This is a genomic window from Salinibacter ruber DSM 13855 (assembly GCF_000013045.1).
GTDB classification, from domain to species: Bacteria; Bacteroidota; Rhodothermia; order Rhodothermales; family Salinibacteraceae; genus Salinibacter; species Salinibacter ruber.
This window is the reverse complement of the sequence record NC_007677.1, coordinates 1,491,773-1,607,115: the sequence shown is the minus strand read 5'-3', so window position 1 is coordinate 1,607,115 and position 115,343 is coordinate 1,491,773. Positions and strand designations below refer to the sequence as shown.

At 66.8% G+C, this 115,343-nt stretch carries 91 protein-coding genes and 1 tRNA gene (2 of these 92 running past the window's edge); 40 read left to right on the top strand and 52 right to left on the bottom strand.

The window, feature by feature from the left end; all coding sequences use genetic code 11:
- The 3 genes from SRU_RS06775 to SRU_RS06765 all read right to left on the bottom strand — a co-directional run.
- A protein-coding gene (locus SRU_RS06775; RefSeq protein WP_118828863.1) for a type II secretion system F family protein crosses the window boundary here: on the bottom strand, nucleotides 1-1,307 show its 5' portion. 49 nt of this gene lie to the left of the window's left edge; the window shows 1,307 of its 1,356 coding nt (coding positions 1-1,307); the start codon lies at nucleotides 1,305-1,307; its stop codon lies off the left edge, out of view.
- 345 nt (nucleotides 1,308-1,652) lie between these two features.
- On the bottom strand, nucleotides 1,653-2,717 hold the full coding sequence (locus SRU_RS06770; protein WP_237702018.1) for an O-antigen ligase family protein: 1,065 nt from the start codon (nucleotides 2,715-2,717) through the stop codon (nucleotides 1,653-1,655).
- A 574-nt stretch (nucleotides 2,718-3,291) separates the two neighbouring features.
- Nucleotides 3,292-3,741: a hypothetical protein gene (locus tag SRU_RS06765; RefSeq protein ID WP_118828862.1), complete on the bottom strand. Its 450-nt coding sequence runs from the start codon at nucleotides 3,739-3,741 to the stop codon at nucleotides 3,292-3,294.
- 563 nt (nucleotides 3,742-4,304) lie between these two features.
- On the opposite strand from SRU_RS06765, the gene SRU_RS06760 reads away from it, so the two are divergent.
- Complete coding sequence (locus SRU_RS06760; RefSeq protein ID WP_011404022.1) at nucleotides 4,305-5,300, top strand: threo-3-hydroxy-L-aspartate ammonia-lyase; 996 nt, start codon at nucleotides 4,305-4,307, stop codon at nucleotides 5,298-5,300.
- 206 nt (nucleotides 5,301-5,506) lie between these two features.
- Here SRU_RS06760 and metE read toward each other — a convergent pair whose 3' ends face one another.
- On the bottom strand, nucleotides 5,507-7,816 hold the full coding sequence (gene metE, locus SRU_RS06755; protein WP_011404021.1) for a 5-methyltetrahydropteroyltriglutamate--homocysteine S-methyltransferase: 2,310 nt from the start codon (nucleotides 7,814-7,816) through the stop codon (nucleotides 5,507-5,509).
- Between the two features lie 216 nt (nucleotides 7,817-8,032).
- Here metE and SRU_RS06750 point away from each other — a divergent pair, with 216 nt between their 5' ends.
- The 8 genes from SRU_RS06750 (at nucleotide 8,033) to SRU_RS06715 (ending at nucleotide 22,860) form a co-directional block, all read left to right on the top strand.
- Nucleotides 8,033-9,208 carry an aminotransferase class V-fold PLP-dependent enzyme gene (locus SRU_RS06750; protein WP_118826338.1) on the top strand — a complete coding sequence of 392 codons (1,176 nt, stop codon included), beginning with the start codon at nucleotides 8,033-8,035 and terminating at the stop codon, nucleotides 9,206-9,208.
- Between the two features lie 150 nt (nucleotides 9,209-9,358).
- On the top strand, nucleotides 9,359-10,324 hold the full coding sequence (locus SRU_RS06745) for an aldo/keto reductase (protein ID WP_011404019.1): 966 nt from the start codon (nucleotides 9,359-9,361) through the stop codon (nucleotides 10,322-10,324).
- A gap of 207 nt (nucleotides 10,325-10,531) precedes the next feature.
- Entirely contained in the window at nucleotides 10,532-11,044 is a 513-nt protein-coding gene (locus tag SRU_RS06740; protein ID WP_011404018.1) for a CIA30 family protein, read from the top strand.
- A gap of 194 nt (nucleotides 11,045-11,238) precedes the next feature.
- Nucleotides 11,239-11,898 (top strand): deoxynucleoside kinase, encoded by a 660-nt coding sequence (locus SRU_RS06735; RefSeq protein WP_011404017.1) that lies wholly within the window; start codon nucleotides 11,239-11,241, stop codon nucleotides 11,896-11,898.
- Nucleotides 11,899-11,942: 44 nt separating this feature from the next.
- A complete protein-coding gene (locus tag SRU_RS06730; RefSeq protein WP_118828860.1) occupies nucleotides 11,943-14,060 on the top strand; it encodes a putative porin in 2,118 nt (705 codons plus the stop codon).
- A 114-nt stretch (nucleotides 14,061-14,174) separates the two neighbouring features.
- Nucleotides 14,175-15,284, top strand: a complete 1,110-nt coding sequence (locus SRU_RS06725) for a YihY/virulence factor BrkB family protein (protein ID WP_011404015.1) — start codon at nucleotides 14,175-14,177, stop codon at nucleotides 15,282-15,284.
- 66 nt (nucleotides 15,285-15,350) lie between these two features.
- Entirely contained in the window at nucleotides 15,351-17,627 is a 2,277-nt protein-coding gene (locus SRU_RS06720; protein ID WP_237702017.1) for a BamA/OMP85 family outer membrane protein, read from the top strand.
- Between the two features lie 52 nt (nucleotides 17,628-17,679).
- A complete protein-coding gene (locus SRU_RS06715) occupies nucleotides 17,680-22,860 on the top strand; it encodes a translocation/assembly module TamB (RefSeq protein WP_118828859.1) in 5,181 nt (1,726 codons plus the stop codon).
- Nucleotides 22,861-22,989: 129 nt separating this feature from the next.
- On the opposite strand, the gene SRU_RS06710 is transcribed toward SRU_RS06715, so the two are convergent.
- The 3 genes from SRU_RS06710 to SRU_RS06700 form a co-directional block, all read right to left on the bottom strand.
- Nucleotides 22,990-23,679, bottom strand: coding sequence for a haloacid dehalogenase type II (locus tag SRU_RS06710; RefSeq protein ID WP_011404012.1), 690 nt, complete (start codon nucleotides 23,677-23,679; stop codon nucleotides 22,990-22,992).
- 102 nt (nucleotides 23,680-23,781) lie between these two features.
- On the bottom strand, nucleotides 23,782-24,978 hold the full coding sequence (locus SRU_RS06705; RefSeq protein ID WP_011404011.1) for an MFS transporter: 1,197 nt from the start codon (nucleotides 24,976-24,978) through the stop codon (nucleotides 23,782-23,784).
- Between the two features lie 164 nt (nucleotides 24,979-25,142).
- On the bottom strand, nucleotides 25,143-26,579 hold the full coding sequence (locus SRU_RS06700) for a pyridoxal phosphate-dependent decarboxylase family protein (protein ID WP_237702014.1): 1,437 nt from the start codon (nucleotides 26,577-26,579) through the stop codon (nucleotides 25,143-25,145).
- A 176-nt stretch (nucleotides 26,580-26,755) separates the two neighbouring features.
- Between SRU_RS06700 and SRU_RS06695 the strand changes: the two genes are divergently transcribed.
- The 3 genes from SRU_RS06695 (at nucleotide 26,756) to darG (ending at nucleotide 31,308) form a co-directional block, all read left to right on the top strand.
- Nucleotides 26,756-27,034: a glutathione S-transferase N-terminal domain-containing protein gene (locus SRU_RS06695; RefSeq protein WP_118828857.1), complete on the top strand. Its 279-nt coding sequence runs from the start codon at nucleotides 26,756-26,758 to the stop codon at nucleotides 27,032-27,034.
- Between the two features lie 148 nt (nucleotides 27,035-27,182).
- Nucleotides 27,183-30,095, top strand: a complete 2,913-nt coding sequence (gene gcvP, locus SRU_RS06690; RefSeq protein ID WP_118828856.1) for an aminomethyl-transferring glycine dehydrogenase — start codon at nucleotides 27,183-27,185, stop codon at nucleotides 30,093-30,095.
- A gap of 136 nt (nucleotides 30,096-30,231) precedes the next feature.
- Nucleotides 30,232-31,308 carry a type II toxin-antitoxin system antitoxin DNA ADP-ribosyl glycohydrolase DarG gene (darG, locus tag SRU_RS06685; RefSeq protein WP_011404008.1) on the top strand — a complete coding sequence of 359 codons (1,077 nt, stop codon included), beginning with the start codon at nucleotides 30,232-30,234 and terminating at the stop codon, nucleotides 31,306-31,308.
- A 23-nt stretch (nucleotides 31,309-31,331) separates the two neighbouring features.
- On the opposite strand, the gene SRU_RS06680 is transcribed toward darG, so the two are convergent.
- On the bottom strand, nucleotides 31,332-32,981 hold the full coding sequence (locus SRU_RS06680; RefSeq protein ID WP_118828855.1) for a potassium channel family protein: 1,650 nt from the start codon (nucleotides 32,979-32,981) through the stop codon (nucleotides 31,332-31,334).
- Between the two features lie 237 nt (nucleotides 32,982-33,218).
- Here SRU_RS06680 and SRU_RS06675 point away from each other — a divergent pair, with 237 nt between their 5' ends.
- On the top strand, nucleotides 33,219-34,070 hold the full coding sequence (locus SRU_RS06675) for a DUF3667 domain-containing protein (RefSeq protein ID WP_118828854.1): 852 nt from the start codon (nucleotides 33,219-33,221) through the stop codon (nucleotides 34,068-34,070).
- A 32-nt stretch (nucleotides 34,071-34,102) separates the two neighbouring features.
- Here the strand turns inward: SRU_RS06675 and SRU_RS06670 are convergent, their stop codons facing one another.
- Together SRU_RS06670 and proB are read right to left on the bottom strand one after the other, a co-directional pair.
- Nucleotides 34,103-35,383: a glutamate-5-semialdehyde dehydrogenase gene (locus SRU_RS06670; RefSeq protein ID WP_237702012.1), complete on the bottom strand. Its 1,281-nt coding sequence runs from the start codon at nucleotides 35,381-35,383 to the stop codon at nucleotides 34,103-34,105.
- A gap of 138 nt (nucleotides 35,384-35,521) precedes the next feature.
- Nucleotides 35,522-36,652, bottom strand: coding sequence for a glutamate 5-kinase (proB, locus tag SRU_RS06665; protein ID WP_011404004.1), 1,131 nt, complete (start codon nucleotides 36,650-36,652; stop codon nucleotides 35,522-35,524).
- A 241-nt stretch (nucleotides 36,653-36,893) separates the two neighbouring features.
- Between proB and SRU_RS06660 the strand changes: the two genes are divergently transcribed.
- The 5 genes from SRU_RS06660 (at nucleotide 36,894) to SRU_RS06640 (ending at nucleotide 42,473) form a co-directional block, all read left to right on the top strand.
- Entirely contained in the window at nucleotides 36,894-37,850 is a 957-nt protein-coding gene (locus tag SRU_RS06660) for an ATP-binding cassette domain-containing protein (protein ID WP_162890611.1), read from the top strand.
- Between the two features lie 112 nt (nucleotides 37,851-37,962).
- The gene (locus tag SRU_RS06655) at nucleotides 37,963-38,688 is read left to right on the top strand and encodes an ABC transporter permease (RefSeq protein WP_118828853.1); all 726 of its coding nucleotides are present in this window, start codon (nucleotides 37,963-37,965) and stop codon (nucleotides 38,686-38,688) included.
- Between the two features lie 139 nt (nucleotides 38,689-38,827).
- Nucleotides 38,828-40,417, top strand: a complete 1,590-nt coding sequence (locus SRU_RS06650) for a GldG family protein (RefSeq protein WP_011404001.1) — start codon at nucleotides 38,828-38,830, stop codon at nucleotides 40,415-40,417.
- Between the two features lie 72 nt (nucleotides 40,418-40,489).
- Nucleotides 40,490-41,503: a DUF4340 domain-containing protein gene (locus SRU_RS06645; protein ID WP_011404000.1), complete on the top strand. Its 1,014-nt coding sequence runs from the start codon at nucleotides 40,490-40,492 to the stop codon at nucleotides 41,501-41,503.
- 133 nt (nucleotides 41,504-41,636) lie between these two features.
- Nucleotides 41,637-42,473 carry a UDP-2,3-diacylglucosamine diphosphatase gene (locus tag SRU_RS06640; RefSeq protein WP_011403999.1) on the top strand — a complete coding sequence of 279 codons (837 nt, stop codon included), beginning with the start codon at nucleotides 41,637-41,639 and terminating at the stop codon, nucleotides 42,471-42,473.
- Nucleotides 42,474-42,510: 37 nt separating this feature from the next.
- On the opposite strand, the gene SRU_RS06635 is transcribed toward SRU_RS06640, so the two are convergent.
- From SRU_RS06635 to SRU_RS06625, 3 genes are all read right to left on the bottom strand, one after another.
- Complete coding sequence (locus tag SRU_RS06635; RefSeq protein ID WP_011403998.1) at nucleotides 42,511-43,434, bottom strand: hydroxymethylglutaryl-CoA lyase; 924 nt, start codon at nucleotides 43,432-43,434, stop codon at nucleotides 42,511-42,513.
- A gap of 170 nt (nucleotides 43,435-43,604) precedes the next feature.
- On the bottom strand, nucleotides 43,605-45,815 hold the full coding sequence (locus tag SRU_RS06630) for a M16 family metallopeptidase (RefSeq protein ID WP_118828852.1): 2,211 nt from the start codon (nucleotides 45,813-45,815) through the stop codon (nucleotides 43,605-43,607).
- Nucleotides 45,816-45,876: 61 nt separating this feature from the next.
- Nucleotides 45,877-47,433 carry an insulinase family protein gene (locus tag SRU_RS06625; protein WP_118828851.1) on the bottom strand — a complete coding sequence of 519 codons (1,557 nt, stop codon included), beginning with the start codon at nucleotides 47,431-47,433 and terminating at the stop codon, nucleotides 45,877-45,879.
- A gap of 207 nt (nucleotides 47,434-47,640) precedes the next feature.
- On the opposite strand from SRU_RS06625, the gene SRU_RS06620 reads away from it, so the two are divergent.
- Both SRU_RS06620 and SRU_RS06615 read left to right on the top strand, forming a co-directional pair.
- On the top strand, nucleotides 47,641-47,934 hold the full coding sequence (locus SRU_RS06620; protein ID WP_011403995.1) for a DUF493 domain-containing protein: 294 nt from the start codon (nucleotides 47,641-47,643) through the stop codon (nucleotides 47,932-47,934).
- 40 nt (nucleotides 47,935-47,974) lie between these two features.
- Nucleotides 47,975-48,502, top strand: coding sequence for a rhodanese-like domain-containing protein (locus tag SRU_RS06615; RefSeq protein ID WP_011403994.1), 528 nt, complete (start codon nucleotides 47,975-47,977; stop codon nucleotides 48,500-48,502).
- Nucleotides 48,503-48,563: 61 nt separating this feature from the next.
- On the opposite strand, the gene SRU_RS06610 is transcribed toward SRU_RS06615, so the two are convergent.
- The 8 genes from SRU_RS06610 to thiO all read right to left on the bottom strand — a co-directional run bounded on the left by SRU_RS06610 (nucleotide 48,564) and on the right by thiO (nucleotide 56,226).
- Entirely contained in the window at nucleotides 48,564-50,513 is a 1,950-nt protein-coding gene (locus SRU_RS06610; protein WP_164923571.1) for a PAS domain-containing sensor histidine kinase, read from the bottom strand.
- An 18-nt stretch (nucleotides 50,514-50,531) separates the two neighbouring features.
- Nucleotides 50,532-50,804, bottom strand: a complete 273-nt coding sequence (locus SRU_RS06605; RefSeq protein WP_164923570.1) for a hypothetical protein — start codon at nucleotides 50,802-50,804, stop codon at nucleotides 50,532-50,534.
- Between the two features lie 1,108 nt (nucleotides 50,805-51,912).
- Nucleotides 51,913-51,986, bottom strand: a tRNA-Arg gene (locus tag SRU_RS06600).
- A gap of 82 nt (nucleotides 51,987-52,068) precedes the next feature.
- Complete coding sequence (gene thiD / locus SRU_RS06595; protein WP_011403990.1) at nucleotides 52,069-52,941, bottom strand: bifunctional hydroxymethylpyrimidine kinase/phosphomethylpyrimidine kinase; 873 nt, start codon at nucleotides 52,939-52,941, stop codon at nucleotides 52,069-52,071.
- Between the two features lie 48 nt (nucleotides 52,942-52,989).
- Nucleotides 52,990-53,622: a thiamine phosphate synthase gene (locus SRU_RS06590; protein ID WP_011403989.1), complete on the bottom strand. Its 633-nt coding sequence runs from the start codon at nucleotides 53,620-53,622 to the stop codon at nucleotides 52,990-52,992.
- A 355-nt stretch (nucleotides 53,623-53,977) separates the two neighbouring features.
- Nucleotides 53,978-54,799, bottom strand: coding sequence for a thiazole synthase (locus tag SRU_RS06585; protein ID WP_011403988.1), 822 nt, complete (start codon nucleotides 54,797-54,799; stop codon nucleotides 53,978-53,980).
- A gap of 48 nt (nucleotides 54,800-54,847) precedes the next feature.
- Complete coding sequence (thiS, locus tag SRU_RS06580) at nucleotides 54,848-55,090, bottom strand: sulfur carrier protein ThiS (RefSeq protein WP_011403987.1); 243 nt, start codon at nucleotides 55,088-55,090, stop codon at nucleotides 54,848-54,850.
- A complete protein-coding gene (gene thiO, locus SRU_RS06575; RefSeq protein ID WP_043552212.1) occupies nucleotides 55,087-56,226 on the bottom strand; it encodes a glycine oxidase ThiO in 1,140 nt (379 codons plus the stop codon). The genes thiS and thiO overlap by 4 nt, the downstream gene beginning before the upstream one ends.
- Before the next feature lie 181 nt (nucleotides 56,227-56,407).
- Here thiO and SRU_RS06570 point away from each other — a divergent pair, with 181 nt between their 5' ends.
- Nucleotides 56,408-57,484, top strand: coding sequence for an NAD(P)/FAD-dependent oxidoreductase (locus tag SRU_RS06570; protein WP_237702010.1), 1,077 nt, complete (start codon nucleotides 56,408-56,410; stop codon nucleotides 57,482-57,484).
- Between the two features lie 46 nt (nucleotides 57,485-57,530).
- Complete coding sequence (locus tag SRU_RS06565) at nucleotides 57,531-58,943, top strand: pyridoxal phosphate-dependent decarboxylase family protein (RefSeq protein WP_011403984.1); 1,413 nt, start codon at nucleotides 57,531-57,533, stop codon at nucleotides 58,941-58,943.
- Nucleotides 58,944-58,959: 16 nt separating this feature from the next.
- Here SRU_RS06565 and SRU_RS06560 read toward each other — a convergent pair whose 3' ends face one another.
- From SRU_RS06560 to SRU_RS06540, 5 genes are all read right to left on the bottom strand, one after another.
- Complete coding sequence (locus tag SRU_RS06560) at nucleotides 58,960-59,496, bottom strand: SPOR domain-containing protein (protein ID WP_118828846.1); 537 nt, start codon at nucleotides 59,494-59,496, stop codon at nucleotides 58,960-58,962.
- A gap of 86 nt (nucleotides 59,497-59,582) precedes the next feature.
- Nucleotides 59,583-60,473, bottom strand: a complete 891-nt coding sequence (locus SRU_RS06555) for an aldehyde dehydrogenase family protein (protein ID WP_011403982.1) — start codon at nucleotides 60,471-60,473, stop codon at nucleotides 59,583-59,585.
- Nucleotides 60,374-61,963, bottom strand: a complete 1,590-nt coding sequence (locus SRU_RS06550; protein ID WP_011403981.1) for an aldehyde dehydrogenase family protein — start codon at nucleotides 61,961-61,963, stop codon at nucleotides 60,374-60,376. The genes SRU_RS06555 and SRU_RS06550 overlap by 100 nt, the downstream gene beginning before the upstream one ends.
- Before the next feature lie 50 nt (nucleotides 61,964-62,013).
- Nucleotides 62,014-62,931: a deoxyribose-phosphate aldolase gene (gene deoC, locus SRU_RS06545; RefSeq protein ID WP_118828845.1), complete on the bottom strand. Its 918-nt coding sequence runs from the start codon at nucleotides 62,929-62,931 to the stop codon at nucleotides 62,014-62,016.
- A 103-nt stretch (nucleotides 62,932-63,034) separates the two neighbouring features.
- A complete protein-coding gene (locus SRU_RS06540) occupies nucleotides 63,035-64,429 on the bottom strand; it encodes a sigma-54-dependent transcriptional regulator (RefSeq protein ID WP_043552207.1) in 1,395 nt (464 codons plus the stop codon).
- Between the two features lie 266 nt (nucleotides 64,430-64,695).
- Between SRU_RS06540 and SRU_RS06535 the strand changes: the two genes are divergently transcribed.
- From SRU_RS06535 to SRU_RS06520, 4 genes are all read left to right on the top strand, one after another.
- Nucleotides 64,696-65,658, top strand: a complete 963-nt coding sequence (locus SRU_RS06535; protein WP_118828844.1) for an ABC transporter substrate-binding protein — start codon at nucleotides 64,696-64,698, stop codon at nucleotides 65,656-65,658.
- A complete protein-coding gene (locus SRU_RS06530; RefSeq protein WP_112903779.1) occupies nucleotides 65,655-66,680 on the top strand; it encodes a FecCD family ABC transporter permease in 1,026 nt (341 codons plus the stop codon). Before SRU_RS06535 ends, SRU_RS06530 begins: the two co-directional genes overlap by 4 nt.
- 124 nt (nucleotides 66,681-66,804) lie before the next feature.
- A complete protein-coding gene (locus SRU_RS06525; RefSeq protein WP_011403976.1) occupies nucleotides 66,805-67,872 on the top strand; it encodes a polyprenyl synthetase family protein in 1,068 nt (355 codons plus the stop codon).
- A gap of 93 nt (nucleotides 67,873-67,965) precedes the next feature.
- Nucleotides 67,966-68,730, top strand: a complete 765-nt coding sequence (locus SRU_RS06520; RefSeq protein WP_118828843.1) for an MBL fold metallo-hydrolase — start codon at nucleotides 67,966-67,968, stop codon at nucleotides 68,728-68,730.
- A 7-nt stretch (nucleotides 68,731-68,737) separates the two neighbouring features.
- On the opposite strand, the gene trhA is transcribed toward SRU_RS06520, so the two are convergent.
- Nucleotides 68,738-69,439, bottom strand: a complete 702-nt coding sequence (gene trhA / locus SRU_RS06515; RefSeq protein WP_013061754.1) for a PAQR family membrane homeostasis protein TrhA — start codon at nucleotides 69,437-69,439, stop codon at nucleotides 68,738-68,740.
- 74 nt (nucleotides 69,440-69,513) lie between these two features.
- Nucleotides 69,514-70,080: a YkvA family protein gene (locus SRU_RS06510; protein ID WP_237702008.1), complete on the bottom strand. Its 567-nt coding sequence runs from the start codon at nucleotides 70,078-70,080 to the stop codon at nucleotides 69,514-69,516.
- Nucleotides 70,081-70,277: 197 nt separating this feature from the next.
- Here SRU_RS06510 and SRU_RS06505 point away from each other — a divergent pair, with 197 nt between their 5' ends.
- A complete protein-coding gene (locus tag SRU_RS06505) occupies nucleotides 70,278-70,715 on the top strand; it encodes an OsmC family protein (RefSeq protein ID WP_118828842.1) in 438 nt (145 codons plus the stop codon).
- 21 nt (nucleotides 70,716-70,736) lie between these two features.
- Here the strand turns inward: SRU_RS06505 and SRU_RS06500 are convergent, their stop codons facing one another.
- Nucleotides 70,737-72,419, bottom strand: coding sequence for an acyl-CoA carboxylase subunit beta (locus tag SRU_RS06500; protein WP_118828841.1), 1,683 nt, complete (start codon nucleotides 72,417-72,419; stop codon nucleotides 70,737-70,739).
- An 810-nt stretch (nucleotides 72,420-73,229) separates the two neighbouring features.
- Nucleotides 73,230-73,424, bottom strand: a complete 195-nt coding sequence (locus SRU_RS06495) for a general stress protein CsbD (protein ID WP_118828840.1) — start codon at nucleotides 73,422-73,424, stop codon at nucleotides 73,230-73,232.
- 238 nt (nucleotides 73,425-73,662) lie between these two features.
- On the opposite strand from SRU_RS06495, the gene hemG reads away from it, so the two are divergent.
- On the top strand, nucleotides 73,663-75,048 hold the full coding sequence (gene hemG / locus SRU_RS06490; RefSeq protein WP_011403969.1) for a protoporphyrinogen oxidase: 1,386 nt from the start codon (nucleotides 73,663-73,665) through the stop codon (nucleotides 75,046-75,048).
- Here hemG and SRU_RS06485 read toward each other — a convergent pair.
- From SRU_RS06485 to SRU_RS06415, 15 genes are all read right to left on the bottom strand, one after another.
- Nucleotides 75,042-75,785, bottom strand: a complete 744-nt coding sequence (locus SRU_RS06485; protein WP_237702006.1) for a hypothetical protein — start codon at nucleotides 75,783-75,785, stop codon at nucleotides 75,042-75,044. The two genes, hemG and SRU_RS06485, sit on opposite strands and share 7 nt — an antisense overlap.
- A gap of 111 nt (nucleotides 75,786-75,896) precedes the next feature.
- Nucleotides 75,897-76,751 carry an SDR family oxidoreductase gene (locus SRU_RS06480; RefSeq protein WP_011403967.1) on the bottom strand — a complete coding sequence of 285 codons (855 nt, stop codon included), beginning with the start codon at nucleotides 76,749-76,751 and terminating at the stop codon, nucleotides 75,897-75,899.
- 57 nt (nucleotides 76,752-76,808) lie between these two features.
- Nucleotides 76,809-79,439, bottom strand: coding sequence for an acyl-CoA dehydrogenase (locus SRU_RS06475; protein ID WP_118828839.1), 2,631 nt, complete (start codon nucleotides 79,437-79,439; stop codon nucleotides 76,809-76,811).
- 366 nt (nucleotides 79,440-79,805) lie between these two features.
- Nucleotides 79,806-80,552: an SDR family oxidoreductase gene (locus tag SRU_RS06470; protein ID WP_011403965.1), complete on the bottom strand. Its 747-nt coding sequence runs from the start codon at nucleotides 80,550-80,552 to the stop codon at nucleotides 79,806-79,808.
- Between the two features lie 60 nt (nucleotides 80,553-80,612).
- The gene (locus tag SRU_RS06465) at nucleotides 80,613-81,818 is read right to left on the bottom strand and encodes a thiolase family protein (protein WP_011403964.1); all 1,206 of its coding nucleotides are present in this window, start codon (nucleotides 81,816-81,818) and stop codon (nucleotides 80,613-80,615) included.
- A gap of 116 nt (nucleotides 81,819-81,934) precedes the next feature.
- Nucleotides 81,935-84,343: a 3-hydroxyacyl-CoA dehydrogenase/enoyl-CoA hydratase family protein gene (locus SRU_RS06460; protein WP_011403963.1), complete on the bottom strand. Its 2,409-nt coding sequence runs from the start codon at nucleotides 84,341-84,343 to the stop codon at nucleotides 81,935-81,937.
- A 127-nt stretch (nucleotides 84,344-84,470) separates the two neighbouring features.
- A complete protein-coding gene (locus tag SRU_RS06455; RefSeq protein ID WP_011403962.1) occupies nucleotides 84,471-86,369 on the bottom strand; it encodes an AMP-dependent synthetase/ligase in 1,899 nt (632 codons plus the stop codon).
- A 63-nt stretch (nucleotides 86,370-86,432) separates the two neighbouring features.
- Nucleotides 86,433-87,056: a TetR/AcrR family transcriptional regulator gene (locus SRU_RS06450; protein WP_011403961.1), complete on the bottom strand. Its 624-nt coding sequence runs from the start codon at nucleotides 87,054-87,056 to the stop codon at nucleotides 86,433-86,435.
- Between the two features lie 216 nt (nucleotides 87,057-87,272).
- On the bottom strand, nucleotides 87,273-88,430 hold the full coding sequence (porV, locus tag SRU_RS06445; RefSeq protein WP_118828838.1) for a type IX secretion system outer membrane channel protein PorV: 1,158 nt from the start codon (nucleotides 88,428-88,430) through the stop codon (nucleotides 87,273-87,275).
- A 386-nt stretch (nucleotides 88,431-88,816) separates the two neighbouring features.
- Nucleotides 88,817-89,074: a histidine kinase dimerization/phospho-acceptor domain-containing protein gene (locus SRU_RS06440; protein WP_011403959.1), complete on the bottom strand. Its 258-nt coding sequence runs from the start codon at nucleotides 89,072-89,074 to the stop codon at nucleotides 88,817-88,819.
- Between the two features lie 76 nt (nucleotides 89,075-89,150).
- A complete protein-coding gene (locus tag SRU_RS06435; protein ID WP_043552193.1) occupies nucleotides 89,151-90,008 on the bottom strand; it encodes an MBL fold metallo-hydrolase in 858 nt (285 codons plus the stop codon).
- Nucleotides 90,009-90,083: 75 nt separating this feature from the next.
- On the bottom strand, nucleotides 90,084-90,725 hold the full coding sequence (locus SRU_RS06430; protein ID WP_011403957.1) for an LON peptidase substrate-binding domain-containing protein: 642 nt from the start codon (nucleotides 90,723-90,725) through the stop codon (nucleotides 90,084-90,086).
- A gap of 246 nt (nucleotides 90,726-90,971) precedes the next feature.
- Entirely contained in the window at nucleotides 90,972-91,715 is a 744-nt protein-coding gene (locus SRU_RS06425) for an ABC transporter ATP-binding protein (RefSeq protein ID WP_162713377.1), read from the bottom strand.
- Nucleotides 91,716-91,822: 107 nt separating this feature from the next.
- The gene (locus tag SRU_RS06420) at nucleotides 91,823-93,202 is read right to left on the bottom strand and encodes a sigma-54-dependent transcriptional regulator (RefSeq protein WP_011403955.1); all 1,380 of its coding nucleotides are present in this window, start codon (nucleotides 93,200-93,202) and stop codon (nucleotides 91,823-91,825) included.
- 148 nt (nucleotides 93,203-93,350) lie between these two features.
- Nucleotides 93,351-94,067: a tetratricopeptide repeat protein gene (locus tag SRU_RS06415; RefSeq protein ID WP_118828837.1), complete on the bottom strand. Its 717-nt coding sequence runs from the start codon at nucleotides 94,065-94,067 to the stop codon at nucleotides 93,351-93,353.
- A gap of 329 nt (nucleotides 94,068-94,396) precedes the next feature.
- Here SRU_RS06415 and gap point away from each other — a divergent pair, with 329 nt between their 5' ends.
- The 9 genes from gap (at nucleotide 94,397) to SRU_RS06370 (ending at nucleotide 103,532) form a co-directional block, all read left to right on the top strand.
- Nucleotides 94,397-95,401 carry a type I glyceraldehyde-3-phosphate dehydrogenase gene (gap, locus tag SRU_RS06410; RefSeq protein ID WP_011403953.1) on the top strand — a complete coding sequence of 335 codons (1,005 nt, stop codon included), beginning with the start codon at nucleotides 94,397-94,399 and terminating at the stop codon, nucleotides 95,399-95,401.
- Between the two features lie 91 nt (nucleotides 95,402-95,492).
- The gene (locus SRU_RS06405) at nucleotides 95,493-96,689 is read left to right on the top strand and encodes a phosphoglycerate kinase (protein ID WP_011403952.1); all 1,197 of its coding nucleotides are present in this window, start codon (nucleotides 95,493-95,495) and stop codon (nucleotides 96,687-96,689) included.
- Nucleotides 96,690-96,734: 45 nt separating this feature from the next.
- Nucleotides 96,735-97,676 carry a mechanosensitive ion channel family protein gene (locus SRU_RS06400; RefSeq protein WP_011403951.1) on the top strand — a complete coding sequence of 314 codons (942 nt, stop codon included), beginning with the start codon at nucleotides 96,735-96,737 and terminating at the stop codon, nucleotides 97,674-97,676.
- 5 nt (nucleotides 97,677-97,681) lie between these two features.
- Nucleotides 97,682-98,626 carry an ABC transporter ATP-binding protein gene (locus SRU_RS06395; RefSeq protein WP_011403950.1) on the top strand — a complete coding sequence of 315 codons (945 nt, stop codon included), beginning with the start codon at nucleotides 97,682-97,684 and terminating at the stop codon, nucleotides 98,624-98,626.
- Nucleotides 98,627-98,631: 5 nt separating this feature from the next.
- Nucleotides 98,632-99,480, top strand: a complete 849-nt coding sequence (locus SRU_RS06390) for an ABC transporter permease (RefSeq protein WP_013061729.1) — start codon at nucleotides 98,632-98,634, stop codon at nucleotides 99,478-99,480.
- A 92-nt stretch (nucleotides 99,481-99,572) separates the two neighbouring features.
- Nucleotides 99,573-100,466, top strand: a complete 894-nt coding sequence (locus SRU_RS06385; protein ID WP_011403948.1) for a dimethylarginine dimethylaminohydrolase family protein — start codon at nucleotides 99,573-99,575, stop codon at nucleotides 100,464-100,466.
- A 154-nt stretch (nucleotides 100,467-100,620) separates the two neighbouring features.
- Nucleotides 100,621-101,334, top strand: a complete 714-nt coding sequence (locus SRU_RS06380; RefSeq protein WP_011403947.1) for a TIGR04283 family arsenosugar biosynthesis glycosyltransferase — start codon at nucleotides 100,621-100,623, stop codon at nucleotides 101,332-101,334.
- Nucleotides 101,335-101,434: 100 nt separating this feature from the next.
- A complete protein-coding gene (locus tag SRU_RS06375) occupies nucleotides 101,435-101,848 on the top strand; it encodes a BlaI/MecI/CopY family transcriptional regulator (protein WP_011403946.1) in 414 nt (137 codons plus the stop codon).
- Entirely contained in the window at nucleotides 101,832-103,532 is a 1,701-nt protein-coding gene (locus tag SRU_RS06370) for a M56 family metallopeptidase (RefSeq protein WP_237702004.1), read from the top strand. The genes SRU_RS06375 and SRU_RS06370 overlap by 17 nt, the downstream gene beginning before the upstream one ends.
- A 91-nt stretch (nucleotides 103,533-103,623) precedes the next feature.
- Here SRU_RS06370 and SRU_RS06365 read toward each other — a convergent pair whose 3' ends face one another.
- The 6 genes from SRU_RS06365 to obgE form a co-directional block, all read right to left on the bottom strand.
- On the bottom strand, nucleotides 103,624-104,148 hold the full coding sequence (locus SRU_RS06365; protein WP_013061725.1) for a hypothetical protein: 525 nt from the start codon (nucleotides 104,146-104,148) through the stop codon (nucleotides 103,624-103,626).
- A gap of 118 nt (nucleotides 104,149-104,266) precedes the next feature.
- On the bottom strand, nucleotides 104,267-104,767 hold the full coding sequence (locus tag SRU_RS06360; RefSeq protein WP_011403943.1) for an HNH endonuclease: 501 nt from the start codon (nucleotides 104,765-104,767) through the stop codon (nucleotides 104,267-104,269).
- 266 nt (nucleotides 104,768-105,033) lie between these two features.
- A complete protein-coding gene (locus SRU_RS06355) occupies nucleotides 105,034-106,164 on the bottom strand; it encodes an RluA family pseudouridine synthase (protein ID WP_183956865.1) in 1,131 nt (376 codons plus the stop codon).
- 125 nt (nucleotides 106,165-106,289) lie between these two features.
- A complete protein-coding gene (locus SRU_RS06350; protein WP_118828835.1) occupies nucleotides 106,290-107,426 on the bottom strand; it encodes an aminotransferase class V-fold PLP-dependent enzyme in 1,137 nt (378 codons plus the stop codon).
- Nucleotides 107,427-107,623: 197 nt separating this feature from the next.
- Nucleotides 107,624-108,790 carry a DNA-processing protein DprA gene (dprA, locus tag SRU_RS06345; protein WP_011403940.1) on the bottom strand — a complete coding sequence of 389 codons (1,167 nt, stop codon included), beginning with the start codon at nucleotides 108,788-108,790 and terminating at the stop codon, nucleotides 107,624-107,626.
- Nucleotides 108,787-109,806, bottom strand: coding sequence for a GTPase ObgE (gene obgE, locus SRU_RS06340; protein ID WP_011403939.1), 1,020 nt, complete (start codon nucleotides 109,804-109,806; stop codon nucleotides 108,787-108,789). Before obgE ends, dprA begins: the two co-directional genes overlap by 4 nt.
- Before the next feature lie 176 nt (nucleotides 109,807-109,982).
- Here obgE and rnhA point away from each other — a divergent pair, with 176 nt between their 5' ends.
- The gene (gene rnhA / locus SRU_RS06335; RefSeq protein ID WP_162892276.1) at nucleotides 109,983-110,429 is read left to right on the top strand and encodes a ribonuclease HI; all 447 of its coding nucleotides are present in this window, start codon (nucleotides 109,983-109,985) and stop codon (nucleotides 110,427-110,429) included.
- Between the two features lie 99 nt (nucleotides 110,430-110,528).
- Here rnhA and SRU_RS06330 read toward each other — a convergent pair whose 3' ends face one another.
- A complete protein-coding gene (locus SRU_RS06330; RefSeq protein ID WP_011403937.1) occupies nucleotides 110,529-111,140 on the bottom strand; it encodes an IMPACT family protein in 612 nt (203 codons plus the stop codon).
- A 286-nt stretch (nucleotides 111,141-111,426) separates the two neighbouring features.
- Between SRU_RS06330 and SRU_RS06325 the strand changes: the two genes are divergently transcribed.
- Together SRU_RS06325 and SRU_RS06320 are read left to right on the top strand one after the other, a co-directional pair.
- Nucleotides 111,427-112,788, top strand: coding sequence for an efflux RND transporter periplasmic adaptor subunit (locus SRU_RS06325; protein WP_118828834.1), 1,362 nt, complete (start codon nucleotides 111,427-111,429; stop codon nucleotides 112,786-112,788).
- Nucleotides 112,789-112,836: 48 nt separating this feature from the next.
- Nucleotides 112,837-115,343: the 5' portion of an efflux RND transporter permease subunit gene (locus SRU_RS06320; protein WP_011403935.1), read on the top strand. It continues 625 nt past the right edge of the window; the window shows 2,507 of its 3,132 coding nt (coding positions 1-2,507); the start codon lies at nucleotides 112,837-112,839; its stop codon lies off the right edge, out of view.

Genomic DNA, 115,343 nt, shown 5'->3' with positions numbered 1-115,343 from the left:
GCCGAGAGGATCGTCAGGAACAGCACCCCGATGGCAATAATGATCGAGACGCCCGTCTGGATGCTCTCCACCGCCGCGTCGAGGCTCAGCTCGGTCTCCTGCTCGTAGTAGTCGGCCATCTGCCGGGCGCTCTCGCGCACGCTTCCCGTCTCGGCCCCGCTCTTGAAGCGCGTGATGGCCATGGAGGTGAACACCCCACTCGCTTTGAGCGCCTGCACGAGGCTCGCCCCCTGGGCCGTCATCATCGGAATCGTGACGTTCCGGATGCGGTACTCCATGTACTTGTTGCCGCAGGCCTCGGCCGCAATCCGGATCACCCGCAGGTTGTCGCCGGCCCCCGAGTAGAGAATGGAGAAGACCCGGCAGAAAATCTCAATGTTGATCTTGTGGAGGAGCTTTCCGATGAGCGGGACCTTGATCATGTACTTGTGCAGATAAAACTTCCCCTGCTCCGTACGGGCCCACACGACGAAGGCCAGGAGCGGCCCCACCGTCCCGATCAACGCCCACACCCAGTACTGATCCAGCCAGGCCGCCATGTCGAGCGAGAAGCTCGTGAGCGGCGGCATCGTCACGTCCATGCCCTCGAACAACCCCGCCGTGGCCGGCACGATGTACCAGATGTACCAGACCATCGCCCCGATCATGGCGACCGTGGTCACCGCCGGCATGATCATGGCACTCCGCACCCGCGAACTGAACTCGTCCTTCCGCTCCAGGAAACGGGCCGTGGCCTCGTAGATCTCGGCCATGTTCCCGCTTTTGGAGGCGATGCCCAGCATGTACGCCGTGAACTTGCCGAGCTTGTCGCGGTGCTTGTTGAAGGCCTTCTCGGCGTTCATGCCGCCCTTCAGGTCAGAGTTGAGGTCGCGGATGACCTGCTGGAGGCTCTTCGAGGACACGTCGTTCACCAGCATCTCCAGCACCTCGTCGAACGGGAGGTTCTCCCGGAGCAGGTTCGCCGCCAGCCGCACGAACATAATCAGGTCGTCCTGCGGCGGCGAAAACTCGAAGTCGAACCACTTCTTCTGCACCTTTACGACCTCCAGCCCCATGTTTTCGAGGGCCTCCTCCACCTCTTCGGCCGAGAACGCCTTCTGCTCCCCCGTCTTCACGGTGCCGTTCGGGTGGCGCACCTTGTAGTAGTAGGTGCGGCGCTTCTTCAGGTCCGCCGGCTTGAACCCGTGCTCCTCCGACAGGTCCTCCACCTTCTCGCGGGCCTTCCGCTTCGAGGAGGCCATGACGGTGCCCTGCACCGACTGGCCGCCGGCCGCTACGCCCTGAAACCGGTATTCACGAGTAGCCATGGGGTCAGAAGATCAAACTTGCTTGCTGTGTCCTCAGCGCACATGGTGCGCATGAGGAGCATTCCTATTTTAACTTGTGCTCTATCGGATTACACCACACATACACCATGCCGAACTCGACGGTTTCATCCGACCAACTACACACTTTGGACACTGCCTGTGCATGGTCGTTTATCGGCGCCTGAGGCGGAATCTTTACCGCGACCGACGACATCACGTCGGAGCTTGCAAGTCAGGGCCCTTCAACTCGGGACAGAGACTACAACCCGTAACGGATGCTTTCGGAGTTACCGGACAGGGTGCCGCACGTGTTGACAGATGAGACTCCAGATCTGGCTTGTGCTCCTACCGATTCCGGCGCGCCCGCTCGATGACCTCCGGGTCCCGCACATGAAGAAATCCCTGCCCCCAGTACCGGGGAGAGAACCGGTTCCGATCCACTGCTTCGAGTAGGGCGTCCCGCCGCTCCTCGACGGTCGAGAGGTCTTTGAGACTGCTCCCCACCACGCCCATCGCCGCGACGAGCAGCACACACAGCAGTGCATGCGCCGTGGTGGATGGAGCGGTCGTCAGCCCTCGCTCAAACCGGTATCGCCCCCACGCCCATCCGCCGACCAGCGCGAGAAAGACCTGGCTGATGGGCGTCACGAGCAGGCCGCTCACCATGGCGTGGGCCGCTGCCGCCAGGACGGACCCGACGAGCGCCACTCGGACTCCGTTGGACGCAGCCGACGCCGCTTCCGCCGCCCGTCTTTCCTGATCCATCCACCGCCACCCGCCCCACATGGCGAGGCCACTCATGATGCCGGTGGAGAAAACTCCCCACTCGGCAAGCCACTGCAGGAAGGCATTGTGGGGACTCCCAGCCGTCGCAAATCGATACGGGGGCCACGCGAAGTGCATCGGCCCTGCTCCCAGCCAGGGGTGTGCCCAGGCCATCTCCAGGCTTGTCCTCCATAATTGGAGACGCTTGGAATACGTCCCCCCCTCAGAAAACTTCTCGACCACCGGCGGGCCGCTGCCTCCCGTCGAAAAGAGAAGGTAGTACAACCCGATCCCGGCGAGCAGCCCCGCTCCCTGCACCAGCAGCCACGGTTTTGCGTGTCGGCGAAACAGCAGTCCAACGCCGACGGACGCCACCCCCATCGCGACGATGGTGCCCCGGACGTTGGACGCAAAGATGAGTGCCCACCACAGCGCAATCAAGCCCAGTACGCCGCCGCGGGCGACGTTCCAGCCCTTTGGTATCGACAGGAGGATTCCCCCGAGGAGCGGCAGGGTCCAAGTCTGGTAATGGTTGAAGTTGCGGATATTGACGTAGTTTGTACCCCCGTCCGGCCACAGCTTGATCTCTTCGAAGATGAGGTGCATGCCATACCCCACGCCGAAGAACACCGCGTAGAGCACCACACCCAGTGCTACGGCTCCAAGGATCCATCGCTCTGTCCACCGCGGTGCTCGGTGGACCGCAACTGCAACGGCTCCCGCTACGACAAAAAGGAGTAGAAAGTGGCTTACCTCAATAAATGCATAAAAGGGGGCGGGGGCCCAAAGTGAGGACAGTACACCTCCCACGAGCACAGGCCCCAGCACCCACCGAGCAGAAGCGGGGAGACACTGAACTTTTGAGAACCAATTTCGACGTGCAGTAGATGAGGCTACAAGTAGGCCACCAACCGTTAGGAGGAGTCCAATTTGAAGCACTCGTTTCTCATTGAAAGGCCCGAGCCCCGGAACAGGAGAAAGGGTTGGCACCAAGGAGACATACCCGATCATTGTACACGTCAAGATCGATAACTCATCGAGGGACCTTTCCTCAAACCATGAAAGCACAACTGAATTCTCGGTCTGGTAATCATTCTTCATGTGCCTTACCTATTCCAACCATTCAATTTGTATCAAATTATATTTCAACAATAAAAAAGGTGGCCCCAGTAATGGGGCCACCTCTGAATGCGTTTATAATGATAGGTTCTGACCTTAATCAGCTACTACTGAAGCTGGTAGAAACCACGTCACTGGAGGTACTCGAGTTACTGGGAGTCACCGTTACCTCGACATCCTGCGGTGCATCATCACTGGAGCAAGTGATGGTAATAGAACCACTACTAGGAGCTCCAACTGTACACTCGCCGCTGCTACCTGCTCCCTCCGCTGGAACCGAAGCATCACCCGTGGATGTGGTTTCGTATCCCAGTTTTGCAACAATGCCGGAAGCCGTGGCACTGCCACTGCTGGTGAGGTCGACTCCACCCATCTGAGCAGGCTTTCCGGCAAGTCCCTGGATGTCTGATGCAATCGAGGTGCCCCGCTGCACAAGAGCATCCTGCGAGGCCTGGGCCTGGTTTTCGCTGAAGGCCTGGATGCCGGCCACGGTGGCCAGTCCAACGATGACGGTGCTCAAGACGAGAAGTAAAAGCTGCTGCTGTCCCATGGTGTTAGGTAGTTGTGGTTAGAGGTCGCGTGTCGCGGAACGCGCGCCGCGGGGACCGTCTTCCGAGGCCCGAAAGCCCGTCGCCACGGCCGCGCTCAATGTCGCCCGCGTCTTCGGCCATGGTAATGAGCATGAACCGTGCCAATTTCTTACAATCGATCACTTTCATGTTCTTAAAGATAAAAATTCCCTGTTTTCGCCCGCCCAGTGTCGTATTTGCCGAGGCAATCTCCCGTTCTGCTGTGTCGTGAGTGGCACTCGGGCTTTCAGTCGTATCTACCCCCAGTACGTTCTGTAATCGGTCCCGGTAGCATTCTCGTCCCTGGACGGAACCGAACACACCTTCAGCGACGCCCCCAACTGCTTTTCGCCACGAGCCCCCCTGGCACTGATCAGCCCTTCATGCAATAACAGACATTAAAAGTGGCCAGGTAGGGGTTCGGTGGGCCGTCTCGTCAGCAAGCATGAGCCGCCCTCTCCATGTAGACGGCGCCCTGCCAACCTTCGCCCCGCACTTCCGTAGGGGCCGTGTGTCGTCCTCAAGCGCCATCCCTGTCTCCCCCATGTCGACTGCCCCAACCGCCTCCTCGCCCGCCGTCACCTACGCCGACGTGGCCGCCGCGGCCCGGCGCCTCGACGACGTGGTGCACCGGACGCCCGTCATGACCTCCCGCACCGTCGACGCCCACGTGGGCGCCGAGGTCGCCTTCAAGTGCGAAAATCTCCAGCGCACCGGCGCCTTCAAGATCCGCGGGGGGTACAACGCCGTTTCCCAGTTGCCGCCGGCGGCCAGGGAGCAGGGCGTCGTTACCTACTCCTCCGGCAACCACGCCCAAGCGGTGGCGCTGGCGGGCCGCGAGCTGGGGGTTGACGCGACGATCATCATGCCGGAGACGGCGCCGCAGGTAAAGCTCGACGCCACCCGCGGGTACGGCGCGGAGGTGGTGGAGTACGACCCGACCGAGACGGTCCGCGAAGAATTGGGACAGCGCCTCGCGGAGGAGCACGGGCTCACGCTCGTGCCCCCCTACGACCACCCGGACGTGGTGGCCGGGCAGGGCACCGTGGGCGACGAGCTGTTCGACCAGGTGGGGGCCCTCGACGTGCTCCTCGTGTGCTGCGGCGGCGGGGGGCTCCTGTCCGGCTGCGCCCTGGCCGCGCGGCACCACGCCCCCGACTGCACCGTCATCGGCGTAGAGCCGGCGGCCGGTGACGACGCGACCCGGTCGTTCCACAGCGGCGAACTGCAGACGGTAGAAAGCCCCGACACGGTGGCCGACGGGGCGCGGACGCCCTACCTCGGCGACGTGACGTTCCCTCTGGTGCTGGAGCATGCGGACGACATGGTCACGGTCTCGGACGCCGCCCTCGTGCGGGCCATGCACCTGCTGTGGGAGCGCACGAAGATGGTGGTGGAGCCGACCGGTGCGCTGGGCGCCGCGGCCCTGCTCGACGGGGTCGTGCCGGGCAACGACCGGCGGATCGGCGTCGTCGTAAGTGGGGGCAACGTCGACCTCTCCCGGGCCCACGCCCTCTTCGAACGGTACGATCTCGAATGAGACCGGCGGTCCCCACCTTCATTCCTGCACACACGACCGGCGGGCTTTGAGCCTCTACCGCCCCGTCCGCCGAGGTTGCGCACGCAGGGGCATCTCTCGAGAGACAGGCGGCCCTCCAGCACGGGCCAAACAGAACGGGCGGGCTGACGCCGCAACGCGGCGCGCCCGCCCTCTGCTCGGAGACAATTGCGAACTCCTGTTCGGCGCTACGCCGTCGCCCGCTCGCGGACGTTCTCGGCGGCCTGGACCATGTTTTCGAGTGAGGGCTGCACCTCGACCCAGCGGCGCGTCTTGAGGCCGCAGTCGGGGTTGACCCACATCTGCGACGGCTCCAGCGCGTCAAGCGCCGTCCGGATGAGCTCTTCCATCTCCTCCACCGACGGCACGCGGGGGGAGTGGATGTCGTAGACGCCCGGGCCAATCTCGTTCGGGTAGTCGAACGCGTCGAACGAGTCGAGCAGCTCCATCTTCGAGCGGGACGCCTCCACGGAGATCACGTCGGCGTCCATGTCGGCGATCGCCTCGATGATGTCGTTGAACTCCGAGTAGCACATGTGGGTGTGGATCTGCGTCTCGTCGCGGACCCCACTGGAGGCGAGGCGGAAGCACTCGACGGCCCAGTCGAGGTAGTCGTCCCACTGGTGCTCGCGGAGGGGCAGTCCCTCGCGGAAGGCGGGCTCGTCGATCTGGATGGCCTGGATGCCCACGTCTTCGAGGTCGAGCACCTCGTCGCGGATGGCGAGCGCGATCTGGCGGCACGTCTCGGCGCGCGACTGGTCGTCGCGCACGAACGACCACTGCAGCATCGTCACCGGGCCGGTCAGCATGCCCTTCACCGGCGTGTCCGTCTGGTCGTTGGCGTAGGAGAGCCAGCGGGTGGTCATCGGCTCCGGGCGGCTCACGTCGCCGGCGATGATCGGCGGGCGCACACAGCGGGTGCCGTAGCTCTGCACCCAGCCGTTCTCGGTGAAGAGGAAGCCATCGAGCTGGCGGCCGAAGTGTTCGACCATGTCGCCCCGCTCGGGCTCCCCGTGGACGAGCACGTCGAGCCCAATCTCCTCCTGGGCGGCGATGGTGTCGGCAATCTGCTCCTCAATGAAGTCCTCGTACTCGTCCTTCGAGATTTCGTCCTTCTTGTACTGGGCGCGCATCCGGCGCATGTCGTCGGTCTGCGGGAAGGACCCGATCGTGGTCGTCGGCAGCGTCGGCAGGTCGAGGGCCTCGCGCTGGAGGGGACTGCGGCTGGAGTGGGGGGAGTCGCGCTCGGTCATGGAGGCGTCGATGCCCGCGACGCGGTCCTGCACCGCGGCGTCGTTAATCCAGTCGGACTCGGCGCGGGCCGCATGCGCCCGGCGGCTCTTCTCGAAGAGGGCCTCCGTGGCGTCCTCGTGTCCGTCGGCCCGCTCGGCCAGCGCCACGATCTCTTCGATCTTCTGCGTGGCGAAGGCGAACCAGGTCTTCATCTCGTCGCTCAGGCCCGGCTCCGTGTCGAGGTCGACCGGCACGTGGAGCAGCGAACAGGACGGCCCCACCAGCACGCGGTCGGTGCCGAGGGCGTCGATGGCCGTCTCCACGGTGCCGAGCAGGGCATCGAGGTCGGCCCGCCACACGTTGCGGCCGTCGATGACGCCGAGCGACAGCGCCAGGTCGTCCGGGACGCCGTGGTCGAGGGCCTCGTCCAGCTGCTCTTCGCCCCGCGTGAGGTCGAGGTGCAGCACATCGATCGGCAGGTCCAGCGCCGTCGGCAGGTTGTCCTCCAGGCCGCCGAAGTAGGTGGCGACGTGGAGCTCAATGTCGGCGGCGTCGGCGAGCGCCTCGTAGGCCTGGTCAAGAGCGGCGCGCTCCGCGTCGCTCAGGTCGAGCACGAGGTTCGGCTCGTCGAGCTGCACCGCCTCGCAGCCGGCGTCGGCCAGCTCCTGCAGCACCTCCGCGTAGACCGGCAGCAGGTCGTCGAGCAGGTCGAGCGCGTCGAGGTCGTCCGCCTGCGTCTTGCCGAGCAGCAGGAACGACACCGGCCCGATCACGACGGGCCGCGTGTCCACGCCCTGGGCCTTCGCCTCCTCGTACTCGTCGATCACCTTCGTCGACGACAGCGAGAACGTCGTGTCGTGGGAGAACTCGGGGACGATGTAGTGGTAGTTCGTGTCGAACCACTTCGTCATCTCCATCGCCTGCACGCCCGACTCCTCGCCCTCCAGGTCCTTCTCCTGCAGGCCGCGCGCCATGGCGAAGTAGGTGTCGAGGTCGACCTCGGTGCCGTCCCACGGGAAGCGCTCGGGCACGGCGCCGACCATGGCGCAGGCGTCGAGCACCTGGTCGTAGTAGGAAAAGTCGTTGGAGGGCACGACGTCGAGCCCCAGCTCCTGCTGGGTGGCCCAGTGCGATTCGCGGAGGGCCTGGGCCGAATCGCGGAGCTCGTCTTTCGTGAGGTCCCCCTTCCAGTATCCTTCCACGGCCCGCTTAAGCTCGCGGTGCGCGCCGATTCGGGGATAGCCGAGATTGCTTGCCGTCGCCATGGACGTAGGGATGGTTGGTTGCTGGACAACTGAAGACTATAAGGTGTACGGGCGGCCTCAGGATTGTTACCTCCATTCCCCCCATTTTCCAGAACCTCCACATTGGCCGCGTCCGCACGCCATCCGTCAGGGAAACCCGAACCCGGGCGAACGGGGCGGCGGGGCACGCGTACGGCCCGACGTCAAGCGTCTTTTCTCTTCGTCCTTCGCCCCCGCATGGACCTCGATCATCTCCGCGCCGAGACGCCCGGCACCGACCACGTTCTGCACTTCAACAACGCCGGGGCCGCCCTGCCGCCGCAGCCCGTCCTCGACGCGCAGGTCACGCACCTGGAGCGGGAGGCTACTATCGGCGGGTACGAGGCGGCGGCCGCGGCGGAGGGGCGCCTCCACCACACGTACGAGGCCATCGCCCAAATGCTGGGGTGCGCCCCCGACGAGGTGGCCCTCTTGGAGAATGCCACCCGCGCCTGGGACATGGCCTTCTACGGCCTGTCGTTCGCCCCCGGCGACCGCATCCTGACCTCCCCCTCCGCCTATGCAAGCAACCACATCGCCTGCCTGCAGGTGGCGGAGCGGACGGGCGCCGCCGTTGAGGTGCTCCCGCACGACGAGCAGGGCCAAGTGGACGTGGACGCGCTCCGCTCAACGATGGACGACGACGTGGCGTTGATCGCGCTCACCCACGTCCCCACCAACGGCGGGCTCGTAAACCCGGCCCGAGAGGTGGGCGCAGTGGCGGACGACGCCGACGTCCCCTTTCTGCTCGACGCGTGCCAGTCCGCCGGGCAGATGCCGCTGCCGGTCGACGAGCTCGGGTGCACCATGCTCTCGGCCACGGGGCGGAAGTACCTGCGGGGCCCGCGGGGCACCGGCTTCCTGTACGTGCAGGACGACTGGATCGAGCGCATCGAGCCGCCCCTCCTCGACCTCCACGCCGCCACGTGGACCGCCCCCGACGAGTACGAGATTCACCCGGACGCCCGTCGGTTTGAGAACTGGGAAAGCCACGTCGCCGGGCAGGTGGCCCTCGGGGCGGCCGTCGACTACGCCCTCGACCAGGGGCTGGACGCCATCTTCGACCGCAATCAGCACCTGGCCCACGCCCTCCGCACCCGACTGGCCGATGTGCCCGGGGTTACGGTCCACGCCCAGGGGCGCGTCCGGTGCGGCATCACCACATTCAGCGCGGAGCAGAAAGACGCCTCAACGATCCAGGCCGCCCTCCGCACACGGGACATCAACACCTCGGTCTCCCCGCCCAGCTCCACCCGGCTCGACGCCGAGGCGCGGTCGCTCCCAGAGCTCGTCCGGGCGTCGGTCCACTACTACAACACGGAGGCCGAAATTGACCGCTTTGTGACCGCCCTCCGTTCGGTTCTCTCGTCCTGACGGGGGCCGAGCCGCCCGCGGGGCGTCCCTTGAAGACCCCAAGAGACTGCCCGCGGCCTCCTCGACGCAAGAATCATTTGGGGGGGCGTGTGCTTCATAAGTGTAGTCTTATTTCTCGACGCTCCCCGCACACGACCCGCGACGCCCCAGATGCAGTCCATCTCGTTCGAAAACGGCGACGAAATGCCCATGATCGGCCTCGGCACCTGGAAGTCTCCGCCGGGGGAGGTCTACGAGGCCGTGACGACGGCCCTGGAGGCCGGCTACCGACACGTCGACTGCGCCCCCATCTACAAGAACGAGACTGAGGTGGGCGCGGCGCTGAGCGACTCGTTCGACGCGGGGGGGATTCGGCGGGACGACGTGTGGGTCACCTCGAAGCTCTGGAACAACGCCCACCACCCGGACGACGTCCGGCCCGCCCTCGAACAGACCCTTTCGGACCTTCGGCTCGACGCCCTCGACCTGTACCTCATCCACTGGCCGGTGGCCCTGCAGCCCGAAGTGGACTTTCCGGAGTCGCCCGACGACTTCGTGTCGCCGGAGGCGGTGCCGCTGACGGAAACCTGGGCCGCGATGGAGGCCCTCAAGAAAGACGGGCTCGTCCGCCACATCGGCGTCTCGAACTTCAGCGTGCCGAACCTGCAGATGATTTTGGACGCGGGCGAGGTCCGGCCGGAGATGAACCAGGTGGAGATGCACCCCTACCTGCCCCAGCCCGAGCTGGTGTCGTTCGCCGAGGCCCACAACATCCCGATCACCGCCTACTCCCCCCTCGGCTCCGGCGACCGTCCCGACGCCATGAAGGCGGACGACGAGCCGACCCTGATGGCGAATCCCACGATCAACGACATTGCGGACCGCCACGGCGTCTCGCCCGCTCAGGTGCTCCTCCAGTGGGGCGTGGCCCGGGGCACGGCGGTCATTCCGAAGTCGACCACCCCGGCCCACATCAAGGACAACCTGGCCGCCGCGGACCTCGACCTGTCGGCCGACGAGCTCGAAACGATCGACAGTCTCGACTCGAAGTATCGCTACCTCGCCGGCGCCGCCTGGACCATGGAGGGCAGTCCGTACACGCAGGCCGGCCTCTGGGGCGAGGAGCAAATTCGGTAGCGTGTGGCCGTGCAGACAGTGGGCAGACAGAAGGCCGTCCCAGGTGGGCCCCGTCGGCCCGACCTTGACTCGGCGCCGTCCCGACACCCGCCGGGCCCTTCGCATTCGGCCCGTGGGGCGTCGGGATCGGGGGGCCACCGCTGACGGCCGGTTCTCGCGTCTGGAGGCGGGTACACGTGTCTTTGGCATCACAAAATGGGGTCTAGCATGACCGCGTCCCCCCTGTTCGACTTCTCGTCTCCGGCGCCCGACGCCCCGGACGACTGGCGCAGCGTCGACGACCCGGTGATGGGCGGCGTCTCCGAAAGCGAGTTCGTGGCGGGCGAGGACCATGCCGTCTTCACCGGGACGGTGTCGCTGGACCGCGGCGGGGGCTTTGCCTCGGTGCGCGCGCCGGACGGCTCCTACGACCTGAGCGGCCACGCGGGCCTCCACCTCCGCCTCCGGGGCGACGGGAAGCACTACTGGTTCACGGTGTATACCGAGGCGGGCCGTTCGGTCAGCTACCGGACCTCCCTCGCCCCCCCAACGGAGTGGACCACCCTTGAGGTGCCGTTCGACACCCTGACCCCGTACCGTCGCGGCACCGAGGTCCCGGACGCTCCCTCGTTCGCCCCCGCTCAGGTCCGGACAATGGGGTTCTTGATTGCCGACGAGCAGGACGGCCCGTTTCGGCTGGAGGTGGCCTGGATCCGGGCCGGCCTTGCCCCCTCGGCCTAACCTCTTTCCGGTCCTCGACGAACCCGACGCCTCCCCATTCGCCCGGCCCGACGGGACGTTTTTTCAGGGGCCGGTTGTCGGAGGAGGCCGTCCCTTGTCTTTGCACAAAAAAGATCGGGGCGCCGTGTCGATTTTGCCTCGGTCCCCCTAGGTTGCTACGCGGTTCGATTGACTGAGGCACGACTTTCCCTTCCATGGACGACACGCCCGCAGACGCCCCCGAATCCCCGAAGCACGTGGCCATCTCCGGCAACATCGGCGCCGGAAAGACGGCCCTCACCAAAGTGCTCGGGGAATACTACGGGTGGGAAACGGTGTTCGAGCAGGTCGACGACAACCCGTACCTTACCGACTTCTACAACGACATGCGCCGGTGGTCCTTCAACCTGCAGGTCTTTTTCCTGTCCAAGCGGTTCGAGCAGCTGCAGCGGATCGAGGAGGGGGAGACGTCCGTCGTGCAGGATCGCTCCATCTACGAGGACGCGCACATTTTTGCCCGGAACCTCTACGAGATGGAGCACATGAGTGCCCGGGACTACGACAATTACACGGACCTGTTCACCATCATGACGTCCTACCTCCAGCCGCCGTCGCTGCTTATCTACCTGCGGGCGTCGGTGCCCACCCTGGTCGATCACATCCAACAGCGCGGCCGGGAGTTCGAGTCGACCATCCGCATCGACTACCTGGAGCGCCTCCAGGGGCACTACGAGGAGTGGATCGAGAACTACGAGCGCGGCCCCAAGCTCATCATCGACGTGGACGAGCTGGATTTCGTGGGGGAGGAGGAGGACCGACGGATGGTGCTGAACCAGATCGAGAGCCGGCTCTTCGGCCTGTTCCCGGACGAATGACCGGCACCCGGCCCCCTCGGCTTCGATCCTGATCTGTAGCGGCCATGCTTTCCGCCCTCCGCCTGGTTTTGCGCCTGCCGTTCGGTCCCGTTCTCGTCGTGGGCGTGGCGCTGGGGGCCGCGCTGATGCCGGTCCGGGGCGCACGGGCACAGACGGACACGACCGACGCCGCCCCCCCGGATACGCTCCGGCGCCCCCCTGCCGACACCGCCGGGTCCCGCCGTCCGTCCGACACGACCGGGGCCCGCCCGGAATCGCTGCGCCCCCTGCCGGACCCGCCGCCGCTGTACGGCCGCGTGCGCTCCGACTCCCTCCCGGGCCGGCGTCCCCACGTGAGCGTGGAGATGATGCTCGCCGAGCAGCCGGGGTCCTTTCTCTACGACCTTGGGGAGTACGGGTGGCCCCACGGGTGGAGCCCGCGCGGCCTGTCCCCCCACCGCGTCCACCTCTGGTCGGACGGCTTTCCGCTTGACGACCCCCTCACGGGCCGCGCTCGGTTTGAGCTGCTGCCGCCCTCCTTTGTGGGCCCGCCCCGCACGGGCCTCGATCCGGGGGGCGGCGCCGTCGGCGTGCACACCGCATGGCGGAACTACGCCCCCAAACGGCCGATCACCGAGCTGCGGTACCGGTTCGACCGGGACGGGCTGCACGCGATCGAGGTCGGACACTCCCAGAAGCGTCGCCTCGACCTCTTCGGGCGGCCCGGGGTGCTCCACCTGACGTTCGGGTACGGCGGCCGGAAGGCCGACGGGATCTACAACGGCAGCGCCCTGCGGACCGAGCGGCGCATCTGGGGACGCCTGCGCTACCTCACAAACGACTGGACCGTCGAGCTGTCGGACCGGGCGACGCGCTACCGCATCGGCGCCCACGGCGGCGCCACCCCGCGCTCCGGGCTCTCGATCTACGCCCTCCCCCTCGCGGCCGCCAACGTCCGCCGGCCGGACGATCGGCGCAAGACGACACGCAATGACCTGACGGCCCGTCTGCAGGGGCCGCTGGTGCCGGGGTTGTCCCGCCCGACGACCGTGGCGGCCCGATGGACCTCCCACACCTTCGATTTCCGCTCCACCGGGGGCGAGGCCGACACGACCTGGGCCGTCCCGGTGACCGGCGGGCACGTCCGGGCCCGGCAGTCGCTGCGGGCCGGGCCCCACCACCTGACGGCACACCTCCGCGGGTCCCTATGGCGGGTCGGCGACACCAACCTGCCGGCCCTCGACGGACGCCGGGGCGCCGCCCACGTTCTTCTTCAAGACTCCCTTCGCCTGGGGCGGTCCGACCTGATGCTCAACGTGGGCGGCCACCTCACGTCCCAGCAGCGCTATCCCTCGGTCACGGCCCGGATCCGGCACCCGGCCGGGCCCGTCCGGCTGTCCGCCTTCGTGAGGGCCACCGGCCAGCGCAGCGCCTGGATTGAGGACGACGGGTTTGCGTCGCACGTCCAGCCCCTGTCCGCGGAGCGCGGCGGGATCGCCGACCGGTTGCTGGAGGGCACCGTCGGGGCTCGCACGCAGGTCGGCCCCTTCAACCTCGGGGTGACCGGGTTTGCCCATCGCATTCGAAATGCCGTCGACCTGTACGCCGTGGCGTCGGGGGACTCTGTGGCGACGACGATCACCAATCAGGCGGCCGCCCGCCAGACGTCGTCCCCCGTCCATCGGGTGGGGGCGACCGCCTCGCTCGGGTGGCGCGAGGACGCGCGGCGGGGCCTGTACGCCACCGGCCACGGCACGCTTCTGCAGACCCTGAACGCCGACGCGTCCCCCCTCCACGCCCGCCTCGCCCAGACCCTGCCCACGGCGTTTGGGCGGGCGCGGCTGGGGGCGCGGTTCGTGCTGTTCAACGACCTGGTGACGGACCTCTACGTGCAGGGCCGGGGATGGGGCGTGATGAACAGCCGGTGGTTTCATCCGCCGACCGGGCGCCTCGTCGTGCCCCCCCGCACCTCCGCCCTCCCCGCGACCTCCGGGGGACGCATCGGGCCGAGCGGAACCGTCGATGTGCGGGCGGAGGTACAGTTTCGCAGCGCGACGCTTTTTTTCACGTTTCAAAACGTGCAGGCCGGCACCCAACTGCAGCCGGGCACCTTCGTGACGCCCGTCTACCCCCTTCCCCCGCAGCAATTCCGGTTCGGCGTATTCTGGCCGATCTTCAACTGATCTGCCGGCAGCAGCACCGCCCGGCACGCGCAGGAGGAATCACGACCGCAGGCCACCGGGTATAAACGGGCATTTTGAAGCGCCTTCGTAGCCCCTGTGCCCCTTCTCGGCCGTATGCCCGCCTGGTCCGACCTTCCGGTGTCCGTACGGGAGACAGCATCGTCCCTCTGGACGGACGTGGTGTATTACGCCGTCGGTCTGTACCTGGAGCTCTCGGAGAAGCACGTCTTCCTGTGGGCCCAGGCCATTGCCTTCAAGGTGCTGGTCACGATCGTCCCCATCGTGATCCTCGCCACCGGCGTCGTGGGCCGCGTGCTACAGGGAAAGGATGCCTTTACGGCCGTCACGCGGTTTATCCGGGAGCTCCTTCCGGGCAGCCAGAGCCAGCAGCTCATCGACTTCCTGACCCAGCTTCAAGATGCCAGTGCGACAATCGTGGGCATCGGAGGAATCGGCTTGTTTCTGTCGGCGATGTCGCTCTTCATCACGCTGCGAATCGCGGTCAGCAACGCCTTCGAGCAGGACTGGCACCAGGAGCGCTCTCTTCTCTGGGGCTACCTGTTCGACGTACGGATGGTCATTCAGGTCGGGGGGCTCTTCCTCATGACCGTCGGGCTCTCGGTGTCGCTTCCATCGTTTGTGAACGAGGTGATCATTGGGCAGTTTTTGGGCTCCGAGCAGTGGGCACAGTGGCTGTGGGGACGGGCCATCTGGATTACCGGCCTTCTGCTTCCGCTTCTGCTCACGACCACCATGTTTTTTCAGCTCTACTACCTGGTGCCGCAGCCGTCCCCCCGAAAGCGGAGTGCCCTCGCGGGGGCCCTCCTCGCCGCGGTGCTCTGGGAGACGGCCAAGCAGGCCTTTACCTTCTACGCGACCTACGTCGGGTACGGGACCGGGACCGAGGCATTGGGAAGCACGTTCGGGCTGATCGTTGCATTTGTGTTTTGGGTGTACTTTTCCGGCGTGGTGCTGATGATTGGGGCCGTCGTGGCGTCGCTGCAGGAGCACCGGCACGTGACCGCCGGGGAGCTGCCGGGAACGGAGTTGCCGGCCCAGTTGGGCCTGTCGCCCCAGGCCGGTGCGGAGGCGGACGCCGCGGGGCCGGACGCCTCCGAGACGGAAACAGACGGTTCCGCCGCCCCCTTCTCTCCGCCCCGCACGTCCGCCTCAGAATCGCCCGCCACGGGCTCCTCAACCTCATCCCCCCCGTCAGCCTCGTAGGTCCAAGCCCCTTTCTGCCGCACCTCCGCCAACCGACCGCTCCCTTCCACCACGGTGCTGTCTTCTTTGTCGGCCGCTTCGGACGCCGGGCGGCCCCTCGTGCTGTTGCTGCTTGTGCTGCTCGCCGGCTGGGCTGTGGGCCCGCCCCGGACCCTCGCTCAAGCCCCGCTCCGCGCCGCCGATGTCAATACGTCGGTCCAGGAGGTGTCCTTCCGGTTTGTGGACCAGCAGACCTTCGACCCGGATCGGCTTCGGGAACAGATCGGCACCGTGGGCCCCGGGACCCTCACGCGCCTGCGCAACCGCCTTTCGTTCCTTCCGGGCCTGCAGACGAACTATCCGGCCTTCGACCCGGTGATGCTCCAGAAGGACGTCGTTCGTCTGCGGCAGTTTTACCGGCAGAACGGGTTTCCGTCCCCGGACATCGACTATCCAGCCTCCCAGCTCGATTCCTCGCGCAACCGGATCCACGTCATCTTCACCATTCGGGAGGGGCCCTCTCTCCAGATCCGTACCGTCGACTTCCTGGAGGCCGCGAGCCGGGCTCCGTTCGAGCCGACCCTGCCCGAGGACCTGCGGGGCGACTGGGCGGCGTTTCGGCGCGGCGAGGTGGGCGCCGGCGGACGGTACACCGACTTCGAGCGGACCCAAATCGAGGACGAGGTGCAGGGATGGCTCCGGGACCACGGGTTTGCGTTCGCCCGGGTCCGCTCGTCCGCTTCGATCGACACGACCGCGTACGCCGCGGACCTGCGCTTCCTGGTCGACCCGGGGCCCCGTGCCGTGTTTTCCGACATCCGGGTGGAAGGCAACGAGTCGGTCGACCGCTCCATCATTCTCCGGGAGCTGCCGTTTTCCGTGGGCGACCGGTTTTCCGCCGACGCCGTGACGGAGGGACAGCAGAAGCTGTTCGACCTGAGCCTCTTCCGCGTGGCCCTGGCCGACGTGCCGAGCCAGCCCCGCGACAGCACGGCCACGGTTCGGTATCGGGTCCGAGAACGCGCGCTTCGGAGCTACTCCGGCCAGGTCGGGTACGACACGCGCTCGGGGGTGACGGCAGACGGAAGCTGGCGCCACCGCAACTTCTACGGCAACGCCCGCACCTTCCTGGTCAACCTGACCGCCGAGACCGGATACCCCGAAAACGTGCCGGAATTTCTGCCCGGGTTCCTGGCCCGGTCGTCGTCGCAGGAGCTGAGCCGACGGTTTCGGGCGTCGGTCACCCTCCGCCAGCCGTTCCTCTTGTCGGAGGACGTCTCCGGGTCGCTCTCGCCATTCGTTCAGGAACGCCTGAACCCCGCCCTCGCCCCGAACCCGTCCCGCCCCTTGGACCTCAACGAGCGCCAGTTCGGGCTCGAATCCACACTGGTGTACGACTTCCTGCCGTACCGCACCCTCTCGTTGCAACACTCGGTGTCTCGCACCCAGCAGTTTCTGGTCTCGGGGGCGGAAAATCCGAACCGCACAAACGGGGCCCTCACCGGCGAGGACGACCTGTTCAACAAGAGCATTTTCACGTTGAACGGGACGTTCGGCGACGCGGATGATTTCCTGAATCCGACGACAGGATACATCATCCGGCCTACGATTCAGCTGGGCGGGGTCTTTCTGCGGTCCGGGGTCGAATTCGCGCAGGTGAGCACTGAACTGAGCGGATACCTTCCGGTGTCCTCGTACGTGGAACTGGCGGGCCGTGTCTTCGCCGGGTCGACCTGGCCGTTCGGGGAGAGCCTCGACAACTTGACCCTGCCCGCCAGCCCCTCCGACGCGGCCCGACGCGAAAACCTGATCTACCAGAACCGCTTCTCGGATAACTTTTTCTACGCGGGGGGCGGAAGCGACGTCCGGGGATGGGCCTCGCGCCTGGCGGGCGGCAAGGTGCTGCGGAAATCGAGTGTCCTCCGCGAAGGCTTTGCGTACCGCCCGATCGGGGCCCGGAGCAAGGTGGGCTTGAGCCTGGAAGCCCGGTTCCCGCTTCCCGGCCTCGGGGCAAGCTGGCGCACCGCCGCGTTTCTCGACGGCGCCTACGTCACGTCGGGCGCGCTCGACCTCACGCCCCCGGCCAACGCCCCGTCCATTATTTCGGGCCCGGACGGGACCCCGGTCCGCACGGATCCGTCGCAGGTCCTGGTGGGAACCGGGGCCGGCCTCCGCTACGAGACCTCGTTCGGGTTCCTCCGGATCGACCTCGCGTACAAGCTGACCCCCGACGCGTTGGACCTGCGGGCGGCGGAGGACGTCGGCCGGAACGCAACGGCGGAGGCCCCGATGCCGCTGTCGGAGGTCGACACGCGCACCCTGCGCCGGTTCCGCGTTCACTTCGGCATCGGCCGGTCGTTCTGACCGCTCCCGCCTGCTCTGCACGCCGCCTTCTCTCCCCGCTTCTGCACTCGTCGTGGCCCCCGATTCCAACTCACCAGACGCTAGATCCGACGCGCCGGCCGACGCGGCCGCCGGCTCGCGCCTCCGCCGATGGGGGCGCCGCCTGCTGTGGGGCGTGGGCGGGATGGTCGGCACGGTCGTCGGGGTCGTGGGCCTCGTGCTGATCGGGCTCCAGACGGAGACCGGCGCCACCGCGGCGGCGCAGTTCCTCGCGCGTCAGGCCAATCCCCTCCCGCAGACCACCCTCGCCGTCGAGCGGGCGTCCGGCAACTGGGTCCAGTCGCTCCGGCTCGCGGACGTGTCCCTCACGCGACCGGCCCCCGACCGGGCCGCTCCCGCGACGATGGCGCACGTCGACTCGTTGGCGGTGGAGTACCGCCCGTGGGCCCTGCTTCGGGGCCGACTCCACCTGACGGCGGTATCGATCGACGGCCCCTCGGCCACCCTGCGCCAGGCCGCCGATTCGACGTGGGACTGGGCGCGTCACCTGCCCGCCTCGGCCCCCGCGTCCGAGGACACGAGCGCGGCGCTTCCGATCCGGGTGGACCGGCTTCGGGTCTCGGCGGGGACATTCGCGGCCCAGTTCTACGCCGGGGGGCGCGACTCGACGGCCCGGATTCAAGGCCTTACCATCCGGGCGCAGGATCTCTACTACGGGCTCTCGATGGGCGGCCGGCTCGACACGCTCGGCCTGCGCGGCCGCCTGCCCACCGACACGACGGAGCTGCGACTGGCGGCGCGTGGGGCGGTGTCGGAGCGGCGGGTGGCCCTCGACACGCTGCGGCTCGCCTCCCCCCGCAGTGCGGTTCAGGGCGGCGGCACGGCCCGCCTGCCCGCCGCCCCCGGCGACTCGCTGGACGACGTGGCCCTTTCGGTCCGGGCCGACCCGCTCGTCCTGGGCGACCTCACGGCGTTCGCTCCGTTCCTGGACGTGGACCCACGCGAGGCCCTTGACCTTCGCGCCCGACTCACGGGCTCTGAGGACCGACTCGCCCTCACGACGGACGTCACGGTGCGCGACGGCGGGGGGCGCTTCACCGCCGAGGCAACGGCGACGCCCCACCTCGCGTCGTCGCCCGGCGCTTCTCCGCTGAAGTACCGGATCGATGCGCAGGCACAGCGCCTCACGACGAGCCTGCTTGGGGGAAGCGGCCCCGCTCAGAACAGCATCACGGCCGCCGTTACGGGCGCCCTGGAGGGGCCGGCGTTCGACTCCCTCAGCGGAACCCTGTCGGCGTCGGTCACCGACACGCGGTTCCACGACGTGGAGGTCCCCGACGCAACCCTCGAATCGACCGTCCAGGCCGGAACCGCCACCCTCGACCTGCATGGGACGGTGAACGACGTTCGACTCTCGGTCGCCGGATCCGCTCGTCCCTTCGACGCGGCCCCCTCGGTGGACCTGCGTGCGCAGGTGCAAGACCTCACACTGGCGTCCGTGGCCCCGGATGCAGCCCTCGATGGATCCTTCACGGCTACGGCCCAGGTGCAGGGCCGGTCCATCACGACGGACACCGCCGCGTACGACGCCGACGTGCGCCTCCGGGACTCCCGCCTCGGCACGCAGGTGATCGAGTCGGGGCGTTTCACGGCCGCGCTGCGGCCCCGGGAGGTCCGTGTGGACGGCGCCCTCCGATTCCCGACGGGTCGGCTTCGGGCGGCCGGGCACGCCGCCCGGGACGGGTCCGAGCGCTTCGTCCTGGAAACGGGGCGCCTGGAAGCGGTAGACCTGGCCGCCCTGGCCGGCGACACCACCGACAGCCGCGTGACGGCGACCCTGACGGGGGAGGGACAGGGCTTTGCCCCCAGGACGATGGACGGCCGGGCCACCCTCTCCGTTCAAGAGTCACACTACGGGCCGCACCGGCTCTCCGCGATGACGGCCGCCACACGCCTCCGCGACGGCGAGGTGACCGCGGACGCCTCCGCCCAACTGAACGGCAGTACGTGGACGCTCGCGGCCACTGCCCGCCCCTTTGCGTCCCGTCCGACGGTTGCCCTGACGGAAGGCCGCTTCCAAAACGTAGACCTCGGCCCGTTCCTGCAGGACTCGACCCAGTCGAGTGCCCTCCACGGCACAGTTCAGGGACGACTCCGGGGCGTGCGCCCCGACAGCCTGTCCCTAAACGTGGGGCTCGCCCTCGACACGTCCCGCGTGAACCGGCAGCCCGTCACGTCGGCCTCCCTGGATGCGTCGCTGCAAAACGGCACCCTCCGCTCCACCCTGGGGCTGGATACCCCCGCAGGAGCCGTCGAGCTTCCGCTTCGGGCCCGCCCGTTCGACGATGTGCCCTCCTACCAGGTTCGGGGCGGGAACTTCGAAAACATCAACGTAGGTGCCCTCGCCGGGCTGGCGTCCCTGAACACGGCCCTCTCGGGGACCCTCACCCTGGATGCCCGGGGCGCACGGCTCCCCGAGCTCGACCTGGACTCGGAATTGACGCTCCGCCCGTCCACCCTGAATCAGGCGTCCGCGGACGGTCGCCTCTCCGTGACGACGAAGCAGGGCCGCGTGGCGGCGGACGGACAGTTCAGCCTGGCCGGCGGGGCCCTCCAGCTCCGCGGTCACCTCGACAGCCTCGCCCAAACCCCGACCTACGCGCTCCGTACGGCCGCCCGGTCGGTGGACCTGAGCGCCCTTGCCGGGCTCGACTCCACACAGGCCCGCCTTCACACAGCGACCTGGAGGGTAGAGGGCCGGGGCCTTCGCCCGGACAGCCTCCAGGCGTCGACGCGCCTCGCGGCCGATTCCGTTCGCGTCGGCGACCTGCGCCTCAGCAGCGCACGGATGACGGGCCGCCTCGACCGCGGCCTCTTTCGGGTCGACACCCTCGGGGTGCAGTCCAACGTGGTGGCGGGACACGGCCAGGGCCCCCTCGCTCTGGCCCCAGGGGCGGGGTCGTCGGACTTTGACCTCAGCGCCCGCGTGACGGATGTTGCCCCCCTCCGCGGCTTGGCCGGCCTGTCCTCGCTGAAGCTCCGCACGGGGCGCCTGACGGCCCACGTCTACGGCTCGTCGGAGGCGCAGCGCTTCGACGGCACCGTCGCGGTGGACGGACTCATCTACGACGACCTGCGGCTTAGCGACGCCACGGCCCTGTTCGCCGGGCGGCGCGGCACCACCCAGTTCCTGGACCACCTGACGGTGACGGGGACCGCCGGATACCTCTCGGCCTTCGATTTTGCGGCCACCCGGACCCGCATCGATGCCGACTACGACGGCACCGCCGTCAATCTGTCGACGGACGTGCAGCTGGACGCCAAACGCCGCGTGCAGGTTGACGCCGGCATCCGCCCGGCGGCCGACTCGACAATAATCGACCTCCAGACACTGACGGCCCGGCTGGGCCCCGATCGGTGGGCCCTGCGCCGCCCCACCTCAATTGCGATCGGCGACGCGTACCGCGTAGAGGACCTCTTGCTGGAAAGCGGGGCGCAACGCATCGAGGCCAGTGGCGTCGTGGCCCCGACCGGGGCGCAGGCGTTCGACACCACGTTCGAACAGGTCCGCCTCCGCGGCATCGCGCCGCTGCTGGGGCTGTCCGGCCTCGGCGGGGCCGCAACGGGGCGCCTCCGGCTCACCGGAAAGGCCTCCGCCCCGGTCCTCGACGGCACCCTCGACCTCGACGTGCGGTCCGAAGACCGCAAGGTCGGGACCCTTCAGCTGGACGTGGGCTACGAAGATCTGACTGCGGACCTCGACGCGCGCCTCACCCATGAGGACGGCAGCGTCCTGACGGTGAACGGCTCGGTCCCCACCGACCTGCGCCTCCAGGCCCCCACCCCCGCCTCCATCTCCGACCGGCCCGTCCGACTGGAAGCCTCGACCGACCAGTTTCCCCTCGACTGGGTCGACCCCTTCTTCGACCCCGCGACCGTCCGCTCCGTCGCCGGCACCCTCACCGCGGACGCCAGGGTCCAGGGCACCCTCGGCAGCCCGTCGCTCTCGGGATCCGCTTCCGTGACCGACGCCGGCGCCTCCATCCCGGCCCTCAATGCGACCTACGACGGCGGCACGGCACGCCTTCAGCTGTCAGGCAACGAACTGACCCTCGAACAGGCCCGCCTCCGCACCCCCAACGGCGGCTCCCTGCGGGCCGACGGCACCATCTCGCTTCCGGAGCTTACGGTCGGCGAGTACGACCTTACACTGAACGCATCCGAGTTCCTCGCCATCAACACGGCGGCCTACCGCCGGGCCGTGATCGACGGCGACATGACCCTCCGCGGGACCGTCCGCCGACCGGTGTTGTCGGGCGGCCTGCAGGTGCAGAGCGCAAGCGTCTACTACGCCGAGGCCCTTGCCGAGGGCGCCGCCGCCATGGGCGCCGTGGAGCTGACGGCACAGGACCAGCTGACCCTCGAAGAACGGTTCGGGCTCCGCCTGACCTCCGCCGACACGACCACCTTCGACGCCTACGAGGCCCTGGCACTGGACCTGGCCGTCCAAATCCAGAGCAACACGTGGCTGCGGTCAAGCAGCAATCCGGAGATGAACGTGCAGTTTACCGGCGACCTGGACGTGCAGAAGGCCGCCCTCGAAGACCCACAGGTCTTCGGGACCATCGATGTCGTGGAGCGGCGAAGCACCCTGCGACAGTTCGGGCAGGAATTTCAGATCACGGAGGGCTCCCTTACCTTCAATGGCGACCCGTTCACGCCGTATCTCGACTTGTCGGCGGTGTACGATCAGCGGGCGCAGGGAAGCCAGGGCTCCGAAGTGCGCATTACCCTCTCCCTCTCGGGCCGTCCCGACAACCTCTCCCCCGCCCTCTCGTCGGAGCCCACGATGAGCACGCGCAACATCTTCTCCTACCTCGCGACCGGACGCCCGGCCGACGCGCTCTTCAGTGGAAGCTCGGAGGGCGGAAGCCTGGCCACACAGGTCGCGCTCGGGCAGGCGTCCAACTTCGTCGAAAACCTTGCGGCCAGCGAGCTGGGCCTGGACGTCGTCCGCCTCGACGTTCGCACGGAGGGCACCTCCTACCTCACGGTGGGCCGCTACCTCACGCCACGCTTTTTCGCGTCGATCGAGCAGCCCGTGCTCGCCCCCAGCTCGCAAACGTCCACGCAGTCGACGGCCCTCATCCCGGACGTGACCCTCGAATACCAGCTCACCAACTACCTCCAGCTCCGCTCTCGGAGCAACCAGCAGTCCCTGCAGTTTAATCTGCTCTTCGAGTACGCCTACTGACAGTCCCGCGGCCCGACGCGCGGCGGGCCCACGGGCGTGCGGAAGACGTCCCCTACACGACAATGGAGTCGGAAGCGGTGCTGGCAGACTCCGGACGCGCATGCCAAAGGGCGGGCACGCCGGCCCGTGTCAGTCGAGGAGCCCATCGGCGAGGGTCGTAAGATCGGGCACCGTGTGCACCGGATCCGTCTGGGGCGCCGGCGGGTCAAACCGGTCGTCGTAGCGCCGGACCCGCACGCAGTCAATGCCGAGTCGCCCCGCGGGGTTTACGTCGTGGTACACGCTCTGGGCGACGTGCAGGAGCCGATTGGGCGGCACGCCGAGCCGCGTGAATGCCGTCTCGAAGGGGTCGAGCGCCGGCTTGTAGGCCCGCACCCGTTCGCTCGTGATGACGTCGTCGAAGTCCACGCTGAGGTGGCGGGCCGTATCGTGGAAGAGGTCGTCGTCCACGTTCGAGATGACGGCGAGCCGAAACGACGCGCTCAGCCGCCGGAGGGACGCATTTGTGTCCGGGAAGAGGGGCCAGTTCCGTACCGACCCGACGAACCGCTCCGTCTCCACGTTGGTCGGGGTAAACCCGAACCGGTCCCCGAACCGCCGCAGGACGCGTCCCAGCACCTCTTTGTATTTGACGTAGCTGCCGGACTCCACGTCCCGCTCAAACTCCCCGTAGTGCCGGAAGAGCGCCTCGTCGTCGAGTTCGACGTCGTGGGCGCGGAGGATGGGCCGCAGCGCCGTGGAGATGCCGTCGGCCCAGTCGACGAGGGTGCCGTAGCAGTCGAACGCAAGCACGTCGTAGTCGTCGGGAGTGAGGGACATGGGTCGGGAGGGGAAAGGGGAATTGCGCGCAGACGTGGGGCCTCTTATGGGCTTGCCCCGGCACAGGATGCACGGTCTGCAGCAGGACGGTCTCCGCAGTCGTCAAGGGGCAACCCGCTGCGCCGCATCCGTTCGGGCGCGCCGCATTCCGTACAGGAGCACCAGAAGCATTCCGCCCAGCAGCCCCGCCAGGGCGAGAAAGGCCGGGCCCCACCCCAGCAGGTCGGCCACCGCGCCGGTCACGACGCTGCCACTGGCCCCCAGCACCATGTAGGCCGTCCGGATGAGCCCGAAGCCCGCACTGCGCTCCTCCTCCCCCAGATGATCCATGAACTTGGGCAGCAGGGCCGCGCCCCACCCCATCGCCAATCCAGCACAGAGGGTCGCCCCGCCCACGATCCACGGCCCGCCCCCCGCGACGAGCCCCGTGTAGCCCACCACCCCGATCCCTACGGCGGCGGTGGCCGCCGGGTACCGGCCCACGCGGTCCGAGAGGGTGCCCAGCAGCGGCTGGGTGAGGCCCTGCACCACGAAGTAGGCCGAAAAGAGCGCGCCGGCGCCCGCCTCCCCGTAGCCCTGATACTCGATGAGAAACGCCGGCAGAAACGAAGCGGTGGCCTGCCACACGAAGGCCCCCACGACGGAGAGCCCCGCCGTGAGCGCGATGGGCGGACGCCCGAGCAGTTCGAGCAACGGCCCGAGACGGAGACGGCTCCAGGGCGACTCGTCGGGCCGCACCGGCGCGATGGGGCGAACCACCATCCCGAAGAGGAGGGCGCTCGGGAGCGCAATGACGGCCCCCAGCGCCACGGCCCACCGCCAGTCCAGCCACACCCCGATGCTTCCTGCGGCCAGCGGAACCAACACGCCCGCCACCGGCGCCCCCGCGGTGTGAAGTCCAATCGCGGAGCCGGTGTTCGGGATGGTCCGGGTCAAAAGCGACGTGGCGACGCTGAAGTGGAGCCCGGCGACGCCCCCCAGCACCACCGCCCCGACGAGGAAAACGGGATAGGTCGGCGCCATCGCCACCAGCGCGCTCGCCAGCGCCGTCCCCCCCACCGCCACGAGGATAATGCGCCGCTCCCCGTACCGGTCGGCCAGCAGCCCACTCGGAAACTGCGAGGCCGCGTACGCCATCCACATGCCCGTGAGGGCCAGGCCGATCGCACTGTTGGACACCCCAAACGCGTCGCCGATGGCGGGCACGACCGGACTGATGGCCAGCCGCGCGGCCATCGTCGCGAAGAAGGCCAGGGTGCACGCCCCGAGGACGGCCCCCTGGTACGACCACAGTTTCACAGTGAGCTAGAGAGGCTGGGAGGAAGGGTTCGCGCAACGACTAATAGGTACGCCCCCCTCGTCCGTCGGTTTGAAAGGGAGTGTGACGATCGAGGCCCGCTGTCGTCTTTCGCAAAGTGTTCGCTCGGCGTCGCTCGCCCGTCTCTCCGGAGGCGCCCGCCGCGTCAGGATGCCGGGGTTGCCCCCACCTCTATTTCGGCCTGGAGGGCGTCGAGCCGTGCAATCGTTTCTTCGAGGTCCTTCGCCGTCGTCCGTGGGTTGATGGGGCACAGCCGGAGGACGGGCCGGCCGTCGAGCGTCGTCTGCGTCAGGAAGGCCGCCCCTTCGTCGTTTACGGCCGCAATGAGGCGGCGTGTGAGCGCGTCCACCTGGTCGGGCGTCCACCCGTCCGGTTCGCAGCGAAACGTGATGATGCCCATCTGGGCCGGGGTCACCACCGTCCACCCGGGCCGCCCCCGAAGCAGCCGCTCGGCCTGCTCGGCCCGCTCGAAGCCCCGCGCCACCGCGGTGGCGACGTGCTCGCGGCCAAACACCTTGAGCGTCATCCAGAGCTTGAGCGCCCGGAAGCTGCGCGTAAGCTGGATGCCGGAGGCTGAGAAGTTGACCTCGTCCTCCTCCCCCACCGCGTCCTCCAGGTACTCCGCCTCCAGCCGAAAGGCCCGGCGGAGGTGCTGCTCGTCGCGCACGAGCACGCCCCCGATCTCGAAGGGCTGGAAGAGCCACTTGTGCGGATCGAGGGTCAGCGAATCGACCCGTTCGATGCCAACGAGCCGGTTCTGGCCCCGCTTGCAGACGACCGTCGGCGCCCCGTACGCCCCGTCCACGTGCAGCCACAGGTCTTCGGCGTCGGCCAGGGCCGCCAGGGCGGGCAGCGGATCGACGGCCCCGGTGTTGGTGGTGCCCGCGTTGGCGATGATGCAGAAGGGACGCCGCCCCGCCGCCCGGTCGGCCGCGATGGCCTCTTCCAGGGACTCAGGATCGAGCCGGTACTGATCGTCGGCGGGCACCCGGTGGAGCTGGTCGGGGCCGAACCCGAGCAGCCGCAGGGCCCGGTCGACCGACGTGTGGGTCTGGTCGGAGCAGTAGGCGACGGCCCCCGTCACGTCGTCGTCCAGCCGGGCGTGGCGGGCGGCGGCCAGGGCCGTGACGTTTGCCATCGAGCCCCCGCTCGTGAACAGCCCCCCTGCGGCCTCTGGGAGGCCACAGAGCGTCCGCAGCCAGTCGATCACCACCAGTTCGATCTGCGCGGCGGCGGCGCCCGAGATCCAGGTCCCCGAGAACACATTGAACCCCGACGCCAGCATGTCGGCGAGCACGCCGACGAAGTTGTTCGGCCCCGGCACGAACCCGAAGAAGCGAGGGTGGTCCACCCGCATTGTGTTCGGCAGCACCTCCGCCTCCACCTGATCAAGAACGGCCTCCGGGGGGGTCCCCTCTTCCGGGAGGTCTTCCCGGAGGTGGGCCTCTAGTTCGTCTCGCGACGGCGTTTCCCCCAGCGATTCGTCCCCTCCGTCCGCGAAGTGGTCGACCAGGAGATCCACGACCCGGTAGCCGAGCGTCCGCATTTTTTCGGGGGAGAGTTCGAGGCGGTCGTGATCCATGGGCACAGCACGCGTAAACAATGAAAGCGAAAGCAGGTGGGAAACGGAGCCCCGGAACGCGAGTTGCGCGAAGCCCTGGAGCGTGGGGGATGGATGTTCGCCCTCAGCGACCACGCTCATCTGGCACGTGCAAACAAGCGCCCTGGATTTCTTCACAGACGCATTCCCCCAATCCCATGGTCACGCTCTACCGCCAGCCTGGTGACCCGTGGGCCGACGAGATCGAAGAGGCCCTTCGCGAAATGGTCATTGCCCACGAGGTCGAGCACGTCGAAGATGCCGACGCCCTCCCCGAAGTCATTTCCGAACTCCCGGCCCTGCACGACGACGGCGAGGTCGTGACCGGAGCGTCGGCCCTCCGTTCACACCTCCAAGCACTACGTGCCCTGATGGCCGACTGGAATCGGTTTCAATCGGACGCCTGTTATGTTGAGGACGACGGCTCGATTTGCTAACCTTTCCCGCACAGGCCCACCCCCGACCCGTCTGTTGCAGGCTTTTCAGCTATTCCGGACAACATGGCGCGCCTGCGGGGCATATACCTGAGTGTCCATTTGACCTCACGCCCTGGTTTTGCCTTCTCACCCAACCTCTTGCCTTCAGATGGCCATTGATCTCTCGTCCGCAAACACGTTCGACGAGCGTCACCTCGGCCCCACGGACGCCGACGTGGACGCCATGCTCGACGCCCTCGGGGCCGAGTCGCTCGACGCCCTCGTCGACGCGGCCATTCCAGACTCGATCCGGACCGACGCCCCCCTCGACCTGCCGTCCGCCCTCACCGAACAGCAGGTGCTCGACGCGGCTCAGGACGCCGGCGCCAAGAACGACACGTGGCGCTCGTTCATCGGCATGGGCTACCGCCACACCCACACGCCCCCCGTCATCCAGCGCAACATCCTGGAAAATCCGGCCTGGTACACCCAGTACACGCCCTACCAGGCCGAGATTGCACAGGGCCGCCTGGAGGCGCTCCTCAACTTCCAGGACATGACCATCGACCTGACGGGCCTGGAGATCGCCAACGCGTCGCTGCTCGACGAGGCGACGGCCGCGGCGGAGGCGATGATGATGCTGAATCGGGTCGACCGCCGCAGCGACGCCGCCACGTTTTACGTGTCGGAGGACTGCCACCCGCAGACCATCGAGGTGGTAAAGGGCCGCGCCGAGCCGATCGGGATCGACGTCATCGTGGAATCCCCCGAGAACTTCGTCTTCGGCGAGGACACGTTCGGCTGCCTCCTGCAGTACCCCACGACCGACGGCGCGGTGCACGACTACCGCGACGTGGCCGACCGGGCCCACGAGGCGGACGCCTACGTGGCCGTGGCCGCCGATCTGCTGAGCCTCACGCTCCTGGAGGCCCCGGGCGAGTGGGGGGCCGACGCGGTCGTCGGCTCCACGCAGCGCTTTGGGGTGCCGATGGGCTACGGCGGGCCCCACGCCGCCTACTTCGCGACCCGCGAACGCTTCCAGCGCCAGGTGCCCGGTCGCATGATCGGCGTTACGAAGGATGCCGACGGCGAGATGGCGCTCCGCATGGCGCTCCAGACCCGCGAGCAGCACATCCGACGGGGGCGCGCCACGTCCAACATCTGCACCTCCCAGGTGCTGCTGGCGGTGATGGCGTCGATGTACGCCGTCTACCACGGCCCCGAGGGGCTCCGCGAGATTGCGACGCGGGTGCACGACCTCACGAAGACGCTGGCCGAGGGGCTGAACCGAACGGGCCACACCGTCCGCCACGATGCGTACTTCGACACGCTCCGCGTGGACCTCACCGATGCCACTCAGGCGCAGGTCCGCGAGCGGGCCGAGGCGCACGAGATCAACCTCCGCTACTACGACGACGGGTCGGTAGGCGTCGCGCTCGACCAGACCGTCGACGCCGAAGACCTGGACGCGCTCTTCACCGTCTTCGGGGCCACCAACGGCCAGAAGCTGTACGCCGACGACCTGGCCGCGGACCTCGACAGCGGCTACGACGGCCCGATGCCGCGGCAGACCTCGTACCTGGAGCACCCGGTCTTCAACTCGTACCACTCCGAGGGCGAGCTGACGCGGTACATGAAGTCACTGGCGGACAAAGACCTGTCGCTCGTCCACAGCATGATCCCGCTGGGATCGTGCACCATGAAGCTGAACCCGACCGCCGCCCTCCAGCCGATCTCGAACCCGCAGTTTGCGGGCCTGCACCCCTTTGCGCCCCAGGAGCAGGCGGCGGGGTACGAGCAGGTGATCGACGAGCTCAGCGGCTACCTGACGGAGATCACGGGCTTCGACGACATCTCCTTCCAGCCCAATTCCGGGGCCTCCGGCGAGTATACCGGCCTCCTGATCATTCAGGCCTACCACGAGGCGCGGGGCGAGGAGCAGCGGGACGTGTGCCTCGTCCCTGAGTCCGCCCACGGCACCAACCCCGCCAGTGCCAACATGGCCGGGATGGAGGTCATCACGATCGACTGCGACGAGAACGGGGACGTGGACCTGGAGGACCTCCGCGAGCAGGCCGAGGTAAACAGCGAGCGCCTCGCCGCCGCGATGATTACGTACCCGTCGACGCACGGCGTCTTCGAGGAGCACGTCGAAGAGATCTGTGACGTCATCCACGAGCACGGCGGGCAGGTGTACCTCGACGGGGCCAACGTCAACGCACAGGTCGGCCTCTGCCGCCCCCGCGAGTACGGCGTGGACGTGTGCCACCTCAACCTGCACAAGACGTTTAGCATTCCGCACGGCGGCGGCGGGCCGGGCGTGGGGCCGGTCTGCACGGCCGAGCACCTGAGTCCCTTCCTCCCCGGTCACCCGGTGGTGGAGACGGGCGGCGACCAACACATTCCCGCGATTGCCGCGGCGCCACATGGCAGCGCCTTGATTCTGCTCATCTCGTGGGCCTACATCAAGCTGCTGGGCCCAGAGGGCCTCACGAAGTCGTCGAAGACGGCCCTCCTCAACGCCAACTACCTGGCCGACCAGCTGTCGAACCACTACGACATCGTCTTCCGGGGCCCCAATGACCGTGTGGCCCACGAGTTTATCCTCGACCTCCGCCCGTTCCGCTCTGAGCTCGACATCAACGAGCAGGACGTGGCGAAGCGGCTGATGGACTACGGCTTCCACGCCCCCACGATGAGCTGGCCGGTGGTCGGCACGCTCATGGTGGAGCCCACGGAGAGCGAGTCGAAGGCGGAGCTCGACCGCCTGGTCGACGCATTCGCCGCCATCCGCAGCGAGATCGAGGCCGTCGAGACCGGGACGCTGGAGGCGGAGGCGAGCACGCTCAAGCAGGCCCCCCACACCGCCGAGATGGTTACCGCCGACGAGTGGGACCGCGCGTACAGCCGCGAGACGGCGGCCTATCCGGTGGAGGCGGTGCGCGAGCGCAAGTTCTGGCCCACCGTGCGGCGCGTGAACGACGCCTACGGCGACCGGAACCTCTACTGCGCCTGTCCCCCGACCGACGCCTACGAGGCGGACGAAGAGGAGGAGCTGACGTCGGCCCTCAAGACCGCGTAGCCACGTCACTCAGGGCCCTGTCCCTGCGTGCATTTCGTGGGAACGGGACGTTCGAACACGTTCAGCAGGAGGGCCGCGAGACCGTCTCGCGGCCCTTTCTCTTTGTCGGTTGCGCCCACTACGATAAAGGCGGTCCATGGTCGAAATTGTACACGGGGATCTGTTCGACGCGGACGTGGCGGCGCTCGTGAACCCGGTCCACTGCGCCGGCCTCATGAAGCGCGGGCTGTGCCGCCAGTTCAAGACGCGGTTTCCCGACAACTACGAGCAGTACGAGGCGGCCTGCGACGCCGGGGCCCTGGCGCCGGGCGACGTGCTCGTGCACGACCGCGGGGGACTCTTCGGCGACGGCCAGCATCCCCGCTACGTCCTGAACGTGGCCACGAAGGACCACTGGCGCGACGCCTCGTCCGTCCCGCACATCGAGTCGGGGATGGCAGCCCTCGTCGACGAGGCCACCGCCCACGACATTGCGTCGCTCGCCGTGCCCGCACTGGGCTGCGGCGGGGGCGGGCTCGACTGGCCGACGGTGCGCCCGCTGCTTACCACGCCGCTCAAGTCGCTCGATGGCGTCCGGGCGCTCGTTTACGCCCCCCGGTCGGCGAGCGCAGAGGGCGGCGGCCCCGACGCGGACGATCGCCCCGCCATGACCCGGGGACGTGCCCTCCTCCTCTCCGTCCTCGACGCCTACGCCACGCCGGGCGACACCGTCAGTCCACACGCAGCGCACAATCTCGCCTTCCTGGTGCAGGGGGCGGGCGAGGACCTGCGCCTCACGTTCGAGCCGGGCACGTACGGGCTCCGCGCCGCGGGCCTCACGGCCGTGCTGCGCCGGATTGAGGGGGCCTTTATTGCGGGGTACGACCCGTCGCACCAGGACTCCTCGTTTCGCCTTCGCCCGCCAGCGGTCGGTGTGGCGCGGGACACCCTTTCGGACCACCCGACCGCCAGTGAGCGTCTGGGCCGGGTGCGGGCCCTCATCGAGGAGTGCGACACGCCCGACACGCTCGAACTGCTCGCTACGGTCGGCTGGCTCACGCGGCACGACGCGCAGGCCCGGCGCCGTCCCGAGGCGGTCGTGCGGGCCGTGCAGGACTGGAGCCGGCGCAAGGCGGAGCGTTTCGCGCCGGCGCAAATTGCGGCGGCCTGGCAGCGGCTCCACCGACACGAGTGGATCGGCCCAGGGCACCCGGCGGGTCCCGAGCAACCGTAGGGTACGTGGCGGACGGCCCGGCACTACGCCGACTGCCTGTCCTCAAGCCGCGCCCGAAATTGCCGAATCCCGTCCTCGGTTCCGGCGACGAGCACCTCGTCGTCCGCCTCGAAGGCAACGAGGGCGTCGTCGGGATCGGTGAGGAAGTCGCCCTCCCGGTACACGGCAAGCACTGTGTAGTTGGTCTGTGCATCCGGATCGACCTCCCTCAACGGTTCTCCGGCCAATGGGGAGGCCGGGAGGCGGACCACGTTGATGTGTCGATCGCGAGACCGGTGGTCCTCGTCTTCGAATGCCGTGGCGGCCAGCATCCGCCCACAGACCGTCGGCAGGGCCTGCACGAAGTCCGCGCCGGCCCGGTAGAGGTTCTGAACGGCCGTCTCGTCGTGGGCCCGGACGAGGATTTGCAGCTCCGGGTTCAGGTCGCGCGCGATGAGCGTCGCGAACGTGGCGACGCTGTCGTCGTCCACGGCGATGATAAGGGCCGACGCGTCCTCGATTCCGCAGGCCCGGAGCGCGTCGGGGTCGCGAACGTCCCCCGCCACGTCCACCTCCGCCCCGTCTTCGAGGTCGAGCACCGTCACGTCGGCATGTACCGCCCGAAGGGAGTCCCGCGCGGCCTGCCCCGAGTCGCCGTGTCCGGCGAGGATGATGGACTGTGGCGTGAAGGCCCGCACGTACGGGGCCATCTCACTGCGAAGGGCATCCAGTTGGTCGGGCGTGCCGGCGAGAAACAGGCGCGTGCCCGCTTCGAGGGGCGTGTCGGCGTCCACGGACGTCTCGAAGGTGCCATCGAGCCAGGCCCCAATGACGCGCACCCCGAACCGCTCCGAAAGCCGAAGGGCGCGGAGTGAATGGTCGTGAGACGGGCCGTGCCGGGTCACGATGAGCTCCGCGAAGTCAATCTCAGTCCCCGCCGTCGCCTGTTCCTCCACGTTGGCCGCCGCGGCCACGGGCACCTGCGCAGCGAGGCTCCGCCCGAGCAGCTGCCGGGGCGAAAGCGCCACGTCCGCCCCCGCCGCCCGGTGGTATCGGGTTGCCGAGGCGTCCTCGGCCAACGTGATGATGCGGCGTTCCGGACTGGCCTCACGGGCCGCAAGCACAATGCTGGCATTTTCGTCGTCGGCCACGTCGGCCACCAGGGCCTTTGCCGCCCCGACGGAGGCCCGCTCCAGAACGGCAGTCGATGTCGGGTCCCCCTCCATGACCTCGTAGTCCCGCTCGTAGAGCGACGCGGCCTGCTCCACGTTGGGCTCAATGAGCACGTACTCCTCTCCCCGCTCAATCATCTCGTCGATGAAGACCTCCACCCGGGGCGTGTAGCCGCACACGATGACGTGACCGGACCGGTCGGGGAGGCCCTTCGGGGCCGTGGGCCTGAGCGCCTCGCGGAGCCAGGGCACCACGAACACGTCCACGGCACTCAGAATGAACCCAATGCCCGCGAGTTGAATAACGACCACCAGCATGTTCATCTGGGGACTGCTCCACGGCGCGTCCTCGCCGTATCCGGTCGTCGTGAACGTCTGCACCACCACCTCCAGGGCCTGGTACCACGGCCGCGGCCGTCCCTCCCACACGCTCATGCCCAGGCTGTACGCGCCCGTCAGTCCCACGGTGGCGGCCGCGAGCACCAGTAGGTAGTACGCCGTGCGGCGGGTCAGGGACGTCATCGCGCCGAGGAGTCGTCGGGAAGATGGAGGTAGGGGACAAAGGCCTCGACCGAACCGGAACAGGGCCCATGGGGACTGGGGGACGGTCGGTCTTAACCTATGCCTCGGCGCCCCGAGGCACAACGTCGTCGTGCACCGGCCATCCGCCCTCGTTGCCATCTGAGCCAGACGGAACGACGCGCCGGGCGCACAAATGCAAGCGGGGTGTCCTCTCTTGCATGATTTTCTCTCTGATCGATGTCCGACGCCCCGGAGGCCCAGCCCGGTGATGCCTCGTCGGGTCGAGGAGTCCCCTGTCAGAATTGCGGCGCGCCCCTGGTGGGCGATTACTGCCACCAGTGCGGGCAGCGGCACGTCCCCGAGCTCCGGGTGCTCTACCTGGTGCAGCGCTTCCTCGAATCGGCCCTGGACCTTGAGGATTTGGAACGGGGCGTCGGGCAGACGCTCCGTCGCGCTGCGCAGAATCCGGGCCGTGTGGCCCGCCGGTACGTGGACGGGGAACGCAAGGAGTTCGTCAATCCTCTTGGCTACTTTCTGTTGACCGCCACGGCTACCTTTCTCGTCTTCTCAATGTTTCAGGAGGCGTGGGTGCAGGGGCAGGCCGAGGCGTTCGAGGCAACATGGCGTTCTTTGGGGACCCATCCCGATGAGGTGTTCCGTTCCGGATCTCCGCTCCGGTCGCTCGGCTGGTCTTCTGCTCAGGACCTTGCAGCGGGCATCTTCCAGTTTTTCCAACAAGTACAGACGTACGTCGGGCTCTTCACCTGTATCGTTGCAGGCCTGCTCCTTCGATGGGCATTTCCGGAACGGACCGCCGCCGAGACCCTCGTGTTTGAGCTCTACGTCACGGCCCAGGCCACACTGTTCCTTGGGGTGCTCGGTCCACTGCTCTTCTGGGCAGCTCCGGCCTACATCGGCGTTCTGCCTATTTTTTTGCAGGTTGGCCTCCACACCCACGGCGCCGGCGCGTTTTTCGGAACGCACTGGCGAGCTCGCCTCCTGCCCGCCTGTGCCTATTTGGCAAGCGGGATCGTACTCGTCGTTGGTTCCGGTCTTCTCGTCGTCGGGGCCATGAGCTACCTGGCCTGAGCAATCGGACGCCCATGCCGTCCCGCCGTAGCCTATTTTTCCACCGGGTGGCGCGTCTCCCCCTCCCCGTACACCACAAACTTCTCGGTGGTCAGCGCCTCCAGGCCCATCGGGCCGTAGGCGTGCAGCTTGGTGGTGGAGATGCCGATCTCGGCGCCCAGCCCCAGCTCGCCCCCGTCCGAGAAGCGTGAGGAGGCGTTTACGAGCACGACCGACGCGTCGACCGAGCGGACGAAGCGGCGGGCCGTCGGAAGGCGGTCGGTCACGATGACTTCCGTGTGGTTGGAGCCGTACTCGGCGATGTGGTTCAGCGCCTCGTCGTCGCTTTCGACCACCCGGGCCGCGAGGGTCAGGTCGAGGTACTCGGCGGCGTAGTCGTCTTCGGTCGCCGCCCCCACGCCCGGGAGCAGTTGTCGGGTCCGATCGTCCCCGCGAAGCTCCACGCCGGCGTCGTCGAGGAGCGCCCGGGCCCGGGGCAGAAAGTCGTCCGCCACGTCCGCGTGCACGAGCAGCGTTTCGAGCGCGTTGCAGACGCTGGGGCGCGAGACCTTGCCGTCGAGCAGGAGGTCCTCCGCGACCTCCAGGTCCGCGTCTTCGTCGACGTAGAGGTGGCAGACGCCCTTGTAGTGCTTGATGACGGGAATCTGGCTCGTCTCGTCCACGAAGCGGATCAGGCCCTCCCCACCGCGCGGAATAATGAGGTCGAGGTGCTGGTTGAGGGTCAGCATCTCCTGCACCGCCGCCCGGTCGGTGGTGGGGATGAGTGTGACGGCCGCGGGGGGGACGCCCTCCGCCTCCAGGGCCGTGTGCAGCGCCGCCGCGACGGCCTGGTTCGAGTGGAATGCGTTGGAGCCGCCCCGCAGCAGGACCGCGTTGCCCGCCTTGAAACAGAGCCCGGCGGCGTCGGCCGTGACGTTGGGACGGGCCTCGTAGATCATGCCGATCACCCCCAGCGGGATGCGCATCTTTCCCACCTCGATGCCACTGGGCCGTTTGGTGGTGCCCCCCATTTCGCCCACGGGATCGGCGAAGGACGCCACGTCGCGCAGCGCGTCGGCCATCTTGGTGATTCGGTCGGGATTCAGGACGAGCCGGTCGATCAGGGCGTCGTCGAGCCCCTCCTCACGCGCAGCGCTCACGTCCTTGCCGTTGGCGGCCAGGATGGCCTCCTCGTCCGCCTCCAGCGCGTCGGCCATGCGGCGCAGCGTGCGGTTCTTCGTTTCGGTCGAAAGCGTGCTCAGCTCGCGGGCGGCGGCCTTGCAGTCCGCGGCGAGAGCGTCGACGGAGAGCGCTTCGGAGGTCGTGTCGGACATGGGCGCGACTGAATTTATTTGTTTGTTCATGCCGAAAAAGCAAACTGCTATACACAGAGCGCCCGCCGGTGCTCCGACCGTTGTTGCCGTCGTTCGTACGGCGTAGACGGACAGGGAGGCCACAGTCCACAATCCGCCTCACGCCTCCACCACCAGATCGTCGCGGTGCACCACGTAGTCGGCGGGCGCCTCGTCGAGGACCTCGGCGATGGCGTGGCTCTGTCGCCCCTGGATGCGCTCCAGGTCGGCGGCCCCGTACTGCGTGATGCCCTTCGCCACGCGGGTCCGGTTCCCCTCTTTCTCGACTGCAATCTCCACGGCGTCGCCCCGGGCAAAGCGGCCCTCCACCGCCACAATGCCCGACGGCAACAACGAAGCGCCCTCGTGTCGCAGTGCGTCGGCCGCCCCGGCGTCGACCGTCAGGCGGCCCGCGGAGGGAAGCGCGTGGAGCATCCAGTGCTTGCGCGCGGGAAGCGGCTGCTCGGCCTGCCGAAAGAGCGTGCCCGGCATCTCACCGCGCCCCAGCGCGTCGAGGTGGCCGCCTTTGGTTCCGTTGACCAGAACGGTATCGATCCCGCGGTCCGTCGCTTTTTCTGCCGCCTCCACCTTCGTCTGCATGCCGCCGGTGGCCACCTTGCGGTGGGAGGGCCCGACCATGTCGTAGATCTCGTCGGTGATGGCGTCCACCGCCGGCAGGCGCTCCGCGTCCGGGTCGTCGTGCGGATCGGCGGTGTAGAGGCCGTCTACGTCCGAGCAGATCACGAGCAAATCCGCCTCGGCCAGCACCGCCACGTAGGCGGCGAGGTTGTCGTTGTCGCCCACCCGCAATTCCTCGGTGGCGACGGTGTCGTTTTCATTCACGATCGGCAGCGTGTCCCGGTCGAGCAACTCGGCGATCGTGTTCTTCGCGTTCACGAAGCGGGCGCGGCGCTGCAGGTCGTCGTAGGTGAGCAGGACCTGCGCACAGGGCACGTCGAAGAGACGGCGCCAATGGGCCATCAGCAGCGGCTGGCCGAGCGCGGCGAGGGCCTGCCGCTCCGGGATGGAGAGGCCCGTGCCCGGCCCGCCCCGGCCCTGCTCGGCGAGCCCGGCGGCCACGGCGCCGGAGGAGACCAGAATCACCTCCTTGCCCTGCCGACGGCTCTGAATTACAAAGCGCGCAATGGGCAACAGGTGCGTCGTGCTGCAGCCCCGATCGTCGGGCGCAACGAGCGCGCTGCCCACCTTCACGACGGCACGGGTCCAGTCCGGGAGCGCAACGGTGGCCATACGCGTCAGGCAGATCAGTCGACGGAAGCACGGTGTTGGTTATTCTAACGTACGGACGCCTCCGGACAACGTGAAGCCCTGCGGGCCGGGCCCGGACTCTCGATCTTTGGACGACTTTCACAATATCACCGAGCTGGAGGGACAATATCGCCCTCCTGTTCCTCGTTGCATATCGGTGGCGCTCCAGGCGCCCACAGAATCCCGTGTCCACCCTCCGTTTCAGCCAACGCTTCCTTTTCTGATGGGCATCACCGCGTCGAACCTGAGCAAGGTCTACGGCACCCAGAAGGCCGTCGACGACGTGAGTTTTGACATGAGCACCGGTGAGGTGCTCGGGTTTCTCGGCCCCAACGGGGCCGGCAAGACGACGACGATGCGGATCCTGACCTGCTACCTGGATCCGACGGCCGGCACCGCGACGCTCGACGGCTACGACATCCACGAGCACCCGGAAGAGGTGCGGCGCCGCATCGGGTACCTCCCCGAGGACACGCCCTTGTACACCGACATGCCGGTGATTGACTACCTGCGCCACGCCGCTGAGCTGCAGTCGGTCCCTCAGGCAAAGATCCCGTCCCGGATTCAGAAGATGATGGATGTCTGTGGGTTGGGCCGTGAGCGCCACAAGCGAATTGGCGAGTTGTCCAAGGGCTTCCAACAGCGAATTGGCCTCGCCCAAGCCCTTCTCCACGACCCGCCGGTCCTCATCCTCGACGAACCGACGACCGGGCTCGACCCGAATCAAATCGCCGAGATCCGCGAATTGATCAAGGAGATCGGTACGGAGAAAACCGTCATGCTTAGTTCTCACATCTTGAAGGAGGTGGAGATGACCTGTGACCGCATTCTCATTATCGACCAGGGGCGCGTTGTGGCCGACGGGCCCACCGAGAAGCTCCGGGAGCAGTTTATGGGCGGAACGCGCCTCCGGGTCTCCGTGGACGCCCCCGGCGACGCCGATGTCGGTCGCGCCTTTCGGGAGATGGAGGGCGTCGCCTCGGTCCAGCGCACGAACGGCACGTACGAGCTCGCCGCCGATGGCGACGCCGAGCCCGCCGCCAATGTCTTCCGCCTCTGTGCGAATCGCGACTGGACCCTCACGGAGCTGACGCCCATCGAGTCGAGCCTCGAAGACGTCTTCCGCAAGCTTACGGAAGCGCCGGCCTCCCCCGCCGACGCGACCGCGGAGGCCGCGTAGTGCCTCCCCCCGCAAATCTCGAAGCGTGGTACGTGGAGCGTGATGGCTCGTGGATCCGGCTCGCGTATCACGGATCGCGACTCTCTTCAGCACGCATCACCCGCCTGCGCCCATGCACGCCGTCTGGACGATTTGCAAGCGCGAGGTCAACGCGTTCTTCGACTCCCTCACCGCCTACGTCCTGCTCGTCGTCTTCCTCGGCCTGAGTGGCACCTTCACGTGGCTCTTTGGCCAGGGGGATGTCTTCTTCGTGGGCGAGGCCTCGCTCGATACGTTTTTTCAAGTCGCCTTCTGGACCCTCTTCTTCTTCATTCCCGCCGTCACCATGGGCATGATCGCCGAGGAGAAGCGAAGCGGGACGCTTGAGCTGCTGGCCACCAAACCGATCGACGACCTGGAGATCGTGGCCGGGAAGTGGCTTGCCGCGTGGGCCCTCGTGGCCATCGCCCTGGCGTTTACTCTCCCATATTACGTCACCGTGGCACAACTCGGGCCCATCGACCACGGCGCCACCCTCAGCGGGTACCTCGGCCTCCTCCTCGTGAGCGCAGTCTACGTGAGCATCGGGCTCTTTGCGTCGAGCCTGACCGGCAACCAGATTGTGGCCTTCCTCCTGAGCCTCTTCATCGCCGTCTTTCTGCACCTCCTCTTTGGACAAATGGCCTCTATTCTCCCCGATGCGCCGGCCAGTGTCGCGTCGTTCCTCGACCTGCAGGGACACTTCCGAACGATGTCGCGAGGGGTGATCGACACCGCCTCGGTCCTTTATGTCGGCTCGCTGACCTGCGTCGGCCTCTTGGCCGCTACGCTCTCCCTCAAGAGCCGCAGCTGGTCGTAGTGGACGGGGCCTTCCGACCCAATGCCGGGGCGCAGCGGAGGCGGGCTTCCGCTCTTCCTTCGTCCGCCCTAGCGGCCCTTGTCTCAGCGCCCCTTGCCATCCTCGCACCAGACCCCACAAACAGACGGATCCCGCTCCCATGTCGAACGCTTTCGCAGGCTTTCTTGCGAACCGGCGCGAAGCCCTCCTTCAGGTCCTGCTCATCGCGGGCAGTCTCGCCGCCCTCACCTATACCGCCAACCAGTTCGTCCTGCGGGCCGACCTGACGGCAAACAACCGCTACACGCTCGCCGGCGCGAGCCACGACATCGCCCAGACCCTGAACGACCCGGTGACGGTGACGGCCTACTTCTCGTCCAACCTGCCCGCCCGGTTTGGACGCACGAAGGAGGAGTTTCGGGCGCTACTGCAGGAGTTCCGCGCGGCGGCCGGCGGCAACGTCGAATTCCAGTTCGTAAACCCGAACGAGGGGGACCAGACGGCGCGCGAGGCCCGGCAGGCCGGCATCCGTCCGGTCACGGTGAACGTGCGGCAGCAGAACAAGATGACACAGAAGCGCGCGTACCTGGGGGCGGTCTTTCAGTACCGGGACAAGCGGGAGGTCGTCCCGTTCGTGGAGACGAATTCGGCCCTGGAGTATACGATTGCCAGTACCATGAAGAAGCTGACCGCGGACGACAAGCCCGTCCTGGGCGTCTTGCAGGGCCAGGGCGAGCCCGGCCTGAACGCGATGACGCAGCTCCAAAACGGGCTGAAGGGCCGCTACGACATTCGGACAATTTCGGGCGTGGACACGGCGGGGGTGCCCCCGGAGGTGGACGTGCTTCTCGTTTCCCGCCCCGAGAGCGAACTCTCCACGCAGACGGCCCTCGCCCTGGACCAGTACGTGATGCGGGGCGGCCCCGCCATCTTTGCGCTCAACCGGGCACAGGCCAACATGCGCTTCGGGCAGGCCCGTCCTCAGACGACGGGACTTGAGCCCTTGCTCGAAAGCTACGGGCTCCCCATCCGGACCCGTCTGGTGCGCGACCGGAACGCAAGCGCCGTTCGGGTCCGGCAGAAGCGCGGCGGGTTTACGGTAATGAATCGGGTTCGGTATCCGTACATCCCGCAAATTGCCAACTTCGCCGACCACCCCATTAGCAACGGCCTCGATCAGGTCGTCTTCCGGTTTGTGTCCCCGCTCGACACCACTCAGGTTGACTCGACCGCGCAACTCACTGTGCTCGCGCGCTCGTCGCAGCAGTCGGGCCTCGCCTCCCTTCCCACCAGCATTCGCCCACAGCAAGAGTGGACGGTGTCGGACTTCTCGGGCGCGTCCCATCCCGTGGCCGGCCTGCTGGAGGGCACCTTCTCTTCCGCCTTCGCCGAGAGTGACACCCTCTCGGTGGAACGCACGAAGAGCCCGGACACGAAGCTGGTCGTCATCGGGGACGGGGACTTCATCGTGAACGGGACCGGCCGGCGAAAACAACGGCTGCCGGAGGGAAACACGAATCTCGTGGCGAATAGCGTAGACTACCTGGCAGGCGACACGGGACTGATTTCGCTGCGGACCCAGCGCGTCACCAGTCGTCCCCTCATGCAGCTGGAGCCAACCACGAAAACGGTCCTGAAGTACCTTAACGTCCTGCTCCCCATCCTACTCGTCATCGGGTACGGACTGGTGCGCTATCGCCGCAATCGGGCACAGCGTCGGCGCTGGAAGGATGCCGGCCTCAGCACCTGAGGCTGCCTCGCCCGCTCCCCCAGGCCCAACGAGACTGCTACACCGAGACTCCCTCGATTCCCCAACCCCGGCATGACCAACGCGACCAAGACTTTGGCGCTCATTTTCGCCAGCACCCTTGCCCTTGCGCTCGCCACCTCCTGGAGCTGGAGCACCGCGTCGAGCGCAGCCTTCCAGGAGCAACTGCTCGCCGTAGACACGAGCGCGGTGCAGGCCGTGCGCATTGAGCGGTCCAGCCGGCCATCGATCCGCCTGGCGCAAACGGACAGCGGCTGGCGCGTATCCCCCGGCGACACGTCGGCCACGTACCCGGCCGGCACCCGCGCGGTGGATCGACTTCTGGGGGCGGTGCCCTCCCTTGAGGTGAGCGCCGTGGCGACCCGCCAGCCGGACAAACACCCGCGGTACGGCGTCGACTCGACCGGAACCACAGTCACGATGCTCGGGGACGGGGGCGAGGCCCTCGGAACGCTCATTGTCGGGCGCACTCGCGTCCGGCGCCCTCAGTCCGGCAGCGGGGGCCCGTCTCAGAACCGACTTCGGCAACGGCGGCGTCGGGGCACATCCGTCACGTACGTCCGCCCCCCCGACCGGCCGGATGTCTACTCCATCGAGCAGTCGCTCCGCTCGGTGACGGCCCGGACCGTGGAGGACTGGCGCGACAAGACCATCTGGGGCCTTGCCCGCTCGGACATCCGGCGGATCGACCTCCGGTACCCTGCTGATAGTTCCTTTACGATGCGGCGGGGGGCCGCAAGCGATACGACGGCGGCCCCGGACGCGTGGGTGTCGGCGGGCGATACGCTGTCTCAGACCGAGGTCTCGTCGATGCTGCGTGTGCTCGCGTCGCCCCAAGCCGACGGCTTTGCGGAGTCCACCGCGCCCGACGACTTCGGCAAGGCGCAGTATGAGGTGCGCCTCCACCTAACGGACGGTTCTCGGCGGTCGATTCGCCTCCGCCCCGCCCCCGACGCCCAGCAGTACCTCGCCGTGGCCGACGGCCTGCCGTACGTCGTCGAGCTCCAATCAGGCAGCTGGGACCGGTCGGTCCTGCGGGGCCGCTCGGCCCTCGTGGAGTCCCGGTGAGGCGGCCCCGTTTGGCCGTGTGTTTGAAGCGAATCCATTCGCCCAACGAAGTTCACCGGGCTGACGGTGCAACTCCAGGCGGGGCTTCCTGTTTTCCCACGGCGTATTGCCCGTCATTTTTCACTGCGCCCCCATGGCCGCCCCCACGCAGTACCGTGCGATCTGGATTTCCGACGTCCACCTGGGGACCCCGCAGGCCAAGGCCGCCTACCTGCTTGACTTTCTACGCACCCACGACGCCGACCGGTACTACCTCCTCGGCGACATCATCGACGGGTGGGCGCTGAAGCGATCCTGGTACTGGCCCTCCTCGCACAACGACCTGATCCGGGGCCTGCTCCAAAAGGCCGAGGGCACCAACGTCACCTACATCCCCGGCAACCACGACGAGGTGGCGCGCGATTTTCCCGGCCTCCAACTCGGCGGCATTACCATTCAGCGGAAGACCCAGCACACCACGGCGGACGGGCGTCGCTTTCTGGTAGTGCACGGCGACGAGTTTGAAGGGGTCGTCCGCCACGCCGAATGGATCGAGCTTCTGGGAAGCTGGGCGTACACCGGCGTCCTCGCGGCCGACCGCTGGTACAACCGCCTGCGGCGCCTGCTGGACCTGCCCTACTGGTCCCTCGCCAACTACCTAAAAGAGACCCGTCACATCCGGCAGGTCATTTCGGAATTCGAGGAAACCGCTGCGCGCGAGGCGGACGCCGAGGGCTTCGACGGGGTCATTTGCGGCCACATTCACCGCCCCCGAATGCGGGCCGTCACCAACACCCAGTACGTCAACACCGGCGACTGGATCGAGAACTGTACGGCGCTGATGGAGCACCGGGACGGACGGCTCGAGCTCCGCCAGTGGATTCCCGACGGGGTCGGCCCGCGGCGCGCGATTGCGTCGGAGGCGTCGCCGCCGCGGAACGGCACGCCCTCGTTGGTCTCCTCCCCCGAGGCCGACCCGCAGAACAAATAGCTGTGCCTAGGAACCGGGCGTCCACGGGCTCCCCGTTCTATTCGACGGCGGTCTCGGCCCCCTCCGCTCGCTGCAGGAGCCGATGCAGCTTTCCCGGAAACTCCTTGGCCAGAAACGACTCGACACGGGCCGACGCTCGTCCCACCGCGTCTCGGTCGACCCCCGTCTCAATGCCGAGTCCGTCGAGCAGGTACGCGGTGTCTTCCGTGGCGATGTTGCCGGTGGCCCCGTCGATGAACGGACATCCCCCCATGCCCGCCAGCGACGTGTCGAAGCGCTCCACGCCGCACTGCAGCGCCGCGTAGACGTTGGCGAGGCCGAGGCCACGGGTGTCGTGGAGGTGCAGGACGAGGGGCGTATCGCCGATGGCGGCCTGCACGGCCCGGACGCGCTCTTTGATCATTCGGGGGTGCGCAAGGCCCGTGGAGTCGGCGAGGGACAGCGACTCGACGCCCAGGTCGGCGAAGTGACGGCTCATGTCCACGACCTGATCGAGCGGCGTGTCGCCCGGGGCCTGGTACCCGAACACGGTCTGGAACCCCATCTGCACGGCCAGCCCGTGCTCGTGGGCGTACCGCACCATGTCGTCCGCCTGCGCGACGGCCTCGTCAACCGTCCGGTTGGCGTTGTCCTGGCTGTGCCGGTCGTGCGTCGCAATCGAAAGGTCCACCTGCGACAGCCCCGCCGCGTGGGCGCGCTCCAGCCCTCGCTGGTTGAGCGCAAGCCCGGCGTACGTCACGTCCGCGCGGTCGGGGAGGCGGCTGCACACCGCCTCCGCGTCTTTCATCTGGGGGACCCACTTCGGATGCACGAACGAGGTGACCTGGATGCGCGGCAGGCCGGCGTCGGCCAGTGCCGTGATGACGTCGACCTTCCGGTCGGTGGGGATGAACTGCTCCTCAAACTGGAAGCCGTCGCGGGGCCCAACGTCGCAGAGCGCAACGGACTGCGGAAGAGACATGAGTGTAACCAAACGCTGTGGGTGAGAATGAGCGGTAGTCCAATGCCCCGGCGTGCCTGAACGTTCGGCCGGACGCGCCCCCTCCGAAGTCCCCCAGAATCACGAAACGCCCGGGCCTCCGTGCAGAGAGCCCCGGGCGCTCGTGGCGGTTCGTCGTTTCTCCTGGAGCACTACTGCGACGCCCCGCCGCCCGACGAGGAGCCGAGCGTGAAGAGTCCGTCCTCCAGGTCCGCGTTGATGTCGAGGCTCTGAATGGTGGCCGTGACGGTATTTTCGCCGTCGCCCGTCGACTGGACCGTCTCGGTCGTGAACGGCAACCGGACGCCACTGACCTTCCGAAAGTCGGTGAACGTCTGGGTCACCTGCACCTGCTGGCCCGTCTGTGGGTTGGTTTGCTCGAGCGTGAGGCGCTCCGGCCGCATCGTCTCGGCGCTGAGGTAGAGGGTGTACTCGGGCCCGGCGGGGGGCTTCACGCGGGCCTGCTGGTAGCTCGTGCCCTCCACGATCGTGTCTCCCTGGGCCGTCACCGTCAGGCCGTCGTGGTCCAGGTTGGCCATCAGGTAGGGGAGACTGCGCCAGAGCTGTCCCATGATCTGGCCGCGGGCCGACGGCGGCGCGGTGCGGGTCCCCTGCGGGGTCTTCATCTTCATGGTCTCGCCGTCGTTGACCACGGTGATGTTGCCCATGGCGGTGCTGACCTCCGTCCGCAGTTGATCGGGAAGCCGCACGACGAGCGTGCTCTCAGTGCCCTGTTGCTTGGTGACGACCCGCATGTTCTGAATCTGGTCGAAGGCCGACCCGCCGAGGGCCTCCTTGGCGCTCGCCATCAGCTTCTGGCCCGCCATCGCGGCCTCCTCCTCGGCGGCCGTCATGTCGGCCTCGTCCGCACCGGGCGCCTCGCGGGGGATCGAGATGTCGAGGGTATCGACCGTCCCGTCCTGACTGAGCGTAGACAGGTCCTCGCTAAACTGATCGCCGTTCCCGACGATCAGGATGTGCGACTCGTCGGGATGGAGGTACGTCTGTGCCGCCGACAGCACGTCGTCCGGCGTCACCTCCTCGATGGCGTTCCGGGTCTGTTGCAGAAAGTCGGCGGGATAGTCGTAGTACTCGTAGGTGGCACGGCGCCCCAAGATTTCCCGCTCCGAGTCGAAGTTGAAGACGAACGAGTTCAGATAGCTGTCTTTGGCGAGCCCGAGTTCCTCCTCGGTGGGCGGTTCCTCCCGCATCCGCTCAACCTCCGTCATCACCGCGTTGGTCGCCTCCACGGTGCTGGCGCTCTGCGACGCGACGCCCGCGTAGAAGCGCCCCGGGCGGTTGTAGCCCGCCGTGTAGGCGCCGCCGACGGAGTACGCCAGGCCCTTTTCCCGACGCACCTGCTGAAACAAGCGGCCGGAGAAGCCCCCGCTGAGAACCTCGTTCATCATCTGCACCGAGGCGTAGTCGTCGCTCCGGCGGGTCAACTCCCCCGGGTGTCCCATGCGGATGTTGCTCTGGTTGACGTCGCTCTTCGAGACGAAGTTGACGGAATGGGCGCGCTCGGCGTCCGGCTCCGGCGGGGTCGGCGGCTCGAAGTCGGCCGCGGCCTCCCAGTCCCCAAACTGCTCGCGGAGCGTCTGCTCCATCTGGTCGGCGTCGAAGTCGCCCCATACGCTCAGGATGACGTTGTTCGGGTGGAAATACTGGTCGTGGAAGTCCACGAGGTCCTGCCGCTGGATCCGGTCGACGGTGTACAGCTCCGGGGTGCGGGCGTACGGACTGTCCTCCCCGTACAGAATCTTATCGAACTCGCGGCTCACGATGGAACCGACGTTGTCGTTGCGGCGCGAGATGCCCGACTTGACCTGGCTCTTGGCCTGCTGCACCCGATCCTCCGCGAAGGCGGGGCGGCGGAGCACCTCGGCGAAGATCGGAAGGACCGTGTCGACGTGGTCGGAGAGCGTCGACATGTAGGCCGACCCCGAGGTCTCGCCGATGCTGGTCTCGACGGTGGCCGCGATGTTTTCGAGAACCGTATTCAGGCTGTCCGGCGCCATCGATTCGGTCCCGCCGGTGCGCATGACCGTTCCCGTGATGGAGGCGAGGCCCCGCTTCTCGGCGGGCTCGTAGACGGAGCCCACGCCGACCTGGGCCGTGGCGTTCACCTGGGGCAGCTCCGGATCCTCCAGCAGAAAGATGGTCATGCCGTTGTCGAGCTCAACGCGCTCCGGCTCCGGAACGTCAAAGTCGCGAAGCTCCGGATACGTGAGCTCTGTCACGTCGTAGTCGGCCGTCTGGATGTCCGTCTCCTGGGCCGAGGCCGGATGCAGGGCCCCCAGCCCCACGAGGAGCAGGCCCAGGGCCATCACGGACAGCAGACGAGTAGGCGAAAAGCGATCCATCGTACGAAGGAGTTCTGGTCAGCAGGAGATACCGAGAGGAATGCAGGAACAGCAGCACGCGCTAGTTGGCGGCGGTCGTGGGCTGCTGTTCGTCGTCGGTCGTTTTGATCATGGCGACGGTGCGGTTGCTCCGCCTAAACGTGTTTTGCGCCACACGCTGCACGTCCTCCACCGTGATGGCCTGAATGGCGTCCAGCCGCCGGAAGACCGAGCGCCAGTCGCCCTTCAGCTCCTCCATCTGGGCAAATTGCAGGGCGAGCCCCTGATTGGAGTCAAGCTGCCCGATGAGGTCGGACCGTGCTCGCGTCTTCGCCCGCTCCAGCTCTTCTTGACTGATGCCGTCCTCCTTGATGGCCTCCAGCTCGTCGTAGATCATGTGCTCCACGCTGTCCGGTGAGACGCCCCGGTTGGGAACCCCGAAGATGCCGAACATGGTGTCGTACTTGCTGCCCGGAAAGGCCGGCAGGGCCTGAACCTGAAGGGCCTTCTCCTCGGTCACCAGGCTCTCGTAGAGGCGGCTCGTGCGCCCCCCCGTCAGCACGTCCGACAGCACGTCGTAGACGGGCGCATCCTCGCTCTGCATGCTGCCGCGATGGAACCCGATCATCACGAACGGCTGGGTCTGTTCGCGGATGATGACGCGGCGTTCGCTAATCTGCTCCGGCTCCTCGGTTCGGACCGGCAGCGGCTCGTCTCCTCCGGGCAGGTCCCCAAAGTACTTCTCTGCGAAGGCCCGCATCTGCTCCGGGTCCACGTCCCCAGCAATCCCAATGGTTAGGTTGCGCGGGCTGTAATGCGTCTCGAAGAACTGCTTGGCGTCGGTCCGCGACAGCTTCTTGAGGTCCGACATGTGGCCGATGGTCGGGTTGCCGTAGGGATGCGCCTTGAATGCAGTGGTCAAAAACTCTTCGACCAGGCGGCCCGTGGGGCTCGACTCGGTGCGCTGGCGCCGCTCCTCCATGACCACATCGCGCTCGGTGTAAAACTCGCGGAGGACCGGGTTCGCAAACCGGTCGGACTCCAGGGCAAAGAAGAGCTCCGCCTTGTTGGCCGGCAGGCTGTAGAAGTACCGGGTCGCGTCGGCCGAGGTGGTGGCATTGAGGCCGCTCACCCCATTCCGTTCCAGGATGTTTTCGAACTCCCCCTTCTCGATGTACGACTCGGCCTCCGTCGTGGCCTGCTCAAACTGCTCCTCCAGCTCCGCGATGCGGGACGAGTCGGCCTGCGGGCCTTTCGCCCGCTCCCGGCGAAGCTGCAGGTAGATCTCCTCCTGACGCTCCAGGGCCTGCATCTCTTTCTCGATGTTCTTGGTGCTGATCGTGGTCGTGCCCTTGAACGCCATGTGTTCGAACATGTGGGCGATGCCGGTCTTGCCCTGCGGTTCGTCGACCGAGCCCACGTCGGCGTACGTGGCGAAGGAGGCGACGGGCGCGTCGTGGCGCTCGACCACCACGAAGTCCAGTCCGTTGTCCAGCGTGAAGGTGGTCACCTTGTCCTCAAACTGCCGCAGCAAGTCTTGTCCCTGCGCGGGCAGGGCCGCCCCTGCCAGCAAGACAAGCAGTGCCGTGAGCGTGAGGCCGACCCGCGACCAGCCCTCGCGAAGCGAAGTCCAATTCATGAGACACAGAGACTCTTTGAAGTGGGAGTGGCGTGGAGCACGCTTAATAACGCTTCTGCTCCGCTAATTTGATACAGTCTCCCCCCTGCCCGCACCGCCCTTTATTGACAATTTCACATTTTCCCCACATCCCGCCCCGTAGAACGAACCGATCCCGCCACGCGTAGACACCGCCGTCAAGGGCTTTCAAACCAATCCTTTTCTTTGATGCAGTTTATCAATCAGCCGGACGCCGAAAACGACGAGGCCTGGTGGGACCGCTTTGAGGAGTTGCTCGACGACCAGAACGACTGGCCGACGCAGTACACCTTCAAATTTATCGCCCCGTCGGCCCGACTGGACGACCTAAAGGCCGTGTTCGACGACCACCCGGTCCGGGTGCGGGAGTCCAGCAAGGGCAACTACAAGAGCGTGACGGCCCACCTCCGCATGTCGTCGAGCGAAGAGGTCGTCGAGATTTACGAACGGGCCTCCGGCATCGAAGACGTCATCGCGCTGTAGGCCCCCTCTTCTCTGTTCCAATTTCCCGCCACAAAAAACGATGCGCAGGCTCTTCGCGTCTCTGTTGTGCGCGGTGGCGCTCCAGGCCGGGTGCTCGGAGGCACTCACCTGGCGCGCGGTCAACCACATGATCGCAGCCGACTATCCGGACGTCACCGCCCTCACGACCGACTCGCTCGCCGCACAGCTGGCCGACAGCACCTCCCCCACCCCTGTTTTGCTAGACGCCCGCTCGCCCGACGAGTACGCCGTAAGCCACCTGCGGGGGGCGCGGCGTGTGAGCCCGTCGGCGGACGCCTACCCGGCCCTGGACACCCTGGCGTCGGACGCACCGATCGTGGTGTACTGCTCGGTCGGGTACCGGTCCGCGGGCGTGGTGCAGGCGTTGCAGACGCAGGGGTTTTCCCGAGTCTACAACCTGAAGGGCTCCATCTTCCGCTGGGCGAATGAGGGACGACCGGTCTACCGGAACGGCGAACCGGTGTCCGCCGTCCACCCCTACGATGCCTCTTGGGGACAGTTGCTGACGGACTCCCTGCGGGCCTCCCCTTCGTCGGAGAGTCTGTAGGCCCCCCGATGGGAGCACAGGCCCGTGCCCGCCCCAACGCCATGCGCACAGTCGTTTCGCCTCAGCCTTGACCGGATGGGGCCGCAACGTCACGGCGCGCCCCGTTCTTCTCGCAGCACGGAAGCCGCACGACGAATCGGCTGCCTTTTCCTTTTTCGGTCTCTACGTCCACCCGACCGTCCATCTGTTCAACGGCCTTCTTGGTCACCGCCAGTCCGACGCCGGATCCTTCAAACTTTCGGCTCAGCCCCTCCGACGCCTGGCGGAACGGCTCAAAGAGCGCCTCGGCCCGCTCCGGCTCCATTCCAATTCCGCTGTCTTCTACCTCCAGGACCGCGTCTTCGGCGGTCCGGTGAACCCGTACCTGGACCCCTCCTTCCTCGGTGTACTTGATTCCGTTGGAGAGAAGATTTTGTAGGACAATCTGCACCCCGCCCTCGTCGGCCCGAGCTAAAATCTCGTCCGCGTCCATTTGCAGGTCCAGGCAAAGGTCCTTCTCCTGCGCCGAGGGCCGAAGCTCTTCGGCAACCTGACGGGTTTTCTCAACCAGATCGACGGCCTCCTCGGCCAGCTCGATTTGCCCGGACTCCAACTTGGACAGATTAAGCACCGCGTCAAGCGTGTCGAGCAGCCGCTTTCCGCCCTGCCCGACGAGTTCCGAGAACCGATCCAGCTGCACGATATTTGCCTCGTCCGGGCAGTCTTTCAGCGACTGGATCTCTTCACCGATGGCGTCGGCAAAGCCGATGATCGAGGTCAGGGGCGTCCGAATCTCGTGGCTCATGTTTGCCAGGAAGGCCGATTTCGCCTTCGAGGCCTCCACGGCCCGTGCTCGGGCCCGCTCTGCCTGTTCCTTCGCGGATCGGAGAACCTGCTCCTGCTGAAGACGGTCGAGCACCACCATCGCGTAGGTGCCCAGCACCTCGATTAGATGCGTGTCGAAGGTCCCGACCGCACCGGGCGTCGGCGAGCCCACCGAAAAGACGCCGTGCTCCCCCAGCGGCACGACGACCGCCGAGCGAAGGGCCCCGTAATCGTTGGGGTCGTCAATCTCTGCCTTCTGCAGATCCGGCACAATAAGTGTCTCGCCGGTCCGGTACGCCTCGGCGATGGCGCTCTCCCCGCCGATCTCAAAAGCCGGACGCTCCGGCATGAACTCGTGGACCGACTCCGCTACGTGGGTGGGCTTGAGGACGCCCCCCTCGGCAAATCGGGTGGAGACGCCGCGATACCCAAGTGTGTCCTGGACGAGCTCGGTCAAAACCTGCCCAACCTCCTTCCGGCTGGATGCCCGGAGCAGGGAGTCGGTGGCCGTGTAGAGCGCCTCGAGCTTGACCCGGCGCTTCTGAAGTGCGTGCTGCTGCTCTTTTAGTTGCGTGATGTTGGTGATGGCCCCATCATAGTACTGGGCAGTGCCCTCCTCGTCACGGACCACGGTGCCACTGAGAAGCCCGGTAAATGTCGTTCCGTCCTTTCGGCGGAACCGAATCTCCATGCCGTCAAGCTCGCTCGTTCCTCGTCTCAGCTCCGCCGCCAACTGTTTTCTCTTGTCGGGCTCAGCGTACAGGGCCTCCGAGTCCATCTGGAGGAGCTCTTGCGGGCTCGAGTACCCAAACATATCGGCCAGTGCCTGATTGCCAAACACGAGCCCCTCGTCCGGCGTCGAGCGGTAGATGCCATCGGAGACGTTTTCGGCAATCGAACGAAGGCGGGCCTCTTGGTTTTCGACCTTCTTCCAGGCGGCAAACTGCCCCCAGAGGGAAAAGCCCTCGGCAAAAGCCACCGTGGACAGCCCAGAAATCAGGATGAGCGGATCTGTCTGTGGTATCGGGGCCGCGAGGAGCCCCCCCACGGCGAACAGAAATCCGGCCCCCAGGAACCAGAACACCGGGGCGATGGACTCCGCCCCGAGCCCGATGACCACGGCCGCGGAGCCGTAGAAGACGACAAGCCCTATCGTGTAGTCGCTGGAGAAGCCGTTGAGCGTGGCCAGGACCGTGACCCAGGCCATGCACAGATAGATAAGGCCCTATGTCAGCGGCACGTAGTTTCGGCACACGCGGTCCGATAGGTACGAGCCGACGAAAAGCCCTAGCAGAAGGCCCGAAAGCGCAAGACGAATCCAGGCCGGATCGACGGCCTGCGGGTCGGCCCAGCTGTACAGAGTGCCGAAGACGGGCAGCAGAACGGCCGCCAAGAGCGAGGACAGCCGATACTGCTGCACCTGTACGGATTCTCGCTCCGACAGGGACGGGTCGTCCGGATGCAGGACGGAGGCGGTGATCGAAAGCAGGTGGATCATGGAACCGTTTCGAGTAAGAATTCCCGAAGTCGTACCGGGGAACCAGTAGGAAGTAACTTCTCCGTTCGCGGGGTTCACTCTACCTGTAGTCCCTCAAGAACCATACAGGGATTGGCTTAAGCGCACACAAAACTTTACCAAAATACAGACGGCGGCAGGGGGCATCCGGAATCAACGGGGGCAGCGGTTTGCGCAGTCCTCCCCGGCAGGGTGCCCCGTGGAACTTGGGGCACCTCGTCCCTGACGGGCACGGGGGAGCGGTCTACGGCACAGCCGGACTGAGGGACGAGGCCTGTGTCGAGTTTCCGCCCACTGCCGGGCGCGTGCGAGCTCGTTCAGCCCCCCCCCGTCCGGGCCAGGCTACAGGTGAATTCTGAGCCGCTTCGATTCTCGGGTCCCAGAGCGATGGGGCCTCCAGCGGAGCACTTCTGACGGAGTGTGGCGATCCCGGCCCGCTCCAGACCGTCCGTGGGGCGGCGCCGGGCCGGCACACATCTGCGGTAGGCATTTTGGCTGCGGCCCGCAGCGGGCACCACGATTTGTGCGGCCTTGGGGGGGACTGTGCCGAGTCCGCCGGGACCGGGCGCAGGACGCCGCGCTCGTTCCAGTGGGCCGGCGGGTCGAGCTGCGTGCTGTACTGATCGGTCGGCAGCACGTAGGAGGTGGCAACGGAACCGTGTTCGCCGGAGGTGTAGGCCTCCTTTTCCACGGACCCCGGAATGGCGTTGCCGGCCGTGGCGGCCCGAACCCCGGCGGTGTTGAACCCAGGCCAAGCCGGACTCGTGGGGCCGACGGCGAACGGACGGTCCACGTACTTCGCTCCCTTCAAGGGATGCTGGTATACAGTCCACATCCCGTGATCCTGGGCCTGTGCGGATCCGACCGGAACAAACGCGAGGAGAAGCATCCTGCAGCGGCACGTGGGACAAGGCACCAGTCCGGTGAGCAGGGGTTGAGGGACGACAGAAGCCGAATGTGCCCAAGTCTTGGGCTATTCCTCACGCCGCATGGGATCAATCGCCGTCGTCCCTGAACGCCACGCGCCTCGCAGGCGACAAAGAAAACCCCTCGGCCGCATGGGACCGAGGGGAAACAATAGACCGAGAAGCCTGCCCGGGAGGATTCGAACCCCCGGCCTCAGCCACCGCAAGGCTGCGCTCTGTCCAACTGAGCTACGGGCAGATGCAGTGCTCGCGCCGCGATCTCTGCGCAGAGCATCATTCACACGCTCCGCGAAACGCAAAAGATCCTCCCTTCGACGTTCTTACGAAGTGTTCACGCTGTCGGCCAGCGGCTCCGTCGACGCGGCGGCCGTGTCGGCGTCGGCAAGGGCCGCCTCGGGATCGAGGTGAAAAAAGTGGTTCGTGGGCCCCCGGCCGTGTCCGAGCGGCAAGGCGTGGCGGATGGCACCGGTTACGTACCGCTTCGCCCGGTCGACGGCCGCGCCCAGGTCGTGCCCCTTCGCCAGGTGAGCTGCGATGGCGGAGGCGTAGGTGCAACCGGTGCCGTGGGTGTGCTCCGTATCGATCCGCGGGGCCTGAAAGCGCCGCCCTGTCTCGCCGTCCACGAGCACGTCCACCGCATCGTCGGCCCCGGACAGGTGCCCCCCCTTGACGAGCACGGCGTCCGGGCCGTACTCGAGCAAGGCCGCCCCGGCCGCCCGCAGATCGTCGGGCGTGTCGATCTCCACGTCGGTCAGGTGCTCCGCCTCGTGGACGTTCGGCGTAACGAGGGTGGCCAGGGGAAGCAGGTCATTGACCAGCGTGTCGATGGCCTCGTCCTGTAGCAACTTGAAGCCCGTCTTCGAGATCATGACCGGATCGACCACGAACGGGCGCAGGTCGTGGGTCGCCACGCGGTCGGCCACCGTCTCGATGATGGGGGGCGCCGAGAGCATTCCGGTCTTGGCGGCCTTTACGTCCATGTCGCCCACGACGGCGTCAATCTGGGTGGCCACGAGGGACGGCGGCAGGTCGTGCGCCCGCGAAACTTCTTCGGTGTTCTGTGCCGTGACGGCTGCGAGGGCCGAGGCCCCAAACACGCCGTTGGCCTCCATGGCCTTGAGGTCGGCCTGGATGCCGGCACCGCCTCCGGAGTCGCTACCGGCGATGGTAAGGGCTACGGGTTTCGTGGACATGGGCAAAGCAGAGTTTGGTCGATGCAGGCAGTGGTGGACGGGCCCCGGCTACGCGTGTTCGGCAAGTGCGCGGAGGTACGCCCGGGCCGCGGCACGGGGCGTGTCTACGTTCATAATTCCCGAAAGCACGGCCACCCCGTGGGCGCCGGCCTCCCGGCATACCGAGACCCGTTCGGGGGTAATGCCGCCCAGGGCAAGCACGGGCACCGGGGCCGCAACGCGGCAGAAGGCACGGAGCGGACCAATCCCTGTTGGGGGCCGGTCCGGCTTGCTGGTGGTTGGAAAGACCGGACTGAAGAAGTAATAATCAACCCCCTGCGTCCGGTCTCCTTCCGCCTCCACGTGCTCGTGGGCGGAGTAGCCGATGAGGGCCTCCGGTCCGAGCCTCTCGCGGGTCTCCCCCACCGAAGGCCCACGCCATCCGATGTGTGCCCCGCTCCCGAGCGCGTCGGCCACATCGACGCGGGTGTTCACCGTGATCGTGACGTCGTCGGCCGCGGTCTGGAGCCGGTCTGCGAGGGCGTGCGCCGCCGTCGCAAACGCCTCCGGACTCGCCTCGTGATCACGAAGGTGCACCCAGCGCACCCCTGCCCGCACCGCCTCGACCGCCCGGTCGGCCCGGGCGTCGTTCGTGAAGCCGTCGGCGATGAGTGCCAGGCGGGGATACGGAAGGGCGGCCATGAGCAACCCGTTTAGTTACGGTGCAGTGCAGCAGTAGGATTTTGGGGCGTGAGACGCTGTTTGCCGGACTGTTTGTCGCCTCCGGCCGCACGGATCCCTGCAGCCCAGGGACGACTCGGCCACTGCGTTCCCAGGGCAGACCGGGTTCGGCACTCGCCCGGGAGCCTCTCCGGAGGGGTGATCTCGCTTCTGCTCAGCCCCTGCCATGAGGCTCGCTTGGGCCTCGTTTGTGCACGTCGCCCGCTGTGTCTCGGCTGAATATTCATCCGACAGACCGCTTCTGAACGCCGAGCGGCCCGAAGGAGACTCGCGCCAGCCCCCAGGAGAGGCCGGGGAGCTCCCCCTTTTCTTCTCGTCACGTTCCAATGCGCCCCTCCATGGACGACGACGCCTCCGCATACAGACGCCGTGGGATGCGTCCGGCGCGATGGGCACTCCGTCCCGCCTCGACCGCCTTGCGCATCGCGCGGCCCATGTCGACCGGGTGCTGCGCCTGCGCAATCGCCGTATTGACCAGGATGCCGTCGTAGCCCAGCTCCATCGCCGTCACGGCGTCGCTGGCCGTGCCAATCCCGGCGTCGACGATCAGGGGCGTGTCCTCGATCATCTCACGGATGATGCGCAGGTTGTACGGGTTGACGATGCCCATGCCGCTTCCGATGGGCGATCCGAGGGGCATGACGGCCGCGCACCCAAGGTCCGCCAGCTTGCGGCACGTGATGGGGTCGTCGTTGGCGTAGGCGAGGACCGTGAAGCCGTCGTCGACGAGCGTCTTGGCGGCATCGAGCAGCTGCTCCACATCCGGCATGAGCGTCTCGTCGTCCCCGATCACCTCCAGTTTGAGCAGGTCCGTGCCCAGGGCCTCCCGCGCGAGCCGGGCCGTCAGGACCGCCTCGCGGGCCGTGTAGCAGCCCGCCGTGTTCGGCAGCACCTCGTATCCCCCCCTGCGGAGAAGATCGAGGTGACTCTCGGGGGCCGGGTTCTCGATGTTGACCCGCCGGATGGCGACCGTGACCAGCTCGGTGCCGGTCGCCTCCAGGGCATCGAGCATGACCTGCGGGTTCGGGTAGCGGCTCGTCCCGACGAGAATGCGGGACGAGAAGGAATGGTCGCCAATCACGAGGGCGTCGTCCGCCTCGTTCGCGACCGCTCCGTTGGCGTGCGTGACGTCACTCATAATCAGACCGTTCAACACAAAAGACCTCGAGGCACCCGATTCCCGCCCTCACCCGCCCGGCTGCGCCTGAATGATCTCAATCGAGTCCTCCTCGGCCAGCCGCACGTCCTCCCAGTCCTGGCGGCGGACCACGCTCTCGTTGAGCGCCACGGCGACCCCGGCGGCCTCGTCCTCATTGTCGGGGTCGATCTCCAGGTCCCGAAGCAGCTCGGTCAACGGATAGTCCTCGGGCACAGTGCGCCCGTCCCCGTTGACCGTCACGGGAATGGAGGAGTCGGTCGGGGAGCTCATGCGGACCTCGTCGGGGACTTGGCATCAGAAAAACGACGGGGAGAAAACGGCCGGAGCCAGTCCGAGGTTTCTCCGGTGCGAATCAGTCGCGCCATCTCCTCGGCCGTGATGGGCGTCAGCAGAATCCCGTGCCGGTAGTGCCCGGTCGCCATGAGCACCCCGGGTGCGGCCGACCGCCCCAGGAGAGGCGCGTGATCGCGGCTCGCGGGCCGCAGTCCGGCCCACGTCTCGTCGACCGGCAGGTCGCGGATGCCCGGCACGACCTCCCATCCGCCTTCCAGGAGGTCGTAGAGCCCTCCCGCCGTCACCGTCGTGTCGAAGCCCATTTCCTCGCTCGTGGCCCCCATGACGATCCGTCCGTCGCTTTTGGGGGCCAGGTACGCCTCCGGCCCCCGAATCACGTGCTGAAGGTCAAATGGGCGCTTGCTGCGCAATTGAAGCGACTGTCCCTTCACGGGACGCACCGGGGGCGTCGCATCGGGCGTGAGGCCGTCCAGCTCGCGGGACCAGACGCCCGCCGCCACCACGACCCGATTCCCTTCGATGCGCTCGCCGCCGGCCGTCCGGACCGCCGGCACGTCCTCGTCCGGCACGACGGCCTCGACGGGGGTTTCCTCGTGCAGCGTGCCCCCCTCCGCCTTGAACGCCGTCCGCAGGGCCCCCACAAGGCGGCGGTTGTCGACCTGGTGGTCCGACGGGGCGTACACGGCGGCGGCGAGGCTCGGGGCCACGAACGGCTCCACGTCGCGCGCTTCCGCCCCGGTGAGCCACTCCACGTCCAGGCCCTGGTCTCGCTGGAACTCGTAAAGCCGCTCCAGCGCCTCGGCGGCGTCGCGGTCATCGGCCACGATGAGCGTCCCTTCGTCGCGGTAGTCGACCGACTGGCCGGATGCGGCCTCCACCCGGTCGGCAAAGTCGGGCCAACGCCGCAGGCTTTCCCGGTTGAAGTCGTAGAGCTCCCGCTCCTCGAATTCGATCTCGGCGTCGGGGGCCAGCATGCCCGCGGCCTGGTACGAGGTGCCGCGCCCCGCCGTCTCTTTTTCGAAGAGGGTCACGGGCGTGCCGCGACGGACGAGCTCAAAGCCGATGCTCAGTCCGACGGTGCCGCCCCCAACAATCAGCACGTCTCGGGTCATCGCAAAACGAGCAATTCGTGCAACGCATCCAGTGGAGTGTCCGGGACTCTTCTGTGCAGAAGAGTGTCGGCCTTGTTTGCAACGCAGTGTCGAACGCGTCATTTTCCAGAAGTGTCCCGAACGCTGCGGCACCGGACGCGTGTGGAAGACGACCGTTGCACGAATGATTGTTGTTTTTCGTATGCGTTACGACGCCGACGTAATCGTCGTGGGCGCGGGCCTGGCCGGGGCCTGTGCGGCCTTCACCCTGAGCCGCGACCACAGGGTCCGCGTGCTGGAGTCGGACGAGCCCGCGTCCGGGGCCTCCGGGGCCGCCGCGGGCCTCGTCAACCCGTTCATGGGGCGCCGCGCCCGCCCCATCTGGCGCCTGCGCGAGGCCCTGGACGCCGTGCCGACGCTCCTAGACGAGGCCGGTGCCCCGGCGCTTTTTCCCGACACCGGCGTGCTCCGGCCCGCCGTGGAGCCCGATCAGGTCGCCCCCTTCCAGGACGCCGCCGAGACGCATCCGGACCTCGCCACCTGGCTCTCCCCGGCCACGGTTCGGGACCGATATCCCGCCGTGCAGCCCGACCGCGGCGCCCTCTTCGTTCCCCGGGGCGGCGCCGTGAACGTCGGGGCGATGGTCGACGCGCTGCTGGAGGCGGCACAGGCCCGCGGGGCGACAATCGAGACGCAGGCGCCGGTGCTCTACTGGCGCGAGACGCCCGGCGCCGCGGTGGTGGAGGTCGACCGCGGCGACGACACCGAAGCGCTGCGGGCCGACCGCGTGCTCCTGGCGCTCGGGCAGGGCTATCCCCCGTTTCCGGAACTACGGCGACTGGGACTGGACGGCGTGAAGGGCCAGACCGTCCGCGTCCGCCGCCCGAAGCCCCTCTCGAACTCCCTCCCGCCGATGTCGGGACGGGGCTACATCGTGCCCGAGGGCGACACGCTGGTCCTCGGGAGCAATTACGAAAACAACTTCGACGACCTCTCGCCCACCCCCGACGCCACGGCCTACATCCAGGAGAAAACCAGTGACCTGATTCCGGGGGTACAGCACGCCGAGGTGCGGGGCGAGGTGGCAGGGGTGCGGGTGAAGCACTCGGCAACGAACCGGCCGCTCCTTGGCCCCCTCCCCCGCCGCGAGCGGCTCTGGGCGTTCACCGCCCTCGGCTCGAAGGGCCTGCTCACCGCCCCTATCCTTGCCCTCAACCTCCCCAACCTCCTCAATTCTCCCGGCAAAATCCCCGACACTGTCTCCACGCGAGGGGGGTAACCGCCGAGGCGCGTCCCTCTGCTTCTCTAAATAAAAACCGTTCAACGTGTCCCCGCAATCCTCCCCTGCCGCCGACGCCCTCCTTCACCGCGCCCTCCAGCACGTCGAGGACTGGGAACAGTCCTGGGGCGCGTTCGACCGCCACGACGCCCTCGGCGTCGATCCGGACCGCCTCGACGCCGCCTTCGACGAGTACCTGGAGCGCCTGGAGGGCAACTACCCGTTCCACCACCCGCGCTACGCCGGGCAGATGCTGAAGCCGCCCCACCCGGTCGCCTGTGCGGCGTACGCGGCGGCCCAGCGCATCAACCCCAACAACCACGCGCTCGACGGCGGCTCGCCCACCAGCCAGATGGAAAAGGAGGTCGTGGCGGACCTGGCCGGCATGCTCGGGCTGCCCGACGCCAGCCTCGGCCACCTCACCGGCGGCGGCACCGTGGCGAACCTGGAGGCGCTCTGGGTGGCGCGCGAGCTCCATCCGGACCAGGCCGTCGCGGTGGCGGACAACGCCCACTACACCCACGGCCGCATGGGCGACGTGCTCGACGTAGAGGTGGTGCCGGTGCCGGCGGACGCCCACGGCCGGATCGACCTGGACGCCCTCGACCGCGTGCTGGAGCAGCACGCGATCGGGACCGTCGTGCTGACGGCCGGGACGACCGGACTCGGCACGGTGGACCCAATCCACGACGCAATCCCGCTGTGCAGGGCGCACGACGCTCGGGTTCACGTCGATGGCGCGTACGGCGGCTTTTTCCGGCTGCTGACGGAGCCGGACGCGCCCGACATTCCGAACTTTCCCGCGGAGCGGTTTCGCGCAATCGAAGACGCCGACTCCGTCGCCATTGATCCGCACAAACACGGCCTGCAGCCGTACGGCTGCGGGTGCATTCTCTTCCGCGACCCGGCGGTGGGGCGCTTCTACCAGCACGACTCGCCCTACACCTACTTCACGTCCGACGACCTGCACCTCGGCGAGATCAGCCTGGAGTGCTCACGAGCCGGGGCGGCGGCCGGGGCGCTCTGGTGCACGCTCAAGGCGCTGCCCCTGAAGCCGGACGACGGCCTCGGCCCCATCCTGGCCGCCTGCATGCGGGCGGCCCGCACCTGGACCGACGCGGTGGCGGACACCGATGCCCTCCACGTCGTGGCGCCCCCGGAGACCGACATCGTCTCGTACGTGCCGGCCACATCGGAATCGTCCCTCTCCGCCGTCCACGAGGCAAGCCAGGCCCTCTTCGACGCGGCCATGAACGACCCGGACGATCCCATCTTTACCAGCGTGTATCGGCTCTCCGCGGACGCACTGACGACCCTGCGGCCGTCGCTCCACGCCGATCGGGACGAGGCCGCCGTCCTGCGCAGCGTCCTCATGAAGCCGGAGCACGAGACGTACGCCCCCGATCTGGTGGACCGACTCGCGAACAAGGCCCAGTCGCTCGATTCCGCCGCACCGTGATGCGCCCGCCGCTCTCCTACCTCGTCACCGTCACCGTACCCCGAGAAATAAAGGCGTTCGGGTACGCACTCCGGACGAACGCAAGGGCTTCTTCGGCCGCGTCGCGCTCGGCAAAGGCCCCCATCCGCACCCGGTAGTAGGGCTGCGAGTACTGCACAACAATGGGCGGCTCATTCCCCAAGACCGCAGTCGGGGCCTCCGCTTTGTTCTCCTCCCACCACTGCCGGACCTTCACCTGAAAGTCCTGCGCCGCCTGCTTGTCCCGCGCCGAGAACACCTGCACCCGGAAGCCCTCAACCGTTTGCTGCACGCCCTCGTCCGCCCGCCCCTGCAACAGGCGATCGGGCACCTGGTGGGTCACCTCTACAGTGCGCTCCGGCGGGCGGGCGTCGTACGCCGACGGGTCGAACGTTTCGTACTCGGCCACCGACGGGGCCGCCTCTGCGGGCTCCGGCTCAGCGGGACCTTCCTGCCCGGAGGTCTGTGACGCCCCGGTGCAGGCGCCCAGCACGACGGCCAGCGCGAGAATGGCGAAGGGCGAGCGACGATGCATACGCAACGGAATGCTTGTCTCCAAAACAAAGTAAGATAGGAAGAGACGACCCACGAGCTCAGCCCTCAACCCTCAACGCCCAATCCTCAACGCCCAACCGGGTGCCAGGTGGTCTTAAACTCGACAAACGGCGTGATCCAGTAGGGCGACTGGCTCTCATCGGCCCGCCACTCGGCCGGCGAGCGACCCGGGCGAAACTCCATCCGCGTGACGCTCTCGGCCCCTTCCCGCTCCAGGATGGTGCGCTCTTCGGTCGACGCGCCGACGCTCAGAATGGCGTCTACGTCGCGGTGCCCCCCCACGTGCTCCCGGAGTTCCTCCCGGTGGCCCGTGAGAATGTTGACGACCCCACCCGGCAGGTCACTCGTGTCGAGCACCTCCGCCAGGTCGAGGGCCAGCGTCGGGGCGTCGTTCTCCACCACCAGGATGACCGTGTTGCCGGGCACGATGATCGGGGCCAGGCAGGAGACGAGCCCCAAGAGCGGCGCGGCCTCCGGACAGAAGGCGGCGACGACGCCCGACGGCTCGGGGACGGAGAAGTCGAAGTGCGAGCTCGCCACGGGATTGATGCTCCCAAACACCTGCGAAAATTTGTCGGTCCAGCCCGCGTAGTAGACGAGCCGGTCAATCGCCGCGTCCACCTCCGCCCCGGCCGCGTCGGGGGCGTAGCCGGCGGTGTCGACCAGGGTATCGACGAACGCCTGCCGGCGGGACTCCAGCATCTCGCCCATCCGGTACAGGATCTGCCCGCGGTTGAAGGCGCTCCGCGAACTCCAGCCGTCCTGGGCCTCGCGGGCCTCCACGACCGCATCTCGAAAGTCCTTGCGCGACGCGCGACAGATGTTGGCCACGAATTCGCCGGTTGGGTCGGTGGCGGTTATGTATCGTCCGCTTTCGGTTCGGGGGAAGCCCCCGCCGATGTAGAGCTTGCGGGTTTTGTAGACGGGGAGCCGTTCGTGGGCGTCTGTGGCTGCCATGACTGCGATGGACGTTCAAGGTACGGAAGAAGACCGTGCATGCCCCCCTCGCGGCCGAAGCCGCTTTCCTTGTAGCCGCCGAAGGGGCTGGCGGGGTCGAACTTGTTGTAGGTATTGCCCCAGACCACGCCGCTTTTCAGCGCCTGCGAGATCGAGAAGAGCTTCGAGCCCTTGTCGCTCCAGATGCCAGAGGCGAGGCCGTACTCGGTGTTGTTGGCGCGCTCGACCGCCTCCTCGGGCGTGCGGAACGTAGTGACCGACAGGACGGGACCAAAAATCTCCTCCTGCGCGATGCGGTGGGACTGCGTCACGTTGGTGAAGAACGTGGGCGGGAACCAGAAGCCGTCGTCCGGCAGGTTGCACTCCGGCTGGAACTTGTCGGCGCCCTCCCGCTCGCCGACGTCCACGAGGCGGCGGATTTTCTCCAGCTGTGGCTTCGAGTTGATCGCCCCGATGTCGGTGTTCTTGTCGAGCGGGTCGCCCACCCGGAGCGTCGCGATGCGGTCCCGCAGCTTCCGGGTCACCTCCTCCGCCACGCTCTCCTGGACCAGCAGCCGCGACCCCGCACAGCAGACGTGCCCCTGGTTGAAGTAGATGCCGTCCACGATGCCCTCCACGGCCTGGTCGATGGGCGCGTCCTCGAAGACGATGTTGGCCCCCTTCCCCCCCAGCTCCAGCGTGAGGCGCTTCTTCGTCCCGGCAAGCTGCTTCTGGATGTGCTTGCCGACCCCGGTGGAGCCGGTAAACGCAATCTTGTCGACGTCCGGGTGCTCCACGAGGGCGGAGCCCACCTCGCCGGCCCCCTGCACGATGTTGACGACGCCGGGCGGCAGGCCCGCCTCCTGAATCACCTCGGCGAGCTTGAGGGCCGTGAGGGGCGTCGTCTCGGCGGGCTTCAGCACGACGGTGTTGCCCGTAGCGAGGGCCGGGGCCAGCTTCCACGCCGCCATCAGGAGCGGAAAGTTCCAGGGGATGATCTGGCCGCACACGCCCAGCGAGCGGGGCCGGCCCGGGCCCGGCAGGGCGTACTCCAGCTTGTCGGCCCAGCCGGCGTAGTGGAAGAAGTGGGCCGCCACCAGGGGGATGTCCATGTCGCGCGACTCGCGGATCGGCTTGCCCCCGTCCATCGACTCCAGCACCGCGAACTCGCGGGACTTTTCCTTGATCATCCGCCCGATCCGATAGATGTATTTCGCCCGCTCTTTTCCGGGCAGGTCGCGCCAGTGCGACTCGTACGCCGTCCGGGCGGCCCCGACGGCCTCGTCGACGACGGCCTCGTCGGCGAGGCCGACCTCCGCGAGCGGCTCCTCCGTGGCCGGGTTGATCGACGGGAAGTACTCGTCCACTTCCCGGAATTCCCCGTCGATGAAGGGCCCGTAGCGGTCGTCCAGGCGCACGTGGTCGGCGGACTGCGGGGCGGGGGCGTACTCCCATTCGTCGCCGAAGAGCAGCTCGCGAGCGGTGTTGGGGGCGGCCTCTAGTTCAGCCATGTCGGTAAAGACCTAATCAACAAAGATGCAGAACGATCAGCGCCGGGCGATCACCCGAGCGACAAGTATCGCTTCGAGTGGTAGCGCCCGTGCCGCTCCTTCTCCAGCTGCAGGAGCAGGTCGTTGAGGAGCGACGAGGCCCCGATCCGGAACCGCTCGGGCGTGAGCCACGCGTCGCCGAGCACCTCTCTGACCATGACGAGATACCGGAGGGCCGGCTTCGCCTTCCGGATGCCCCCCGCCGGCTTCATGCCCACCGGGCGGCCCGTCTCCCGGTAGTAGTCGCGGATCGCCTCCAGCATCACGAGCGTCACCGGCATCGTCGCGGCGGGCTTCACCTTGCCGGTGGAGGTCTTGATGAAGTCGGCCCCGGCGTCCATCGCAATGCGGCTGGCCAAACGGACGGCGTCGTAGGTTTCCAGCTCGCCCGTCTCCAGAATCACTTTCAGGTGCTTCTCGCCGGACGCGTCGGCCAGCGCGCTGATCTCACGGTGCACCCGCTCGTACTCGCCGGCGAGGAACGCGTTGCGGTTGATCACGACGTCGATTTCGTCGGCCCCGGCGTCCCGAACCCGCTCCACCTCGGCCACGCGCTCCTCAAGGGCCGCCTGCCCGCTCGGGAAGTAGCTCGCCACCGACGCCACGTTGATGTCGGCATCCGCCACCTGCTCGCGGGCCGCGGGCACCATGGGCGGGTAGACGCAGACGGCCCCGACGGACGGATGGTCCTGGTCGCTGCCGGGGTCCGGCGTGCGGGCCTTCTGGCAGAGGGATTTCACCTTGCCCGGCGTGTCCGCCCCCTCCAGCGTCGTGAGGTCGAGCATGGCGATGAGGCGCTTTAGGCCCTCTACCTTCGCCTCTGTTTTGATGCTGCGACTGGCGAGGCGGGAGGCGCGCTCCCGGGCGGCCACCTCGTCGACGGTGGGCACCTGCGGGGGGCGGTACGTGGCGGGGGGGGACTGTGGCATGGAGCGGGCCGGGTTGGGCCAAAGTGGTGCTGGCGAACGGACATCGAGGGACTGCCCAAAACGAGTGGGATCACAGACCGATCCCGACGCGGCGGAACCGGGGCTACCGGTCCACCACTTCGTCGAGGTCGTAGCGTTTGCGCTTGTCCCACAGCGTCTTCTTGGAGATGCCGAGGTCGTCCGCAATGTCGGCGTAGCTGTCGTCCGCCCGCGTCTCGAGCGTGCGGCGAATGTAGGCCTTCTCCACGTCCTTGAGCGTCTGGCCCAGGGCAAACTGAAACCCGTTGTTGCCCACCGGCTGCTCCCGCTCGTCGAGCCGGCTGGGCGGGGCGAGCGTCAGGTCCTCGGCCTCAATCTGATCGCCCTCCACGAAAATCATGGCCCGCTCGATCACGTTCCGCAGTTCGCGGACGTTGCCGGGCCAGGTGTGGTTCAAAAGCTTTTCCCGGGCGGCGTTCGTGAAGCCGCTCACGTCGCTGCCGAACTCCCGGTTAAACTCGGAGACGATGTGCCTCCCGATCAGCAACACGTCGTCGCCCATGGACCGCAGCGGCGGCATCTTGACGTTCACGACGTTGATGCGGAAGAACAGGTCCTTGCGGAATTCATCTTCCTGCACGCTCTTTTCGAGGTCCGAATTGGTGGCGCACAGAATCCGCACGTCCGCACTCTTGTCCTCCACCCCGCCGAGGCGCCGAAACTCGCGGCTTTCCAGGAAGGAGAGCAGCTTCGCCTGCAGGGCGAGGCTCATCGAGTCGATCTCGTCAAGGAACAGGGTCCCCCCGTCGGCCACCTCGATTAGCCCCTCCTTCGAGTCCCGGGCGTCGGTAAAGGCCCCCTCTTCGTAGCCAAACAGCTCGGCCTCCAGCAAGTTGTCGGGAAGGGACGCGCAGTCGATGTCGGTAAACGCCTCCTCGGCCCGTGGGGAGTTGTAGTGGAGGGTTTGGGCCGCCAGGTTTTTTCCGGTCCCCGTCTCGCCGGTAAAGAGCACCGTCGTGTTGGACGCATTGCAGAGCGTCTCGAGGGTTTCCCGCACCTCCACGACCGGATCGCTCTCGCCGAGGATGCCCTCGATGGGATACTGCTTCTGCTTTTCGGTTTTGATCTGCTTGAGCTCCTGCTGCGCCCCGTACAGCTCAATGGCCTTCTCCAAAAGGGCCCGCATCTCCTCCAGGTTGACGGGCTTTTCCAGGTAGTGAAACGCCCCCTGTCGCATGGCCTCCACGGCCGTCTGCACCGACGAGTGGGCCGTCATGATGATGATCGGCACGTCGAGGTCCCGCTCGTCGAGGTGTTCCATGAGCTCCACCCCGTCCATCTGCGGCATGATCATGTCCGTCACGACCACGTCGGGCTCCCCACTGTCTTCGTCGAGCGCCTCAAGCAGCGAGTTCGGATTGACGAAGGCGTCAACGTCATAGCCGTCCCGCTCCAGCACATTGCTGAACAAGTTTCCAATTTTCGGCTCGTCGTCGACAACGAAGATCCGCTTGCTCATAACAATCCTGGGGTCTTTGCACCGATGATGGACCGTGACGGCCGTGCCCGTTTCCGCCCGCAGCGGCTGACTGTGCCCAAAGAAGAGATGACCAATGTAAAGAGCGTTCTCCTTCCTGTCCAACGCCCTAGAAGATTCTTCCATTTTGCGTCGACCGGCCCGTAAAGATGTAGACATTGTGCCCCGCGGCCCGCACCCTGCCAACACCCTTCCCACCCCGCAGTACAAGCGGTCCGGTCGCTGCTTTTCCCTTTCCAGCCCTCTTCATGACGTCCCGTTCTCTCGGCCTTCTGCTGTTCCTCGTCGTGCTGACGGGCGGGTGTGGGGACCCCGCCCCCGACGATGGGCCTCGAACCGTCACCGACGCCCTTGATCGGACGGTCGCCCTCGATCCCCCCGTCCAGCGGGTGGTGTCCCTCGCCCCCAACCTTACCGAGATTGCCCACGCCGCCGGCGCCGGGGACCGCCTGGTGGCGATCACGTCGTCGGGCGACCACCCGCCGTCGGTCGACACGCTGCCCCACGTGAGCGCCCTGCCCGTCGACTTCGAGGCCGTGGCGGCGCAAGAGCCAGACCTCGTGCTGGCCACCGACCAGATCAACGCACCCGGGGACACGGACACCTTCGAGGCCCTCAACGTGCCGATCTACTTCTTCTCGTTCGGGTCGGTCGGCGACATTCTGACCAGCATCGAGACCATGGGCCAGCTGTTGGGAACCGAGGCCGCCGCCGCGGACAGCGCCGCCGCCCTGCAATCCTCTCTCGATGCCCTTCGTGCCCGGACCGGCTCCCTCCCGGACGCCGAGCGGCCCCGCGTGCTGGTGCTGGTCGGGGACGATACGCTCTACAGCTTTGGACGCGGAAGCTACGTGCACACCCTCGTCCGCGCAGCCGGCGGAACGAGCATTACGGCCGACATCGAGAACCAGGCCCCCACCCTCAGCGACGAGTATGTCCTCCAGGAAAAACCGGACGTGATTCTTGGGCTGTGGGGCCGCGACTACGACCCGGATCGTCTGCTCGACCTGCACCCGACGTGGGACGTGGTGCCGGCCGTTCAGAACGATCGGGTCCTGAGCCTCCCCACGTCCCTCATCGCCCGCCCCGGCCCCCGCGTCCTGCAGGGCGCCCGACGACTGGCCCGGTACCTCCACCCCGATCGGGTTTCGGCCCCGTCGGACTCCACCGGCCGCCTCTCTTCTTCGATGTCGTCCCCCGCGGCCCCATGAAGCGCCCCTGGCTCGTCGGTTTGGGACTGTTGGCGGTCCTCATCGGCACGATCGGGGCGGCCGTGGCCGTGGGCAGTACGACGACGGCCTGGGCCGACGTGTACCGGGTCCTCGCCCACCGCCTCTTCGGCCTCGGCCCGGCCCCGGACCCGACGGTTGACCGCATCGTGTGGCGCCTGCGCCTCCCGCGGGCCGCTCTGGCCTGTGTGGTGGGCGGCGGGCTCTCCATCATCGGGGTGGCGATGCAGACGCTCGTGCGCAACCCGCTCGCGGAGCCCTACATCTTGGGCATCTCCAGCGGCGCCTCGGCCGGGGCGTCGTTCTTCTACCTCGGCTTCCTGCCGCCCCTGCTTAGCAAAGCCCTGACGATGCCCCTGGCCGCCTTCGTCGGGGGACTGGCCTCCATCACGATCGTGTATCTCGTGGCCCGCGACGGCGTCCGCGTGTCGGTGGCCCGGCTGCTGCTGGCCGGGGTGGCGATGTCCGCCCTCATGGCCTCCCTCACCTCGTTCGTCACCTTTTCCTCCCCGGAGCCGGACAAGCTGCGGGCGGTGCTCTTCTGGCTGCTCGGCTCGCTGAGCGGGGCGCGGTGGGGGTTGCTGCCCATCCCGGCCGTCACGACGGCCCTCGGCCTCGGGGCCCTGCTGGTCCTCGCCCGCCCGCTCGACGCCATGCTCGTCGGCGAGGAGCCGGCACGGAGCCTCGGGATGCCGGTCGAGGCCCTCAAGCGGGGCCTCATCGTGCTGGCGACGCTGGTGACGGGCACGCTGGTGGCCGTCTCCGGGGCCATCGGATTCGTCGGCCTCATCGTGCCGCATGCCGTCCGCCTGCTCGTGGGCGTGCCGCATCGGCGCCTGGTCCCCCTGAGCTTCGTCGCCGGGGCCATCTTCCTCTGCTGGGCCGACCTCGCCGCCCGCACGGTCCTGCCGGGACAGGAGTTGCCCGTAGGCATCCTCACCGCCCTCTGTGGGGTGCCCTTTTTCCTGGTGCTGCTCCGCCGCCGCGCCTACCACTTTGGGTAATCGGACCGTCCAGCGTGGGCCGGGCCGCGCTCGTCCCCTCACGGGCCCCGCAGCCCTCCAGCAAACCTTTTCCCGGGCCCGGACGTACCGCAGGTAGAAGTTTCAATCCAAACTGAAACCCCAAATGCCCGACGCCTCGTCCGCCGCCACGAACGGCCGCGCCTCCGCCGATGCCTCCAGCGCCGACGGAGAGTCGTTCCCCCTGGACCGCCCCGTCCCCACCACGCTCGACGACATCCGCGTGCCGGTGGAGGACGACCTCGACGCCTTCCGCTCGTACTTTCGGGAGGCGATGCGCTCGGACCACATGCTGCTGGACAAGGTCACGCAGTACGTCCTGTGGCAGAAGGGAAAGCGCATCCGCCCGATCCTCGTGCTCCTGTCGGCCCAGGCGTGCGGGGGGGCCGCGACGGACCAGACCCATCGTGCCGCCGCCCTCGTCGAACTCCTGCACACCGCGACGCTCGTGCACGACGACGTGGTGGACGACGCGGAGGAGCGGCGGGGCGTGTTTTCGATCAACGCCCTTTGGAAAAACAAGATCGCGGTCCTGCTCGGCGACTTTCTGCTGAGCCGCGGGCTTCTCCTCTCGCTCGACCACGACGACTACTCGGTGCTCCACACCCTCTCCGACGCGGTGCGCCGGATGAGCGAGGGCGAGCTGCTCCAAATCGAGAAGTCCCGCCTGCTCGACATCGACGAGGAGACCTACTTCCGCATCATCTCCGACAAGACCGCCTCTCTCATCTCCGCCTGCACCAAGAGCGGTGCCGTCAGCGTCACCGACGACGAGGCGCTCATCGAACGCATGGACGAGTTTGGCGAAACCCTGGGCCTGGCCTTCCAGATTCGGGACGACCTCTTTGACTTCAGCGCGGAGGACGCCGGGAAGCCGATCGGCATCGACCTGCAGGAAAAGAAGATGACGCTGCCCCTCATCGTGGCCCTGCGCGAGGCGGGGCGACGCGAGAAGAAGCGCATTCTCGCCATCGTCGACCAGGACGAGAAGGACCGCGACGACCTCCGCACCATCGCGGACTTCGTGGACGAGTACGGCGGGATCGAGCACGCCCGCCGGAAGATGGAATCCCTGGCCGCGGACGCCCGCTCGCTGCTAAGCGCCCTTCCGCCGTCCGAGGCCCGCGCCTCGCTCGCCGGCCTCACGGAGTTTGCCATCCAGCGCTCCCGGTAGGGCCGCGGCGGATTGGGGGGGCGGAGGGCGAGCAGGTCTGGTTGCGGCCCCTGCACGTTGCCACTCGACACTCGCCATTCAACCCTGCCCGCCATGCCTGCCCTTCACCTCCTTGGCACCGGCGCCGCCCTCAGCGACCCGCACCGCACCACCACCATGCTCGCGGTGTCGGACGACGCCTCCCCCGCAAATACGCTCGTGGTAGACTGCGGCGGCGACGTGCTTCAGCGCCTACAGGCCTGCGGCCGGTCCATCGACGAGGTCGACGGCCTCATCGTGACCCACGCCCACATGGACCACGCGAGCGGCTTTCCGCTCTTCATGGAGAAGATCTGGCTGGACGGGCGCGACCGCCCCATCCCCGTCTGCGGCATCGAGCCCGCCCGGGCCCAGGCCCAGCGCCTGTGGGATGCGTTTGCGCCGGTGCACGAGGGCTGGGACGGCATCCCGCCCATCGACTGGCGCACGGTGCCGCACGAGCACGGCGCGCCCGTCTGGACCCAGGCCCCGTGGGCCGTGACCGCGGCGCCCGTGGATCACGGCGATACGGCGAACGTGGGGCTCCGCTTCGAGCACGCCGGCGGCGACGGCGTGCTGGCGTACTCCTGCGACACGGCCCCCACCTCCAGCGTCGTGGACCTGGCACAGGGGGCCGACGTGCTGGTGCACGAGGCCAACGGCGTCGGGGACGGGCACTCGACCGCGGCGGGAGCGGCGGAGGTGGCCGCCGAGGCCGGGGTGGACCGGCTCCTCCTGGTCCACCTCCCTCCCGGAGACAAGCGCGACGCCCTCCGGGAGGCGCGACAGGTCTTTCCCCACACCGATCTCGGCGCGGAACTCGGAACGTACGCGTGGTAGCGCGGGGCTACAGGACGTACAGCACGACCGCGGCGTAGTGGCACGCGCTCCCCACCAGCACGAAGACGTGCCAGATCGCATGGCTGTAGCGCAGGGAGTGCCACCCGTAGAAGAGCACCCCGATCGTGTAGGCCAGCCCGCCGGCCACGATGAGGAGCAGCCCCCCCAGCGGCAGGGCGGCGCTCATCGGGTCCGCGAAGAGCACCCCCAGCCAGCCCATGAGCAGGTACAGCGTCGTGGCCGCCGGGTGGAAGCGGTGCGTCGAGAACAGCTTGAACAGGAGTCCCGCGAGGGCAATCCCCCACACCAGCGCAAGCACGGACCAGCCCCAACCCTCCCGCATGAGCACCCCGGCAAAGGGCGTGTAGGTGCCCGCGATGAGCAGGAAGATGGCGACGTGGTCGAGGATGCGGAGCGTCCGCTTCAGGCGGGCGGTGCCGACACTGTGGTAGAGGGTGGAGGTGGCGTAGAGGAAGACCAGCGTGCCCCCGAACACCGCCGAGGCGGCCAGGTCCCACCCGCCGCCCGCCAGCCCCGACAGGACGAGCAGCCCGACCCAGCCAATCAGACTTAGCACGAGCCCAACCCCGTGCGTGATGGCGTTTGCCAGTTCCTCTTCGTAGGACTGCCGCTTGTGCGGCGCCATTGTCGGGTCCTGTGCGGGCTCGGAGGCCTCGCCCTCAAAGTTCCATGGAAGCATGGCGGGCATCGCCTACTGGCGACCAGTCAGAAGGAAACGGAAGCATCTCACGCGCAAGATACGACGCGTCACGGAGCCTACTGTTACGAGGAAATTAGGTCCGGACCGGACGCGCCCCGATCGGTGGGATCTTCCTCGTTTCGGCTGGCGCGTCGCCATGCTTGGTAGTCCTGCAAATCTTGCTCCACCAGGGAAAGGCAGACCGAGACGACGGCGGCGTCGTCGAGAAGCCCCACGACGGGAAGGGCGTCCGGCACCAGATCGAACGGGTTGAGGACGTAGAGAAGCGCGAAGCCCACCGCACTGAGCGTCCAGACCGGAAGGCAACGGTACCGCCCCGCCCGGACATCCCGAACCAGCCCTAGAAGCAAACGGCCCTCGTCCAGCAGCCGTCGGATTCCGCCGTCGTTCCGAAAACGTGCCTCGATCGCTTCGGCGCGATCGACCACCGTGTCGAGGTCCGCCTCGGTAATTCGCCGCGCATTCTCCCGGACGAACTCGGCATCGATTTGGGCCAGCCGGTCGGCGAGACGCGTGTCCCGGACGCCCTGAATTCGCTCTCGGAGTCGGGCAAAGACGGACGCGGAAGGGGAATTCTCCGACGGATCGCCCTGCGGGGCAGGCGAAGGAGTGGGCTGACCGTCGGCCATGTCGGGCGGAGCGATGTGAGAAACACGGGGAGAGTTTACGGGATGCGTGAACGAATGCTCCCTCCCTGCTTCCCGATCGTTTTTCCGATCAACGCCAAACCCAGTTTGCAATAACGGCAGCTTACGCCCACTGACTCTTTCCCTTCCGTTTTTTATACTGAGCCCCGAGGTCTTTTCACCACCCCCTTTCCGTGCGCATGCACCTGAGCATAGAGCAGATCAACGATGCCGTCCAGTTTCGCGGCACGAACGGCGACCACGACGTGACGATTGCCTCGACGGGCGACCAGGAGGGCCTGAGCCCAATGGAAATGGCCGCCCTGAGTGTCGTCGGCTGCAGCAGCATCGACCTCCTGACGATTCTGGAGAAGCAGAAACAGACCGTCGACGACTTCCACGCCGAGATTGACGGGACGCGGGCCGAGGAGCCGCCCCGCGTCTTCACCGACCTGCACTTGCACTACCGGCTCGACGGCGACGTGGCCCCGGACAAGGTGCGCCGGGCCATCAACCTGAGCCTTGACAAGTACTGCTCGGTGTCGAACATGGTCGACCAGACCGCCACCATCACGTTCGCCTTCACCGTCAACGGCGAGCAGTACGAGCAGGACGAGCAGTCGCCGGTCGGTGATTGATGCCCCCTCATCCCCTTCGGCCTACGTCTGCATCACGCCGGGATTGAAGCGCTCCAGCGTGGGGTTGTGGTCCACCATGTCCAGGCCGCGGGCGAGCCACTCGCGCGTGTTGTGCGGGTCGATGAGGGCGTCTACCCACAGACGGGCCGCCGCGTAGTACGGCGTCGTCTGCTCCTCGTAGCGGTCCTGGATTTTGGACAGCAGCGCCTGCTCGTCCTCCTCCGACAACTCCTTGCCCTGTTTCTCGAGCTGGCGCACCTTGATTTGCTTGAGTACCTTGGAGGCCTGCTGCCCGCCCATCACCGCGATCTTGGCGGTGGGCCAGGCCAGGACGAGGCGCGGGTCGTAGGCCCGCCCGCACATCGCGTAGTTGCCGGCGCCGTACGAGTTGCCCACCACGACGGTGAGCTTAGGCACGGTCGAGTTGGACACCGCGTTGACCATCTTCGCCCCGTCCTTGATGATGCCCCCCTGTTCGGCCCGCTTCCCCACCATGAAGCCCGTCACGTCCTGAAAAAAGACGATCGGGATCTCCTTCTGGTTGCAGTTCATGATAAAGCGGGCCGCCTTGTCCGCGGCGTCGGCGTACACGACGCCCCCCACCTGAATTTCCCCCTTCGAGTCGAGGTCCGTCCGGTTGCGCACCACGGCCCGCTGGTTCGCCACGACCCCCACGTTCCACCCGTCGATGCGGGCGTAGCCGGTGAGGAGGGTGCGCCCGTAGCCCTCCTTGTACTCGGTCCAGGACTCCGCGTCGACGATCCGGGCCAGGATCTCGCGCATGTCGTACTGGCCGTTCCCCTCCGCCGGGAAAAGGCCGTATAGTTCGTCCGCCGGGTAGGCGGGCTCGGCCGGCTCCTTTCGGGCGTACCCGAAGCGCTCCACCGGGCCGGAGTGGTCCACGATCGACCGGATCTTGTCGAGCGCCGCCTCGTCGTCCTCCACCTTGTAGTCCACCACGCCGGAGATTTCGGAGTGGGTGGTGGCGCCCCCGAGCTCCTCCTTCTCCACGTCCTCCCCGATGGCCGCCTTCACGAGGTACGGCCCCGCCAAAAACACAGAGCCGGTGTCCTCTACGATGATGGCCTCGTCGCTCATAATGGGCAGATAGGCCCCGCCGGCCACGCAGCTCCCCATGATGGCCGCAATCTGCGGAATGCCCTTGCTCGACAGCTTCGCGTTGTTGCGGAAGATGCGGCCGAAGTCGTCCTCATCAGGGAAAATTTCGTCCTGCATCGGCAGGTACACGCCCGCCGAGTCGACGAGGTAGATGATGGGCACATGGTTCTCCAGCGCAATTTTTTGTGCGCGGAGGTTTTTCTTAGCCGTAATCGGAAACCAGGCCCCCGCCTTCACGGTGGCGTCGTTCGCCACGATCATGCACTCCTGGCCGCTAACGGGCCCCAGCCCCATGACCGTCCCCCCTGCCGGGCATCCCCCTTCGTCCTCGTACATCTCGTACCCGGCAAACAGGCCCAGCTCCCCAAACGCCGCCGGGTCGTCGACCAGGTACTCGATCCGCTCGCGGGCCGTGAGCTTGCCCCGCTCGTGCTCGCGTTCAATCTTTTCCGCCCCGCCCCCCATCCGCACCTCCGCGGCGCGGTCCTTCATCGTTTCGACGAGGGCCTGGTAGTGGGCCGCCTGCTCCTGAAACGAAGCGCTTTCAACGGGGGATTCGGTGCCGAGTGTACCGGAGTCAGACATGCAGCAAGAAACTTTGCGGACGACAAAATGAGTGTGATGCTGCTCCCAAACTAACCGACGCGGTCCCCAATCCAAAACGCGTCGCCGCCCCCGGGATGCTGTCCGCCTCACGGCGTCGCGCGGCCCGGGGCGACTAAAAAATGACTCCGACCGGGAACCTATCGGGAGCAAAGCGTCCAAGGGGGGCCTCGATCTACACTTATTGGTGACAAAGAGACGAAGACGCATGAACAAACAGAAGACGCTCTTTTCTAGCCCATTTCGTCGCGTGCATCGGTCCCGCCGGCGGACCCGGCTGGATGGACTCCGGACCCGGAAAAAGCGACGGGTAAAGCAGATCCGAAAGGCCCTCCAGCGGGCCGGGCGCCCCGAGAAGTGACTCCGCTTTGTCGCCGGACGCGCACAACCGGGCACACGCGACGAGCAGTTTTATCGTTGTCCCCAAACCGCCCTCCCTTGAACGCCTGCCTCGCGCAGGAGAGGACGACCGACATGCCCCCCAATCCCCAGAGATCTTCGCCGCCGCCGGACGGCAGATCGTCGTCTCTCCCCCCAACGGACCCACTGGAGCAGCTCCGGAGGGCCCGCCGAGCGCGCCGAGACACGGACGCGAAGGCGCCCGTGTGGTCCGAGGCTGAGCTCAAGCGGATTTGGCAGAACACCGCCGATTGATCCCCCCTCGCCCGCTCAAAAAATACAAAAAGCCCGTCCCCGGTTTGGGGACGAGCCCTTGTGGATGGGACTTGGAGGGCATGTTGACCAAGGCGCCCAATTGACGTGCGCGTCGCTGGGCCCCCAGCCCTAAACAAGCTACAGGATGGCGCTCATTTTGCGGCGAATCTCCTCGATGGGCTCCTCTGTTTTGTCGTGGATCAGACCAACAATTTTCGTGAAGTTGCCCCGCGCCCGCTTCATTTGTTTGTTGTCGAAGTCGGCATCGTCCCAGATGTCTTTAATCTGATCCCGAATCCGACGCCAGTCCTCATTCATTTTTTCCGTCGCCATGACCAATTTTGTTGGTTCGTGAACAGAATTGCGGCCTGCAAGACAAGTAATACCGCATTCCCAGCATCGGGGTTTCCTCAGTTTCGAGGAGGCGTACAGGGTGGGCCTCCTTCACGGCTCGCCCAGGCCTCGGGAAATTGAACGCAATCACAGATCGCTTCCCCCTCCCGCCCCGAACGGCAGGCCTGCCATTGAGTATCAAACACGCACTTGATTGTAGAGAAGCGGCCCCCTCCACATGCCCAACGTCGGGATCATCGGAGCCGGCATCAGCGGCCTCGCGGCCGCGTACCGACTTCAAGAGCACGGCCATTCGGTTCGCCTTCTGGAAGCCTCCGGGCACACGGGGGGCGTGATCCGCTCGGAGTCGTCGGAGGGCTTCCTGGTGGAGCACGGCCCCAACTCGATCCGGGCCGGGGCCGCCGGTCTGGAGACGCTGATCGACGCCCTCGACCTCCACGAGGACCGCGTCTGGGCCAACGACGCGGCCGATACCCGGTACGTGGTGCGCGACGGCCGACCTACACCCCTGCCTCGCTCCGTCGGCTCTTTCCTCACGACCGATTTGTTCTCGACCCGGGCGAAGTTGCGCCTCCTGGCGGAGCCCTTCATCGGACGGGCCGCGGCGGAGGAGGAGAGCGTGGCCCGGTTCACGGAGCGGCGCCTGGGCCCCGAGGTGCTCAACTATGCCGTCGCCCCCTTCGTGGGGGGCGTGTTCGCGGGGAGGCCCGACGACCTGTCGGTCCAGCATGCCTTCCGTCGCCTCGCCGCGCTCGAAGAAGAGTCCGGCTCCCTCCTCCTCGGCGCAATCCGACGGGCCTTGACCAGCGACGACGGTGCCCCCCCGGACACTCCGTCGGGCCTCTTCTCCTTCCGCAACGGCCTGCAGACGCTCCCCAACGCACTGGCCGACACGCTCGGCGACCGCATCCGCCTGAACGCCCCCGTCCACGCCCTCGCGCACGACGGCACCGCGTGGCGGGTGACGGTCTCGCCCCCGGATGCCCCCGCACACACCCGCTCCTTCGACGCCCTCGTCTGCACCGTGCCGCTCCATCGGCTCGCCGCGATGGAGATCGACACCCCCGTCGATCTTGCGCCCCTTGGGGAGGTGACCTATCCCCCGCTGAGTGTGCTTGCCCTCGGCTACGGGCGAGACGCCATCGACCACGCCCTCGATGGATTCGGGATGCTCGTGCCGCCGGTGGAGGACACGTTGGACGTCCTCGGGACCATCTTTTCCTCCACGCTCTTCCCCGGCCGCGCCCCGGAGGGGCACGTGCTTCTCACCACCTTCGTCGGTGGCGCACGCGCCCCCCACCACGCCACGTCCGACGCGGCGGCCCTTCAGGCCCGCGTGGCCCGCGACCTGGATTCACTCCTCGGTGTGGATGCGTCGCCGGTGTTTCGGCGCCTCGTCCACTGGCCCCATGCCATTCCGCAGTACGAGCTCGGGTACGGAACGGTCAAAGACACATTTGACGCCCTGGAGGCGGCCCACCCTCACCTTGCCTTTGCCGGCAACTACCGGGCGGGCGTATCGGTGGGCGATGCGCTTACCTCCGGCCTGGAGGCGGCCGACCGCCTGCTCGAGACGGACGAGCGGGCCGCGCAGCCTCACTGACGCCGCGCATCGGCCGTCCCCGTCTCGGCGGCCAGTTGCCGCACCAGCCGGCGCTTCACGACCGGCAGGAGCGTTTCCTGGTACGGGACGTCAAGGTCGGTTTTTGAGAAGTACGTGGCCGGGGTGGGCAGGTCGCGGCGTTCTTCGATGAGCTGGAGCTTGACGGACGACGGATTCGCGTCCACCTCTTCTTCCGGGACGGTCTTGCAGTGGACCGTTTTCAGGGCGCGGTGGGTCTCTCCGTCCCCCTCGATGAGCGACAGTGTATAGCGCAGGACGTGAAGCTCCTCGTCGTCCCGGTGGGGCACCATGAGATAGCCTTCCTGCACGTAGGACGGCACGATGCCTACCGTCTCAAGCTCCAGGTTGTCTTCCACCTCCTCGTAGACGGCCGTCCCTTCGTCGATGACTTCTCGGATGTGGGGCAGCGCCCACCGGATCAGGTCCTCCACCTCGGCCATCTCGCCCCCGTCGAGGTCCGGCCACTCGTAGGTGAGGGTTTTGTCCTCCCAATTGATGCCCGCGATGCGGCCGGTGTCGGGGGTGCGAAAATTTTCCGTCCGGTCCAGGATGGTGGAAAGCGCGCCGTGGAGCTTCGCGAGCCGGCCAAGGTGGGGGTAGACGCGTTGCTCCTCGAACGCGGAGCGGGCCGTTTCCAGGCCCGCAAGCACCTCGTACTGAGTGCGCTCAATGTCCTCGACGGCACTGGTAAACAGATTCAGGCTGAGGGGGTCCATGGGACTGGGGCGGAACGCGTGAATGTGAAGCGGCGGACAACGTTGTGCATAGAAATCATGCACGGGGTCGTCAACCGCCCAAAAACCATTCCGGCTCGGCGCCGTCTCCGGTCATTCCGGACGCATCTGTTCCATGAGGGCCTTCACCTGGCGACGCGGCATGCGGGTGAACGTGTTGAACTGGCCGCCCGCCGCCAGGGCTTCTCCGCCGTCGAACGTGACGACCTCGCCGTTCATGAACGCGGACAGGTCACTGAGAAGGAAGCTGGCCAGGGTGGCCAGCTCCTCGGGCTCCCCAAACCGACGCACCGGGACGCGCTCCCGCATTTTTTGCTCCAGGTCGTCGTCGGGCACGAGCCGGTCCCACGCGCCCTCGGTCGGGAAGGGGCCGGGGGCCACGGCGTTGAGGCGGATTCCTTCGCTTCCCCATTCCGCCGCCAGCGAGCGCGTCATGGCGACGATGCCAGCCTTCGACATAGCGCTGGGCACCACGTAGGCGCTGCCCGTCTCCGCGTAGGTGGTGGCGATGGAGAGCACGACGCCCTCCGCGTCCCGCTCCAGCCACCGCTGCCCGCAGGCCTGCGTGCAGTAGAAGGACCCGTACAGGTTCGTCTGGACAATGGCGTCGAAGCCGTTCGGCGAAATGTCCTCCGTCGGCGCCAGGAAGTTGGCCGCGGCGTTGTTGACGAGCCGCGTCACGGGCCCCTGGCGATCCTCCGCCTCCTCGAAGAAGGCCTGCACGGCCTCGTAATCGCGGACGTTGCACTGGATGCCCTCCGCGGCGCCCCCCGCCGCCTCGATGTCCCTCACCGTCTCGGCCAGCGGATCGGGGCGACGCCCGTTGATCGTCACAGCCGCGCCCAGGTCGGCAAACCGGAGGGCCATTGCGCGGCCCAGCCCGGTCCCGCCGCCGGTGACGACAATGTGCTGATCGGCGAGGAGGTCGGGCGCAAAGGAATCGGACATAGCAGGGAAAGCACGTTCACGTGGAAACCGATAGGCACAGTCTGTATGCCGGGGCCCCTACGCCGGTTCGCGGGTCCCCGATCGGTCAGCCTCCGGCTCGTCCTCGTCCGTCGCGTCGGGGGCGCCATCCCCCCGCGGATGCGGCGCCCCGCCGTCCACATCCTCCGGCGTGACCTCCACGTCCGTCACGTCCCGCTCTAGTCCCTCTACGATCGAGGAATCGAGGGCGCCCCGGTCGGCGGGCTGCCCCGGAAGCATGCGGCCCTGTCGATACTCCTCTAGGTCAAAGGCGTCCACCTGGATGTAGCGCTCCCGCGCCGCGTCGGCGCGGCGGACGAGGGCTCGGTCCTCCTCGGTAATCACACCGTGCTCCACCGCCTCTTCGAGGAGCTGATGAGGACGCCGCTTCGGTAGGTCGCCGGCACGAATCGCCGCCTTGATTTTCTGGCCGACGTGGTAGGCCTCGCGGCTGAGTCGGAACGCCCGCTCCAGCTCCCCCAGCGGCTGATCGGGATCGTCGGGCACGTACAGGTCCTCCGTGAGCCACTCGCGGGCGCCCGCCTTCTCCTGAATCGCCCGTGCGAGCGTGCTCCCCAGGTCGTCCCCCGGCCTCTCACCGATCGTGTTGAGGCGGGACCACGGCGCCACCAGGCCCCGCAGGAGCCAGGTCCCCCCCGGCACCTTCAGGTTCTCGAATAGGCCGTCGAACGCCTCCTGCATCTGCGCGAAGGCGTGCTGCATGCTCCAATGCAGGAAGGCCTCCTGTTCCTCCGGCCGGCCCTCTTTTTCGAACCGCGTGAGCACCGCCGTGCCCAGGTACATCCACGACAGGATGTCCGCAAAACGCCCTGTGATCTTCTCCTTCCGCTTCAGCATGCCCCCCAGGCTGCCCATCGCCAGGTCGGCAAAAAAGGCGAAGCTGGCCGACGCCCACGCCATCTTGCGGTAGTAAGGCGCGGCGGGGCCGCGTACCGGGCTGCTCGCCAGGCGGCCCCGGGTGAGGCTGAGGCCAAGAGCGCGAAAGCCGTTGCGCACCACGTGCCCGATGTGACTCCAGAAGGCGTCGTCGAAGGCGTCCACGTCCCCCTCCATCAAGGCCTCAATTTCGTCGAGGGCGTACGGGTGGCACCGGATCGCGCCCTGACCGAAGATCATCATCGTCCGCGTTAGGATGTTCGCCCCCTCCACCGTAATGCTGATCGGCTGCGCCTGGTAGGCCAGTCCCATCAGGTTGTTCGGCCCCTGCGAGATCCCGTTGCCCGCCAGCACGTCCATCCCGTCGTTCACCAGGTCGCGCTGCAGCTCGGTGGTGTTGTACTTCATGATGGCCGACACCACGCCCGGCTTCTCCCCCTGGTCCACCGCGCCGTTCGTGTACGTCCGTGCGGCATCCATGATGTACGTGTACCCGGCAATGCGCGCCAGCGGCTCCTCGATGCCCTCGAACTTCCCAATCGAAAGGCCAAACTGCTCGCGGATGGCGGCGTGCCCACCCGCCACACGCGTCACCATCTTGCCGCCCCCCACCGCCTGTGCCGGCAGCATGATGCCCCGCCCCGCCGAGAGCGCGTCCATCAGCATGGCCCAGCCTTCGCCCGCCCCGTCTCTCCCGCCGATGATGGCGTCCAGGGGCAGCACCACGTCCTCCCCCTCCGTGGGGCAGTTGAAGAACGCCACGCCGAGGGGGTCGTGGCGACGCCCCAGCTTGACGCCCGGCGTGTCGGTCGGCACAAGCGCACAGGTAATGCCCAGGTCTTCGCCTTTGCCCAGGTGATTTTCGGGGTCGTGCAGCTTGAACGCCAGGCCGAGCACCCCGGAAATGGCGGCCAGCGAAATGTAGCGCTTCTCCCAGTTGAGGCGCAGCTTCAGCTCTCCATCCTCGTCTTCAAACACCTCGCCGGTGGACTCCATCGCCCCCGCGTCCGACCCCGCGTTCGGCTCCGTGAGCGCAAACGAGGGCAGGATCTCGCCACTCGCCAGTTGCGGCAGGTAGTGGTCCTGCTGCTCGTCGGTGCCGTAGTGGAGCAGCAACTCGCCGGGGCCGAGGGAGTTGGGCACCATCACCGTGATGGACAGGGGCACCGAGTGCCCGCCCAGCTTCTGCACCACCGCACTCCGGGCGGCAACGGAAAAGCCTTTCCCGCCGTACGCCTCCGGAATGATGAGCCCGAAGAATCCCTTCTCCTTCAGGTAGTCCCACGTCTCGGCCGACAGGTCGCCGCGCTGGTGGACCTGCCAGTCGTCGACCATCGCACACACCTCCTCGCACGGCCCGTCTAGGAACGCCTGCTCGTCGTCGGAGAGCTCCGGGTAGAGCTGATCGAGGGTCTTCTCAAAGTCGGGCTTTCCGGAGAACAGCTCCCCCTCCATCCACACGGTTCCCGCGTCGATGGCCGTCTGCTCGGTCTCCGAGATGGTCGGCAGGAACTGAAGCGCTTCCATCAATCCCATCACGCCCGCGGACACCTGGCGCCGGATCGGCCCAATGTTGAAGACGGCCACGAGTCCCCCGTACGGGATCCAGACCCAGAGCGGCGCGCCGCCCCCGTAGAGCCCGACGGCTCCGGCCAGGGCCCACGCCCAGAGCGGCGCCCCGGTGTAGCCGAGTACAGCGAGCACGAGGAGCATTCCCCCGACAATACCGGCCGTCGGCATGCCGGCAAAGAAGTCAAACAACGGAAGAGTCATGGCGGGCCCTCTGAACTGGTGAACAGATTCGTGCGTCCCGGCCCGATCGTCGAACCGGGTGCAAACCGCTGTGGAGCGCTGGTTAACACCGTTAATTTACGTCATCATTATAATTAACGGTGTTATCCTCTGCAAGTTCACCGACAGGCCCTGTTCGGGTCCCACCCGAATACTTATGGCGTCCCACGGCCCTCCTCATCGCCTACTGCTGTAGCGGAACGTCCGTGCGGCCCCAGAAATGAACCACGGCTCTCAGAAGCGTTCTGCTCGGCGCGCTCCGCGGTGCGCATGGGCGCAGACCGAAGCAACGCTCCTCGTCTCCAAAGCATATGCCGGCGAATCCCCGGGCGCCGAAGCTGATCGACGTTAGAGATTCTGAGTGGTGGGCCGGTAGAGGATCTCGTTCACGTCAACGTCCTCCGGCTGCTCGATCGCAAACGCGACGGCCCGCGCAAACGAATCGGCCGACACGGCATGCTCGTCGTAGAGCGACTCAGTCTCCTCGGCCACGTCCCCTTCGGAGATCGTATCCGGCAGTTCCGATTCGACGGCCCCGGGGGAGATGATGGTCGTGCGGAGGCCGTAGGGTGTTGCCTCCTGGCGCAGCCCGTCGGAGAGGGCCCGCACGGCGTGCTTCGTGGCCGCGTACACGGCACTGCCCTCGTGTACCTCGTGGCCCGCGTCGGAGGCGACGTTGATGATGTGGCCGGACGCCTGCTCTTTCATGTAGGGCAGGGCCGCCGCAATGCCGTACAGGACGCCCTTCACGTTGACGTCGATCATCTGGTCCCACTCGTCGACGTTGAGCCGATCGAGCGGGGAGAGCGGCATGACGCCGGCGTTGTTGAGCATCACGTCGATGCGGCCGAACGCGTCGACCGCGGCGTCGACCAGGGCCTGGACCTGCTGGCGCTCGGTGACGTCGGTGGAGACGGCACGTGCCTCCCCGCCGCCCTCGACGATTTCGTCGGCGATCGTGTTGAGGCGCTGGGTACGCCGCGCCCCCAGCACGACACGGGCGCCATGGTCGGACAGATGCCGCGCGGCCGCCTCGCCGAGCCCGCTGCTGGCCCCCGTAATCACGACGACCTTCCCTTCAATTCTTGCGCTCATATACAAAACGGGTCGTACAAAAAGACCTGCCGTGTCTGATACAGAGGCGCGCCCGGCCCGTCAAAGCCGAAGGTTTTCGATCACGCCCGCGGCGCCCATCCCGCCCCCCACGCACATCGTGCAGAGGCCGTATCGCACCTCGCGGCGGATCATTTCGTGCAGCAGCGTGGCGGTGAGCTTCGCCCCGGTGCAACCGAGCGGGTGTCCCAGCGCAATCGCCCCACCATTCACGTTGACGATGTTCGGATCGAGCCCTACCTCTCGAATCACGGCCAGCGACTGCGAGGCAAAGGCCTCGTTCAGCTCCACGAGCCCAATGTCGTCGACCGAGAGCCCGGTTTGCGCCAGCGCCTGCGGGATCGCCTCCGCCGGCCCGATGCCCATGAGCTCCGGGTCGACGCCCGCCACGGCGAACCCCCTCAGCGCCCCGAGCGGATCCACGCCGAGGTCTGCGACCCGGTCGCCGCTCATCACGACGGTCGCGGCCCCCCCGTCGGACCGCTGGGAGGAGTTGCCCGGCGTGACGCTGCCGCCCTCCCGAAACGCGGCGGGCAGCTTGGCGAGCACGTCCAGGTTCGTGTCGCGACGCGGCCCCTCGTCGACCTCCAACGTCACGGTTTCGGTCGTGGCCTCCCCTGCGTGCCCGTTTGCCGACTGGTAGTGCGTCTCCTCCAGGGTCAGCGGCACCAGCTCGTCCTCGAACCGCCCCTGGTCGATGGCGTCCACCGCTCGCTCGTGGGAGCGCAGCGCGAAGCGGTCCTGGTCCTCCCGCGACACCCCGTACTCGTCGGCCACGTTTTCGGCGGTAATGCCCATGGAGACATACGTGCCCACTTTTTCCTCCGTCAGCTCCGGGTCCGGCTGAAAGAAGAAGCCACTCATCGGCACCTGGCTCATCGACTCCGCCCCGCCCGCCACGATCACGTCGGCCGTTCCCGTGGCGATTCGCTGCGAGGCCTGGGCGATCGTCTGCAGGCCCGACGAGCAGAAGCGGTTGACCGTCGCGCCCGGCACGTGGTCCGGCAATCCGGCCTTCTGCGCGATCAGGCGGCCCACGTTCATTCCCTGCGGGCCCTCCGGAAAGGCGCAGCCCATCAGCACGTCGTCCACCATCTCGGGCTCCAGGCCGTCGACGCGGCCCAGCGCCCCTGTCACGGCCTCGGCGCCGAGGTCCTCCGGCCGGTAGTGTGCGAGGGTGCCCTTCTCGGCCTTGCCGACGGGCGTGCGGACGCTACTGACAATGTAGGCGTCGTTTGTTGCTTTCATGGGTCTGGGTTGAAGGTTGGAGAGTTTGGGCGTTGAGTGTTTTGGGTTGGGGGTGAGCGGTGGGACAGGAACCGTAGACGAAAACACTTAGCGCACAACCCACCAACGCCAAACACCTAATTCCGGAGGGGCTTGTTGTGCTCCAGCATGTGCTGGATGCGGGCCTGGGTCTTCTCCTCGCCCAGAAGGCTTAGGAAGACCTCCCGCTCCAACTCGATCAGGTAGTCCTCGTGCACCTCCTGCGGGCTGCTCAGCTTCCCGCCGCACATCACTTTCCCGAGCTGCGTGGCGAGGTGCTCGTCGTACTCGGTGATGTACTTCCCCTCGCGGTACTGCATCAGGGCCACCTTGAAGGTGGAGAGCGTTTTCGCCCCGAGCACTTTGATCTTGTTCATCACAGGCGGCGGGGCGTAGCCCTGCTCGCTGAGGCGCAGCACCTCCTGCTTCGCGGCGTAGAGGCGTCGGTCCTCGTGCATCACGACGCGCGTGTTCTCGGGCAGGAAGCCCATCTCGATGCCCTGCGCGGCACTCTCGGCCACCTCGGCCATCGCCACCGTCTCGAAGTAGGGGCGCAGGTGATCCTGGATCGCGTTGTGGTTGTCGTTCGGGGCGTCCTGCGCGGCCCTGGCGGCGAGGCGCATGGTGCCGGTCCCGGCGGGAATGAGCCCCACGCCCAGCTCCACGAGGCCGATGTACGTCTCGGCGGCGGCCACCGGGTGCGGGCAGGCCATCGCCATCTCGCAGCCGCCCCCCAGCACGCGCTGGTGCGGGGCCACCACCACCGGCGACGACGCGTACCGCACCTGCTGGATCGTCCGCTGAAATTCGTCGATGTACTGGTCGATCACGTCGAACGCGCCCTCCGAGGCCGCCATTGCCATCTCCCCCAGGTTGGCCCCGACGGAGAAGTTTTTGCCCTCGTTGCCCACGATCATTCCGCGCAGGTTGGCGTCCTGCTCCACCCGCCCGACGCACTCCCGGAGCCCCATCATCACGTCGCGCCCCAGGGTATTGGCCTTCGACCGAAACTCGAAGAGGGCCACCCCATCGCCCACGTCGAGCAGGGCCGCGTCGTCGGTGCTCCAGAGCTCGTTCGCGGCGTCCTGCTTGATCGGGGCGAGGCGAAGTTCGTCTGCCGGCCGCGGATCGGGCTCGTGCCGGTCGGCGTGGGGCATGAAGACCGCCTGCTCGCCGTCTCGCGTGTCGTAGAAGGTTTCGCCCCGCTCGTGCATGGCGTGGACCCAGCCCGGCACGTCGAAGGCCTGCGCCTCCAGGCCGTCGAGGACGGTCTCCATCCCGAGGGCGTCCCACATCTCGAACGGCCCCATCGTCCACCCGAATCCCCAGCGGATGGCCCGGTCCACGTCCGCCGGGTTGTCGGAGACCTCTCCGAGGCGGTTCGCACTGTAGGCCAGCAGCTCCAGCGTCGTCTCCCGGAAGAACCGCCCCGCTCGGCCGTCGTCCTCGTAGAGGGCCTGGAGGCGGGCCGACAGCCCCCCCGCGTTCCAGACTGCCCCGAGATCGCCAAGCTCCTCGTCCGCCGCGCTCGTGTAGCCGAGGGTGTCCGGGTCCACCGACTTGATCTCTCCATCTTCTTTCTTGTAGAATCCGGCCTTCGTCTTCTCCCCCAGCCGGCCGTCATCCACGAGGCGCTCCAGCACGTCCGGCACGGCGAACGCCTCGCGCTGCGCCTCGTCGTCGACCAGCTCCCGCAGGTTGGTAGCCACGTCCATCAGTACGTCGAGCCCCACGAGGTCGGCGGTGCGGAAGGTCGCGGACTTGGGCCGGCCCGAGATCGTTCCCGTCAGCGTATCGATCTCTTCGATCGTGTAGTCGCCGTCGGTGAAGTAGCGGATCGCCTGCAGCTGGGCGAAGACGCCGATCCGGTTGCCGATGAAGTAGGGGACGTCGTTCGCCACGACGATGCCCTTGCCCAGCCGCAGCCGCCCAAACTGCGCCACCCGCTCCGTGACGTCCGGATCGGTGGCGTCGGTGGGCACCAACTCCAAAAGCTTCAGGTAGCGCGGCGGGTTGTAGAAGTGGGTGCCCAGAAAGCGGCGCTTGAAGTCTGCGGACCGCCCCTCGGTGATGGCGTGAATGGGCAGCCCGCTGGTGTTCGTGGAGATGACCGCGTCGTCCGCGGCGTGCGCCTCGATGCGGGCGTGCACGTCGCGCTTCACGTCCATCCGCTCCACGACCGCCTCCACAATCCAGTCAACGGCCCCGATTCGATCGAAATGCTCCTCGAAGTTGCCGAGGTGGACCCGGTCGGCCGCCTCGTCGGCGAAGAAGGGGTCGGGGCTCGCCTCACGGGCCTGCTCAAAGCCCTCCCGCACGACGGCGTTCGGATCGTCGTCGTCCGGCGCAATGTCGAGCAGGTGCACCTCCAGGCCGGCGTTGGCGAGGTGTGCCGCGATCTGCGCGCCCATGGTGCCGGCCCCCAGCACGGCCGCAGTCCGGAACGGGGGGTGCGTGGGGGGGGGCTCCAGGTCGAGAGCGCGCGTGTCAAGGGATGTGGTGTCCATGGCGTCAGTTCGGGACGTGAATGAGAACAGATTTGTCGACGTTAACGGCGTTAACCGCGGGCATCAAGATCCGGAATCGCTTCCAGCCCGAGGGAGGCGCCTAGACAGCCCCGCCTCTCTGCGTGCATCACACCTCCACCAGAACCACCCCCCGTCCGCCCCCCGCTCCGTCTTCGTCGTACAGGGCCTCAATCTCGTCGGCGTAGGCCGTCCGCACCTCCGGCCGGCGGATCTTCATGGTCGGGGTCATTAGGTCCGAGTCCACGGTCAGTTCGTCGGGGACGAGGGCCAGGCGCTTGACGGTCGACCAGGGCTCCATCCCTTCGTTCGCGCTCTGCACGATCGACCGGTACGCATTCACAATGTCGGGCTCAGTCAGGAGATCTTCAATGTCTCGCTCGGCGCCCAGGCCCCGTTCGGACGCCAGCGCCTGCGCCTGGTCCGGGGCCGGAAACAGCAGGGCCGCACAGAACTTGCGGTCCCGGCCTACGACGACGGCGTTGTCCACCAGCGGGTCACTTCCCATTCGGTTCTCGATGGGCTGGGGCATCACGTACTTTCCGGTTGAGAGTTTGAAGAGGGCCTTCTTGCGGTCGGTGATTTTGAGAAAGCCGTCTTCGTCGAACTCGCCGATGTCCCCGGTGTGGAGCCATCCGTTCTCTTCCATGACGGCGTCCGTCTCGTCGGGGGCCTTGTAGTAGCCCTGCATTACGTGGGGGCCCCGCGTTAGGATTTCTCCGTCCTCCGCAATTTTGACCTCCACGCCGGGCAGGGGCTCGCCCACCGTGCCGGGCTTGTTGCGCTGGGGGCGGGTGTAGGAGATCACCGGGCTCGTCTCGGTCAGGCCGTATCCCTGAAGCGTCGTGATGTCCGCCGCCGCCAGGATGTTGGCGAGGTCCGGCTGGAGGGCCGCCCCTCCTACGACCACGTATTTCACCCGGCCCCCAAAGGCAGCTCGCCACTTTCGAAACACGAGCCGGTCCGCCGCTGCGCGCTTGAGGGCGTAGAGGGGCGGCTGCGACCGGGTCATGTCGTAGTCCTGCGCCACCTGGAGCCCCCACTCCCCGATGCGCTTCTGAAGCCCCTGCATGCCCATCACCTTCTTCTTGATGCCGGCGTACACCTTTTCGAGGACGCGCGGGACCGACGCGAAGACCGTCGGTCGCACCTTCGGCAGGGCGTCCACGAGGTCGTCGGGGTGGGCGAAGTAGATGCTGATGCCCCGCATCATGTAGGCGTACTGCAGCATGCGGGCGAACACATGCGTGAGGGGCAGGAACGAGATCACCACTTCCCCTTCCGGACCGGTCTCGAAGTCGTCGATCTCCGCGATCGACGTAATGGCGTTCGACGAGATGTTCTCGTGGGACAGCATCACGCCCTTGGGCCGCCCCGTGGTGCCACTCGTGTAGATGATGGTCGCGAGGTCCTGGGGGTCGATTTCCGCCCGCAGGTCGTCGACGGCCGCGGACGGGTCCTCAACCTCGGCGCGGCCGAGGGCCTGAACGGCCTCCAGCGTCTTTAGCGTCACCCGGTCCGGCAGGTCCGGGCGGGCGTCCTCGTCGCCGGGGTCGCAGACGATGACCGTCTCGATGCGGGGCAGGTCCGGGAGCAGGGCCGCGGCCTGCCCGAGGCGCTTCGGGTTGGAGACGACGAGCGCCTCTGCCTCGGCGTGGTCGACGACGTACTGCATCTGCTCCGCCGCGCTCGACAGGTACAGCGGCACGTCGATGAGGCCCCCGATCAGGCACCCCATGTCGACGACACAGTAGTGCACGTCGCTCTCCAGGAGGAGGGCCACCTTCGCCCCCTGCTCCAGGCCGAGGGCACGCAGGCCCAGGGCCGTCGCTTCCGCCCGCCGCCGAAATTGATCGAGCGACATGGGCACCCAGCCCTCGTCGGTCGGCTGGTTCAGGGCCTGGGGGTTGTCGTACGCGTCGGTGGCCTCGTACAGCAGATCAGGGATGGTCCGCCCCCGCACGCAGGGACCAGCATCTGGGGGCGCCGTGTAAATGGGACCGGACATGAGCTGCGGGTCAGCATCGGTGAAAGGAAACCCGGCACCACGCCGAGGGCGTCTCAGGGCGCATCAGGACGTGGACGCGGCAGGCGCTTGGAATCCACGGAGGACCTGGCGGATGGCGGTCTCGATGAACGCGTCCGGGTCGATGTGCACGTCCACGCGGTCGGCCAGGAGCAGCGACACGGTGCCGTGCAGCGACGCCCAGACGGCGCTCGCGGACACCCGGCTGTCGTCCACCTCGAAAATGCCCTGGTCGACGCCTTCGTCAAGGGCCCGGGCAAAGAAGTCCAGATTCTCACGGGCCGCTCGGTACTTTTCGGGCGGATAGCGTTCCATCCGCTCCGGCCGCAACTGGAACATAATCTCGTAGTACTCCGGGTTTTCGAGCCCAAACTCGACGAAGCATTCGCAGAGGGCGTGGAGACGCTGAACCGGGGACTCAGGGTGTTGCGCCGCCGCGTCTCGGAGACGATCCCGCAACGCCATCATGCCCTCGTGGATGAGGGCGTGGAGCAGCGCGTCCTTGCCGTCGAAGTGAAGGTAGATGCTGGTGGCGCTGTAGCCAATGGCGTCGGCAATCGTGCGCATCGACAGCGCCTTATAGCCCTCCTGCACGAGCAGGTGACGCGCCGTATCCAAAATGTGGCGGCGGAGTTCGGCTTCCTCCGACCCGTCGGTCGCCGTAGTCATGCGGGGACGCACCTCGTGACTGGATGATGCGATGGGGCCGCGAGCACACGACGGTCCCCATTTCTACGAGGCAATGTACTACACGATCGGCACTGATCCAACCCCACGTTGAGCACGCCCGCAGCTTCTCCCCCGGTCGCTTCCAGGCTCAGGCTCCGGTCTTGTACAGCGGGGCACAGCCTCCGGCTCCGCCCTCCCGGGCCGCCTCCGCAGGACCTACTGGAAGTTGAACAGGAGCGAGAACCGGAGGGTGTTGGCCAGGGGACTTTCGTCCTCCGCGGTGTAGAGGTAGGAGATGTCCACGCCGACGATGTTGTACCGGAGCCCGGCCCCGAACGTAAGGAACTGGCGGTCCCCGTTGTCCGGATTTTCGTAGTAGTACCCCGTCCGAAGCGCGAACAGGTCGCTGTACCAGTACTCAACACCCGTCCCGACCGTGAACTGCTCCACGAGAGACAAACTGGAGGCCTCCCCATTCGGCCCGACCTGCCCGCGAGCCGCCCCCCACGAATCGAAGAGTGCCTCGAATCCTGTTTTCCCAACCCGAGCCGTGTCGCCATCCACGACCCTTCGCTCCGTGCTCACCAGCGACTTGTTGAAGTCCGTAGCGAAGGTCAACGAATTGTATTCGTCAAAGTCGATGGTCAGGGCCGGACCAAATCGCAGATTCGCGGGAATGGGGTCTTCGTCCGGGCTGTTTTCGTTGAAGTCGAGTGTTCCTCCTAAGTTTGCGATATTAAGGCCGGCGGAGAACGTCGCGTCCGCCCCGCCCAGCGCAAAAGGGGCCGACCGGTACAGCGCCGAGATGTCCGTGGCGAGCGTAGCTGCGTTTCCTTCTCCAGTTCCCTCTCGTAGACCAGAGGTGAGTTTCGAGTGGATGTATCGGAGCGAGGTCCCCACCCCCAACCGCTCGGACACCTTCACGCCGTAGGACGTGGAGATGGCGAGCTGGTAGGAGTTCGTCACACCGAGCCGGTTCCCTGACGGGTCGCGGATCTCGGTCTCGCCGAGATTGAGGTACTGGACGTTGCCCCCAAACGTCCCGACGCCATCGACGTGGTACGACCCGACGAGGTATTCGTAGAACAGGTTGGCGTTGAATTCCGGAAGCCAGTTCGCGTGCGTGATTCCGACCTGCGTGTCTTGCTGGAACGCAAGGCCGGACGGGTTCCAGAAAATCGTATTGGCGTTGTCGGCGGTGGCCACCCCGGCGTTGCCCATCCCGGCCGCTCGGCTGTCGGGCTCAATGCGGAGGAAGAGGGCCGAGGACTGGGCGACCTGTCCGTGGGCCGGCACCGTCAGCCCCCCTACGAGGAACAGTCCAAAGGCGACAACGAACCAGCGGGGCGCGCGAGAAAGAACCTGATCAGCCATAGGAGAGGAGGATTGATCGCGTACAGAGTGAACGTCAACGCCGGATGCGACGAGAGCACATCGGCCTTCCGGGCACTCGCGGGCGGGCGGGATACTCCCCCTGGACCAGCGCACCGTGCCGCCCCGGGATTCGTCGGCGCATGGGCCCGGATTAGCTCGAGATGCCTCTCGTGCAGCTCAGTTTGTGCGGCGTCGTCTGTAGCGTTCGTGGATCAACAGGCCGTGGCGGGTTTGCAGGAAAAACCGACGGAGGGATCGATCATATCGGGAAGTATTTCACCACCCGGTATGAATGTAACAGCCATTCTGGACATATTCCAAACACAAAAGATGCCACGGCTACTTGGTAGCCGAACGGCGCCCGCGAGTTTCTTTCCTGGTTCTCCTCATGCTTCCTCCTGATCTTCGAGCGCGTCCCGGAGGCGGGTCAGCCGCTGGAGGGATTCCGCCATGCGCTGGCTGGCTTCCTGGATGTCCTGGGCCGACGAGGCGAACTGGTCGTCGAGCTCCTCCTCTCGGCTCAGTTCAAGTAAAAACTGCGCGTTTCCCGAAATGATAGAGAGGGGGTTGTTGAGATCGTGGTAGACGGTGGACAGGGCCTCGTGGAGCTCGTCCGTCGTTTCGGGCTCTTCGAAGTCGCTCATTTTATCGGGTCGCTACTGGCGGAATGGAGAGGGGATGATGTGAGGTGGGGGGTCTGTCCGAAGCCGTCGCAGAACCTCACAAAGCGTCGAGGGACCGTTCATTGACAACCTGCACGCCGCGGTCGGTGCGTTCCACGTCGGCAACCGCAACCTCCGGATCGTGTTCGAAGAACAATTTCCATTCCGAATCCGCCGCCTGCTCCAAAAACTCGCCTTTCTCTTCGATCGTCCGGAGCGGGCGGACATCGTAGGCCATCGTCCAGGCCGGAGAAAGGTGGTGCGTGGTCGGCAGGAGGTCCGCCACGTAGACGAGGGTCGTCTCGTCGTCCCGCACCGTTACGGTTTGTTGCGCCTCGGTGTGGCCGTGTACGAGTGACACGTCAACGTGCGGAAGGAGCGTCGTCTCCCCCTCCACGAGGTTGAGCTGACCGGCCTCTTCGATGGGGGCGAACGTATCGGAACGAAAGGACTGTTCCTCTTTCGGGTTCGGGTCGGCGGCCCAGTTCCAGTGTCGTCGCTGGACGTGATAGGTCGCGTTGGGAAAGGCAACCGCGGGCTCGCCATCGATCCGCCGTGTGCTTCCGCCCGCGTGATCGAAGTGGAGATGCGTGAGGACGACGTCGGTCACGTCCACCGGCGCCACCCCGTGTGCTGCGAGCGAGCCCTCGAGGGTGGCCCCGCTGTGGTCCACCGCGAAGATGTCCTGAAACTTCGTATCCTCAAACGTATCGCCGATGCCGGTGTCGATCAACACGACGCGACCGTCCCCAATCAGCAGGAGGCACCGCATGCTCAGCGGGATGCGGTTCTGCTCGTCCGGCTCGATGCGCTGCGACCAGAGGGGCTTCGGCACGATTCCGAACATGGCACCGCCGTCCAGTCCAAAGCGACCGGTGTCGACGGTGTGAAGCGTGTAGGGACCAATTTCGGGCATCGGGGGACCAGCGCGTTCGTGACGAGAGAGGGGAACAGGTAACCTCTCGAACACAGGCCCCAATGTCCATGGGGGCTAGACCTCTTCGGGCGGAAAGTCTTTGAAGTGCCCGTTAGAACGAATGCGCCGCCGCACTCCTTCCTGCTCTTCGATGCGGGGGATGATCGACTCGAAGTGGTGAATGAGGTAGCGGATTCGTTCGTTCTCGGTTCTTCCTTCGAGCACCTCTTGCTTCTGCTCCCCGTCCAGGGCCCCGTTTTGGGCCAGGACGAACGACAAGCGGTCCACATCCTCGTACAGGTCCGGGCGAACGGTGCGGCCGGCCAGTTCCAGCAGCTTCATGTGTTGCGTGATGGCCCGCTCTTTCAGGTCGAGGTCGACGGTCGTGTCCTCGTCCTCGATCAGCGCGACATCGGCGGTGTAGTAGCTCGCCTGGTCGTCGCGGACGGTGTCAATCTGGAATCGCTCTTCGCCGCGCACCACGATGTCCGAACGCCCATCGTCGTACTGCTTCACGACCTCCTCGATGCGGGCCGTCGTGCCCACGTCCGCCCACGACTCCCCGTCGGTCCGGACGATGCCGAAGGGCACCTCATGCTCCAGGCAGTACGCGGTGAGGGCCCTGTACCGGTCCTCAAAGATGTGGAGGGTCAGCTGCTCACCCGGGTACAGGACGAGGCTCAGCGGAAACAGGGGAAGGGAGTCAATCGAGTCCATGGAAATACAACACCTAATGTCGTAGAGATAGCACCCGAGCGGACCGGTTGGACAGGGTCATCTCGGGGACAGGCCGACAATCGTTCCTCGTACTGCACCCGGAAGGCCTCTCCTGAAGGGATTCGTCTCGCACCGGGCCCGGTGTGCGAGTGTGTGCCGGCCTCATCATTCGATTGGGCTCAACGAGCCCCCGAACCCGGAGTTCGACACCCGCGGCTAAAGGATCATTTTCGTTTCATCCCAAGATCAGCCCCCCGCGTGCCCGTCATCGGACGGGCCGGCCTCGGGGGCCATCTCGTCGGCTGCGGCCAGCGGGTGCAACGTGCCGTGTTCGAGTCGTAGAACGCGCCCGGCCACCTCGGCCAGGGACGGATCGTGCGAGGCCAGCACGAAGGTGTGGTCCATCTCTCGGCTTAGCCGCTCAATCTCGCGGTGCAGGGGCTCGGCCGTGCGGGCGTCCAGGTTGCCGGTCGGTTCGTCCATGAGCACCAGCGCCGGCTCGTTCATGAGGGCCCGGGCAATGGCCACTCGTTGCTTTTCTCCGCCCGAGAGGGTCCGGGGCCGGTGGTCGGCACGGTCGTCCAGGCCCAACAGGGCGAGCAGTTCGTGGGCCCGCGGCGTGACGTCCGCCAGGGAGCGGTGTTGGATGAGGGCCGGCATGGCCACGTTTTCAAGGGCCGTAAACTCCGGGAGCAGGTGGTGGAACTGAAAGACGAACCCGATCGACCGATTGCGGAAGGCCGCGAGCTCCTCGTCGCTCTTCGCGAAGAGGTCCGTCCCGGCAAACCGGACCGTGCCGTCGGTCGGCCGGTCCAGCGCCCCCAGCAGGTGAAGGAGCGTGGACTTTCCGGTTCCACTCTCCCCCACGATGGCGAGAATTTCTCCCTCCTGTACGGCCAGATCGAGGTCCCGAAGCACAGTGAGGGGCTCGTCCCCCCCAGTGTCGTATTGCTTGAGGAGGGCGTCGACCTGAAGCAGCGGCGTGTCCACGGCGAAAGGCAGAATAAACGGCGACAATGGAGTGGTGAACACAAGCCCTTGGGTTGCAGCCCCCCGATGCACGCCCTGTTTCGGCACATCGGGAGCCGGGCCCCTCGCTAGTCCCCCCGCTCAAGCCCGAACTTGTTGAGCTTGTTGTAGAGGTGGGATCGCTGGATGCCGATCGTTTCGGCCGTCTGGCTTACGTTCCAGTCGTGTTCGTGGAGCTTGTGCTGGATAAAGTGCTTTTCGAACTGGTCGCGGGCGTCACTAAAGTCGTTGTACGCCTCGATGAGCTCTTGGGTCGGGCCGTCCCCGTTTCCGCCCGGCTGCACAAATTGATCGATGTCGTCCCCCTCAATCACATCGCCCTCAACGAGAATGAGGAGGCGCTCGATGACGTTGTGCAGCTCGCGGACATTCCCCCGCCAGTCGTACCGCTGCAGCCGCTGGATCGCCTCTTCCGCGAAGTCCTTCGGCGGAAGGCCGTCGCGCTGGGCCACCCGCTCGGCAATGTGTCGGGTCAGCGGGGGGATGTCTTCCCGCCGGTCCCGGAGCGGGGGCACATCGATGAGGATGACCCCGATGCGGTGATAGAGGTCCTCCCGGAACCGTCCCTCCTCGATCTCTTCCATCAGGTCCTTGTTGGTGGCGGCCACCACCCGGACATCGACCGAAATGGTGTGCTCCCCCCCGACCCGCTCAATTTCATGCTCCTCCAGCACGCGAAGCACCTTCGCCTGCGCCGAGAGGCTCATGTCCCCGATCTCGTCCAAAAACAGCGTGCCCTCGTGGGCCTGCTCGAACTTGCCGATGCGCTGCTCCGTGGCCCCGGTAAAGGCCCCCTTCTCGTGCCCAAACAGCTCACTCTCGATCAACTCACTCGGGATCGCAGCACAGTTTACCTCCACCATCGGTTCGTCGGCCCGGCCCGATTTGTGGTGCAGCCACTTGGCCACGAGCTCCTTGCCGGTGCCGTTCTCGCCGGAGACGAGCACCCGCGCCTCCGTGGGGGCCACCCGCTCGATCGTGTCCTTGATCGCTTGGATCTCGTCGCTCTCCCCAATGATCGGGGGCAGGTCCCCGGTGTTCTGCTCGGTGATCGTCTGTCGCATGCGACGGTTCTCGACCTCCAGCTCCCCGTGGTCCAGGGCGTTGCGGACGGTCACCAGCAGGCGGTTGAGGTCCGGCGGCTTTTCGATAAAGTCGAACGCCCCCAGCTTGGTCGACTCCACGGCGGTCTCGATGGTGCCGTGGCCGCTGATCATGAGGACCGGCACCTCGTAGCCCTCGTCGGCGATCGTTTCGAGAACCTCCATGCCGTCCATCTTCGGCATCTTCACGTCGAGGATCACCAGGTCGTAGGCATTCTCGCGGAGGGCCACCAGCGCCTCCTCCCCGTCGACCGCCTCCTCCACGCCAAAGTCCTCGTACTCCAAAATTTCGCGGAGCGTCCGCCGGATGCTCGCCTCGTCGTCTACGACCAGAATCGTGGGCATGCCGCCAAAGGAGACTCGTCCACAGGTAAAACGTGCGGGAGGTCAGAGGGCCGGCCGGCGGCACGGGGACGCTCGGCGCCCCGAACGCTGCCCCCTCACATGCTGCCGCCCCACTCTCGGAATGCCCGGCCCCGGACCGAAGAGGCGACTACGACGAGGATGTGCTACCCTGGTGCACCTTCGCCCGCGCCAGGTACCGTTCGGCGTTGCTGGCCTGCTCGGAGTCCGGGTACTCCTCCTGAATCCGCTCGTAGACCCCAATGGCCGCCTCGTACTGGCCGGCCTCTTCGTAGGCCTGTCCCGCGTTGAGCAGATATCGGGGGGCCGTCAACTTATTCTGGTACTGTGAGGCGGCCTGCTCGTAAAGGCCGCCCGCCCGCTCGAAGGACCCCCGGGTTTCCTGAATGGCCGCCTGGGCCGCGTACGCGCTGGCGCCAATAAAGTCCTTCTCTTTCTCGAACCGCTGATAGTAGGTGAGCGCCCGGTCGTACTCGTCCCGCTGGTAGAGGGCGTTTGCGGCGTAGAAGGTAGCAAGGTTGCCCGCGTCGGTGCCGCCGTAGTCGTCGGCAATCGCGAGAAGCCCCGCCCGGTCGCCCGTCCCGTCGAGGGCCTGCTGAAAGTTGCCCTGCTCGTACACCGGGAGAATCTGACCGAGCTGCTGGTTGGCCGCCTGTTCTTGCTGTTGATGGTAGTAGATGTATCCCGGAATGGCCAGGATCAACACCAGAAGCGCCACCCCGAGCCCCTGCGCGAGTTGCTTGTACTCATCGTAGAACAGAAGGGCCCGCGCGTAGAGGTCGACAAAAATGTTTTGCCGAAGCTCTTGGCGACGCGATGTCTTTTCGGGCGTTTTGAGGGCAGCCATGTCCAGCGAGAGGGTCCGAAATCAAGATAACGCGAGAGGACGGATCGTCGATGGAGGGCGTCCACACGAACTGATCCGCATTGGGTATCGAATTCCGTTTAACGTGCCGTCGTTCATTCGTTTCCCCCGCGACCAGGCCGTCCCGGGGCGGGCCCGGTTTTGCATGTGATCTTTACCGAAGAGACTTCCGGCTCTTTTATACCTTAACGACGCGATACGCATAGCGCATTTGCCTCACCGCACGGGAGGGTTACGTTGCCTCCTTGGGGCCGTCGTCACTGCGGCGTGCCTTCGCCTCACTGTTGAACTGAGACGACTTCTACCCCCTTATGTCAATCAAGCTTGGAATTAATGGATTTGGTCGCATCGGGCGGCTGTGCTTTCGTGCCCTCCTGGAACGGGAGGAGGACGAGATCGAGATCGTAGGCATCAACGACCTAACAGACGCCGAGACGCTGGCCACCCTGCTCAAGTACGACTCGGTCCACGGGCAATTCCCCGGCGACGTGCACCTGGAGGACAGCACCCTCGTGGTGGACGAGCAGGAGTTTCCCGTCTTCAGCAAAAAAGACCCGACGAACCTTCCGTGGGGCGACCACGACACCGACGTGGTGATCGAGTCCACGGGCGTGTTCCGGACCTACGACAAGGCCTCCCAGCACCTGGAGGCCGGCGCGGACCAGGTCGTCATCAGCGCCCCCGCCAAGAGCGAGGTGGACGCCATGGTGGTGCTGGGCGTCAACGACGAGATCCTCACCGGCGACGAGAAGGTGGTCTCCAACGCCAGTTGCACCACCAACTGCCTCGCCCCGCTGGTGAAGGTGCTCGACGACGCCTTCGGCGTGGAGAGCGGCCTCATGACGACCGTACACGCCTACACCGCCTCCCAGAACATCGTCGACGGCCCCCACGGCGACCTCCGCCGCGCCCGGACCGCCGCCGAGTCCATCATTCCCACCACCACGGGCGGCGCCAAGGCCGTCGGCAAGGTGCTGCCCCACCTCGATGGCGCGCTCGACGGCATGGCCATGCGCGTCCCGACGCCGGACGGCTCGGTGACCGACCTTACGGCGGTCGTGGAGCAGGACGTGACGGTCGAGGACGTCAACGAGGCCTTCTACGAAGCCGCCAACGGCGCGCTCGACGGGATCCTCGCCTACAGCGACGACCCGATCGTCTCGCGTGACATCATCCACGACCCGCACTCCTGCATCTACGACGCGCCGTGGACGAAGGTCGCCGGCTCGCAGGTGAAATTGGTCGGCTGGTACGACAACGAATGGGGCTACGCGAACCGGACCGTGGATCTCGTGGAGCGGCTCATGAACGTGTAGCTGTGCCCTCGTGCCGCCCCGCGGCCCCGGCTGCAGCCCGCGCGGGGCGGCATGACCCATCGCCCGTTCTGTCGCCCAACTTCCCCGTTCCATGCATAAGTTAACCCTCGACGACGTCGACGTACGCGGCCAACGCGTCCTCATCCGGGTCGACTTCAACGTGCCGCTCGACACCTCCGAGGACGGAAGCCCCTGCGTGGGGGACGACACCCGCATCCGTGCGGCCCTTCCCACCATTCGCCACGTCCTCGACCACGGCGGCAAGGCCATCCTCGTGAGCCACCTGGGGCGTCCGGGCGGTCAGCCCGACCCGGACCTGAGCCTCGCCTGCGTGGCGGATCACCTCGGCACCCTCATCGAAGAACGGGTCCGGTTCTCCAGCAACACGGTGGGGGATACCGTCGAGGAGGTGATCAACGGCATGAGCGAGGGGAGCGTGATCTTGCTGGAGAACACGCGCTTCGACGCCGGCGAGAAGGCGAACGACGAGGCCTTCGCGACGGCCCTGGCCAACCTGGCCGACGTGTACGTCAACGATGCCTTCGGCGCGGCCCACCGGGCGCACGCCTCCACCGCCGGGGTGGCCGAGTTCATGGACGTGGCGGCCCTGGGGCGCCTGATGGAGGACGAGATTGAGGCCCTGACGCGCGTCCGGGACGACCCGGCCCATCCCATGGTTGCCATCCTCGGCGGCTCCAAGGTCTCCGACAAACTGGGGACGATCCGGGCCCTGTCGGAGACGGCGGACCACCTGCTCATTGGGGGCGCCATGAGCTACACCTTCCTCAAGGTGCTCGGGCACGAGGTGGGCGCCTCCCGCGTGGAGGCCGATCGGCTGGACACGGCCGAGGACCTGTACGAACAGGCCGAGGGGACCATCACCCTCCCCACGGATCACGTCGTGGCCGAGGCGCCGGAGGCCGACGCTACGGCCTCGGTCGTGGAGGGGGACATCCCGGCGGAGCTCATGGGCCTCGACATCGGCCCCGCCACCATCGACGCCTACCGCGACCGCATCCTCGGCGCGGCGACGGTGGTCTGGAACGGGCCCATGGGCGTGTTCGAGGTCGACCCGTTCGCGGACGGCACGACCGCGATCGCAGAAGCCATGGCCGACGCCACGGACGACGGTGCCTTTTCGGTGGTCGGGGGCGGCGATTCGGTGTCGGCACTGACCCGGTCCGGGTGCGACGACCGCATCAGTCACGTCTCGACCGGCGGCGGCGCCCTGCTTACGTTTCTCGAGGGCGCCCCCCTTCCCGGCGTTGAGGCCCTCACGGATGCCTAGCCCATCCCGGCGTTCCTTTATCTTCCCGACGGCCCGCTTCTTCCCTTGATCGATCTCCTCCTCCAGCTCGGTGCCCCGCAGGCGTGGCTCGACTCGCCCGGCCTGCAGGTCCTTCTGCTGGGGGCGGTGCGGATCGTCATTATTCTCGCCCTGGCGGCGCTCGTGCTCGCCCTGGTCCGGCGGGGGACGGAACGGTGGATCGCGACCGTCGCGGACCGTCCGGCAACCGACCCGAAGCGCCAGCGGGCCGTCACGCTCGGCACCCTGCTCCAGTCCACGGCGGGCTACGTCGTATGGGCGGTTGCGGGCATCATGGTGCTCAGCGAAGTGGGGCTCGACATCGGGGCGCTGATTGCCACCGCCGGCATCGCCGGTCTCGCCGTGGGGTTTGGGGCCCAGACCCTCGTGAAGGACGTCATCGGGGGCATTTTTCTGCTCTTCGACGACATTCTGCACGTCGGCGACCTCGTCACGATTGACGGGCACACCGGCACGATCGAGGAGATCGGGGTGCGGCTCATCAAGCTGCGGAAGTTCGACGGCGAGCTCGTGATGATCCCCGCCGGGGAGGTGCGCACCTTCGGCAACAAGAGCGTGCAGTGGGCCCGCGCCATCGTGCCGGTGGGGCTCAGCTACGAGCAGGACGTGGACGCCATCCTCCCCGTCATGGAACGCGTTGCAAACGAGTGGGTGGCTGCACACGAGGAAATTGTCCTGGACGAGACGCCCCAGGTACAGGGACTGATGGACTTCGGCGACTCGTCGGTCACGGCCCGGGTCGTGGTGCGCGTAACGCCGGGCGAGCAGTACGCCGCAGAACGAGAGCTGCGGCAGCGCCTGAAGCGCGCCTTCGACGCAAAGGGCATCGAGATTCCGTTCCCGCAGCGCACCATGCACGTCGCTCGGCGTGAGGCGCCGGCCCGCCCCCCTGGGGCAGGCGACGCACCAGATTCTCCCACGTCCCCGGAACCGGACGCGAACCAATAATCCCCATGCCCGCCCTCTCCGTCTCGTCGCTGTCGAAGACCTACCGCACCGGACTCCTACGGCGATCGACGGTGCAGGCACTCGACGGCATTTCGCTCGCGGTGGAGGAGGGCGCAATTTTTGGCCTCCTCGGCCCCAACGGCGCGGGGAAAACGACCCTCGTCAAGATTCTGCTCGGGCTCGTCCGCCCCTCCGGCGGCACCGCCCGCCTCTTCGGCCGGCCCGCCGGCACCCCGGCCGCCCGCCACCGGATCGGGTTCGTCCCCGAGAACCACCGCTTTCCGGGGTTCTTCACGGCCACCCAGACGCTTCACGCCTACGGGCGCCTGGCCGACGTGCCCCGGGCCAAGCGCAATGACCGCATTCCCCAGCTGCTGGACCGCCTCGCCCTCGACGGGCGGGGCGACACGAAGGTGAAGACCTTCTCGAAGGGCATGCTCCAGCGACTCGGGCTGGCCCAGGCGCTCCTCAACGAGCCCGACCTGCTGTTCCTCGACGAGCCAACCGGCGGCGTCGATCCGGTGGGGCGCCGCGCCATTCGGGACATCGTGCTGGAGCTGCGGGACGAAGGCAAGACGATCTTTCTCAACTCCCACCTTCTCTCCGAGGTCGAAAAGGTCTGTACGCAGATCGCCATCCTGCGGAACGGAACGCTGGTCCGGCGGGGGAGCGTCGAGGAGCTGACCGCCGTGGATCGGGTGTACGACCTCGTCGCCACGCCCGTCCCCGACTCGCTCCTGAACACGTCCGAGCTTCCCCTGACCCCCGGGCCCGACGGCTCTTCCGCAGCGTCGGGCCTCGATCAGTATCGGGTCCACGCCGACGACCGGACCACCCTCAACGCGGTCGTGGACCGGTTGCGCAGTGCCGACGTGGAAATCGAGTCCATTACCCCCCTCCGGCAGTCCCTCGAAGACTACTTCATCGACGTGGTCGATTCCCCAACCTGAGCGTCATGCGCCCCCTATTCGGTCTCGTTCTGATTACGTTCCGGGAGCTCTGGGCACGGAAGATCGTGCTGGGGCTGTTCATCGTCAGCTCCCTGGTGCTGCTGGCGGTCACCTTCGCCCTGAACCTAGACGTGGTGGAGGGGTCGCTCGCGGGCATCCGCCTGTTCGGCCAGGAGGCCGCCCCCGAGGACATGGGCGGGGAGGACGCACCGCCGCTTACGCTTTCGCGCGTGGTTGTCGCGGTGGAGTCCGTCGTGGCCGGCGTGGCGTACTGGATTGGCATCCTGCTGGCGCTCTTTGCCTCCGCCTCCCTGTTTCCCGACCTCCAATCCGACGGGCGCGTGGAGCTGCTGCTGTCGAAGCCCATCGGCCGCCTGAACGTGTTGCTCGGCCACATGCTGGGGGTCTGGAGCGCGATCGGCATCCTCGCGGTCTACCTGCTGGGCGGCGTGTGGGTCATCATGTCCCTCAAAACGGGGGTGTGGAATCCGCGCTTCCTCTTCTCGCTGCTCCTGGTCGTGGGCATGTTTGCCGTGATGTACGCGGCCGTCATGCTGATGGGGGTCTGGACCGAAAGCACGGCGCTGGGGCTCATCGTCTCGTACGGCCTCATCTTCGTCTCGATGGTGCTGGCCGCCGCCGACCAGATCGGCCCCACCCTCGGCCCCGTCGGCCGCCCCGTCTTTTGGGGGCTGTACCACGGCCTGCCCAACTTCACAGAAGTCACGCAGATCGTCTCTACCCTGGCGAAGGGCGAGTCGGTATCGTCCTGGTATCCGTTCGTCTCGTCGCTGCTCTTCGGCGGCGCCGCCTACGCGGTGACCGGCTACTGGTTCGTGCGGCGGGACTTCTGACCGTGGGGGCGGCCCGTTTCGCTCCGGGCGTGGACTTCCCCCACCGCATTTCCTATTTTTAGGCCCATCGCCCATCCACGGTCCGTCCCCCCATGATCTACCAGACGCCCGACGCCCTCGACCTCCAGCTCGATCGAATTCCCTCGCTCCCCCCTCCGCGGCGCGTCGTTCTAACGACACCGACCCACTTCGACGTCGAATACGTCATCAACCCGCACATGTCGGAGAACGTGGGCGCGGTGAACACGGACGTCGCCTGGCAGCAGTGGAAGGCCCTCCGCGCCGCCTACACGGCCCTCGACCACACGCCCGTCCTGGTCAACGGCCAGTCCGGGCTGCCCGACATGGTCTTCTGCGCGAACCAGACCCTCCCCTTCTACGACCCCGCGTCCGACTCGAAGGGCGTGGTGCTCAGCCGCATGCACAGCGAACAGCGGGCGGACGAGGTGCCGTACTACGCCCGGTTTTTTGAGGAAGAAGGGTATGCCGTGGACACCCTGCCGGAGGACCTGGACGCAGACTTCGAAGGCATGGGGGATGCCCTCTGGCATCCGGGCCATCACCTCCTGTGGGGCGGGTACGGCTACCGGACGAGCCCGGAGGCGTACGAGGCACTCGGGGACCTGCTCGACGTGCCCATTGTGGCCCTCCGCCTCGTCGACCCGGACTACTACCACCTCGATACCTGCCTGTGTCCCCTGGACGCCCGGCACGCACTCGTGGCCCCGGAGGCCTTCGACGACGCGGGCCGTGCCCTCATTGATGCCCTCTTCGAAACGGTCATCGAGGTGCCGGACCACGAGGCGCGGCACCAGTTTGCCTGCAATGCCCACTGCCCCGACGGGGCGCACGTCCTGATCCAGGAAGGCTGTGAGGGAACCAACGCCCAACTGCGGAATCACGACTTCGTCCCGGTGGAACTCGACACCAGCGAGTTTATGAAGTCCGGCGGGTCGGTCTTCTGCATGAAACAGATGATCTGGTGAGGGCACATAGGGGGTCGCGCCCCTAGACATGGGGTGCTGCACAATGTGGGACGCGTGGGGAGATGCCTCCAGAACAGCCCCCAAGCACCAACACGTGTCCTCGGTGCCTCGACGCCCCTAGCGCTCCTTTGTCACAACGCCCGACCGCGTCGGCGTGATTGCCCCACGGCTCGTCTCGATTATCATCCCGACCCTGAACGAGGAAGACGCGATCGCCCCCACGCTGCGCCAGGCCCGTCGCCAAGAGGGGCCCGTTGAGATTCTGGTCGCGGACGGGGGGTCTACCGACGACACTCGGTCGGTGGCACAGGCCCGCGGCGCGACCGTCCTGCAGGCCCCACGGGGCCGGGCGCCCCAGATGAACCACGGGGCCGACTGCAGCAGCGGAGACATTCTTCTCTTTCTGCACGCGGACACCCGGCTTCCCCCGAACGGACTATCCCGGATTCGGCGGGCCCTGGCCGCACCGGATGCCATCGCCGGCACGTTTCGTCTGCGTTTCGACGACCCGACGCCGCTTCTCCGCTTCTACGCGTGGTGCACCCGATGGCCGTGGATTCGTCTCTGCTTCGGCGACCGGGGCCAGTTCGTGGAGCGGTCGGCGTTCGAGGCCGTGGGCGGCTTCCCGGACTGGCCCCTCTTCGAAGACCTGGAGCTAGCCGCCCGGCTTCAGGGACACGGAAGGTTTCGTTTTTTGGACGCGGCCGTCACGACATCGGCCCGCCGGTTTCGGCGCCACGGCCCGCTCCGCCAGCAGCTCCTCAACCTGTACCTGTGGGGCCACTACCTGTGGGGCACCGACCCGGACCTGCTGGCCTCCCTGTACCCCGACCGACTCGGCCCCGTCGACCAGCAGCCCCGTTCCTGACGGATGGCCGCCCCAATATGAATACTCGACAAACACGCTTGAATTAATACGGCTTACGTAGTACTAAGAAGATAGTAATAACACAAAAAGGCACTGATCCATGCAGCGAAAGTCCCTGACCCATCTTGGCGAAACGGAAATGGAGGTCCTCCATCACGTGTGGGACCTCGGCGAGGCCACTGTCGCCGACGTGCGCGAACGCATCCTGGAGGACCGCGACGTGGCGTACACCACCGTCATGACGGTGCTCAAGACCTTGGCCGAGAAAGACTACCTCGACTACCACAAGGAAGGCCGCTCGTACGTCTATCAGCCCGCGGAGGACCCGGACGCCGTACAGCACAGCCTGTTGCGACGCCTCATGGACAAGGTTTTCCAGGGATCCCCATCGGCCCTGGTGCAGACGCTCGTGCGGCGGGAGGACCTGAGCGACGACGAGCGGGAAGAGATCAAGGCCCTCATCGACGCCCTCGACGAGAAGGACCCCGAGACCGATGATGCAGATGATTCTTGACGGGCTCTCCGCCCTCGGCACGGCCACGATCGATCCACTGTGGCGCCCGGTTCTGGCATGGACTGCCCTTGCCCTCCCTCTCTGGGCGCTCCTCCGGTGGACGGATCGGCTGCACCCGAACGCCGAGTACCGCCTCTCGCAGCTCCTCCTTGCGGCCCTGCCGGTCGGTATTGCGGCGGTCGGCGTCATCGAGATGCTGCCCGACGCCTCAGAGTCCGCCCTGCGTCCTGCCCGGTCGGTCGTCGCGTTGCCGGCGATCGAGACGGGCCCCGTATCGGTCCCGGCCGGCTCATGGACATGGATGCACGCGGTGGGGCTTCTTACTGTCGGCGCGCTGGGGATTGGCCTGTTCCGCCTTGGGCGCCTCGGGCTGGACGTGTTGGTGTCAAGCCGCGTTCGTCGGCGCCTTGACACTGCGGTGACGCCCTCCCTGGAAGCCGAGGTGGATCGCCTTCAGGAGCGGCTCGGCGTCCGTCGCTCGGTCCAACTCTGCATTTCGCCGGACGCGACCGTGCCCATGACGCTCGGCGGCCGCCGCCCTACGGTTCTGGTGCCGGAGCGGCTCGCTGCGGCCCCCGACAAGCTCCGCATGACCCTCCGCCACGAGCTCGTCCACGTCCGCCGGTGGGACGACTGCGCGCAGCTGCTCGAGCGATTCGTCGCCGCCCTGTTCGCCGCGCACCCGCTCGTGGGCCGCCTCCGGCGGCAGATTGGCGAGGCGCGGGAGCGGGCCTGCGACGCGGCCGTCCTCGACGACGGGGAGACGCCCGCCGGCGAGTATGCCCGCCTCCTGACCGCCTTCGCGGACCGGGCCTCCTCTCCGCGCCGCAGTGCCCTTTCCCTTTCCGAATCGCCCTCTTCCCTCATCGACCGACTTTCCGCCATGCGCTCCTCAATACCCTCTTTCCTCACGTCTCGTGCCGCCCTGGGCACCGCCCTCGTGGCGGTCGGCCTCACGCTTACGCTGGGCGTGGTGGCCTGCTCCGATAGCGTCGGGCCGTCCTCCTCACCGGAGGAAGCCACGGAGTCGTCCCCCTCCACGGCGGCGGACGACGATGAGGTATACATGGTCGTCGACGATCCACCGGAACTCGAGGGGGGCATGAAGGCCCTCCAGCAGTCGGTCGAGTACCCTGAGGTGGCGAGGGAGGCGGGACTCGAAGGACGGGTCATCGTGCAGTTCGTGGTCGACGAAGAGGGGACTGTGACAAACCTCAGGGTCACTCAGGGGGTCGACAAGGTGCTCGACGAGGCCGCGATTGAAGCGGTGGAAGAGCAGACATTCACGCCGGGCCGACAGGACGGCGAGCCCCGGAAGGTCCAGATGTCGCTGCCGGTCACCTTTCGGCTCGATGACGGCTCCGACGGGGAAGCGAATGAATCCGGCGACGATGCCACTACGTCGAGCGCCGCGTCCGAGGCCAATTCCGGCGGTCGCCTCTTCGAGAAGGCCGGGATTCAACGTGTCCGCGTCCTTATGAACGAAGAGGGCCGTCTCCTCATCGGCGACGAACCGGTAGAGATGTCCAGCTTGACCGACGCGGTCCGCCAGCGCATCACCGCGGATGCCGCCCGGGCTGCACTTATCTATGCCGACGGGGCGCCCGGCGACCGCATTGACGCCGCCGAAGCCAGCCTCAGGGCACTCGACCTCCAGATGGTCTACATCAAGCCGGCAGCGTGAGGGGCCCGCCACGGATCCGTCGCGACCTCCACGCGCAGAGGCGCCGAGTCCCTATCGCGGGGCTCGGCGCTTCTGTCTCGTGGTTCATATTCTACCGCACCACCTGCCGCGCCGGATGGTTGGGGTCGGCCTCCGTGAGTCCGCGTTCCGCCGGGTCCCCGTCCCGGCGCAGGCTTCGGTTCCAGAACCAAATGACGATGCCGAAGAGCAGAGCCGCCCCGAAACTCATGAGGCCGTTGATCCCGGCGATCCGGATTTGGGTGTCCACGACCGGTGTCGAATTGATGGCCTCCGTCACCACGATGGACCGGCTGCCCCCCGACATCACCCGCACCTGCAGGGTCTCTCGTCCCTTGAGGGCGGGCACGATGCCGTGAGGCAGCGAGAGCCGTTCTCGCGTGAGCGTGGAGCCGTCGGGCATCGGGACGCGGAGACTCACGTAGTCGTACGTCACTTGCGTCCGGTTTGAGGCGTGGACCGTCTGGACCTCTGCGGTGGCCGTGGTGCCCTGGGTCTTGGTGCTGTGCAGGTCGTACGCCACCTTCCCCTGGTGCAGCGACAGGACCACCATCAGGACGGGGACAAGCCAGGCAGCACGGGCAATCCAGCGGATCATCGGAAGCGAGTTGACCTAACGAGAGGGAATGAAGTAAGGAATGGGTCTGTACGGTGGCGGCCTACAGTCGATCGGGGGGCGTCGGGGATTGTGCATGAAAAGTCGCCCCTGGCCCGCTCTATGACAAAAAGAGGTACGGCTTCCAGGTGTCCTCGATCTCACCGGCGAAGTCCCGCAGAAACATCACGTAGCTGGGCCGGAACGGCTGGCGTGCCAGTTCCATGTCTGCCTCCTCGGGCGTCGAGTCTCCCTTCTGGTTGTTGCAGGTGACGCAGGCCGCCACGAGGTTCTCCCACGTGTCGCGCCCGCCCCGAGACTTGGGCACCACGTGGTCGATGGTCAGGTTGCTCTGGGCCCCGCAGTACTGACACGTGTTGCGGTCCCGCTTGAGGACGTTCTTGCGGGAGAGCATGACGCGCTTGTACGGGACGTTGGCGTACTGCTTCAGGCGCACGATGCTCGGCCACGGCAGCTCCACGCTCGGCGAACGCACGTACCGATCGTCCGCCGATTCCACGAGGTGTACCTTCTGCAGGTGCATGAGCACGACGGCCCGCTGCACGCTACAGACGGTGAGGGCGCTGTAGTCCTGGTTTAGCACGAGAACATGCCCGTTCATCGGCAACGAGCCTCCCGTGCAGTGCAGGACTGTCGTTCACGCCCCACTTCGGTGGGGACGGGACGGACCTGTGGCACGACCTGTGTAGAATCAGTTCGGAAGAGGAGAGCCTCCACCGGCATGCCCGGTGATTATTCGGGATGTCAACGCTGCAAGCAGAGCCAAAAGTTCACGATGCCGTATCAAAGGGTGGGGCCCTTTGTTTCCCCGCGAGATGCCCCGTAAGTCCGCAGGCCTGTAACGTTTCTCTTTTCGTAAAGCCTGGGTCACGGGTCCGTCGTCCCTGCTCCCTCCTCCTGTCTCAACTCGCGCAGGACGCGGCGCCACGCCGGCGGGGGATCGGCCTCAAAGCGAAGGCGCTCTTCCGTGGTGGGATGGTCGAAGCCCAAACGATATGCATGAAGCGCGGGATGAGGCAGGGTCTCGAAGAGCTGGTCGTAAAAGGTCCGACGGGTCCCACTCTGCGTCCCGTACCGGACCCGCTGCCCGCCGTACTTCGGGTCGCCGAGGAGCGGGTGCCCCTGGGCGCGGGCGTGGACGCGAATCTGATGGGTCCGCCCCGTTTCCAGTTCGAACTCGACGACCGACGTGTGCGCGTGGGTTTCGACGGTCTCGTAGTGCGTCCGGGCCCACTTGCCCTCGTCCTCGGGCACCACGGCCATCCGCTGCCGGTGGTGCGGATCCCGCCCGATGGCCCCCTCGATCGTCCCATCCGACGGGGCGAAGCGTCCCCAGACGATCGCCCGGTACCGCCGGTCCACCGTATGGGCTTTGAACTGCTCGGCCAACGGCTGGTGGGCCCGGCCCCGCTTCGCCACGACCAGCAGGCCGGACGTCCCCTTGTCGAGCCGGTGCACAATGCCGGGGCGCACGACCGGGTGGTCCGGCGACTGCGGTAGCGCATTGACCAGGGAAAGGCCGACCTCGTCCTCCGACACCTCATCCCGCTCGTCGTCCGCGGCCACCTCGCCCCCGTCTACATGGTGCAGCAGGGCGTGCACGAGCGTGCCCGACCGGTGGCCCGGCGCCGGGTGCACCACCATGCCCGCCGGCTTGTTCACCACGAGCAGGTCGTCGCCCTCGTGGACCACGTCGAGCGGAATCGCCTCCGGCTCGGCCTGCATCGGCGGCTTGCGGATGAGCCGGAAGACGATCTCGTCGCCCGGCTCCACCCCGTACGACTTCTTGACATCCGTCCCGTTCACCTTCAGGTGGCCCTTCTTGATCGCGCGCTGGATCTTGGTGCGGGACGCCTCCGGGTAAAAGCGCGTGAGGTACTTGTCGATCCGCGGCCCACCGGTTTCGGTCTCCGGCACAACCACCTCAACAACGTTCTCCTCCCGACGGACGTCGGCCTCGTAGTCGGCTGGGTCAAATGCGTCCGGCGTCTGTGTCATGACCTGCCCTATGTCCTTACTGTGCGTGAAGCGTAAAGCATGAATAGTGAAACATGAAAACGGGGGCGGCTCGCCGATCACGCGTCACGCACCACGGAGCAACGACCGTTCGTCCGTGCTTCCTCTCACCGGAACGAGTCAACAGCGTCGAGAATGGCGCCGAGGTCAGATTCATCGTTGTAATACGTCGGCGCGAGCCGGAGCTTTTGGTTGCGCACCGCCCCGGTAATGCCGTGTGTCTTCAGGTGTTCGAGCAGGGCCTCCGGGGCGTCCGGCGCGACCGTCACGATGCCGCTTGCGTGGGCCGGGGCATCGGTGCCGTAGCGGGGCAGTCCGCGGTCGCTCAGTTCGTCCGCAAGGATTGTGGAAAGCCGAAGCACGCGCTCCTCACACCACTCCGGGCCGGCGTCCAGATAGAGGCCGAGGGCCGCGTGCAGGGCCGCCACGCCCACACTGTTCAGGGTGCCGGTCTGGAACCGGCGGGCGTCCTCGTGGAACGTGAGCTCATAGTCGTCGAGGTTCGCCCAGTCGACCGGCCCGTGGAGCCAGCCGGTGGGCGGCCGGAGGTCGTCCTGAAGCGCCTCGTCGCAGTACAGCACGCCGATCCCCTGCGCGGCCATCAACCACTTGTGCCCGCCGGCGGTCAGGAAGTCGATTCCCGCCGCCTCCACGTCCACCTGTAGGGCCCCGAGCCCTTGAATGGCGTCCACACAGAAGAGCACATCGTGCTTTTCGCACAGCGCGCCGAGCGCCTCCAGGTCGGCCCGAAAACCCGAGAGGAAGTGCACCCAGGAGACGCTCAGCAGCCGCGTCTCGGGCCGGAGGGTGTCCTCCACGTCGTCGACGGTGTACGCCCCCTCCTCCGTCGGCACGAAATCGACCTCCACACCTTCCGCCTCCAGATTCAAGAAGGGATAGACGTTGGTCGGAAATGAGCCGTCAGGAACCGCGACGCGATCCCCTTGCTCCCAATCGAACCCACGGGCCAGCACGTTGAGGCCAGTCGAGGTGTTGGGGACGAACTCGACCTGACTCGATTCGGTGCCCAGCACCGTCGCCACCCGGTCTTTCGTTTCCTGAATCACGGGCAGGAAGGACTCGAAGTTTTCGACGGGCGCCTCCGGATCGGCCCCGTGCCGTTCGCCCACGTACGTGTCGATGGCCTCGCGCACCGGCCGGCTCATGGGGCTCACCGCCGCGTGGTTGAGGTACGTCTGGTGCTCGGTGTGGGGGAAGTGCTCGCGGAGCGCTTCGGGGGTCATGGAGAGCGGGATCCCTTTACGAGAAGCAGCGACACTACCACGTGTTCTCCCCCGCCGGCGTTCGCCGCATCTCGGCCTGCTGGTCGTTGTGACACTCGCCGTCATGACACTCGTCGCTGTGACGCGCGAGGCGTGACCGGCGCAGGGAGTCAGGTCCGGTACTGTACACGGAACACAGGAGACGAAACAGCACCAATTTACGAGCGACGGAACTGCTTCCCCGCCAACTGGCGCACCCACCCCTGAAATTCCAGTTCAAGAAGGGTTGGCAGGGCCTCCGAGGGAGAGAGCCCCGTCTCCTCGCACAGCGCATCGATGTGGACCGGGGTCTCCGACAGGGCGTCGTAGAGCCGCTCCGCCTCGCCCGATAGCTCTTCCGTCGGATCGCGCCCAGCCCCGGACGAGACCGTCTCCGCATCCACCGTATCAGGATCATCAACGACGACCGCCGGAAGCTCCTCCAGCAGGTCGTCGACCTCCATCACCAGCTTGGCATGCCCGTTCTGGATGAGCCGGTTGGTCCCCCGGCTGGAGTCCTTCGTGATGGCGCCCGGCACGGCAAATACCTCCCGGTTCTGCTCCAGTGCGAGGCGGGCTGTAATCAGCGCGCCCCCCTCCGCGTACGACTCCACCACGAGCGTGCCCAGGGCAAGCCCGCTCAGGATGCGGTTCCGCTCCGGAAAGTGGGGCGCGTCCGGCTCCGCGTCGAGCCCGTACTCGGACAGCACCGCCCCGTGTTCGGCAATCCGCTCCGCGAGGGCCGTATGCTTCTTTGGATAGATGTGACCAACGCCCGATCCGAGGACCGCAACCGTGCGGCCGCCGGCGTCGAGCGCGCCCTTGTGCGCGGCGGCGTCGATGCCGTAGGCCAGCCCGCTCACCACGGTAAAGCCGCGGCGGGCCAGCTCGGCCCCAAAGTGATGCGCCTGGGTCCGCCCGTAGTCCGTGCAGCGGCGGGTGCCCACGACCGTCACCATCGGGCGGGCGTCCTCGGGCAGCGTGCCCCGCATCCACAGGAACGCGGGCGGGTCGTAGATTTCGCGGAGGCGATCGGGGAAGCGCGCATCCCACGGCGAGACGAGCGACGCCCCCAAATCGTCGGCCCGTTCCATTTCCCGCCGCACGGCCGCCCGGTCGTCGAACGTGAGGATGGCCTCGGCAGTCTGGTCGCCCACCCCGTCCACCTGCGTCAGGGTCGACCGCGAGGCCCGAAAGATCGCAGTGGGGGTTTCGAAGGCGGCCAGGAGGGCCCGGAGCCGCTGGGGCCCCACCCCCGACACGAGCGAGAGGCCGATCAGGGCCCGCTGGTCGCTGGCCTGGTGTTGGCCGGGCGGTTCGTCGTCGTCCGGCAGGGGAAGTCTCATGCGTCGATTGCGTCCGCCGATTGCGTGGAGTGGACGGTGTCGAAGAGGGTGTACTTCAGTTGGTCGAGGCCCACGTCGGCCACGGCGCTAATCGGAAGGAGGGGCACATCGTCCGGAAACTCATCGGCGACCACGTCGGGCAGCAGCGCTCGCTCGTCGGGCGCCAGGATATCAATCTTCGACAGCGCCACGACACGGGGCTTGTCGAGAAGACTGGCCTCGTGGGACTCCAGCTCGTGCAGGAGCGCCTCGTACTCTTCGCCCAGGTCCTGCGACGTAATGGGAATGACGAACAATAGGACCGACGTGCGCTCGATGTGGCGAAGGAATTGGAGCCCGAGGCCCTTTCCCTCGTGCGCGTCCTCGATGATGCCGGGAATGTCGGCCATCACGAAGGTTTCGTACTCGCTCACGTAGACCATTCCCAGCTGGGGGGTGAGCGTCGTGAACGGGTAGTCCGCCACCTCCGGCTCCGCGGCCGACACGGACGACACGAGCGTGCTCTTCCCCGCATTCGGAAAGCCGACGAGCCCCACGTCCGCCATCAGCTTGAGCTCGAACGTCAGATCGCGCTCCTCGCCGGGCTCCCCCGGCTGCGACTCGCGGGGGGCCTGGTTCGTGCTCGACTTGAAGAAGGCGTTGCCCCGTCCCCCCTGTCCCCCTTCGGCGACGCAGATGCGCTGGCCCGGCTCCACAACCTCCCCGAGGACCTCCCCCGTCTGTGTTTTCACCACGGTTCCGGGCGGCACCCGAATGACCTTGTCCTCGCCCGAAGCCCCCGTCTGCTCGCGGCGCCCCCCCGGCTCGCCGTCCTCCGCAAAGACCTGGGTGTTGTGACTCAGGTCCATCAGCGTGTAGAGGTTCTCGTCGGCCTCCACGTACACCGAGCCCCCGTCTCCCCCGTCGCCCCCCGACGGGCCGCCTTTGGGGACATACTTTTCCCGGCGCCACGCCACGACGCCTTTGCCGCCGTCGCCACTGCTTACCCTGAGATCGACCTGATCAAGAAACTTCATGCTGGGCCCGAAGGGATGAGTCCCGGGTTGGTCTAGAATTGGAAGTGCGTGGTTTTGCTTTACGCCCGCCCTGCACTCAAGGTTTTCACGGGGCTTTTTCGGCGCGGTCCTGGACCTGTCCGGCCCCGCCGCGTACGTTTGAAAGCATTCGCTCTCTCTTTTGCTTTTTCGGCTTTATGAACGAGGTCACCATCTACACCGACGGCGCCTGCAGCGGGAATCCGGGGCCCGGCGGCTGGGCCGCCATCCTCCTCCCCGACGACGACTCGGACGCCACCGATCCGCTCACCGGCGGGGAGCCCCATACCACCAACAACCGGATGGAGCTGACGGCCGCCCTGGAGGCGCTCCGGGCCCTCGACGACCGGAGTCGGGTCGCGCTCCACACCGACAGCGAGTACCTCTCGAAGGCGTTCAACGAGGGATGGCTCGACAGTTGGCAGGACAACAACTGGCAGACCTCCTCGAACGACGACGTCAAGAACCAGGACCTGTGGAAGGCGCTCCTCGAGGAGGCGGACCGGCACGAGGTCGACTGGGTCTGGGTGAAGGGCCACGCCGACGACGAGTTGAACATTATGGCCGACGAGTTGGCCGTGGCCGCGATGGAGCAATATAAGTGAGCGTGGGGGCGCGGGAGTTGAGTGCGGGAGGGGGGGCACGGGTGGAAAAAATGCGCACACTTGCGCAACGCCCAATCCTCAACGCTCAACGCCCAACCCTCAACGCCCAACTCGCAACACGTCGCCGCGATCGGAGAGGGCATTCGTAAAGGCGTCAACGAACGCATCCACCTCTGATTGTCGCACGCCAACGGTCAGGGTCGTCACGTCGGTGTACTCGCTGGCCCGCACGTCCGCGTCGAACTGCCGGAGCACCCGCTCCGCAGGGGCAGTGTCGTCGTAGTCGTACCGAATCCGGAGCGGCGTCCGCACGACGCGCTCGACCTTGTCCGCTCGCTCCAGCGCCGCGGCCGCGGCGTCGCCGTAGGCCCGTGCCAGGCCTCCCGTCCCCAACTCCGTCCCGCCAAAGTAGCGCGTCACCACGACGAGCGTGTTTGTGAGATCGCACGCGTCAATCTGACGGAGGATGGGCCGGCCCGCAGTGCCGCTCGGCTCCCCATCGTCGTCGTACCGAAACGTGTCGCCGGTCACGCCCAGTCGGTACGCCGAACAATGGTGGGTGGCCTTGTGCTCCCGGGCGCGGACGGCAGCAATTGTCTCTTCGGCCGCCGCCCGGCTCGCCACCGCGGCCGCCTCCGCCAGGAACCGGGACCCGTCGACGGTGTGCTCGGCCCGCCCCGAGCCGTCAAGGGTGTGATACGTGTCCGTCATGACCTATGGGCCAGCGTGCATGAAAGGCAACCCCCCCAGGCGGCTCTCCGAAGCGGAACCGTCTGATTTCCGCGGCGCCGAGGTGTAGTTGGAACCGTCAGTCGTGCAACTGATCGACGGCCCAGAAACCTGCAGTGAATGGACGGGTGCGTATGCCCTCTCGATCCAGAGAGGCACCCTCCTACAAGCGCAACGATGCTGCCATCCCCGGTGCTAGGGGGGCACATCATCGGCGCCCATTCGGTATTATTTTTACATCCCTTTCCCAGTTCCTCCGCATCCACTCATGGCCCGGTTGGCTTTCGTCGGTCTCACGTTTTTCCTCTTGCTAAGCGGTTGTGGCTCGTCCTCCGGCGAGGGAGACGCCTCCCGCCGGGGACAGGGCAACAGCTCTCCCCCCTCCGTGGAGGCCGTGCAGGCCCGCGACGGAACCCTCCCGCTGGAGGAACGGATGAGCGGCACGGTTCGGGCGCGCAACCAAACGGCCATCTACTCGGAATTGAGCCAGCCGGTCGTCGCCGTGGAGGCACAGACGGGCGACTACGTGGAGAAGGGCGAGCCCCTCGTGCGCCTCCGGCGCGTCACCTACGAGCAACAGGTTCGACAGGCGGAAGCCGCCCTCCGGACCGCCAAGGCGGAGGCGCAGGGCGCCCAGGCCAACCTTCGCGGGCTTCGGTCCCAGCTGAAACGGACCGAACGCCTCGCCGATCAGGACTTTGAGAGCCAGCAGCAGCTCGAATCGCTGCGGGCCCAAGTGGAGCAGGCCGAGGCGACCTACGAGCAGGCCCAGGCCCAGGTGGAACAGGCCGAGTCCACCCTTCAGGAACGGGAGACCACCCTCCGCCGAACCGTCGTGCGCGCCCCCATCAGTGGACATGTGGGGCAGCGCAACGTGCAGGTGGGCCAGCGGGTGGGCCCCGACACCCGCCTCTACACCATCGGCGACCTTGACTCCGTGAAGGTGAATGTGGAGGTAACGGACCGGATGTTTGGGCGCATTCGTCCCGGGCAGACGGCACGCATTCACGTACCCCAGCAAGATACTGTTCTTGTGGCGCCCGTCGCCCGCATGTCGCCGTTTCTGAGTGAGGAGTCCTACAGCGCCGAGGCCGTGATCGAAGTCTCAAACGACCCTCGCCTTCTAAACCCCGGCATGTTCGTGGAAGTGGACGTGGCCTACGGGGAGAGCGAACGGGCCACGATCGTCCCCCTCAGCGCCCTCTACGAGAACCCCGGCTCGAATGCCCGCGGCGTCTTCGTGGCCCCAACACTGGGAACGGAAATCCCTGTCGATGTGCCCGAGGACTTCAACGCCGACAATCCGCCCCCGCTCACGCCACCGACCCCCACCACCTTCCGCAAGGTTGAGGTGGTCGCGGAAGGCCAGCAGACCGCTGGAATTCGAGGTGTCGAGCCTGGTGACTGGGTCGTGACCGTAGGCAAAAACCAGATCAGCGCCGCCGGGCAGGGACGGGTGGATGCCCGCGTGCGTCCGATGTCTTGGTCGCGGCTGATGGCGCTGCAGCGACTCCAGGACACAGACCTGCTCTACGACGTGCTCGAGCGCCAGCAGCGCATCGCGGAGCAGCGCTTTGGGGGCGAGGACTCGACCTCCAGTGACTCTGCTCAGTCGTCTACCGGGAGCTGATCGTTCTCCTCTCCCGCAAGTTTCTTTCTATCTCTCCTTTCTTCTCCCATGGCTCTCTACGATACCTCAATCCGGCGTCCCGTTGCGACGACGATGTCGTTCCTCGTCGTCATTGTTGTGGGCGCCGTGAGTTTCTACTATCTCCCGGTAGACCTGCTTCCCGAGATCGAGTATCCCCAAGTGTCGGTCACGACCAGTTACCCGAACGTGGGGCCCGAGGAAATGGAGCAGATCATCACCGACCCGGTCGCAAACGCCGTCTCGAGCGTGTCAAACGTCGAGCGGATCACCTCTCAGTCCTCTGAGGGGTCGAGCCGCGTGAACATGGAGTTTGGGCAGGGGACCGACCTCAACGCTGCCGCCAACGACGTCCGGGCCGCCCTCGACCGCATTCGGGATGACTTGCCGGTGGAGGCCGAACCGCCCAGCATCCGGAAGTTTGACCCCAATAGCCAGGAGATTGTCTCCATCTCCGTGGAGTCGCGCCGCGATCTGCCCTCCTTAACCCGGTTGATGGAGCGCAACCTGAGCAAGCAATTCGAGCAGATTCCCGGGGTCGGTACGATCAACGTGCAGGGCGGGATCTACCGGCAAGTTCAGGTCAACCTCAATCGGGAGCGGCTCATGAGCTACGACCTGTCGGCCGCGCAGGTGCAGCAGTCCATCTCCTCGTCCAACGTGGCGCTTCCGGGGGGCAACGTGAAGGAGGGCCTGAAGGACCTCTACGTCCGTACACAGGGGGAGTACGAGTCGCTGGATGAGATCCGCAACACCGTCGTCACCACGGCCAACGGAACACCTGTGCGGGTGCAGGACGTGGCCGAAGTCATTGACGGATACGAGGACCTCGGCCGGATCGCGGAACTAAATGGGATTCCGGTGCTCCGTCTCGACATCCAGAAGCGGAGCGGGGCTAACACCGTAAGCGTTGCGAACCGAGTTCGAGAAGAAGTGAAGCGCGTCAATCAAACGCGTTCTGACTTGAATCTAACCGTCGTCAGCGATCAGAGCGACTTTATCCGGAAGTCGATCAACAACGTCCAGAGCTCGGCCATCTGGGGCTCTCTCCTGGCCATTCTGGTGCTGTACCTGTTCCTCCGGAACGGATCGACGACGTTCATCATCGCGCTGTCGATTCCCATCTCGATCATCGCGACGTTCGCCCTGCTGTTCTTCAACGACCTCACGTTGAACCAGATGACATTCGGGGGGCTGGCCCTGGGGGTGGGCCTGATCGTCGACAATGCAATTGTGGTTCTGGAGAACATCATTCGACAGCGAGAGGAAAACGGCCGATCCTTGCGCGAGGCTGCCTCCATGGGCACCCGCGAGGTGGCGGGAGCCATTCTGGCCTCGACGATCACGACCTCCGTGATTTTTCTTCCGCTCGTCTTCGCTCGCACCACGACAGCCTCTCTCTTTCAGTCGCTCGCGCTGGTTGTGGTTTTCGCCCTGGCCTGCTCGTTGCTGGTGGCGCTTACATTGGTGCCGATGATGGCCAGTCGCTTCCTCACGGTCGATGCTGGCGAAGGGGATGCCGCCGAGGACACATCCAAGTCCTGGTTCCAGCGCGCCTTTGCAAGCCTTGAAAACCAGTACTCCGACGCCATCCGTGCCGCGCTACAGCGCCGCTGGCTGGTCTTCGGTGCAACAGGGGCTTTGCTAGTGGGGGCCCTGTTGCTCTGGCCTTACGTGTCCGTTGAATTGGCACCGCAGACCGACGCCAATCAGATCGACGTCGATATGCAGATGGCACAGGGTACCAATATCGCCGTGGTGATGAAGTACCTGGAGGAGCTGGAGCAGCGGGTCCAGCCGATGCTCCCGCAGGACGAGGTTGAGAACTTTGCCAAGCAGGTACAGCCTTGGGGGGCGGAGGTCGAGGTGCAGCTAAAATCGGCCGAGGAACGCTCCATCAACACCTTCGCGCTGGCCGACAGTATCCGGTCGGAGGTGGTCGGAAAGGTTCCGGGGGCCGACCTCCGTGTGAGCGCCCAGTCGGGCCTCTGGATCCTGCGCCGCGTCTTCAGCGTGGGGGGTGGAAACGAAGCCCTACGGGTTCAACTCCGCGGGTATGATCTTGAGCAGGCCCAGAAGCTTGCTCAGCGCGTGAAACAGGAACTCGAGACCGTAGAGGGTGTGGCCGGGGCTCGCAGCGGGCGACGCGAGGGGCAGCCCGAACAGAACATCCGATTTCTACGGGACAAGATCTCGTCTCTTGGCCTCACAACCCAGGAGGTGGCGCGAGCGGTCCAGACAAATCTTGGCGGCAGCCGGGCCGCCTCGTACCGCACCGGCGGCGAGCAATTTCCCATTACTGTCCGCCTCCGCCCCGAGGATCGCCTCTCCGTACAGGACTTGGATAATGTGTCGATTCAGACGCCAGACGGAAATTCGGTTCCTCTTTCGACACTCGTGACCACTCAGCGCGGCCGCGGCCCGACTGAGATTCAGCGCATTAATGGGCAGCGCGTTACTTATATCTCAGCCAACCTGACCAGCGACGCCGTCCTCGGAGAGGTCGTTAATCGGGCCCGGCAGAAAGTTTCCACCCT

Bases quoted from the DNA above. Each gene is read 5' to 3' on its own strand.
- SRU_RS06765 (WP_118828862.1), bottom strand. From the start codon at position 3,741: ATGGGACAGCAGCAGCTTTTACTTCTCGTCTTGAGCACCGTCATCGTT.
- SRU_RS06760 (WP_011404022.1), top strand. From the start codon at position 4,305: ATGTCGACTGCCCCAACCGCCTCCTCGCCCGCCGTCACCTACGCCGAC.
- metE (WP_011404021.1), bottom strand. From the start codon at position 7,816: ATGGCGACGGCAAGCAATCTCGGCTATCCCCGAATCGGCGCGCACCGC.
- SRU_RS06750 (WP_118826338.1), top strand. From the start codon at position 8,033: ATGGACCTCGATCATCTCCGCGCCGAGACGCCCGGCACCGACCACGTT.
- SRU_RS06745 (WP_011404019.1), top strand. From the start codon at position 9,359: ATGCAGTCCATCTCGTTCGAAAACGGCGACGAAATGCCCATGATCGGC.
- SRU_RS06740 (WP_011404018.1), top strand. From the start codon at position 10,532: ATGACCGCGTCCCCCCTGTTCGACTTCTCGTCTCCGGCGCCCGACGCC.
- SRU_RS06735 (WP_011404017.1), top strand. From the start codon at position 11,239: ATGGACGACACGCCCGCAGACGCCCCCGAATCCCCGAAGCACGTGGCC.
- SRU_RS06730 (WP_118828860.1), top strand. From the start codon at position 11,943: ATGCTTTCCGCCCTCCGCCTGGTTTTGCGCCTGCCGTTCGGTCCCGTT.
- SRU_RS06725 (WP_011404015.1), top strand. From the start codon at position 14,175: ATGCCCGCCTGGTCCGACCTTCCGGTGTCCGTACGGGAGACAGCATCG.
- SRU_RS06710 (WP_011404012.1), bottom strand. From the start codon at position 23,679: ATGTCCCTCACTCCCGACGACTACGACGTGCTTGCGTTCGACTGCTAC.
- SRU_RS06700 (WP_237702014.1), bottom strand. From the start codon at position 26,579: ATGGATCACGACCGCCTCGAACTCTCCCCCGAAAAAATGCGGACGCTC.
- SRU_RS06695 (WP_118828857.1), top strand. From the start codon at position 26,756: ATGGTCACGCTCTACCGCCAGCCTGGTGACCCGTGGGCCGACGAGATC.
- gcvP (WP_118828856.1), top strand. From the start codon at position 27,183: ATGGCCATTGATCTCTCGTCCGCAAACACGTTCGACGAGCGTCACCTC.
- darG (WP_011404008.1), top strand. From the start codon at position 30,232: ATGGTCGAAATTGTACACGGGGATCTGTTCGACGCGGACGTGGCGGCG.
- SRU_RS06680 (WP_118828855.1), bottom strand. From the start codon at position 32,981: ATGACGTCCCTGACCCGCCGCACGGCGTACTACCTACTGGTGCTCGCG.
- SRU_RS06675 (WP_118828854.1), top strand. From the start codon at position 33,219: ATGTCCGACGCCCCGGAGGCCCAGCCCGGTGATGCCTCGTCGGGTCGA.
- SRU_RS06670 (WP_237702012.1), bottom strand. From the start codon at position 35,383: ATGTCCGACACGACCTCCGAAGCGCTCTCCGTCGACGCTCTCGCCGCG.
- proB (WP_011404004.1), bottom strand. From the start codon at position 36,652: ATGGCCACCGTTGCGCTCCCGGACTGGACCCGTGCCGTCGTGAAGGTG.
- SRU_RS06660 (WP_162890611.1), top strand. From the start codon at position 36,894: ATGGGCATCACCGCGTCGAACCTGAGCAAGGTCTACGGCACCCAGAAG.
- SRU_RS06655 (WP_118828853.1), top strand. From the start codon at position 37,963: ATGCACGCCGTCTGGACGATTTGCAAGCGCGAGGTCAACGCGTTCTTC.
- SRU_RS06650 (WP_011404001.1), top strand. From the start codon at position 38,828: ATGTCGAACGCTTTCGCAGGCTTTCTTGCGAACCGGCGCGAAGCCCTC.
- SRU_RS06645 (WP_011404000.1), top strand. From the start codon at position 40,490: ATGACCAACGCGACCAAGACTTTGGCGCTCATTTTCGCCAGCACCCTT.
- SRU_RS06640 (WP_011403999.1), top strand. From the start codon at position 41,637: ATGGCCGCCCCCACGCAGTACCGTGCGATCTGGATTTCCGACGTCCAC.
- SRU_RS06635 (WP_011403998.1), bottom strand. From the start codon at position 43,434: ATGTCTCTTCCGCAGTCCGTTGCGCTCTGCGACGTTGGGCCCCGCGAC.
- SRU_RS06630 (WP_118828852.1), bottom strand. From the start codon at position 45,815: ATGGATCGCTTTTCGCCTACTCGTCTGCTGTCCGTGATGGCCCTGGGC.
- SRU_RS06625 (WP_118828851.1), bottom strand. From the start codon at position 47,433: ATGAATTGGACTTCGCTTCGCGAGGGCTGGTCGCGGGTCGGCCTCACG.
- SRU_RS06620 (WP_011403995.1), top strand. From the start codon at position 47,641: ATGCAGTTTATCAATCAGCCGGACGCCGAAAACGACGAGGCCTGGTGG.
- SRU_RS06615 (WP_011403994.1), top strand. From the start codon at position 47,975: ATGCGCAGGCTCTTCGCGTCTCTGTTGTGCGCGGTGGCGCTCCAGGCC.
- SRU_RS06610 (WP_164923571.1), bottom strand. From the start codon at position 50,513: ATGGCCTGGGTCACGGTCCTGGCCACGCTCAACGGCTTCTCCAGCGAC.
- SRU_RS06605 (WP_164923570.1), bottom strand. From the start codon at position 50,804: ATGATCCACCTGCTTTCGATCACCGCCTCCGTCCTGCATCCGGACGAC.
- thiD (WP_011403990.1), bottom strand. From the start codon at position 52,941: ATGTCCACGAAACCCGTAGCCCTTACCATCGCCGGTAGCGACTCCGGA.
- SRU_RS06590 (WP_011403989.1), bottom strand. From the start codon at position 53,622: ATGGCCGCCCTTCCGTATCCCCGCCTGGCACTCATCGCCGACGGCTTC.
- SRU_RS06585 (WP_011403988.1), bottom strand. From the start codon at position 54,799: ATGAGTGACGTCACGCACGCCAACGGAGCGGTCGCGAACGAGGCGGAC.
- thiS (WP_011403987.1), bottom strand. From the start codon at position 55,090: ATGAGCTCCCCGACCGACTCCTCCATTCCCGTGACGGTCAACGGGGAC.
- thiO (WP_043552212.1), bottom strand. From the start codon at position 56,226: ATGACCCGAGACGTGCTGATTGTTGGGGGCGGCACCGTCGGACTGAGC.
- SRU_RS06570 (WP_237702010.1), top strand. From the start codon at position 56,408: ATGCGTTACGACGCCGACGTAATCGTCGTGGGCGCGGGCCTGGCCGGG.
- SRU_RS06560 (WP_118828846.1), bottom strand. From the start codon at position 59,496: ATGCATCGTCGCTCGCCCTTCGCCATTCTCGCGCTGGCCGTCGTGCTG.
- SRU_RS06555 (WP_011403982.1), bottom strand. From the start codon at position 60,473: ATGGCAGCCACAGACGCCCACGAACGGCTCCCCGTCTACAAAACCCGC.
- SRU_RS06550 (WP_011403981.1), bottom strand. From the start codon at position 61,963: ATGGCTGAACTAGAGGCCGCCCCCAACACCGCTCGCGAGCTGCTCTTC.
- deoC (WP_118828845.1), bottom strand. From the start codon at position 62,931: ATGCCACAGTCCCCCCCCGCCACGTACCGCCCCCCGCAGGTGCCCACC.
- SRU_RS06540 (WP_043552207.1), bottom strand. From the start codon at position 64,429: ATGAGCAAGCGGATCTTCGTTGTCGACGACGAGCCGAAAATTGGAAAC.
- SRU_RS06535 (WP_118828844.1), top strand. From the start codon at position 64,696: ATGACGTCCCGTTCTCTCGGCCTTCTGCTGTTCCTCGTCGTGCTGACG.
- SRU_RS06530 (WP_112903779.1), top strand. From the start codon at position 65,655: ATGAAGCGCCCCTGGCTCGTCGGTTTGGGACTGTTGGCGGTCCTCATC.
- SRU_RS06525 (WP_011403976.1), top strand. From the start codon at position 66,805: ATGCCCGACGCCTCGTCCGCCGCCACGAACGGCCGCGCCTCCGCCGAT.
- SRU_RS06520 (WP_118828843.1), top strand. From the start codon at position 67,966: ATGCCTGCCCTTCACCTCCTTGGCACCGGCGCCGCCCTCAGCGACCCG.
- trhA (WP_013061754.1), bottom strand. From the start codon at position 69,439: ATGCCCGCCATGCTTCCATGGAACTTTGAGGGCGAGGCCTCCGAGCCC.
- SRU_RS06510 (WP_237702008.1), bottom strand. From the start codon at position 70,080: ATGGCCGACGGTCAGCCCACTCCTTCGCCTGCCCCGCAGGGCGATCCG.
- SRU_RS06505 (WP_118828842.1), top strand. From the start codon at position 70,278: ATGCACCTGAGCATAGAGCAGATCAACGATGCCGTCCAGTTTCGCGGC.
- SRU_RS06500 (WP_118828841.1), bottom strand. From the start codon at position 72,419: ATGTCTGACTCCGGTACACTCGGCACCGAATCCCCCGTTGAAAGCGCT.
- SRU_RS06495 (WP_118828840.1), bottom strand. From the start codon at position 73,424: ATGGCGACGGAAAAAATGAATGAGGACTGGCGTCGGATTCGGGATCAG.
- hemG (WP_011403969.1), top strand. From the start codon at position 73,663: ATGCCCAACGTCGGGATCATCGGAGCCGGCATCAGCGGCCTCGCGGCC.
- SRU_RS06485 (WP_237702006.1), bottom strand. From the start codon at position 75,785: ATGGACCCCCTCAGCCTGAATCTGTTTACCAGTGCCGTCGAGGACATT.
- SRU_RS06480 (WP_011403967.1), bottom strand. From the start codon at position 76,751: ATGTCCGATTCCTTTGCGCCCGACCTCCTCGCCGATCAGCACATTGTC.
- SRU_RS06475 (WP_118828839.1), bottom strand. From the start codon at position 79,439: ATGACTCTTCCGTTGTTTGACTTCTTTGCCGGCATGCCGACGGCCGGT.
- SRU_RS06470 (WP_011403965.1), bottom strand. From the start codon at position 80,552: ATGAGCGCAAGAATTGAAGGGAAGGTCGTCGTGATTACGGGGGCCAGC.
- SRU_RS06465 (WP_011403964.1), bottom strand. From the start codon at position 81,818: ATGAAAGCAACAAACGACGCCTACATTGTCAGTAGCGTCCGCACGCCC.
- SRU_RS06460 (WP_011403963.1), bottom strand. From the start codon at position 84,343: ATGGACACCACATCCCTTGACACGCGCGCTCTCGACCTGGAGCCCCCC.
- SRU_RS06455 (WP_011403962.1), bottom strand. From the start codon at position 86,369: ATGTCCGGTCCCATTTACACGGCGCCCCCAGATGCTGGTCCCTGCGTG.
- SRU_RS06450 (WP_011403961.1), bottom strand. From the start codon at position 87,056: ATGACTACGGCGACCGACGGGTCGGAGGAAGCCGAACTCCGCCGCCAC.
- porV (WP_118828838.1), bottom strand. From the start codon at position 88,430: ATGGCTGATCAGGTTCTTTCTCGCGCGCCCCGCTGGTTCGTTGTCGCC.
- SRU_RS06440 (WP_011403959.1), bottom strand. From the start codon at position 89,074: ATGAGCGACTTCGAAGAGCCCGAAACGACGGACGAGCTCCACGAGGCC.
- SRU_RS06435 (WP_043552193.1), bottom strand. From the start codon at position 90,008: ATGCCCGAAATTGGTCCCTACACGCTTCACACCGTCGACACCGGTCGC.
- SRU_RS06430 (WP_011403957.1), bottom strand. From the start codon at position 90,725: ATGGACTCGATTGACTCCCTTCCCCTGTTTCCGCTGAGCCTCGTCCTG.
- SRU_RS06420 (WP_011403955.1), bottom strand. From the start codon at position 93,202: ATGCCCACGATTCTGGTCGTAGACGACGAGGCGAGCATCCGGCGGACG.
- SRU_RS06415 (WP_118828837.1), bottom strand. From the start codon at position 94,067: ATGGCTGCCCTCAAAACGCCCGAAAAGACATCGCGTCGCCAAGAGCTT.
- gap (WP_011403953.1), top strand. From the start codon at position 94,397: ATGTCAATCAAGCTTGGAATTAATGGATTTGGTCGCATCGGGCGGCTG.
- SRU_RS06405 (WP_011403952.1), top strand. From the start codon at position 95,493: ATGCATAAGTTAACCCTCGACGACGTCGACGTACGCGGCCAACGCGTC.
- SRU_RS06395 (WP_011403950.1), top strand. From the start codon at position 97,682: ATGCCCGCCCTCTCCGTCTCGTCGCTGTCGAAGACCTACCGCACCGGA.
- SRU_RS06390 (WP_013061729.1), top strand. From the start codon at position 98,632: ATGCGCCCCCTATTCGGTCTCGTTCTGATTACGTTCCGGGAGCTCTGG.
- SRU_RS06385 (WP_011403948.1), top strand. From the start codon at position 99,573: ATGATCTACCAGACGCCCGACGCCCTCGACCTCCAGCTCGATCGAATT.
- SRU_RS06375 (WP_011403946.1), top strand. From the start codon at position 101,435: ATGCAGCGAAAGTCCCTGACCCATCTTGGCGAAACGGAAATGGAGGTC.
- SRU_RS06370 (WP_237702004.1), top strand. From the start codon at position 101,832: ATGCAGATGATTCTTGACGGGCTCTCCGCCCTCGGCACGGCCACGATC.
- SRU_RS06365 (WP_013061725.1), bottom strand. From the start codon at position 104,148: ATGATCCGCTGGATTGCCCGTGCTGCCTGGCTTGTCCCCGTCCTGATG.
- SRU_RS06360 (WP_011403943.1), bottom strand. From the start codon at position 104,767: ATGAACGGGCATGTTCTCGTGCTAAACCAGGACTACAGCGCCCTCACC.
- SRU_RS06355 (WP_183956865.1), bottom strand. From the start codon at position 106,164: ATGACACAGACGCCGGACGCATTTGACCCAGCCGACTACGAGGCCGAC.
- SRU_RS06350 (WP_118828835.1), bottom strand. From the start codon at position 107,426: ATGACCCCCGAAGCGCTCCGCGAGCACTTCCCCCACACCGAGCACCAG.
- dprA (WP_011403940.1), bottom strand. From the start codon at position 108,790: ATGAGACTTCCCCTGCCGGACGACGACGAACCGCCCGGCCAACACCAG.
- obgE (WP_011403939.1), bottom strand. From the start codon at position 109,806: ATGAAGTTTCTTGATCAGGTCGATCTCAGGGTAAGCAGTGGCGACGGC.
- rnhA (WP_162892276.1), top strand. From the start codon at position 109,983: ATGAACGAGGTCACCATCTACACCGACGGCGCCTGCAGCGGGAATCCG.
- SRU_RS06330 (WP_011403937.1), bottom strand. From the start codon at position 111,140: ATGACGGACACGTATCACACCCTTGACGGCTCGGGGCGGGCCGAGCAC.
- SRU_RS06325 (WP_118828834.1), top strand. From the start codon at position 111,427: ATGGCCCGGTTGGCTTTCGTCGGTCTCACGTTTTTCCTCTTGCTAAGC.